A 103,116-nucleotide genomic window follows, 5' to 3' on the forward strand; every position below is an offset into this window, starting at 1 on the left:
TTCGCTCACCGTTGCGAGGTCCCGTATATTACGTTTTCCTCATTCAGAGTCAAGTGATTATTTTCGCTTTTCTCTGTTGGCGTTCATCTCTGAACCCCGCTAACCCGGCGGCCTGTAAGCCGTTGTTCCGTGTCAGTGGAGGCGCATTATAGGGAGTTCTCAGACGTTGACAACCCCTCTTTAAAAAAAAACTTTCAACCGTCTCTTTTTTGCTCAAAACCGTGCTATAGCGCCAGTTTTTCGAGCGTTTCAAAGCCATAACGGCGTAAAACGGGTAAAAGTTGTTCAGTTTCTTTTGTTAACGCCATACAAAACGCGATATTCGCATCCGTAGATTTCGCATCCGGGGCTTCATGCTCCAGCAACCAGGCCGTACGACGGGCAATAGCCGCTCCGGAATCCACCAGGCGTGTCCCCTCCGGCAGCACCTCTAATAACTCTTCATGGAGTAGCGGGAAGTGGGTACAGCCCAACACAACGGTATCCGGGGGTTCAGGCATCCGCAGCCACGGACGAAGAATACGACGCAGCTCGTCGAGTGATACCGCCTTGCCATGCAGCTTCGCTTCCGCCATCTCTACCAGCTCAGCCGAACCGAGCATCGCAATCTGGCATTCGTTGGCGAAACGGTCGATCAGCTCGCGGGTATAAGGACGCTTTACCGTACCTCGCGTGGCCAGCAGGCCCACAATGCCGTTCGCCGTCAGACGCGCGGCAGGCTTTATTGCCGGGACGACGCCCACAACCGGGAACTGGAATTTTTCACGCAGGGCGGGAAGAGAAACGGTGCTCGCCGTATTACACGCGATAACGGCCAGCGCAAGGGGATAACGCTGTTGTACCGCAGTGACGATTTCCACCACGCGCTCGACAATAAAATCTTCGCTCTTTTCCCCATACGGGAAAGCGACGTTATCGAAGGCGTAGATGTAATGGAGATCCGGCAGGAGATGCCGAATCTCATCATAGACCGAAAGCCCACCGACGCCGGAATCAAACACCAGCACGGTAGGGCGCGGATTAGAAGGTGTAGCTGCCAGACAAGGTGTATTCCCGTCCTGCAGTTTGGTAGCCATAAACTGTCTCGTAATCTTTATCGAACAGGTTGGCTATTTTACCACGAACTGTAAGGTGTGAGGTGACAGGATACGAAACTGCGACCTCCCACAGGCTTACACCGCCCATTTTTACTTTCTCAGACGGGTAAGTACCAAAGTCAGTGTCGTAACGCGTACCGAGATAGTGATAAGTCAGGCTCCAGTCGAAATCATAGATCTGCGTGTCGAGCTGATATTTCACCTGCTGCTTAGCACGACGATCCAGAAGTTCGTTGGTTGCGGCATTTCGGGCATCCACGTAGTCATAGCCAACAGTATGCGTCAACGGACCCGTATCAAACGATGCTGTCGCCTCCACGCCTTTAATGCGCGCTTTACCGACGTTGTAATATTGCTGAAGGTTATTATCGAAGTCGATGAGATTATCAACGTCATTACGGTAGCCGGATACGCGCCAGCTCACGCCCGCCGTCAGGCCTTCAAACGCACCTTCCCACTGCTTGCTCTCTTCTGGATCAAGATGGTCATTGCCATAGAAACCGTAGAGTTGACCCAGATTCGGTGCCTTATAGGCCGTACCATAAGAAGCAACGAAACGGTAACCCTCCACGAACTCCCAGGCCGCACTGCTTTGCCAGGTGCCATGACGACCGAACTGAGAGTTATCATCGCTGCGAACCGCCCCTTCCAGGGTGAAGTCACCAAACTGCTGCAGCCCGGTCAGGTAGACGCCGGTGTTACGCAGGTCGTAGCCGTTGGTCACGTAGTTTGTACCCGGCTCGGTGCTCTGCTTCTGCCAGTCAACGCCCGCGCCAATGTTCCCATGGCCAACATCAACGGAGTTGAGCCACTGGACGTTGTACTGTTTGATTTCATCCAGCGTGGCTGTCGAATCGTAGCGGCCTAAATTTGGGTCGTAGTTATAGTCCTTGCTGTGGCTATAGCTGGTGAGCAGCTGCGAATGGAAGATGTCATCGTTGAAGCGCAATCCTGCATCCCAGGTCTGGCTATAGAGCTGGCGGGTATCGACCAGTACGTCAGGGGTAAAGGAGCTGTAGTAGCCGTCGTAGGCCGTACGGTTGCTGTAGCCAAAGCCGCGAACAAAACCGCTCCACTGGTCTGAGAATGCGTGATCCAGTGCGCCGTAGAGCGTTTTATTCATAAAACCGTCGCGATCGGTCTGGGCAAGGCCACCATTGTTGCCGTCCGCAACCACATCAAACCCTTTGGTATAGGTGTAATCACCCGCAAGCGTGACGCGCGTGCTGTCACCCAGTGTTTGCTGAGTACTGCCGCCATAATTCTGATAGCCGTGTGAGCCTACGCCAGCATTCAGCGTGGTACCGTCCTTCGCACGAGTAGTAATAATGTTTACGACACCACCAATCGCGTCTGAGCCGTATACCGCCGAACGCGGTCCACGAACATATTCGATTCGCTGCACCAGGGAGATTGGGAACTGGCTGAGATCGGACGACCCCGTGACGCCCGCCTGGTTAAGGCGGATCCCATCAACAAGGATCAGGACGTGGCTGGAGTTGGTGCCACGGATAAAGAGAGAGGAGAGTTGCCCCATCCCACCACTTTGCGCCGTATCCACGCCGGGCAGGCGACGCATAACGTCCAGCACCGAGGTTGACTGCCAACGGTCAATATCGGCACGCGTCACAACCGAGGTTGCTGCCAGAATAGTTTTTTCAGGTTGTTCAAAACGATTTGCCGTCACCACCAACGAGTCTGCGCTATCCTGCGCCCAGCCCGAAAATGCCGTGACGGACAACGCCGTCAGCAGCGATACTTTTTTAATCATTGTTAAAGCATCCACAATATAAGAAGGATGCCGCAGGCCTCATCGATAGCACGCGATGATGAAACCAAATGCGACGTGATCCCGGCAGGTCTTCGGGCTAGGTGGCTATATAAGGATGAAGACTTCCCATTTTCACAGTGTCTACAACGCTCATCCCGCCAGTCTTTACCGCTGCGCGTCAGCTCCAGATTTACACTGGATTCCCTTTTCACTCTCAGGAGACCGGAAACAGAATGCTACAATTAGACACGTATGGATGTCCAGACAGCTATTGGCCATTAACTCTGGACATCCCCTGAACAATGCCTACAATCGCCGCGTAATTCTTTATCACTCAGGACGCATCATGACCCCAGAACACCTCCCGACAGAACAGTACGACGCGCAGCTGGCAGAGAAAGTCGTCCGCCTGCAAAGTATGATGACGCCTTTCAACGCGCCCGTTCCCGAGGTGTTCCGCTCTCCTGTCAGCCACTACCGCATGCGTGCAGAGTTCCGCATCTGGCACGACGGTGACGACCTGTACCACATCATTTTCGATCAGCAGACGAAATCCCGCATTCGCGTGGACAGCTTCCCGGCAGCGAGCGAGCTTATCAATCAGCTGATGACGCTGATCGTTGAAGGCGTGCGTAACAACCCGGTGCTGCGCCACAAGCTGTTCCAGATTGACTACCTGACCACGCAAAGCAATCAGGCCATTGTCTCACTGCTGTATCACAAAGCCCTGAACGACGAGTGGCGCGAGCAGGCCGAAGCCCTGCGTGATGCGCTGCGTGCGCAGAACATCAACGTTCACCTGATTGGCCGTGCGACAAAAACCAAAATCATGCTGGATCAGGACTACGTCGACGAGCGCCTGCCGGTGGCGGGTAAAGAGATGGTCTATCGTCAGGTGGAGAACAGTTTTACCCAGCCGAATGCCGCGATGAACGTGCAGATGCTGGAGTGGGCGCTGAAGGCGACGGAAGAGTCTAAGGGCGATCTGCTTGAACTCTACTGCGGTAACGGCAACTTCTCGCTGGCACTGGCGCGTAACTTCGAGCGCGTTCTGGCAACCGAAATCGCCAAACCGTCGGTGGCCGCCGCGCAGTACAACATTGCCGCCAACCATATCGACAACGTGCAGATCATTCGTATGGCCGCAGAAGAGTTCACGCAGGCAATGAACGGCGTACGCCAGTTTAACCGTCTGGAAGGAATCGATCTGAAGAGCTACCAGTGTGAGACGATTTTTGTCGACCCGCCGCGTAGTGGCCTGGACAGCGAAACCGAGAAGATGGTGCAGGCGTACCCGCGTATTTTGTACATCTCCTGTAACCCGGAGACTCTGTGCAAAAACCTGGAAACGTTAGGCCAGACGCACAAGGTTGAACGTCTGGCGCTGTTCGATCAGTTCCCGTATACGCACCATATGGAGTGCGGCGTACTGCTCACGGCGAAGTAATGTGGCCTTGTAGGGCAGGTAAGCGAAGCGCCACCTGCCAAAAAAGCCGGATGGCGCTTCGCTTATCCGGCCTACAATGACAAAAACCTTTACTCCGGTAACTGGCTCTTACGGCTACGCATGCGCGAGCCAATCCAGAACACCAGCGCAACAGACAGTACCGCAGGGAAGAAGTTAGAGCCGATATCCGGATACTCCGCGCGCACCACCGTGCTGTACAGCAATACGCCCAGAATAAAGCAGGCGGCGGCCAGCCCCGGTAACCCCACCGGCATGGTGCGGTTCAGGTAGCGTTGATGCAGGCAGTACACCGTCAGCACCAGCGCAATCAGCGGGAAAATCGAAAACGGCACGATGGAGCTAAAAATAGCGGCGAACGTACCATTAATGGATAAGCCAGCGATCAATGCCAGCAACAGCGTCCCTTTATCCTGACCTGACTGTTTCATTACTCACCTTCACTCTTCGGTTTGATGTGCCAGTTTCTCTTGTTCACGGCGATACCAGTAGTACGCGCCTTTGGAGATCATCCTGAGCTGCAATACCAGTCGCTCTTCAAGCTGCTTGCGTTGTTCAATGCTGACATCCAGCGCTTCGGCACCTGCGCTGAAAACAATCGTCACCATCGCCTCGGCCTGTGCTTCGGTAAACGCACGCGGCATATGGTTTTCGAGTTCAAGATAGTCGGCAAGTTCCGCGATGAAGTGCTGAATTTCGCGCGCGACGGCGGCACGAAACGCCGCCGACGTGCCCGAACGCTCGCGCAGAAGCAGACGAAACGCGTTGGGGTTATTGCCGATAAATTCCATAAAGGTCGACACGGAGGTACGGATCACGCTGCCCCCTTTGGCGATACGCTGACGCGCCTGGCGCATCAGCTGGCGCAGCATCAAACCGCTCTCGTCGACCATGGTCAGGCCCAGTTCATCCACATCACGGAAGTGACGATAGAAGGACGTTGGCGCAATCCCGGCCTCGCGTGCAACCTCGCGCAGGCTCAAACTGGCAAAACTTCGCTCAGCACTCAGTTGACTGAATGCGGCTTCCACCAGCGAACGCCGGGTTTTCTCTTTTTGTTGTGCTCTTACGCCCATCACGATAGTTGAATCCTTCCAAAGGCCTGATGGCACTATACCAGAGAATAAAATTAATCTGTTTGCCTGGCTTTGTGAATGATTGTTTACGTGCGGTTTGTGCTCCACTGCCGGAAAAAAGCACAACGATAATTGGGTTACTCTGGCAATGATGTTATGATTCTGTTGCTTTTATGTATAAGAACAGGTAAGCCTTACCATGCCACATTCCTACGATTACGACGCAATAGTTATTGGTTCCGGCCCCGGCGGCGAAGGTGCTGCTATGGGTCTGGTGAAACAGGGAGCCAGAGTAGCGGTCATTGAGCGCTACCATAATGTCGGCGGCGGTTGCACCCACTGGGGCACCATCCCTTCGAAAGCCCTCCGCCACGCCGTTAGCCGCATTATCGAATTTAACCAGAATCCTCTTTACAGCGACCACTCCCGACTTCTTCGTTCCTCTTTTGCCGACATCCTGAATCACGCGGATACCGTCATTAACCAGCAGACGCGCATGCGTCAGGGGTTTTATGAGCGTAACCACTGTGAAATTTTGCAGGGCAACGCGCATTTTGTGGATGAACACACCCTGGCACTCGAATGCCACGACGGATCGGTTGAAACCATCACCGCTGAAAAATTTGTGATTGCCTGCGGTTCACGCCCGTACCATCCGGCCGACGTGGACTTCTCGCACCCGCGCGTCTACGACAGCGACTCGATTCTGAGCCTGCACCATGAACCCCGCCACGTCATTATCTATGGCGCAGGGGTCATTGGTTGCGAATATGCGTCGATCTTCCGCGGAATGGACGTCAAAGTTGACCTGATCAACACTCGCGACCGCCTGCTGGCCTTCCTCGATCAGGAGATGTCGGACTCCCTCTCCTACCACTTCTGGAACAGCGGCGTCGTGATTCGTCACAACGAAGAATACGAGAAGATCGAAGGCTGTGACGACGGGGTGATCATGCACCTGAAGTCCGGCAAGAAGCTGAAAGCGGACTGCCTCCTGTACGCCAACGGCCGTACCGGCAACACCGATTCCCTGCAGCTGGAAAATATCGGGCTTGAAACCGACAGCCGCGGTCAGCTGAAGGTCAACAGCATGTATCAGACCGCCCTGCCGCACGTTTACGCGGTCGGCGACGTGATTGGCTACCCAAGCCTGGCCTCCGCCGCTTACGACCAGGGACGCATTGCGGCTCAGGCGCTGGTGAAGGGCGAAGCGACGGCGCATCTGATTGAAGATATCCCGACGGGTATCTACACCATCCCGGAAATCAGCTCAGTCGGCAAAACCGAGCAGCAGCTGACGTCAATGAAGGTGCCTTACGAGGTGGGTCGTGCGCAGTTTAAACATCTGGCGCGGGCGCAAATCGTGGGGATGAGCGTGGGTACGCTGAAAATTCTGTTCCATCGCGAGACGAAAGAGATCCTTGGGATTCACTGCTTTGGTGAACGCGCCGCGGAAATCATTCATATCGGCCAGGCGATCATGGAGCAGAAAGGTGGTGGTAACACCATTGAGTACTTCGTCAACACCACCTTTAACTACCCGACCATGGCGGAAGCCTATCGGGTAGCCGCGCTGAACGGCTTAAACCGCCTGTTTTAACGCGCTGTCAAAATGGCCATCCATCGCACCGCGGATGGCCTCTGCCAGCTGCTCATAGCGGCTGCGCAGCGGTGAACCCGGGCGATAAACCAGGCCAATCGTACGACGCGGCTCTGGCTTAATGCACGGCAAGTAGACCACGCCATCACGCTTACGCTCGTGCGGCACCGCCAGCGCAGGCAGCAGCGTAATACCGCTTCCCGCCGCGACCATATTTCGCAGGGTTTCCAGGCTGGTTGCGCGGAAGTGGGTATCTTCATCAGCACCCGCTTCGAAACAGAAGCCCATCGCCTGGTCGCGCAGGCAGTGGCCATCTTCCAGCATCAGCAGCTTTTCACCCGCCAGATCGGCCATCGGCACGCGATCGCGGTTCGCCCACGGGTGATCTTCATAGATCGCCAGCATCATCGGCTCATCGAACAACGGCACTTCAATAAAGGCCTCACTCTCTTTTACCAGTGCCAGAATGGCGCAGTCGAGCTTGCCGCTGTCCAACTGCGCCAGCAGCTGATGCGTCTGCGCTTCGTGCAGGTACATTTCGAGTTTCGGGAACGTCTGGTGCAGCATCGGAATGATGTGCGGTAGCAGGTACGGGCCAACGGTTGGGATCAGGCCAATATGCAGCGGGCCGGACATCGCCTCCCCCTGCTGGCTTGCCATTTCCTTGAGCACTTTGACCTCGCGCAGCACGGTGCGCGCCTGATCCACCAGCAGAAGACCTGCCTGTGTGAACAGAACCTTACGACTGGTGCGCTCCAGCAGCATCACGCCCAGCTCGTCTTCAAGCTTGCGGATCTGGCCGCTCAGCGTGGGCTGGCTGACGTGGCAGGAATCTGCCGCGCGGCGAAAGTGACGATGCTCGGCTAACGCTACCAGGTATTCAAGATCACGAATATTCATTATTCATCCTCCGTCGCCACGATAGTTCAAGGCGATAGATAGCATAGCAACGAACGATTATCCCTATCAAGCATTCTGTTGAATAATACACCACATAGACGAGGCGGCACGTGTTTACCCTTGACGTCCCCGCACCGTCAGCGAGTTTCTCTCAAAACTCGAACAACTAAAGCCAACGTGAACTTTTGCGGACCCCGTGGTCCGCTTTTTTTTGCGTAAAAAAGCCCAACTCAGGGTTGGGCTGGGGTTTGTCGGGTAAGACGAAGCCGCCACCCGACGTTTCAGGCATCAAATCAGGCGGTTTTTCGCCTCCGCAATTGCCTGCGCCACCTGCTTAGGCGACACGCCGCCTTTCGCCGCACGCTTGTCGAGGCAGGACTGCAGCGCCAGTATCGGATAGACGTCATCCCCGATAACCGCACTGAATTTCTGTAGATCGGCCAGCGCCAGATCTTCCAGCGGTTTACCCTGACGAATGGCTTCCACTACCGCTTCACCGACAATATGGTGCGCTTCACGGAACGGTACGCCCTTCGCCACCAGATAATCCGCCAGCTCGGTCGCGTTCGCATAGCCCTGCTGCGCCGCTTCCTGACAGCGCGGACGCTTCACCTGAATGCCGTCCAGCACCAGCGCGCCCATATGCAGACAGTCGAGCCAGGTGTCGAGCGCGTCGAACAGCCCTTCTTTGTCTTCCTGCATATCTTTGTTGTACGCCAGCGGCAGCCCTTTCAGGGTCATCATCATGCCGGTCAGCGCGCCCTGCACGCGGCCACATTTCCCGCGGATCAGCTCCAGCGCGTCCGGGTTTTTCTTCTGCGGCATCAGGGATGAGCCTGACGTCACGCGATCGGACAGCTCAACGAAGCCCGCTTCACCGGAGTTAAAGAAGATCAGATCTTCGGCAAAGCGCGACAGGTGCACCATCCCGATAGAGGCATTGGAGAGCAACTCCAGCACGTGGTCACGGTCAGAGACGCTGTCCAGGCTGTTACGGGTGGCGGAGGCAAAGCCCAGCCAGCCTGCCAGCTGTTCACGGTCGATTTCGTAAGCGGTACCCGCCAGCGCGCCGCTGCCCAGCGGGCTGACGTCCAGACGCTTCAGGGTATCCTGCAGACGGCTTTCGTCACGCGCCAGCATCTCAACGTAGGCCAGACACCAGTGCGCAAAGGTCACCGGCTGCGCGCGCTGCAGGTGGGTATAACCCGGCATCACCGCGTCCTGATTGTTCTGTGCGGTCTCCACCAGCGCGGTCTGCAGCTGACGGTTAGCCGCCAGCAGCTCCGCGACGGTATCTTTACACCACAGCTTCAGGTCGGTGGCGACCTGGTCGTTACGGCTACGCCCGGTGTGGAGCTTTTTACCCAACTGACCGACTTTGTCGATCAGTTTGCCTTCCACCCAGCTGTGAATATCTTCGGCATCGCTCTGCAGAATTTGCTGCGGATCCAGACGCACTTCTTCCAGCAGATTGTTCAGCGCCTCTTCCAGCTGCTGCTGTTCGTCTGCGGTCAGTACGCCAACGGTCACCAGCGCTTTGGACCAGGCCACAGAGCCGACAATATCCTGTTCGGCCAGGCGGTAGTCGAAGCGCAAAGAGTCGTTGAACTGTTTGAACCGCTGATCCGCTGCCTGTGTAAAACGCCCACCCCAAAGTGCCATAACGAATTTCCTTAATGATGATATTTTTGCCCGGTGGCGCTGCGCTTACCGGGCCTACACAATTCACGTAGGCCGGATAAGCGAAGCGCCATCCGGCACAGAATCTTAAGCCAGAATACGCGTGCCAATCGGCGTGCCGTTAAACAGCGCCGGCAATTGCTCCGCGTGACGCCAGGAGGCGATATCAACCGGACGGCCCAGCGTGCGCGCCGCATCCAGCGCGGCGTTCACTTTGACGATCATGCCGTCGGTGATGATGCCCTGCGCAATCAGCTGCTCGGCTTTTGCCGCAGTCATTTCCGCAATGCGCTGGCCTTTACCGTCCAGAATGCCGCTCACGTCGGAGAGCAGGATCAGGTCCGCACCCAGCGTTGCCGCCAGTGCAGTTGCCGCCTGGTCAGCGTTAACGTTCATCAGCTCGCCCTCTTCGGTCACGCCGATAGAGCTCACCACCGGCAGGAAACCGCCTTCCAGCAACGTGTTAATCAGCTTAGGCGAACCCGGCTGCGCCAGTCCAACGTGACCGAGCGCTTCGTCGAGCTGGGTCACTTTTACGCTGTCGCCATCGCCCAGATAGAGGCCAACGGAGGCAATGTGGTGTTTCTTCGCCCAGGACAGCAGGGTTTTGTTCGCCGTACCCGCCAGCGCACCGGTGATAATGTCAATCTGATCCGCAGGCGTCACGCGCAGGCCGTTCTTCTTGATCACCGGCAGGTTGAGCCCTTTCATCAGCTCATCCACCACGCAGCCGCCGCCGTGCACAATCACCAGCGGACGTTGGTGTGATTCGCGATAGTTCACCAGCGCGGTAAACAGACGCTCCAGCGCTTCTTCGCTGTCCAGCAGTACACCACCGAGTTTGATAATTAATGGGTTCATCATCACACCTTAAATAAGAGCCTGCGTTTCCGGGAAACCGAAACGAATATTTGCACACTGCATTGCCTGAGCGGCAGCGCCTTTCAGTAAGTTATCTTCTGCGGCCACCACGATGAGATGCTCACCCTGCACGGCAAAGCCGATGTCGCAGAACGGCAGGCCGACCACATTTTTCAGCGCCGGCACGCCTTTGTCGTACAGGCGCACCAGCGGTTTGTCCGCATACGCCTGCGTGAAGACCTCATTCACCTGCTCTTTGGTCACGCCAGGCTTCAGGCGGCAGGTAATGGTTTCGAGGATCCCACGCGGGAAGCTGCCCAGATGCGGCGTGAAAATCACGTCAGCGCCCAGATGGGTGGTGATTTCAGGATGATGGCGATGATTAAACACGCCATACGGCTGAAGGCTCACTTCGCAGAAGCTGTTGGAGATGGCGGCCTTGCGCCCTGCTCCGCTCACGCCGCTGGTGGCGTTGATCACCGGCCACTGGTTCAGATCCAGCAGCCCGGCGTCGATCAGCGGCTTCAGGGAAAGCTGTGCCGCCGTCGGGTAGCAGCCCGGGACAGCAATCAGATCCGCTTCTTTCAGTTTATCTGCGCTCCACTCCGCCAGGCCGTACACCGCTTTTTCAAGCAGATCCGGATGCTGATGGGTGAAACCGTAATATTTTTCGTAGAACGCGCCGTCGTTAACGCGGAACGCGCCGGAGAGGTCGAAGACCACGCATCCGGCTGCCAGAAACTGCGGCGCCAGGTCGTGGCTGACCTCGTGCGCGGTGGCTAAAAACACCACGTCGACGCCGTCGGTAAACTCGCTGATGTCAGACATGGGCTGCAAAGGCAGATCGACCAGGCCCTTAAGCTGCGGATGCAAATCGGAAATTAACTTTCCTGCATCATTGCTTTGCGCTGACACGGTCAAAGCGGTTATGGTCATATGTGGATGGCGATTCACGTAGCTTACAAGCTCTGCGCCCGCATAACCGCTAGCGCCTACAATCAGCGTATTCAACATCGGGTTCCTTTATGCTCAACGTTAATGTATTTTTATTCACATTTATTGCATGAATATTGATACTATCACGACCTAAGGTGTGTCAACAATGAAAATGAACTTACCGCCATTTATCGAGATCTACCGCGCCCTGATTGCCACACCGTCCATCAGCGCAACGGAAGAAGCGCTGGATCAGAGCAATGAGTCTTTAATCAATCTGCTGGCGGGTTGGTTTAGCGATCTTGGGTTTAACGTTGAGGTTCAGCCCGTCCCCGGCACTCGTCACAAATTTAACCTGCTCGCCAGTACCGGAACCGGTGCGGGCGGCCTGCTGCTGGCCGGTCACACCGACACCGTGCCGTTTGACGATGGCCGCTGGACGCGCGATCCGTTCACCCTGACCGAGCACGACAACAAGCTCTACGGTCTGGGCACCGCAGACATGAAAGGCTTCTTCGCCTTTATCCTCGACGCGCTGCGTGACGTGGACGTGACGAAGCTGAAAAAACCGCTCTACATTCTGGCGACCGCCGATGAAGAAACCAGCATGGCGGGCGCGCGCTACTTCTCAGAAAACACGTCGATTCGTCCGGATTGCGCGATCATCGGCGAGCCGACGTCTCTGCAACCGATTCGCGCGCATAAAGGCCATATCTCTACCGCCGTGCGCGTGCTCGGCCAGTCCGGCCACTCCAGCGATCCGGCGCGCGGCGTCAACGCCATTGAGCTGATGCATGACGCCATCGGCCGCATCATGACCCTGCGCGACGATCTGAAAGAGCGTTACCACTATGAGGCGTTCACCGTGCCGTATCCAACGCTCAATCTCGGCAGCCTGCACGGCGGTGATGCCTCGAACCGTATCTGCGCCTGCTGCGAGCTGCACATGGACATCCGACCGCTGCCGGGCATGACCCTGAGCGATCTGGATGGTTTACTGAACGAAGCGCTGGCCCCGGTGAGTGAGCGCTGGCCGGGCCGTCTGACGGTCTCGGAACTGCACCCGCCGATCCCGGGTTATGAATGCCCGCCGGACCATCAGCTGGTCGAAGTGGTGGAAAAGCTGCTCGGTGAAAAGACTGACGTGGTGAACTACTGCACCGAAGCACCGTTTATTCAGACGCTGTGCCCGACGCTGGTTCTTGGCCCTGGCTCCATCAACCAGGCGCACCAGCCGGATGAGTATCTTGAAACCCGCTTTATCAAGCCCACCCGCGAACTGATTACCCAGGTTGTACATCATTTCTGCTGGCATTAATGACCTTTCCCCTCTCGGAAGAGAGGGGAAAATCCCGCGATCTCCGTCACATTTCCATAAGCATCTCTTATCTGACGCAATGCGAATTAAATTTCGTAAATTGCCCACATTTATTCGTTTGCTGAACCGTTTTCGCAGCAATTGACGACGGGGGTTTTACGTGGCTTTATAAAGGGAGATGACAAAATAATGTCCAGAAGATTTTCGCCTGGGCATAAACAAAAATGATGGGGTGACTGGGTTTTTATGAACGAACAATATTCCGCGTTGCGTAGTAATGTCAGTATGCTCGGCAAAGTGCTTGGAGATACCATCAAAGATGCGTTGGGGGAGAACATCCTCGACCGCGTTGAAACCATCCGCAAGCTGTCTAAATCTTCCCGTGCCGGTAACGAGGCCAGTCGTCAGGAGCTGCTCACCACCTTGCAGAACCTCTCGAACGACGAGCTGCTGCCCGTTGCACGCGCATTCAGCCAGTTCCTGAACCTGGCAAATACCGCTGAGCAATACCACAGCATTTCGCCAAACGGCGAAGCGGCCAGCAACCCGGAAGTCATTGCCCGCACCCTTCGTAAACTGAAAGACCAGCCAGACCTCAACGAAGCCACCATCAAAAAAGCGGTGGAGTCACTTTCGCTGGAGCTGGTACTGACCGCTCACCCAACCGAGATCACCCGTCGCACCCTGATCCACAAAATGGTGGAAGTGAACAACTGCCTGAAGCAGCTGGATAACAAAGACATTGCCGACTATGAACGCAACCAGCTGATGCGCCGCCTGCGCCAGCTGATTGCTCAGTCCTGGCACACCGATGAAATTCGTAAGCATCGCCCAAGCCCGGTCGACGAAGCTAAATGGGGCTTTGCGGTGGTGGAAAACAGCCTGTGGGAAGGGGTACCGAACTACCTGCGCGAGCTGAACGAACAGCTGGAAGCGAACCTGGGCTACCGTCTGCCGGTCGACTTTGTGCCGGTCCGCTTTACCTCCTGGATGGGCGGCGACCGCGACGGCAACCCAAACGTCACCGCAGAAATCACCCGTCACGTCCTGCTGCTGAGCCGCTGGAAAGCGACCGATCTGTTCCTGAAAGACATTCAGGTGCTGATCTCCGAGCTGTCGATGGTAGAAGCGACGCCGGAACTGCGCGCGCTGGCCGGTGAAGAAGGCGCCAGCGAGCCGTACCGTTTCCTGATGAAAAAACTGCGTGGTCAGCTGATGGCCACTCAGGCCTGGCTGGAAGCGCGCCTGAAAGGCCAGCGTCTGCCAAAACCAGAAGGCCTGCTCAGCCAGAACGAGCAGCTCTGGGAGCCGCTGTACGCCTGTTATAAATCACTCCAGGCGTGCGGGATGGGCATTATCGCCAACGGCGAACTGCTCGACACCCTGCGTCGCGTGAAGTGTTTCGGCGTGCCGCTGGTGCGTATCGACGTGCGTCAGGAAAGTACCCGTCATACCGAAGCGCTGGGCGAGCTGACCCGCTACCTCGGCATCGGCGACTATGAAAGCTGGTCCGAAGCCGACAAACAGGCGTTCCTGATCCGCGAGCTGAACTCCAAGCGCCCGCTGCTGCCGCGCAACTGGGAGCCAAGCAACGATACCCGCGAAGTGCTCAACACCTGTAAAGCGATCGTGGACGCACCGAAAGGATCGGTGGCCGCCTATGTGATCTCCATGGCGAAAACCCCGTCCGACGTGCTGGGCGTTCATCTTCTGCTGAAAGAAGCGGGCATCGACTACGCCCTGCCGGTCGCCCCGCTGTTTGAGACCCTCGATGACCTGAACAACGCCAACGACGTGATGAGCCAGCTGCTGAACATCGACTGGTATCGCGGCTTTATTCAGGGCAAACAGATGGTGATGATCGGCTATTCCGACTCCGCAAAAGATGCGGGCGTGATGGCGGCATCCTGGGCGCAGTATCAGGCGCAGGATGCACTGATCAAAACCTGCGAAAAAGCCGGTATCGAGCTGACCCTGTTCCACGGACGCGGTGGCTCAATTGGCCGTGGCGGCGCGCCAGCACACGCGGCACTGCTGTCACAGCCACCGGGAAGCCTGAAAGGCGGCCTGCGCGTGACCGAGCAGGGCGAGATGATCCGCTTCAAATACGGCCTGCCGGAAGTGACCATCAGCAGCCTGTCGCTTTATACCAGCGCGATCCTGGAAGCCAACCTGCTGCCACCGCCGGAGCCGAAAGCCTCCTGGTGCCACATCATGGACGAGCTGTCGGCTATCTCCTGCGATCTGTACCGCGGCTACGTGCGTGAAAACAAAGATTTCGTGCCTTACTTCCGTTCAGCCACGCCTGAGCAGGAGCTGGGTAAACTTCCGCTGGGCTCGCGTCCTGCCAAGCGTCGTCCGACCGGCGGCGTTGAATCCCTGCGTGCAATCCCGTGGATCTTTGCCTGGACGCAGAACCGCTTAATGCTGCCCGCCTGGCTGGGTGCCGGTGCCGCACTGCAAAAAGTGGTGGAAGACGGTAAACAGAGCGAGCTGGAAACCATGTGCCGCGACTGGCCGTTCTTCTCTACCCGTCTGGGAATGCTGGAGATGGTCTTCTCGAAAGCCGACCTGTGGCTGGCGGAATACTACGATCAGCGCCTGGTGAAGCCCGAGCTGTGGGCGCTGGGCAAAGAGCTGCGCGAACTGCTGGAAGGCGACATCAAAGTGGTGCTGGACATCGCTAACGACTCACACCTGATGGCGGACCTGCCGTGGATTGCCGAGTCTATCCAGCTGCGTAACATCTACACCGACCCGCTGAACGTCCTGCAGGCAGAGCTGCTGCACCGTTCGCGTCTGGCAGAAGAAGAAGGGAAAGAGCCGGATCCACGCGTTGAACAGGCGCTGATGGTGACGATTGCGGGCGTTGCGGCGGGTATGCGTAACACCGGCTAATGCTTTACGCCCGGCGGCGCTGCGCTTGCACGGGCCTACGATAAGTAGGCCGGGTAAGCGTTAGCGCCACCCGGCAAATTTCGGTAGTCTCCTTATGCATTCCGATATCACCCAGATTTTGACAGACCTGGTGAACCGCACGTTACCGCTGGGTCAGATTCATTTCTCAGCGCTGGCTGAACAGCATCCCCGAACCTCTCCCTGCCTCGGCATTACCCTTGACACACCCTGCGAGGCGATTTTTTCTTTTTTTGGACAAATTACGCATCCTGCGCCTCACGCCCTGAGCATACATTTCGGTAAGCAGCAGCTTACAATCGAGTTACAGCATGACAATGTGCTCTTACAACAACTCCAGGTTGCCCGACGTGGTCCGCGAACGGGGGCTTTTCTTCTGCAAACGCTCACCGAATTACAGATGCAGCCAGAAGAGCAGGACACAGCAAGGCTGGTGGTTTTAAGCCTGCTCAGCCACTGCCGGGATCTGCTTGGAAGCGAAATTCACACCGACAGCCGCAGCCGGGCACTGTTCGAAGCCGTTCGGAGCTATATCGAAGAAAATTATGCCTCTTTGTTAACTCGCGAATCCGTGGCACAGGCGTTCTACATCTCACCAAACTACCTTTCCCATCTATTCCAGAAAGTCGGCAGCGTCGGATTCAATGAATATTTAACAAAAACGCGCCTGGAACATGCGCGTCAGCTGCTGAAAGGCTACGATCTCAAAATTAAAGATATCGCCACACGCTGTGGATTTACGGACAGCAACTACTTTTGCCGTCTCTTTCGCAAGCACACCGAACGTTCCCCTTCCGAATATCGACGCCAGTACCACAGCCAGCTGATCGCCAAAAAGTAGCATTGTGATCGCTCTCTCACTTCGCCAAGGACATTACATTTGTCCAGTATTTGGCAAAATTGACCTGTATTCGCCGCGCCTGGGTGCGCCGTATCCTTTATTCAACCTTTCTGACTTAAGGAAAAATAATGGAACTGTACCTGGATACCGCCAACGTGGCGGAAGTTGAACGCCTGGCGCGCATTTTTCCCATTGCGGGCGTCACCACCAACCCGAGCATCATTGCCGCCAGCCGTGAATCCATCTGGGACGTGCTGCCGCGCCTGCAACAAGCCATCGGGCCGGAAGGCACGCTGTTTGCTCAAACCATGAGCCGCGATGCCGAAGGCATGGTGGCAGAAGCCAAACGTCTGAGTAACGCCATTCCGGGCATTGTGGTGAAAATCCCGGTGACGGCTCAGGGACTTATCGCAATTAAGGCCTTGAAAAAAGAGGGGATAACCACCCTGGGCACCGCCGTTTACAGCGCGGCGCAGGGCCTGCTCGCCGCACTCGCAGGGGCGAAATATGTCGCGCCGTACGTCAACCGCGTCGACGCGCAGGGCGGTGACGGCATTCGCATGGTTCAGGAACTGCAGTCCCTGCTGGAGCTGCACGCGCCGGGCAGTAAAGTACTGGCCGCCAGCTTCAAAACGCCGCGTCAGGCGCTCGACTGCCTGTTGGCAGGATGTGAAGCAATCACGCTTCCCTTAGACGTAGCGCAACATATGCTCGGTACGCCGGCGGTAGAGTCAGCCATAGAGAAGTTCGAGCAGGACTGGAAAAACGCGTTTGGTAACCTCAACCTCTAAGGGAGAACTGTTATGGACCGTATCATTCAATCGCCGGGGAAATATATCCAGGGCGCGGATGTGCTGACCCGTCTCGGCGACTATCTGAAACCCCTGGCAAACCGCTGGCTGGTCGTCGGCGATAAGTTTGTGCTGGGTTTTGCCGAAGAGACCCTGCGCCAGAGTTTTAAAAAAGCCGAACTGCATGCCGAAATTGCGCCGTTTGGCGGCGAATGTTCGCAAAATGAAATCGATCGTCTGAAAAAGCTGGCCGACAGCGCCGACTGCCTGGCAGTACTGGGTATTGGTGGCGGTAAAACGCTGGATACCGCGAAAGCCCTGGCTCACTTTATGGACGTGCCGGTCGCCATTGCGCCGACTATCGCGTCCACCGACGCGCCGTGCAGCGCCCTTTCCGTCATTTACACCGACAGCGGCGAGTTCGATCGCTACCTGATGCTGCCGCACAACCCGAACATGGTCATTGTGGATACGAAAGTGGTTGCAGGTGCGCCTGCACGTCTGCTGGCCGCCGGGATTGGCGACGCGCTGGCGACCTGGTTTGAAGCACGCGCCTGCTCGCGCAGCGGCGCGACCACTATGGCCGGGGGTAAATGCACACAGGCGGCATTAGCGCTCGCCGAGCTGTGCTACAACACGCTGGTTGAAGAGGGTGAAAAAGCGATGCTGGCGGCGGAACAGCATGTGGTGACGCCTGCTCTGGAACGCATTATCGAAGCCAACACCTATCTCAGCGGCGTCGGCTTTGAAAGTGGCGGGCTGGCGGCGGCACACGCTATTCATAACGGCATGACGGCGGTGCCGGACGCGCATCACTTCTATCATGGGGAGAAAGTGGCGTTTGGTACGCTGACGCAGCTGGTGCTGGAAAACGCGCCGGTAGAAGAAATTGAGACCGTCGCGGCGCTTTGCCACAGCGTAGGGCTGCCGATCACCCTGGCACAGCTGAACATCAAAGAGGATATTCCGGCCAAAATGCGTCTGATTGCCGAAGCCTCATGTGCGGAAGGAGAAACGATCCACAACATGCCGGGGGGCGTCACGCCGGATCAGGTTTATGCGGCGCTGCTGGTAGCAGACCAGTATGGACAACGATTCCTGCAGGAGTGGGAGTAATAAAAAAGCCGGGTGGCGCTGCGCTTACCCGGCCTACATGGCACTTTAATTTCCAGGCCGGGTAAGGCGTAGCCGCACCCGGCACACTGGCTACTTCACGTCAAACCGATCCAGATCCATGACCTTCGCCCAGGCGGCAACGAAGTCGCGGACAAACTTCTCATGCGCATCATCGCTGGCGTAAACCTCGGCCAGCGCGCGCAGGACGGCGTTAGAGCCGAAGACCAGATCGGCGCGGGTGGCGGTATATTTCACTTCACCGCTGGTGCGATCGCTTCCGGCAAACAGCTCATTGGACTCATCGGTCGCCTTCCACTGCGTGTTCATATCCAGCAGGTTCACGAAGAAATCAGTGCTCAGCACGCCCTCACGGTTGGTGAACACGCCGTTCTTGCTGCCATCAAAGTTGGCACCCAGTACGCGCAGGCCGCCGATCAGCACCGTCAGTTCTGGCGCAGTCAGCGTCAGCTGTTGGGCTTTATCAATCAGCAGAGACTCCGTGGTGGACACATCCACCTGCGCACGGTAGTTGCGGAAACCATCGGCAATCGGTTCGAGCAGGTTAAACATCTCGATATCCGTCTGATCCTGACGCGCATCAACGCGGCCCGGCGTGAACGGTACGGTGACATACACACCTGCCGCTTTTGCGGCCTGCTCAACGCCTACCGCGCCCGCCAGCACGATAATATCGGCCAGAGAGGCTTTGTTGGTGGTGCGCTGGATAGCTTCCAGGGCTGGCAGCGCGCGAACCGCCGCAGCGTTCACGTCCCAGTCGCGCTGAGGCGCCAGCGCCAGACGCGCGCCGTTGGCACCGCCACGCTTATCGCCACCGCGGAAGGTCGAGGCTGACGCCCAGGCAACAGAAACCAGTTCGCTCACGGAGAGACCAGAGGCAGCGATTTCCGCCTTCAGGCTTTCAATGTCTTCTTTCGTCGGATTGAACACCGCCTGCGGCAGCGGGTCCTGCCAAATCAGATCTTCTTTCGGCACTTCCGGGCCAAGGTAACGCGATTTTGGCCCCATATCGCGGTGGGTCAGCTTGAACCAGGCACGCGCGAAGGCTTCGTTGAAAGCCTGCGGGTCGTTCAGGAAGCGGCGGGAAATCTTCTCGAATTCCGGGTCGAAGCGCAGCGTCAGGTCGGTGACCAGCATGGTAGGCTTGCGTTTTTTCGACGGGTCGAACGGATCGGGCATGATTTCCGGCGCATCCACGGCTTCAAACTGAATCGCCCCTGCCGGACTGCGGGTCTGTACCCATTCGTATTTGAACAGGTTCTCGAAGAAGTAGTTGCTCCACTGGGTCGGGGTTTGTGACCAGATGACCTCCAGCCCGGAAGTAATGGCGTCTGCGCCAACCCCCGTGCCGTGCGTGCTGGCCCAGCCCAGGCCCTGTGCTTCAATCGGTGAGGCTTCGGGGTCGGTACCCACGTGGGTGGCTTCACCCGCGCCGTGAGTCTTGCCGAGGGTGTGGCCGCCTGCAATCAGCGCGACGGTCTCTTCATCGTTCATGCCCATGTTGCCGAAGGTCGCACGAATCGCTGCCGCCGCTGACAGCGGTTCACCGCTGGCGTTCGGCCCTTCCGGGTTCACGTAGATCAGGCCCATTTCGGTGGCTGCCAGAGGACGCTTAGCCAGCGCTTCCGGGTCGCGGTGGGTCAGCCAGGCTTTTTCATCACCCCAGTTCACGTCAAGATCCGGTTCCCAGACGTCTTCACGCCCGGCACCAAAACCAAAGGTACGGAAGCCGGAGTTCTCCAGTGCCACGTTACCCGCGAGGATAAACAGGTCGGCCCAGGAGATTTTTTGTCCGTATTTTTTCTTGATAGGCCACAGCAGACGGCGCGCTTTATCCAGGCTTACGTTATCCGGCCAGGAGTTCAGTGGCGCAAAGCGCTGTTGACCGCGTCCTGCCCCACCGCGCCCGTCCACGGAGCGATAGGTACCCGCACCGTGCCACGCCATACGGATAAACAGGCCCGCATAGCTGCCCCAGTCGGCAGGCCACCACGGTTGAGAGTCGGTTAAAAGTGCTTTGAGGTCGCCTTTAAGGGCAGAGTAATCAAGCTTGCTGAATTCTTTGCGGTAGTCGAAGTCTTCACCCAGCGGGTTCGAACGATTGGAATGTTGGTTAAGAAGATCGATGCGGAGTTGTTTTGGCCACCAGTCGCGGCTGCCTGTACCTGCGCCCGCGCTGTGATCGACGCCGCCCTGATGGAACGGGCATTTGCCGACTGATGCCGCTTTATTGGTCTCGTCTGACGTGCTCATCGCTATGCTCCCTTTTACAGTGTTACCGTTACGATATACACCACTAGCAATAAGTTATAGTTGAATTAATCCACAGATTCGATAGCTGATACCTTTTAACTTTTTACCCTGTTAAAAAGCCCTCTATTTAAGAGGGCTTTTGGTGTTTTACGCGGGGCGAACGCCCAGAGTATGGCAGATGGCATAGCTCATCTCCGCGCGGTTTAGCGTGTAGAAGTGGAAGTCTTTCACCCCTTCACGGCTTAAGATTTTCACCATGTCCATCGCGATATTGGCCCCCACCAGCTTGCGGGTTTCCGGGTCATCATCCAGACCTTCGTACATTTTGGACATCCACAGCGGAATGCGCACGTTGGTCATATCGGCGAATTTCTTCGCCTGTTTGAAGTTAGAGACCGGCAGAATGCCCGGGATAATTTCAACGTCGATGCCCGCGGAGACGCAGCGGTCACGGAAGCGCAGGTAGCTTTCGACATCAAAGAAGAACTGGGTAATGGCGCGGTTGGCACCGGCCTCCACTTTACGCTTGAGGTTAAGCAGATCCGCCTGGGCGCTTTTCGCTTCCGGGTGAACCTCAGGGTAAGCAGCCACGGAGATATCGAAATCTGCCACCTCTTTCAGCAGCCCGACCAGGTCGGCCGCATACATCTCTGGCTTGCCGCTGCCGGGCGGGAGGTCGCCGCGCAGTGCGACAATATGACGGATGCCGTTATTCCAGTAGTCCTGGGCGATGGCACGCAGCTCGTCGCGGGTAGCGTCGATACAGGTGAGGTGCGGCGCCGCTTCCAGACCGGTACGATCTTTGATGCCTTTAATGATGCTGTGCGTACGGTCACGCTCGCCAGAGTTCGCACCGTAGGTCACGGAGACAAACTTTGGTTTCAGGCTGCTGAGACGATCGATAGAGCTCCACAGGGTTTGCTCCATTTCACTGGTGCGCGGCGGGAAAAATTCAAAAGAGACGTTAATCTGACCGTTTACTTCGGCCAGGCTCTGGTTCAGTGCTTCCCGCTGGTTGGCGTGAAAAAAGCTCATACCCTACCCCTATCAATCGCGTGTCATTGTCTGTTGTTTAGTGAACTTCTATACGTTTAGACGTCCAGATGTAAAAATGACGGAAAAGCGGAGGGACGTCAATAGAAATAATCAACAATAACGGTGAGGTTTGCTCAGGGAAGATGAGGGAAATTCATGATGGGGGTGAGTGCATCAGACTGCACTCACCCTAACCCTCTCCCACAAGGAGAGGGAAATTGAGTTTTTACAGCAGCTTAGCCAGACGGTTGATGTCGGACTGGATTGCCCCAGCGGTGACGTCGCGCCCGGCGCCCGGACCGCGGATCACCAGCGGGTTATCGCGGTACCAGCGGCTTTCGATGGCGAAGACGTTATCGCATGGCAGCAGCGCCGCCAGCGGATGTTCAGGACGCACCGCCTCGACACCGACGCGCGCTTTTCCGTTGGCCTCAAAACGTGCCACGTAGCGCAGCACCAGCCCCATCTCGTTCGCCGCTTCCAGACGCTGCACCATCTGCTCGTTAAGCTCTTCACCATTTTCAAAGAAATGATCCACAGAACCCTCTTCACAGCCGGCAGGCACCAGCGACTCGACGCGGACGGAATCCGGCTCGATGTCATAACCGGCTTCGCGCGCCAGGATCACCAGCTTGCGCATCACGTCTTTACCGGAGAGGTCAACGCGCGGATCGGGTTCCGTTAAGCCCTGCTGCCACGCCTGATCCACCAGGTCGGTGAACGGTACGGTGCCGTCGAACTGCAGGAACAGCCAGGAGAGCGTACCGGAGAAGATACCGCTCAGCGCCAGAATGCTGTCACCGCTTTCAATCAGGTCGCGCACGGTGTGGTTTACCGGCAGGCCCGCGCCCACGGTGGCGTTATACAGCCAGTGACGGCCGGTTTTTTCAAACGCGTCGTGGATCTGGCGGTATTTATCGGTGCTGCTTGCCCCTGCCAGTTTGTTCGCACTGATGACGTGGAAACCGTGGCTGGCGAAATCAAGATACTGATCGGCAAGCTGTTCGCTGGCGGTCACGTCCAGCACCACCAGATCGTCGTACGGGTGCGCGCGCATCCACAGGAACAGCGACTCTTCATCCTGCTCGACGGCTTCATCATTAAAGAAGGCAAGCGCGCGGCTGGCATCCAGCCCTTCGTAGTTCAGCAGGCTGCGGCGGCTGTCCACCACACCTGCGAGAATGAATTCGAACCCGGTACGCGCCGAGAGCGTGACCTGTTCGCGGGCGAACAGCTCCAGCCAGCGGGAACCGATGTTGCCTTTACCAAACAGCACCAGGCCGATGCGTTTTTCCGCGCGGAACAGAGAGGTATGCAGACCCTGAATCAGGCTTTCGGTTGGCCCTTTGCGCAGAACGGCAACCAGGCTGATGCCCTCTTCCGACTGCCAGGTGAACTCCACCGGCTGGCCTTTCAGCTGCTGCCAGAAGCGGTGGCAGTGCAGCGGGTTACGGGTGACGCCCGCGCCCACCATCGCCACCAGCGCCAGCCCCTGACGCAGGCGAAGCTCGCCCGGCAGGCCCGCTTCATCCAGAATTTTCAGCGCGCTGTCCGCCACTTCTGCGGTATAGCAGAACTGCAGCAGCTGGCGGTCATTATGCACACCCACGGCCAGCGGACGCACCTGGGCGCGTTTCAGGATCGTGTCGATCTCTTTATGTGCCAGCCTGAAGTCCTGGCCCGCAGGAACCTGGAACTCAATCAGGCAGATGTCGTCGTGGCTCGTAACAATACGCGCCCCGGTACCGGAGGCCAGCACGCGCTCAATGCGCGTGGAGCCTTGATCCGGGGTGTAGCTGCAGCGCAGCTGCAGGTCAATATCGCTACCGGAAACCGGCTGCAGCGTACGGGCGTGCAGCACCGGTGCCGCCAGACGCGCCAGCTCGCTGGCTTCATCCAGGCGCAGCAGCGGCAGCAGGCAGGCATCTTTTACTTTGCGCGGGTCCGCGCTATAAACACCGGCCACGTCGCTCCAGATGGTGACGCGGGACACGCCCGCCAAAGCACCGATTTGCGTCGCCGAGTAGTCGGAGCCGTTACGGCCCAGCAGCACGGTTTCACCCGCGTTGCTGCGGCTGATAAAGCCGGTAACCACAATGCGTTTGCCCGGGTGCTGCACCAGCAGCTGCTGCAGCAGCGGGTAGGACAGGCCTTCATCCACCTGCGGCTGCGCGGCGCGTTCGGCACGCAGGAAATCACGCGCGTCAAGCCAGGCGGCGTCCACGCCCAGGTGTTGCAGAACCGCAGCCATCAGGCGCGCGGACCATACTTCACCGTGGCCCACCACTTCGGCATACACCGCATCGGTAATGCCGCTGTCCAGCAGGGCAGCCAGACGCTCAAGATCGTGCGTGAAGGCGCTGATCAGCCCGTCCGCCACGTCCGCAGGCAGCAGGCCGGCAATCAATTCGCTCTGATAGCGACGTAATGACTGTTGCACCTGATGCGCAGAAAGGCGATCGGTCTGGCTCAGTTTCAGCCAGCTAATCAACTGGTTGGTGGTGCTGCCCGCCGCCGAGACAACCATCATGTCACCCGGCTGTGAATATTCCGTCATGATCCCTGCGACGCGCAGGTAACATTTCACATCAGCAAGACTACTACCACCAAACTTGTGCAGCTGACGACCCTTCGCCCCTGCCTGCGCTATCACACTCATGATTACCCCTTGGCTGCGACCCGGAAGCCATTTTCCAGATCGGCAATTAAATCTTCAGAATCTTCGATACCGGTTGAGATCCGCAGCAGCGTCTCAGAAATCCCGGCGGCGGCACGTGCTTCGGGTGCCATACCTGCGTGCGTCATGGTCGCGGCGTGGGAGATCAAGCTTTCAACCCCACCTAAGGATTCCGCCAGCGTAAACAATGACAGCCCGCTCAGGAAGCGACGCAGCGTTTGCTCGTCACCGTCCAGTTCAAAACTTAACATCGCGCCAAACCCTTTCTGCTGGTGCGCGGCAATCTCGTGCCCCTGGTTTTCCGGCAGCGACGGGTGGTACAGCTTCTTCACCAGCGGCTGGGTTTTCAGGAAGTCGACAATCGCCTGAGCATTACGCTGCGCCACGTCCATGCGCGGCGACAGCGTACGGATGCCGCGCAACAGCAGGTAGCTGTCGAAGGCGCCTGCGGTGACGCCAATATTATTGGCCCACCATGCCAGTTCGGTGACAATGTCAGGATCTTTGGCAATCACCACGCCTGCCACCACGTCAGAATGGCCGTTCAGATATTTAGTGCATGAATGCAATACCAGATCGGCACCCAGTGCGAGTGGGTTCTGAAGGGCCGGACTGAGGAACGTATTATCCACTACACTTATCGCTCCCGCATCCCTTGCGAGCTGACAAATTTTCGCAATATCGACAACGCGCAACAATGGATTGCTTGGACTTTCCACCAGAACCAGCTTCGGTTTCTCTGCCAGCGCCTGTTTCAGCGCCTGTTCGTCGTTTTGATCGACAAACAGCACGCGATAGCAGCCGCGTTTCGCCAGGCTATCAAACAGGCGATAGCTGCCGCCGTAGCAATCGTGCGGCGCAACCAGCAGATCGCCGGGCTTGAGGAACACCGTGGTCACCAGGTGAATGGCGGACATCCCGGTATTGGTTAATACGGCGCCTGCGCCCCCTTCCAGCTCGGCCAGCGCACGCTGGGTCACGTCACGCGTAGGGTTGCCACGACGCGAGTAGTCATGCGCACGGGGTTCATTAAATCCGGTGAAATTGTAGGTACTGGAAAGATGAATGGGCGGGACAACGCAGCCGTACTGCTCGTCATCATTTAATCCGCTACGCACTGCGATAGTGGCCTGTTTACGCGTCATGGTGAGGGCTTCCTGGCGAATGAGGTGAAAAGTCAGGCACCAGAGTAAACATTGAAAGTATGGACGTCAATACATCTGGACATCTAAACTTCTTTGCGTATAGATTGAGCAATGCGCAAATAGCCGTTAAAATTATATGCTTTAGTGCACGCTGCAGCGGCAATATCCGTGCCACGGTATCGTCTCTACGGTAAACTAGGCAAGATTGCGGTTCAAAACGGGTGGTTACTGGTTTTGCACCTTTAGATAAATGACTGAGAGGATTAAAGGTATCTCATGGCTGAATGGAGCGGCGAATATATCAGCCCATACGCTGAGCACGGTAAGAAGAGTGAGCAAGTAAAGAAAATTACGGTTTCCATTCCTCTGAAGGTGTTGAAGATCCTCACCGATGAACGTACGCGTCGTCAGGTGAACAACCTGCGCCACGCAACCAACAGCGAACTGCTGTGCGAAGCGTTTCTGCATGCGTTTACCGGTCAACCGTTGCCGAACGATGACGATCTGCGCAAAGAGCGTAGTGACGAAATCCCGGAAGAGGCGAAGGTGATCATGCGTGAACTGGGTATTGACCCGGAGACGTGGGAATACTGAGAAGCGGATACAAAAAAGGCACCTTGCGGTGCCTTTTTTTCGGGAAACTTATTTAGCGCCCGGGATGCTGAAACGCTTGTTGAAGCGGTCAACACGGCCACCGGTTGCAACATCACGCTGCTTACCAGTGTAGAACGGGTGGCATTTGCCGCACACGTCCAGGTTCAGATCGTGACCCACGGTAGAGCGGATCTGGATAGAGTTACCGCAAGAACAGTTTGCAGTAATCATTTCGTATTTCGGGTGAATATCTTTTTTCATGGGAGAACCTCAGTTAAGGCCGCGTCGCTCTTCCAGCCCTAACGCCAGACACCACGCGATGTTGATTGTAAGTTCTTTGGCGTAAAGTACACCAAAGGCGGCGAATCATACAGAATTTGACCAACGTATGCAAACTGATCCGCACGCCGCTTTTACTAATGTGTATACTAACGCGCCACTTTTCAAGTCAGGAAGATTCGATGCCCGTCGCTCACGTTGCCCTGCCCGTTCCGCTTCCCCGCACCTTTGACTATCTGCTGTCCGACAGCATGAGCGCCAAAGCGGGCTGTCGCGTGACCGTGCCGTTTGGCAAACAGCAGCGCGTGGGGATCGTCGTCTCCGTCAGCGATAAGAGCGAACTGCCGCTTAACGAACTGAAATCGGTCGTTGAGGTGCTGGACAGCGAGCCCGTCTACTCCACCAGCACCTGGCGACTGCTGCTGTGGGCGGCGGATTATTATCATCACCCCATCGGCGACGTCCTGTTCCACGCCCTGCCAATTATGCTGCGTCAGGGCAAGAGCGCCAGCCATGCGCCAATGTGGTACTGGTTTGCCACGGAGGAAGGCCAGGCCGTCGACATCAACAGCCTGAAGCGCTCGCAGAAACAGCAGCAGGCGCTGGCGGCGCTGCGTCAGGGGAAAATCTGGCGGCATCAGGTCGACGAGCTTGAGGTCAGCGAAACGGCGCTACAGGCATTAAGAAAGAAAGGGCTGAGCGACCTGGCAAGCGAGGCGCCTGCCCTTAACGACTGGCGGGAGAGTTTCTCCGTTTCAGGGGATCGCCTGCGTCTGAATACCGAGCAGGCCACCGCGGTAGGCGCAATTCATAGCGCCTCCGATCGTTTCTCTGCCTGGCTGCTGGCTGGGGTCACCGGTTCCGGCAAGACCGAAGTTTACCTGAGCGTGCTGGAAAACGTGCTCGCGCAGGGCAAACAGGCGCTGGTGATGGTGCCGGAAATTGGCCTGACGCCGCAAACCATCGCCCGATTCCGCGAACGCTTTAACGCGCCGGTTGAGGTGCTGCACTCTGGCCTGAATGACAGCGAGCGACTCAGCGCCTGGCTGAAAGCGAAAAACGGCGAAGCGGCGATTGTAATCGGCACCCGCTCGTCGCTGTTCACGCCGTTTAAAAATCTTGGCGTTATCGTGATCGACGAAGAGCACGACAGCTCCTATAAACAGCAGGAAGGCTGGCGCTATCACGCCCGCGATCTGGCCGTCTACCGCGCGCACAGCGAGCAAATTCCTATTGTTCTGGGATCCGCCACGCCTGCGCTCGAAACGCTGCACAACGTGCGCCAGCGTAAATACCACATGCTGCGCCTGACGCGTCGCGCGGGGAATGCCCGTCCGGCCATTCAGCACGTGCTGGATTTGAAAGGCCAGCAGGTCCAGGCGGGGCTAGCGCCCGCGCTGATTACCCGCATGCGCCAGCATTTGCAGGCGGGGAATCAGGTCATTCTGTTCCTCAACCGTCGCGGATTTGCACCCGCCCTGCTGTGCCACGACTGCGGCTGGATTGCCGAATGCCCGCGCTGCGATCACTACTACACCTTCCATCAGGCCCAGCGTCATCTGCGCTGCCACCACTGCGACAGCCAGCGTCCGGTGCCGCGCCAGTGCCCGTCGTGTGGCTCAACGCATATTGTGCCGGTCGGTCTGGGGACGGAACAGCTGGAGCAGGCGCTTGGGCCCTTTTTCCCGGACGTGCCGATTTCGCGTATCGACCGGGACACCACCAGCCGCAAAGGCGCACTCGAACAGCAGCTGGCGGAAGTGCATCGCGGTGGCGCGCGCATCCTGATTGGCACCCAGATGCTGGCCAAAGGCCACCACTTCCCGGACGTGACGCTGGTCGCCCTGCTGGACGTGGACGGCGCGCTGTTCTCGGCAGATTTCCGCTCCGCCGAGCGCTTCGCCCAGCTTTACACCCAGGTTGCCGGACGTGCAGGACGCGCCGGTAAACAGGGCGAAGTGGTGCTGCAAACGCACCACCCGGAGCACCCGCTGCTGCAAACCCTGCTGCACAAAGGCTATGACGCCTTTGCCGAGCAGGCGCTGGCCGAACGCCAGACCATGCAGCTACCGCCGTGGACCAGCCACGTCATCATCCGCGCGGAAGATCATAACAACCAGCAGGCGCCACTTTTCCTGCAGCAGCTGAGAAACCTCCTGCAGGCCAGCCCGCTGGTGGATAGTCAGCTGTGGATTTTGGGCCCGGTGCCTGCCCTCGCGCCAAAACGCGGCGGCCGTTTCCGCTGGCAGATCTTGCTCCAGCACCCCTCGCGCATTCGTCTTCAGCATATTGTTAGCGGCGCGCTGGTGCTGATTAACACCCTGCCCGAAGCGCGAAAAGTGAAGTGGGTACTGGACGTCGATCCCATCGAAGGTTGAAGACGGATCGAAAAATTTAACGCTCCTCACACTTTTTATGAAAATTCTGTAACCGATTCCATTAACTATCTGTAAAAATGGTGATGGCAGAAGTTCGGTGTTCAGGCGAGGAGAAGACGTTGAAGTCCAGGAAAGAGGTTGCCACAGCGACCATGAAAGACGTTGCCGAGAAAGCACAAGTCTCAACGGCAACCGTGTCCCGCGCATTAATGAACCCGGACAAAGTCTCCCAGGCGACCCGTAACAAGGTTGAGCAGGCAGCGCTGGAAGTGGGTTACTTCCCACAGGCGATGGGACGTAACGTGAAGCGCAATGAATCGCGCACTATCCTGGTGATTGTGCCGGACATCTGCGATCCGTTCTTCAGCGAGATTATCCGCGGTATTGAAGTCACGGCGGCGGAGCAGGGGTACCTGGTCCTGATTGGCGACTGCGCCCATCAGAACCAACAGGAAAAAACCTTCATCGACCTCATCATCACCAAGCAGATCGACGGCATGCTGCTGCTTGGCTCTCGCCTGCCGTTTGATGCCAGCATCGAAGAGCAGCGTAATTTACCGCCGATGGTGATGGCCAACGAGTTTGCGCCAGAGCTGGAGCTGCCGACGGTCCATATCGATAACCTTACCGCCGCGTTCAACGCCGTAAACTATCTCCAGGAGCTGGGGCACAAGCGTATAGGCTGCATTGCCGGGCCGGAAGAGATGCCGCTGTGTCACTACCGCCTGCAGGGATACGTTCAGGCGCTGCGCCGTACCGGCGCTACGGTCGATCCGCATTACATTGCGCGCGGAGACTTTACCTTCGCAGCCGGTGGACAGGCGCTGGAAAAGCTTCTGGACCTGCCTGAACCGCCAACCGCCGTATTTTGTCACAGCGACGTGATGGCGCTGGGTGCATTATCGTATGCCAAACGCCGCGGCCTTCGCATACCGAAAGATTTATCCATCATCGGATTCGATAATATTTCGCTTTCGGAATTTTGCGATCCGCCGCTCTCAACGGTCGCTCAGCCGCGCTATCAAATCGGCCGCGAAGCGATGCTGCTTCTGCTGGATCAGCTTCACGGTCAAACAGTTAGCAGCGGCTCACGGTTGCTGGACTGCGAACTGATCGTCCGCGGCACGACCCAGGCATTGACTTAAAGTAAACGTCTTTCGGATACCCTTATCTGGTCAAAGCCCCGCCGCTTAAGTAACATGGCGGACTGACGAACGAATAAATACAGCGAAACGATAGTGGCACAACGAGATTATGTACGTCGCGGCCAGCCGGCACCTTCGCGACGCAAAAAGAGTAGCTCAAGAAAAAAGCAACGTAACCTGCCTGCTGTCTCGCCAGCAATGGTCGCAATTGCTGCGGCTGTAGTCGTCGCCTTTATTGGTGGCCTGTACTTTATCACGCACCATAAAAAAGAAGAGTCTGAGGCGCTTCAGGCCAGTAAAGTCGCCGGAAATGGCCTCCCTCCGAAGCCTGAAGAGCGCTGGCGCTATATCAAAGAGCTGGAAAGCCGTCAGCCTGGGGTACGTGCGCCAACGGAACCTTCTGCGGGTGGTGAAGTACAGAATGCGAATCAGCTGACGGATGAACAGCGTCAACTGCTGGCACAAATGCAGGCCGATATGCGCCAGCAGCCTACGCAGCTGAACGAAGTGCCGTGGAATGAGCAAACGCCGGAACAGCGTCAGCAAACGCTGCAGCGTCGCCAGGCACAACAGCAGATTCAGCAGCAACAGCAGTGGGCGCAAACCCAGCCGGTACAGCAGCCTAAGGCACAGCCGCGGGTAACGGAACAGCCGTATCAGCAGCCGACGCGTACGGTGCAGTCTCAGCCTGTCCAGCAGCAGCCTAAAGCGCAGCAGCAGAAGCAGGCGGCTCAGCCGTATCAGGATCTGCTCCAGACGCCAGCGCACACCACCGCCCAGCAGCCGAAAACGCAGCAGGCCGCGCCGGTCACGAAAGAGACCGAAGCGCCGAAGCAGACGGCGGAGAAAAAAGACGAACGTCGCTGGATGGTACAGTGCGGTTCGTTCAAAGGTGCGGAGCAGGCGGAAACGGTGCGCGCGCAGCTGGCCTTTGAAGGGTTTGATTCGCGTATTACCACCAATAACGGCTGGAATCGCGTGGTGATTGGTCCGGTCAAAGGCAAAGAAAATGCCGATGGCACCCTTTCTCGTTTGAAAATCGCCGGTCACACAAACTGCATTCGACTCGCCTCCGGGGGTTGAAACCCCCAAAATCCCCCCCATCTATCATTTAATTCAGCCCTGGGCACAGGCTCAGGGCTTCTGTTTCCCGATTCTGTAACCAGGGGGTCTGCTCGTGACAACAATAGTAAGTGTACGCCGTAACGGCCATGTGGTAATCGCCGGTGATGGCCAGGCCACGCTGGGTAATACCGTCATGAAAGGCAACGTGAAGAAAGTGCGTCGTCTCTACAACGACAAAGTGATCGCCGGCTTTGCAGGCGGCACGGCGGATGCCTTCACGCTGTTTGAACTGTTTGAACGCAAACTGGAAATGCATCAGGGTCATCTGGTGAAAGCCGCCGTTGAGCTGGCGAAAGACTGGCGTACCGACCGCATGCTGCGCAAGCTCGAAGCGCTGCTGGCGGTCGCCGATGAAACCGCTTCGCTTATCATCACCGGTAACGGTGACGTGATTCAGCCGGAAAATGACCTGATTGCTATCGGCTCTGGCGGCCCTTATGCCCAGGCTGCTGCCCGCGCACTGTTGGAAAATACCGACATGAACGCGCGTGATATCGCGGTGAAGGCGTTGGATATTGCAGGTGATATCTGCATCTATACCAACCACAACCACACCATCGAAGAATTGACCTCCAAAGCGTAAGGATCTCCCATGTCTGAAATGACCCCACGCGAAATTGTCAGCGAACTGAACAAACACATTATCGGCCAGGATAACGCCAAGCGTTCCGTGGCTATCGCCCTGCGTAACCGCTGGCGTCGTATGCAGCTTGACGAAGAGCTGCGCCACGAAGTGACGCCGAAAAACATTCTGATGATCGGCCCGACCGGCGTCGGTAAAACCGAAATCGCCCGTCGTCTTGCAAAGCTGGCTAACGCGCCGTTCATCAAAGTTGAAGCCACCAAGTTCACCGAAGTGGGCTATGTGGGTAAAGAAGTGGACTCCATCATCCGCGATCTGACCGACTCGGCGATCAAAATGGTGCGCGTCCAGGCCATTGAGAAAAACCGCTATCGCGCGGAAGAGATGGCCGAAGAGCGCATTCTCGACGTGCTGATCCCACCGGCAAAAAACAACTGGGGTCAGGCTGAACAGCAGGCGGAACCGTCCGCTGCGCGTCAGGCGTTCCGCAAAAAACTGCGTGAAGGCCAGCTGGATGATAAAGAGATTGAGATCGATCTCGCTGCCGCGCCAATGGGTGTGGAAATCATGGCACCTCCGGGCATGGAAGAGATGACCAGCCAGCTGCAGTCCATGTTCCAGAACCTAGGCGGTCAGAAGCAAAAAACGCGTAAGCTGAAAATCAAAGACGCGATGAAGCTGCTGATTGAAGAAGAAGCGGCGAAGCTGGTGAATCCGGAAGAGCTGAAGCAGGACGCTATCGACGCGGTTGAGCAGCACGGTATCGTGTTTATCGACGAAATCGACAAAATTTGTAAGCGCGGCGGCAACAGCTCCGGCCCGGACGTGTCCCGCGAAGGCGTTCAGCGCGACCTGCTGCCGCTGGTTGAAGGCTGCACCGTTTCCACCAAGCACGGCATGGTGAAAACGGACCACATCCTGTTTATCGCATCAGGTGCCTTCCAGGTTGCCAGCCCGTCGGATCTGATCCCGGAACTGCAGGGCCGTCTGCCTATCCGCGTTGAGCTGCAGGCGCTGACGACCGAAGACTTCGAACGTATCCTGACCGAGCCAAACGCCTCTGCAACCGTTCAGTACAAAGCGCTGATGGCAACCGAAGGCGTGAACCTCGAGTTCACCGAAGACGGTATCAAACGTATTGCCCAGGCCGCATGGCAGGTGAACGAAACCACCGAAAACATCGGTGCGCGTCGTCTGCATACCGTGCTGGAACGCCTGGTGGAAGATATCTCTTACGACGCGAGCGATCTGAACGGTCAAACCGTTACCATTGACGCAGAATATGTGAGTAAACATCTGGATGCGTTAGTGGCAGATGAAGATCTGAGCCGTTTTATCCTATAATCGCGGTTACTGGATTCTCATCACGTTTAATGGGGGCTAATGCCCCCATTTTTATTGGCTAAATACTTATGACTGACATCAGCCGTACTCAGGCGTGGCTCGAAAGTCTGCGCCCTAAAACACTCCCTCTGGCCTTTGCCGCGATTATCGTCGGTACGGCGCTTGCCTGGTGGCAGGGTTATTTCGATCCGCTGGTTGCCGCGCTGGCATTGATTACCGCCGGCCTGCTGCAAATTCTCTCCAACCTCGCCAACGACTATGGCGACGCGGTGAAAGGCAGCGACAAACCTGACCGTATCGGGCCGCTGCGTGGGATGCAAAAAGGGGTGATTACCCAGGCGCAGATGAAACGCGCGCTGATTATCACCGTGGTGCTGATCTGTTTATCGGGTCTGGCGCTGGTGACAGTGGCGTCTAAGACCCCCAGCGATTTTATTGGCTTCCTGGTGCTGGGTTTATTGGCCATTATCGCAGCCATCACCTACACCGTCGGCACGCGTCCTTACGGCTACATTGGGCTCGGGGATATCTCCGTACTGGTGTTCTTCGGCTGGCTGAGCGTGATGGGAAGCTGGTACTTACAGGCGCATACGGTGATCCCTGCCCTGTTCCTGCCTGCGACCGCCTGCGGTCTGCTGGCGACCGCGGTGCTCAACATCAACAACCTGCGCGATATCGACAGCGACCGGGAGAACGGCAAAAACACCCTGGCGGTCCGTCTGGGGCCGGTGAATGCGCGTCGCTACCATGCCTGCCTGCTGATGGGTGCCCTGGTCTGCCTGGCGCTGTTTAACCTGATTTCCCTGCACAGTCTGTGGGGCTGGCTGTTTGTGCTTGCCGCGCCGCTGCTGATTAAGCAGGCCCGTTTTGTGATGCGTGAACGTAGCCCGGCCGCCATGCCGCCAATGCTGGAACGCACGGTAAAAGGCGCGCTGCTGACTAACCTGTTGTTCGTCATCGGGATTGTCTTGAGCCAGACGCTCAGTTAGCTGACAAATATCAATTAACAATTGATGATTTTGCCAACAACGCATTTCGCACGATATACTGAACACATTCGCAGCAACTGAGCGTTAAACCTATGAAATACGATACCTCCGAGCTTTGTGACATCTACCAGGAAGATGTCAACGTCGTTGAACCGCTGTTCTCCAACTTTGGTGGGCGGTCGTCGTTTGGCGGACAGATCGTCACGGTGAAATGTTTCGAGGATAACGGGTTGTTGTACGATCTGCTCGAACAGAACGGCCGTGGCCGCGTACTGGTGGTCGATGGCGGTGGTTCCGTACGCCGCGCATTGATTGATGCTGAGCTGGCCGGTATTGCCGCACAAAACGAGTGGGAAGGCATTGTGGTGTACGGTTCCGTGCGTCAGGTGGACGATCTGGAAGACCTGGATATCGGGATTCAGGCCATCGCGGCCATACCGGTAGGGGCGGCAGGTGACGGCATCGGCGAAAGCGACGTGCGCGTTAACTTCGGCGGCGTGACCTTCTTCTCCGGCGACCATCTCTACGCCGATAATACCGGCATTATCCTTTCCGAAGATCCCCTGGATATCGAGTAATAAAACCGTAAGCGTGGACCATAAAAAAACCGCCAACAGCAATGTGGCGGTTTTTTTGTCCCTCGGGATTCGCGGTCCGTTGGGAAGGCTTGCAACCTTTGACCAGGATTTTTATCTTACCCTGATTCAAATCTCAGGTAATCCCCTCGACCCTTTATAAATTCCTAATTATCTATACAGACCTTAACTACGCTACTGTTGCTGACTATGATGCTGCGTCCCTTTCCGCCATCTCGCACATCGGCATCGGTCCAGGGAAAGGTGTCTTCACAACCGTAAAGCAACCCTTGATCAGGCTTGTGTCCACCGACTTATCACCGGTGGTGAACGGTGGAGCGGTTAGCTGCAGGGACCGCATAATGAAACGCTATTTATGTATCGCGTTCATTGTCGCCAGCGTACTCGTTGTAAAGAGTGATGAACCGAATGTGTTCGTTGCTTTTACTATGATAGCGCAGGACAAGTAGCGTTAAGGCCGCCTCTGGCGGCCTTTTTTATGGTTGGGTGTCAGTCAGCGAGAACCATAAAAAAAGCCGGGTAGCGGCATCGCCTTACCCGGCCTGTTCAGTTCATCCCAGTGGGAATCAGACTTCTTCCATACGTCCCAGCAGCGCCTGCAGGCGATCCTGCCAGCCGTTCTGCTGTTCGCGCAGCTGGTTGTTTTCGCGCTCCAGTTCTTCGCGGCTGTGCTGCGCGTTCTGTACTTCCTGCGCCAGGCTGTTGTTCTTCTCTTTCAGCTCTTCAATTTCCATCTGCAGCAGGGTGATGGTGTCAATCGCCTGCTGTACTTTCGATTCCAGTTTCTCAAACACTTCTAAAGACATGATGCTACCTCTCCTGAATTGCAAGGCGACGCTTTAACATAAACGCGCACGACATATACCGTCGATTGTATGGAGCGCGGCGCTCTGTGTCCAGCGACACACCGCGCAGATCGCGGTTTGCAACACTTTTAGGTCTGGTCCTGGTGCGTTCGCGTCATATACCCCTAAATTGTTAACTGATTCGTTAATGAAATGATTCAGCTCACATTCCTGTACTGATCCTGTACTGCTGCAAAAATGTGCTTTATGGCGCGAAAACGCTCATTTTATTGACGCAGACCACACATTTCGATTTCGATATTTCTCGTTTTTGCTCGTTAACGATAAATTAACACTGTGTCTACAGGGCATCGTGGCTGTCACGGGCGGCCATGCTAACAATAAACATCAATTTCTTCAGGATTCCGATTATGAGTCAGACATCAACCTTAAAAGGCCAGTGCATTGCCGAGTTCCTTGGTACCGGGTTGTTGATATTCTTCGGAGTGGGCTGTGTCGCTGCACTGAAAGTGGCGGGTGCCAGTTTTGGTCAGTGGGAAATCAGTATCATCTGGGGTCTGGGCGTGGCGATGGCCATCTACCTGACTGCAGGGGTGTCTGGTGCACATCTTAACCCGGCGGTGACTATCGCACTGTGGCTGTTCGCGTGCTTCGACGGACGCAAAGTAGTTCCTTTCATTCTTTCTCAGTTTGCCGGCGCGTTTTGCGCAGCGGCGTTAGTTTACGGGCTTTATTACAATCTTTTCATCGACTTCGAACAGACGCATCATATGGTGCGCGGCAGCGTCGAAAGTCTGGATCTGGCAGGCGTCTTCTCAACCTATCCAAACCCGCATATCAATTTTGTGCAGGCGTTCGCAGTTGAAATGGTGATTACCGCTATTCTGATGGGCGTTATCCTGGCGCTGACCGACGACGGAAACGGCATTCCGCGCGGCCCGCTGGCCCCACTGCTGATTGGCCTGCTGATTGCGGTGATTGGTGCCTCCATGGGCCCGCTGACCGGCTTCGCGATGAACCCGGCGCGTGATATCGGACCTAAAGCGTTCGCCTTTATCGCAGGCTGGGGCGACGTCGCCTTCACCGGTGGCAAAGACATTCCTTACTTCCTGGTACCGCTGTTTGCGCCAGTTGTCGGGGCTGCGCTGGGTGCGTTCAGCTACCGCAAATTAATTGGTCGCCATTTACCGTGCGACACCTGTGTGGAAGAGGAGAAGGAAACGACTTCTACCGCACAACAAAAAGCTTCGCTGTAATCTGACTACGGGACACATACCATGACCGAAAAAAAATATATCGTTGCGCTCGACCAGGGCACTACCAGCTCCCGCGCTGTCGTAATGGATCATGACGCGAACATCGTCAGCGTGTCACAGCGCGAATTTGAGCAAATTTATCCTCGTCCAGGCTGGGTCGAACACGACCCAATGGAGATCTGGGCGTCACAAAGCTCCACGCTGGTCGAAGTGCTGGCAAAAGCCGATATCAGTTCCGACGAGATTGCCGCGATTGGTATCACTAACCAGCGTGAAACGACGATTGTCTGGGAACGTGAAACCGGTAAGCCTATTTACAACGCCATCGTCTGGCAGTGCCGCCGTACCTCTGAGATCTGCGAACAGCTGAAGCGCGACGGCATGGAAGAGTACGTGCGCAGCGCCACCGGTCTGGTGGTTGACCCGTATTTCTCCGGCACCAAAGTGAAGTGGATCCTCGACCACGTGGAAGGTTCACGCGAGCGTGCAAAACGCGGCGAGCTGCTGTTCGGCACCGTCGACACCTGGCTTATCTGGAAGATGACCCAGGGACGCGTCCACGTCACCGACTACACCAACGCCTCGCGTACCATGCTGTTCAACATCAACACCCTGGAGTGGGATGACAAGATGCTGGACGCGCTGGATATCCCACGCGCGATGCTGCCTGACGTGCGCAAGTCTTCTGAAGTTTACGGCCAGACCAACATCGGCGGTAAAGGCGGCACCCGTATTCCTATCGCCGGTATTGCCGGTGACCAGCAGGCGGCGCTGTTCGGCCAGCTGTGCGTCAAAGAAGGGATGGCGAAGAACACCTACGGCACCGGCTGCTTTATGCTGATGAACACCGGCGAGAAAGCGGTGAAATCAGAAAACGGCCTGCTGACCACCATCGCCTGTGGACCACGCGGCGAAGTGAACTATGCCCTGGAAGGTGCGGTGTTCATGGCCGGTGCGTCTATCCAATGGCTGCGCGACGAGATGAAGCTGATCAGCGATGCGTTCGACTCCGAGTACTTCGCGACCAAAGTGAAAGACACCAACGGCGTGTACGTGGTGCCTGCATTCACCGGTCTGGGCGCGCCGTACTGGGATCCGTATGCACGCGGCGCAATTTTTGGCCTGACGCGTGGCGTTAACTCTAACCACATTATTCGCGCCACCCTGGAATCCATCGCCTACCAGACGCGCGACGTGCTGGAAGCGATGCAGGCGGACTCCGGCATTCGTCTGCACGCCCTGCGCGTGGACGGCGGTGCGGTAGCGAATAACTTCCTGATGCAGTTCCAGTCCGACATTCTGGGTACCCGCGTTGAGCGTCCTGAAGTGCGTGAAGTCACGGCGCTGGGCGCGGCATACCTTGCCGGTCTGGCGGTAGGCTTCTGGCAGAACCTGGACGAGCTGCAGGAAAAAGCGGTGATCGAACGCGAATTCCGCCCTGGCATCGAAACCACCGAGCGTAACTTCCGCTACAGCGGCTGGAAGAAAGCGGTGAAACGCGCACTGGCGTGGGAAGAGCACGAAGAGTAATCATATATTCCCTCTCCCCTGGGGAGAGGGTCAGGGTGAGGGGCCCGGACCGCACCGGTCCCCTCGCCCCTCCCCACTCTGTGATAAACTTCGTGCAATTCCTTTTGATTGTACGAGTACCTCATGAAACGTGAACTTGCTATCGAGTTTTCCCGCGTCACCGAAGCGGCTGCCCTTGCAGGCTATAAGTGGCTGGGTCGTGGTGACAAAAATACCGCAGACGGCGCAGCCGTCCATGCCATGCGCATTGTGCTTAACCAGGTCAACATCGACGGCACCATCGTGATCGGCGAAGGCGAGATCGACGAAGCGCCGATGCTTTATATCGGTGAAAAAGTCGGTACCGGCAACGGCGATGCCGTGGATATTGCCGTCGACCCGATCGAAGGCACCCGAATGACGGCGATGGGTCAGGCCAACGCCCTGGCGGTGCTGGCCGTGGGCGATAAGGGCTGCTTCCTTAACGCGCCGGATATGTACATGGAAAAGCTGATTGTCGGTCCCGGCGCGAAAGGCGCAATCGACCTCAGCCTGCCGCTGGAAGAGAACCTGCGTAACGTCGCCAGCGCGCTGAACAAACCGCTGAGTGAACTCACCGTCACCATTCTGGCCAAACCGCGCCACGACGCCACCATCGCGCAGATGCAAAAGCTCGGCGTGCGCGTGTTTGCCATTCCGGATGGTGACGTTGCCGCCTCGATCCTGACCTGCATGCCGGACAGCGAAGTAGACGTGCTGTACGGCATCGGCGGCGCGCCGGAAGGCGTAGTCTCTGCAGCAGTGATCCGCGCGCTGGACGGCGATATGCAGGCTCGTCTGCTGCCCCGCCACGAGGTGAAAGGCGACAGCGAAGAGAACCGCCGTATCGGGGAAAACGAGCTGGCACGCTGCGAAGCGATGGGCATCGAGGCCAACAAAGTGCTGGCGCTGCATGATATGGCCCGTAGCGATAACGTGGTCTTCTCGGCGACAGGTATCACCAAAGGCGATCTGCTGGACGGCATCAGCCGCAAGGGCAATATGGCCACCACTGAAACGCTGCTGATCCGCGGAAAATCACGCACCATTCGCCGCATCCAGTCTATCCACTATCTCGACCGCAAAGACCCGGACGTACAGACGCACATTCTGTAAAACCGTTTGATCGATAGAGCTTTCCGGCCCAAATGGGCTGGAAATCTCCCCGTTAAGTACGGAAGATAGAACAGAGAAACAGCACAGGAGAAGATCATGGCGGACTGGGTAACAGGTAAAGTCACAAAGATACAGTTCTGGACCGATGCGCTATTTAGTCTCACCCTGCATGCTCCCGTCCACCCGTTTAAAGCCGGGCAATTTGCGAAGCTGGGGCTGGATGTCGACGGCGAGCGCGTGCAGCGCGCCTACTCTTACGTTAACGCGCCTGATAACCCGGATCTCGAGTTCTATCTGGTCACCGTACCTGACGGTAAACTCAGCCCGCGCCTTGCCGCCCTCAAGCCCGGCGACGAGGTGCAAATCGTGAGTGAAGCAGCAGGCTTCTTTGTGCTCGAAGAGATCCCGGATTGTGACACGCTCTGGATGCTGGCAACCGGTACGGCCATCGGCCCTTATCTCTCTATTTTGCAGTACGGCAAAGACCTGGAGCGTTTTAAAAACATCGTGCTGGTTCACGCTGCGCGCTACGCCGCAGACCTGAGCTACCTGCCGCAGATGCAGGCGCTGGAACAGCAGTACGGCGGAAAGTTAAAGATTCAGACGGTGGTCAGCCGCGAAACCGTAGCAGGAACGCTGACCGGTCGCGTGCCGGCGTTAATTGAGAATGGTGCCCTGGAAGAGGCGGTGGGTTTACCGATGACGGCTGAAACCAGCCACGTCATGCTGTGTGGCAACCCGCAGATGGTACGCGACACGCAGCAGCTTCTGAAGGATACCCGGCAGATGACGAAACATCTTCGCCGCCGACCGGGCCATATGACCGCCGAACACTACTGGTGATCAGCGGTATTTCACCTCAACGGTGTCTTTACCGTATTTGTTTTCGCTCTGGGTGCCAATAAACGCGCCCAGATCGACAACCATCATCACGAAGATGACCGACGGCAGCAGCCTGCCCACCACCCACGGCAGGATGGACGGAAGCATCGCCCAGTTTCCCGCCACCAGCATCCACGCCAGAATAATCAGAAATGCCCACGCGCCGGAGCGGCCGCGATCGTGCAGGCGTTTCACCACGACTGCCGCCGTTGGCCAGAGCAGGCAGACCAGCGCAAATGCCGCCGTTTGCGTGCTCAGCCACGCGTTATAGGCGACGAAAAACAGAAGCAGCATGGCGACAACCCACGTCACCATCCAGATCCAGAAATCACGGCGTCCAATACGCCCTTTGAATGAAAACAGCCACTGCTGTATGGTCATGTAAGGTTCCTTATTATCGTTTAGCCCGCATTTTACCCTGGAGTTGTGACCTTTTGACAAGCCGACCAGATATCGTTTTAATCATGAGCACTTACGGCCAGGGGCAATGTTGATGAAAAGTTCGGCACATTCTCTATTCCTGTGTTTAGCGCTGCTCAGCGCGGGTTTTACCCTGCACGCCGCCGAAACCACAGCCCCGACCACAGCACCGTACCTGCTGGCGGGCGCACCGTCGTTCGATCAGTCCATCAGCCAGTTTCGTGAAGCCTTCAATCAGGCCAATCCCACGCTGCAACTGGATGAGTTTCGTGCCATTGATGGCCCCCGCGACACGCCTACCCTGACCCGTGCGGCAAGCAAGATTAATGAGAATTTGTATGCCTCCACGGCGCTGGAGCGCGGGACGTTAAAAATCAAAAGCATGCAAATCACCTGGCTGCCGATACAAGGGCCAGAGCAGAAAGCCGCGAAGGCGAAAGCGCTGGAGTACATGAGCGCGGTCCTGCAGGCGTTTACCCCTGCGCTGACGAAAAAGCAAAGCCAGCAAAAGCTGCAAAAACTCCTCACCGCCGGTAAAAATAAGCGTTACTACGCCGATACCGAAGGCGCGATCCGCTATGTGGTGGCGGACAACGGCGAAAAAGGACTGACCTTCGCTGTTGAACCGATTAAGCTGGCACTATCTGACACCCTCGGCGGGGCGAATTAATGACAAAAAGCAAAGCCTTTCGAGGGAAAATCTCTATACTGATTCACAGACCATGCTGCCCGACAGGGTGGCCATATTCCTTAATTCGCTTATTGAGCGTGGAGAATTGAAATGCGACATCCTTTAGTGATGGGTAACTGGAAACTGAACGGCAGCCGCCACATGGTAAACGAACTGGTTGCGAACCTGCGTAAAGAGCTGGCTGGCGTGACCGGCTGCGCGGTTGCTATCGCTCCGCCGGATATGTACCTGGATCTGGCTAAACGTGCCGCTGACGGCAGCCACATCATTCTGGGCGCGCAGAACGTTGACGTTAACCTGTCTGGCGCGTTCACCGGTGAAACGTCCGCTGAAATGCTGAAAGATATCGGCGCGAAATACATCATCATCGGCCACTCCGAGCGTCGCACCTATCACAAAGAATCCGACGAGTTCATCGCGAAGAAATTCGCCGTGCTGAAAGAGCAGGGTCTGATCCCGGTTCTGTGCATCGGTGAAACCGAAGCAGAAAACGAAGCGGGCAAAACTGAAGAAGTGTGCGCACGTCAGATCGACGCAGTGCTGAAAACGCAGGGCGCAGCAGCGTTCGAAGGCGCGGTTATCGCTTACGAGCCAGTCTGGGCGATCGGTACCGGCAAATCAGCCACCCCTGCGCAGGCTCAGGCGGTTCACAAATTCATCCGTGACCACATTGCGAAAGCTGACGCCAAAGTGGCTGAGCAAGTGATCATCCAGTACGGTGGTTCCGTTAACGCGTCTAACGCTGCTGAGCTGTTCACCCAGCCAGACATCGACGGCGCGCTGGTTGGCGGTGCATCCCTGAAAGCGGACGCTTTCGCGGTGATCGTTAAAGCAGCAGAAGCGGCTAAACAGGCGTAATTGCCTTTGTGGCGGGTGGCGCTTTGCTAACCCGCCCTACGGTTATGTAGGCCCGGTAAGCGTCAGCGCCACCGGGCTTTTTTACAGCCGTCCCAGCAGGCTAAACCACAGATAATCCAGCGGCAGCAGCACCAGATACGTTGCCACCGCCAGCGCCAGACAGAGCACCATCCCCGCCCTGGCAGGCACTTTTCCTAACCCCATCGCCACCACGATCGGCGACGCCTGATACGGCAGCAGCGGCGTAGAATAGCCCAGCACCTGAATCATGATCACCGACAGCAGCGGGAAGCCGGTCGCATCCGAGAAGCTCTGCGCCAGGGTGGTATACAGCGCCGGAACGCCGTTGGCGGTCATGATGAAGTTGAGTGCGGTGGTAATACCGGTCAGCGCCAGGAAGCTGGTGAACGGTCGGTCTGCATCGAGCGGCATAATACGGAGCAACGCCTCGCCCACCGCCGTTCCGATACCGGTTTGCGTCACGACGATCGCCAGCCCCAGAATACCGGCAACGTAGATGCAGGTACGCATATTCACCCCCGCAGAAAACTCCTCCCCGGTGATAAAACCGATGCGCGGCAGCATAACGATGACCGACGCCGCCAGCCCGGTCCAGGCGGGCCCCACGCCGTGCCAGCTCTCCGTCACCCACATCCCCAGCACCACCGCCAGCAGCCAGGCAAGACGCTTTTCATCCCGGCCCATGGGTTCAGACGGCACCTGTTTCTGAGGGGGTTTGGGATGACCCGGAAAAAGCCAGCAGATCAGGCCAATCAGGATCAGGCCTTTGAGAATGCCCAGCACCGGCGTGTGCAGCAGCAGATACGGGACATAGTTCAGGTGGATGCCGTACGAACCTTCTGCCGCACCGCTCATCACCAGGTTAGGCACGTTAGCGGGCAGAATCGTCGCCGAAAGCTGGAACGTCCCGAACCCTACCGCCAGCGCCAGACCAAACCAGGCACGGGAGCCGTCGGCGATACCGGCGCGTTTCGCCATTGCGGCGACAATCGGCATCAGCAGCGCGATACGTCCCATATTCGACGGCATCACAAACGCCAGCGCATAGCTCAGCAGCACCACGCTCGCTACCATTAATACCCAGGAGTCGGTGAGCTTTGCCGACAGCGCCCGGGCGGCCCGGTCCGCCAGCCCGGTTTTACGTATCGCCACGCCGAGCACGAAGCCGCTGAAGACCAGCCAGAAAGCCGACGAGGCAAAACCACCGAAGATCGTCTCCGGCGGGGCGATCTTCGCGGTCATTGCCGCCGTGAAGAACAGCAGCGCGGTAATGAACTCAGGCAATAGCGACGTCGCCCATAGTACGATGGTGACGCCCACAATCAGTGAAGGCAGCAACAGAGGATACGTTGACCAGAGCGACATACCTGTCTCCTGTAGAATTTTTCAGCAAGTCTACGGCGACAGGCAGGGCGAGTAAACGCTATTTATGGTGGGGTCAATTCAGGATAGCGCATTGATGATCCTGCAGTTCCTCAGCAGACGCGCGGTTAAGCATCAGCAGGTTGCGCTCGGTGGCCAGCAACACAAACGAACCATCTGACTGCTGCGCCATTGCCAGCGCGAAGCGCCCCATATGGTCGCGCGCTTCCGGCAGCTCTTCAGCCAGCATCATGAACGGGCTGCGCTGCACCAGTTCATTCTCCGTCACCCGACGAGCAAGATACTCATGCCCTTCCAGGCCGCCAGGAAGGGGCAGCCACTGGGTGCTGATTTCTCCCTGTGCGGCGTTCAGCTTCTCGCGCACGTCCGGGCGCAGGCAGGAGATATGAATGTGAAAATGGTTCTGCGTGCGCCCTGCCGGCGAGTTAATCGTCAGTGAAATGGCGCTGTCGGGCACCTCGCTTCCACGCTTCAGGGTCATAAAGCTTCGCGACTGCCAGGCCAGCCAGAAAAAGTTCGGCGTATGCGCTTCGGTCAACAGCGGGCTTTCGGTGCCGTTGATGCGATATGTCGGCATCAGCAGGTATTGCAGCGGCCCGTTGCGGTCTTTAAAGACTACATAGCCTGCGTCAGGCTTCACCTGCGCACACGGTGCCGGGTTACGGTGTTGCAGTTGATTCGGCAGGCATTGGTCGAGAACGATATGTCGCAACGCATTCGGATTACCCGCTTTCATCCAGTACCAGCCGCCAGCGGCAAGGGCGATGACAATGAGGATCAATAAGATAATTTTTTTCACAACGCGTTCCCTGTTTTCAATAGAGGCAAAAGAGTAACGCAAAATGATGACCAAATAAAAAACCCGGCGGATTTCTCACGCCGGGTCACCGTGTCGTTTATTTATGTTCAGCGCTGGCTAATCTGGTCAAAGGTGCCGCCGTTAGAGAAGTGCTCTTTCTGCGCTTTCGTCCAGCCACCGAAAACATCATCAATGGTGAAGAGCTTCAGTTTCGGGAATTCGCCGTCATATTTCTTCGCCACAGCCGCATCGCGTGGACGATAGAAGTTCTTCGCTGCAATCTCCTGACCTTCCGGCGAGTAGAGGTACTTCAGGTAGGCTTCCGCCACCGCTTTGGTGTCTTTCTTCTCAACCACTTTATCGACAACAGAGACGGTCGGCTCAGCCAGAATAGATTCGCTTGGGGTCACGATCTCAAACTTATCTTTACCCAGTTCGTTGGTCGCCAGCAGGGCTTCGTTTTCCCACGCAATCAGCACGTCACCAATGCCGCGCTCCACGAAGGTGTTGGTTGCACCGCGCGCGCCGGAGTCCAGCACTTCGACGTTTTTGTACAGCGCTTTCACGAACTCCTGGGCTTTACCCTGGTCACCGTTGTTGTGGTGCAATGCATAGCCCCAGGCGGCCAGATAGTTCCAGCGTGCGCCGCCGGAGCTTTTCGGGTTAGGGGTAATAACTGACACGCCCGGCTTAATCAGGTCATTCCAGTCATGGATCTGTTTCGGGTTGCCTTTACGTACCAGGAAAACGATGGTCGAGGTGTAGGGCGCGGAGTTATCCGGCAGGCGTTTGATCCAGTTTTTGTCGATACGGCCACGCTCGGCGATCGCGTCAACATCGTAGGCCAGCGCCAGGGTCACCACGTCGGCTTCAATACCGTTGATGACGGAGGTCGCCTGCTTGCCAGAACCACCGTGAGACTGGCGAACCACGACATTGTCGCCGGTTTCCTGCTTCCAGTGTGCCGCAAACGCTTTGTTGTATTGTTCATACAGTTCACGCGTCGGGTCGTATGACACGTTCAGTAACTGGATATCCTTAGCCAGAACGCTGGTCGATGCCAGCAATAATGTTAAACCCACGCCCCATTTATTCATCGCCCAGCTCTCTTGTGTAGTGTTTTGATGAATGCAGCGTGCCAGAAAGCGAATCGAGGATTAAAGAATAAAAAAAGATTGGCTATAACGTAGTGGAATAAAAAGGCAAATGGCGCGGACAAAAAAAGCCCGGTGGCGCTTCGCTTACCGGGCCTACGAACCGTGCTTTTGTAGGCCGGGTAAGGCGAAGCCGCCACCCGGCACAAACCAAACGCCGATCAGTACAGTTTTTTCGCGCAGTCCAGCCAGTCACCTTTGAACGGACGCTTCATGTTTTCAATCGCGTCGATGATGTCATGGTGAACCAGTTTCTCGTTCTGAATACCGACGCAGCGGCCGCCGTGGCCCTGCAGCAGCAGTTCAATTGCGTACGCACCCATACGGGACGCCAGAATACGGTCATACGGGCCAGGGGAACCGCCACGCTGGATGTGCCCCAGTACGGTTGCACGGGTTTCACGCTTGGTTTCGGTTTCGATGTACTTCGCCAGCTCGTCTACGTCACAGATGTGCTCGGTGATAGCCACGATCGCATGTTTTTTGCCTTTCGCGATGCCCGCTTTGATTTCAGCTACCAGATCTTCACGGCTGAACTCCACTTCCGGAACCACGACAAACTCACAGCCCCCCGCAATTGCCGCAGCCAGGGTCAGGTCACCGCAGTAACGCCCCATCACTTCAACGATAGAGATACGCTGGTGGGAAGAAGAGGTGTCACGCAGGCGGTCAATCGCTTCCACAACGGTGCCCAGCGCGGTGAAGTAACCGATGGTGTAGTCGGTGCCTTTGATGTCGTTGTCGATAGTGCCCGGCAGACCGATGCACGGGAAGCCCATTTCAGTCAGACGTTTTGCACCCATGTACGAGCCGTCACCGCCGATAACCACCAGGGCGTCCAGTCCACGTTTTTTCATGTTCTCGATAGCCACTTCACGAACGTGTTCGTCACGGAATTCCGGGAAGCGCGCAGACCCAAGGAAGGTACCGCCACGGTTGATCATGTCAGACACGCTGTAACGGTCGAGCTGAACCATACGGTCTTCATACAGACCCAGGTAACCATCATAGATACCAAAAACTTCCAGACCTTCCGTCAGCGCCGCGCGGACAACCCCACGAATTGCCGCGTTCATGCCCGGCGCATCACCGCCGCTTGTCAACACACCGATTTTCTTAATCATGACTACCTCTGAACTTAGGAATGCAAAATTGAAATCTGTTGCCGGAAGAAACTTATCGACCAACGAATACTGCAAATAGTATATCAATCCCTTCCAGCTGAATTGATTCAGGTCAGACCAAATGGCGGTAATTTATACACAAAATGCTGGCCTGGCTCACTTTTTTACAACGAATTACGAAAGCCCAACATGTCCGGGTACAACCGAGCAGGGATCCTGGTGAATGATGACGTCTGAACCAGGAAAACGCTGCAAAATCGCCTGCTCGACCTGCTCAGCAATCACGTGAGCCTGAACCAGTGGCAGGTTGTCTTCCATTTCAATATGAATCTGAATAAAGCGGGTCGGCCCTGACTGCCGCGTTCGAAGATCGTGTGCACCGCTGACGCCGGGCCAGGCGGTCACGATAGAAAAAATTTCATTACGTTCTGAGTCCGGGAGGGCGCGGTCAAGCAGCGATTGCACTGCTTCATACCCCATCCGCAGGGCGCTATATAAAATATAGATACCAATCCCTAACGCAAACAACGCGTCGGCCCGATGCCAGCCATACCAGGCCAGACCGAGCGCAATAAGAATAGCCCCATTCATCATAACATCAGATTGATAATGAAGCATATCCGCCCGTACGGCCTGACTTTGCGTTTTGCGAACGACCCAGCGCTGGAACGTTACCAGAACAAGTGTGCAAATAAGTGCAACGACCGTCACAACGACGCCGACGCCGGGATCGTTCATCGGTGTCGGCGAGACGAGATGCTGAATGCCGGTGAGAAACAGGAACAGCGCAGAACCGGATATGAACATGCTTTGCGCCAGTGCGGCCAGCGACTCCGCTTTGCCGTGCCCAAAGGTGTGCTCTTCATCCGCTGGCTGCAGCGAGTAACGCACGACCAGCAGGTTGGTCAATGAGGCGGCAATGTCCATCAGCGAATCCACCAGCGCCGCCAGAATACTGACCGAGCCGGTATACCACCAGGCAAAGATTTTAATCAGTAACAGGCTGGATGCCATGACGGTCGCCGCGATGGCGGCCCGGCTGACCAGTCTTCCATAGGATTGATTCATAAACGCTCCTGTCATGTCATGCCGCTAGTATAACGGAAGCATGTGGAGTCGAAGGATGAATAAACGGTTAACAAACAGAATGTGGGGCAAAAAAAACCCCCACATCATGTGGGGGAAGACAGGGATGGTGTCTATGGCAAGGAAAACAGGGTTTACTGGTTACTACGGGTACTGCTATTGCTACTGAAAAACGAGGTTTCTGAGCTTCGCTGCATCCGTGCAACCTCACGCAGCTGATCCATACGCTGCTGATGTTTGGTGTTCAAAACCGCTTGCTGCTCCGGCGTTAGCAGGTGGAACATCTGGTTGCGGACCTTCGCCATCTCTACCTGGCGAGCAACCTGTTCCTGTGCCATTTTTTCGGCCTGAGCGCGCACAGCGCTTTCGTCAAAATTTTCTGCGGTGACAAGGCGATGCATTGTCTCCATTTCGCTAACATTAACAGGGGGCTGGTCGTGTCTCGCCCTCTGCATCAGATCTCGCATCTGTTGACGCTGATGTTCGGTTAAACTTATGCCGTCAAACATATGGCTTTGGCTGCTGTTCTGCGTTGCGCCCTCTTGTGAGGAACCGTTATCGCTGATGATAGCTACAGCAGCCTGGCTAAACGCACTGAACGCCAGCGTTGAGGCCATGACGGCAGCGGTAACTTTGCGCATCACTTGCTCCCAAAATCTTTCGTGTCGCGATTCAACGAGAGACAGTCTACGATTCAGGCTGCAAACATGCGTCAGGGGGTGTAAAACAACGTAAAGTCATGGATTAGACAGCCTTGATGTCGTAATTTCTGCCTCGGAGGTATTTAAACAATGAATAAAATCCTGTTAGTTGATGATGACCGAGAGCTCACATCTCTTTTAAAGGAGTTGCTCGACATGGAAGGTTTCAACGTCCTGGTTGCCCATGATGGCGAGCAGGCGCTGAGTCTCCTTGACGACAGCATCGATTTACTTTTGCTCGACGTGATGATGCCGAAGAAAAACGGCATTGATACGCTGAAAGAGCTTCGCCAGACGCACCAGACTCCCGTTATCATGCTGACCGCGCGCGGCAGCGAACTCGACCGCGTACTCGGCCTTGAGCTGGGCGCGGATGACTATTTACCGAAGCCGTTTAACGACCGCGAACTGGTCGCCCGTATTCGCGCGATCCTGCGTCGTTCCCACTGGAGCGAGCAGCAGCAGAATACAGACAACAGTTCACCGACCCTTGAAGTCGACTCCCTGAGCCTGAATCCGGGCCGCCAGGAAGCGAGCTTTGATGGCCAGACGCTCGAACTCACCGGCACCGAGTTCACCCTGCTGTATCTGCTGGCGCAGCACCTCGGCCAGGTGGTATCGCGTGAACATTTAAGTCAGGAAGTGCTGGGCAAACGTCTGACCCCGTTTGACCGCGCCATCGACATGCACATCTCTAACCTGCGCCGTAAGCTGCCGGAGCGTAAAGACGGTCACCCATGGTTTAAAACCCTGCGTGGTCGCGGTTATCTGATGGTTTCCGCTTCATGATAGGAAGCTTAACCGCCCGCATCTTCGCCATCTTCTGGTTGACGCTGGCACTGGTTTTAATGCTCGTACTGATGTTGCCAAAACTCGACTCACGCCAGATGACGGAGCTGCTCGACAGCGAGCAACGTCAGGGCGTGATGATCGAGCAGCACGTGGAAGCCGAGCTGGCAAACGATCCGCCAAACGATTTGATGTGGTGGCGCAGGCTATTTCGCGCTATCGACAAGTGGGCGCCGCCCGGACAACGCCTGCTGCTGGTGACCAGCGAAGGCCGCGTGATTGGCGCCGATCGCAATGAAATGCAGATCATCCGCAACTTCATTGGCCAGGCAGATAATGCCGATCACCCCCAGAAGAAAAAATATGGCCGCGTAGAGATGGTGGGGCCGTTCTCCGTCAGAGATGGCGAGGATAACTATCAGCTCTACCTGATTCGCCCCGCGAGCAGCTCCCAGTCCGATTTTATCAACCTGCTGTTTGACCGCCCTCTCCTGCTGCTGATTGTCACGATGCTGGTCAGCTCGCCGCTGCTGTTATGGCTGGCGTGGAGCCTGGCAAAACCCGCACGTAAGCTGAAAAACGCCGCCGACGAAGTGGCGCAGGGCAACCTGAGGCAGCACCCGGAACTGGAGTCCGGACCGCAGGAGTTCCTGGCCGCCGGGACCAGTTTTAACCAGATGGTGAGCGCGCTCGATCGCATGATGACGGCCCAGCAGCGCCTGCTGTCGGATATCTCGCACGAGCTGCGTACCCCGCTCACGCGCTTACAGCTTGGCACCGCCCTGCTGCGCCGCCGCAGCGGAGAAAGCAAAGAGCTGGAGCGCATCGAAACCGAAGCGCATCGTCTGGACAGCATGATCAACGATCTGCTGGTCATGTCGCGCAATCAGCAGAAAAACGCGCTGGTGAGCGAAACGGTGAAAGCCAATCATCTGTGGCATGAAGTGCTGGATAACGCGGCGTTCGAAGCGGAGCAGATGGGCAAATCCTTCACCGTTAACTTCCCGCCGGGTCCATGGCCGCTGTACGGTAACCCCAACGCGCTGGAAAGCGCGCTGGAAAATATCGTGCGTAACGCCCTGCGCTACTCGCACACGAAGATTGAGGTGGCGTTCTCGGTGGATAAAGACGGGATCACCGTCATTGTCGACGACGACGGTCCTGGCGTCAGCCCGGAAGACCGCGAGCAGATCTTCCGTCCGTTCTACCGCACCGACGAGGCGCGCGACCGGGAATCGGGCGGTACGGGACTGGGGCTGGCGATTGTGGAAACCGCCATGCAGCAGCACCGCGGCTGGGTGAAAGCCGACGACAGCCCGCTGGGTGGTCTGCGGTTAACGCTGTGGCTACCGTTGTATAAGCGTTCGTAGCTGTTAGTGCCGGGTGGCGGCTTCGCCTTACCCGGCCTACTTTTTACGGAGGTCTATTTACCCCACAATCTCCGGGAATTATCCTCGATCTTGCTGCTTAAACGCCGTTTCTGCATCGTTCTTGTCCAGCTGGTCGACAGCCCCGCCGCCGACAGCAGGCGATGATACTGCTCGTCATCAAACGGCATATGCCACGCAATGGCGCAGGCGTCGTAAACAGACACCTCACTCAGGCGTGATACCAGCTCAAGCGGCGCATCCGCTGAAACCTGCCCAGCCAACACCACCCGGTACAGCCAGCCGGTTTTACCCGCGCTTTGCATCTGAGCCGACATGTCATGAATGCCGAAATGGTAGTTGAGCTTGAAGCACGGCGAGCGCGGCTGCGTCACCTGAATCAGGGCATCGCCCCAGCGGTAGATATCACCAATAAACACGTTCTTTTCGGTGAGCCCTTCAGTGGAGAGATTTTCACCAAACGCGGGAGCAACGAAGAGATCCGCCTGCTCGGGGAACTCCGCCTTCCAGTGCTGATAGTGCTCGCGCGGATAGTGGCACAGCGCGCGCTCCGGCCCGCCGTGGATCTTCTTTTCGGCCTGCTCGTCACCCGCAAGCCCGAGGTCGGTTAACGTCAGCTCACCGTCGACCTGAATTTTGGCGATGGCGCTCGGGCGGCTGCCGTCGTACTCCCTTACCTTGCCTGTAAATACATTCACCGGATAATGCATCGCTGCCTCCATTACGCAGATACAAAAAAAGCGAGCCATCAGACTCGCTTCTCACAGGCGTCAATGCAACCTTATTTTTTAGCGGCGAAACGCGCTGCTGCTTCGTCCCAGTTCACCACGTCCCAGAACGCTTTAATGTAGTCCGGGCGACGGTTCTGGAATTTCAGGTAGTAAGCGTGTTCCCACACGTCCAGACCCAGGATTGGGAAGCCGGATGCGCCAGAGATCGCTTCACCCATCAGCGGGGAGTCCTGGTTCGCGGTAGAAACCACGGCCAGTTTGTCACCTTTCAGTACCAGCCACGCCCAGCCAGAGCCGAAGCGGGTTGCAGCGGCTTTCTCGAACTCCGCTTTGAAGTTGTCAACGGAACCGAAGTCGCGCTCGATAGCCGCTTTCAGGTCGCCCTGCAGGGTAGTACCGGTTTTCAGGCCTTTCCAGAACAGGCTGTGGTTAGCGTGACCGCCCGCGTTGTTGCGCAGCACGGTTTTCTTGTCCGCTGGCAGCTGGTCCAGCTTGGTGATCAGCTCTTCAACAGGCAGGTTAGCGAACTCAGGCAGGCTTTCCAGCGCGGCGTTCGCGTTGTTCACGTAGGTCTGGTGGTGTTTAGTATGATGGATTTCCATCGTCTGCTTGTCGAAATGCGGTTCCAGTGCGTCGTAGGCATACGGCAGGGATGGCAGTGTATAACTCATAATCCTCTCCATTATTGTCGGGCGGCACAGCTGTTAATGCCGCGTAAGCAGTTGGTTCATTATAGTTAATTAAATGATATTGAAAATGATTATCAATGCCGTAGTTTTTATAAGGTTATTCATTTTTTGACCAACGCCGGAATAGTGAATGGGTTCAGGGTGTTAATGGACTTCTAGCGCCTTATTGCCCGCCGCTATCTCCTCCCTGCTGCTGAGCGTAAACGCCGACACCACCGTAATCGCCAGCACGAAACAGCCCAGCATCAGGTATGTCTCCTGGAAACCGATCCGGTCATACATATTCCCGGCAAACGCGGAGAGAAAAATCGCCGCCGACTGTTTCGCGAACTGGAAGCCAATCAGATAGATAGTCGCCGAAAGACGCGTATCAAACACCCCGGTGATGTACTTGAAGGCCCCCACCAGCAGGAACGGGACCTCCAGTGCGTGCAGCATCTTCAGGGCAATCACTTCTACGGCGGTGGTGGCAAACGACGAGCCGATAATGCGCGTCGCCATAATCACCCCGGCGATCAGCAGCGTGTTTTTCGCGCCGATGCGGTTAATGATCCACGGCGAACAAAACATGATGATCGCATTGCAGATTTCCCCGGCAGTGGTCGCAAAACCAAAGGCGCGAGTGCCCTCCTGCGGCGTGGTGAAGAACGTTTTGAAGAAGGTAGCAAACTGCTGGTCGAAGACGTCGTAGACGCAGGCCACACCAATCACGTACAGAATAAACATCCACATTCTGCGCTGACGGAACAGGCTAAAGACCGTTTTCGCGGTGATCTGCGGCTGGTTGGCACCCAGCGCATTCATCACCTGCGCCGTCTGGTTGGGTCTTGGCTTTGCGACCACCAGCAATAGCATCAACAGCAGCGCCGCCCCCGACCCCATCCAGAAAACATACGACGGATCGATGCCGAACAGGATCCCGCCCGTGGAGGCGCACAGCCCCCAGCCGAGGCAGCCAAACATGCGCGCCTTGCCGTACTCAAAGAAACTGTTACGGCTCACGCGTTCAATGTAGGCCTCAATGGCTCCTGAGCCCGCCGAAAAGACAAAGCCGATATAAATGCCGCCGCTCAGCGCGCCCAGCCAGATGTTAGCTTTCAGTAACGGCGCAAAGACGTAGAGGAAGAAAGGGGCAAACAGGAACAGCAGCACGGAGATGATCCACAGCAGGTGTTTTTTCAGCCCCAGTTTATCCGAGATCACCCCAAGCACCGGCTGGAAGGCAATGGCCGAGAGTGAGATGCAGGAGAAGACAATGCCGGTATGGGTTTTATTGAGGCCGATGATATCCGACAGCCAGATCGGCAGGAACGGAAAGCAGGTGGCCATGATGAAAAAGTAGAGAAAGAAGAACAGCCCGAAAATCCAGAAATTAGGGTTGTCTTTGTGGGTACAGGTTGTTGTGTTCATTATTTTTATCCTCAACGGAGGGCCAGTTTCCCGGCCCGTCACCTTTACACGCGTTCCACGCCAATCAGGATGGCGCTTTCCGGATCGAGAATCGGCAGCGCAATGCCCGCCTGCATCAGCCACTCACCGCTCGCCGTTTGCGGGGCCTCCATCCATGCCGGCAGCTTGCGCATGGTATGGCCTCCCTCACCGGTGATGCGAATCTCAGGGTGATCGAGCAGCGAAATACGATACTGCGCGCTGGCCTCAAGCCCCGGCATGCGCAGCGGCATCATCAACGTGTAGTCCGGCATGGCGAGCTGGCTGACGATAAACAGTCCCTGCGTTTTATCTTCGCTCACAATACCCTGTGCCAGCGTAGTGGCATCCGGCATATCCACGCGCCAGTGGGTGCCCTGATGAATAACCTCGCGCCACTGCTTATACAGCGCGGCGTAACGGCGATAACCTTCGCGCTCCTGCTCATCGACGGTGAGGGGATCCAGTTCCAGCCCCATATGGCCAAACAGGGCCGTCAGACCGCGGAATTCAATGCTGTGCTGGCGGAAGGTGGCGTGACATTTATGATGACCGATATGCGCCCCCATCACCTCCGGCGGGAAGAAATAGCTCATGCCGCGCTGGATAGCGTTGCGCTCCAGCGCATCGTTGTTGTCCGAGGCCCAGAAGCGGTGGCAGCGCGTCAGCACTTCATAATCAATTCGCCCCCCGCCGGAGGAACAGGATTCAAATTCGACGTGCGGGAAACGCTTGCCCAGCACGTCCAGCAGACGATAAAACTGGCGGGTTTGCGCGTCAGCGGCGGCCTTCCCGTCGTGACCCGGCTGTACCAGCTCACGGTTCATGTCCCACTTCACGTAGTCGACCTCATGTTCACCCAGAAGCCAGCTCATGCGCTCCACCAGGTAATCAAACGCCTGCGGAATGTTCAGGTTAAGCACCAGCTGGTGCCGCCCGGTATGTTGCCTGTAGCCGGGCAACGCCAGCACCCAGTCGGGATGCGCACGATAAAGATCGGAATCCGGGTTAATCATCTCCGGCTCAACCCAGATGCCAAACGCCATGCCGAGCTGTTTCACATGGCTGATGACCGGCGTGAGGCCGTTCGGGTACTTCTTCTCGTCCAGATACCAGTCACCCAGCGCGGCGTAGTCGTCGTTGCGACCTTTGAACCAGCCGTCGTCGATGATAAAGCGCTCCACGCCCAGCGCGGCCGCCTCGTCGGCCATGCGCATGATGTAGTCCGGGTCGTGGTTAAAGTAGATGCCTTCCCAGGTATTGAGGTGAACCGGGCGCGGTTTGTTTTCGGGGAAGCGGATAACGTTGTCGCGAAGGTAGCGGTGAAACTGCTGGCTCATGCCGTTCAGGCCCTGCGCGGAGTAGCTTGCATACAGGCGCGGCGTCCAGAGCGTGTCGCCCTCCTCAATCGCCATTTCGCCCGGCAGGTAGAGGGCTTCAGCCTGCAGATAGCGGCGGCCGTCGGTTTTGGCTTCCGCACGCAGGCGGTGGTTGCTGCTCCAGCCCAGATGCACGCCCCAGACGTCGCCGTGCATTTCGCTGAACGACGGCGTACCGGCAATCAGCGCCGGGAAGTGCTCGTGGGAGGTTTTACCCCGGCGGTTTTCAATCACAAAGCTGTCGTGTTCAAGCGTCACGCGGTGCGGCTGAAATTCCCGGATCCAGCGTCCATGGAAGGCCATCACCTCCCGCGCGCGTTCGGCCACGGGTAGCGTTATGGCAAAACGGTCCACCTGCCACGCCTGCGCTTTCAGGTTGGTTAAGCCGTGACGCACCGCCAGCACGCCGCTGTCATCCAGCGCCAGCTCGCTGGTCAGCCGCAGGCCCGCATGTTCATCTTCTGCCGTAATCGTCAGGGTTTGCCCCTGCTGCTGGACGTCTGTGGTGCTAAAGAGAGGTGAACCGTCCAGGCCCAGACGATGCCCTTCAATACCGGGCGACCCAAACAGGCCGTGCCCCAGCTCGGCCATCAGCGTGACCGGAGAATCCACATCCAGCCTGCCGTTGGCAACTGGCCGGGAAAGGGTTTCAGCATTCTGCGGCGAAAAGTGCTGAAGATGCGGCCCCCAGTAAATCATTTCGGCGAACGGGTGCGTTTTTATCACCACATCCACCGTCGCGCTTTCGAGTCGTAAAATGGAATCTTGCATCAGACATCTCCTGTCATGGGATGCCTTGAGTTTTGATCCGAAACGTTTCGGATACAAACCAAAACGTTTCGGATTTGTGATCGGGTTTAGAAAATAGAGAGATTCAGGCCGTCTGGCAGGGAGAGAATTCGGGCTGCCAGAGCACCTGGAGCTGCTCGATCGCCTCGCCGTTGATCAGCTGGCGAACCATATCGGCAATCTGTTTCCCGACGCCCTGACGGGTGGACTGGATCACTGCCGCCACGTCAGCATCGACGATGCTGTCCTGCGGAAGCCCGTCATAAACCACCAGCGCAACGGCGTTCTCGCCGGTCAGGCGGCCCAGCTCCGCCAGCGCCATCGCCGCGCCGTCGCCGTGGGTGTTGCAGTCGGTAATGATGGCCGTGGGCGGCTGCGATAGCGAGAGAAGCTCTTTCGTGGTGGCATACCCCACCCGGCGTGAAGGGGGCATGGCGCGCAGCCATTCGCTGGAAAGCCCGGCTTCCCGCAACGCGTCCAGATAGCCCTGACGGCGCTGGGTGATGAATGCCTGATTGTTGCTTTCGCCCAGCAGGGCAATGCGCTGATGGCCTTTTCCGATCAGCCAGCGGGTCGCATTGTACGTACCGGCATAGTTGTCGAAGTCGAACCACGCGTACGGCTGCGGTAGCTGGCTGCGCCCGAGCGCCAGGAAAGGAAAACCGGCGGCCTGCAGTTGCTCAAGACGGGGATCGCGATCCAGCGTGTGGGCCACGATCAGCGCATCCACGCGGCGGCTTTGCACCATGCGCATATAGCTGTGTTTATCGGCCAGATCGTCATCGGCAATCAGCAACAAATCGATTTCATGTCTCGCCAGTTCGTGGCTAATTTCGCCGACCATGTCCATAAATACGCTGTTATTGAGCGGAACAGGATGGACCGGGAACACCAGCCCAACGGCGTCGATTTTGCCCATCTTCAGGCGGCGGGCGAAGGTGTTCGGTCGGTAACCACGGCGCTGGGCCTCTGCTTCCACGCGTGCGCGCGTCTCGTCAGAAACGTCGTCATATCCGTTAAGGGCGCGGCTGACGGTAGTAACAGAGAGCCCCAGTTCTTTGGCGATGGCTTTGAGCGACATGATTTTCCCTATCTTCGTTAGTTTTGTTCCGCCACCAGCAGCGCGTAAGTGTCTGGCTCCAGGGCCTTGAAGATGTGCGGCTGGTCGGCGGGATAACAAATGTAATCCCCTGCGCAGAGCTCTTCCGCCGCGTCGAGCAGGCCGACCAGCGCCCGCCCCTGCGTCACAATAATATGTTCCACCGAGCCCGGCGGATGCGGCTGAGAAAGACGGTCTGCACCCGGTTGGGTCATCAGAAGATAGACATCGCGGCGCGCGCCGGGAGGGCATGCCGCCAGCAAAATGGCTTCATAGTTAGCCTCTCCGGCGACCACTTTTGTCCCTTCTCCACGGCGTATCACCTGCGTGGTCGGTAGCTGCGGCTCAAGCAAGCGGGCGAAAGGAATATCCAGCGCCACGCAGAGCGACCACAGCGTTTCCAGGCTAGGGTTACCGTTGCCGGACTCCAGCTGGGAAAGCGTAGATTTTGCGATCCCGGCACGGCGGGCAATTTCCGCCAGTGAAAGCCCGGTTCGCAGGCGTTCTCGCACCAGACTTTTGGCGATCAGGCTGATCGGCTGCGTCATATAACGGCCTCGCGTTCTATAAAACGAACAAATCGTTCGTCTTGAAAATCAGTTTCGTTGCGTTCATTATAATGGATACACGTTCGATATGGCTAAAATTGTATGAAGCATCATCTCTCTTGTCTGAAAGGCGACACCATAAAAGCAATCATTCTGGTCTGCCTGGCGGTGGGCGTGGTCGGGATGTCCTACGGCTCGCTGGCGATGGCCTACGGTTTCCCGGTCTGGGTGCCGTTTGTGCTCTCCATTACCGTGCTGGCGGGCGCGTCTGAGTTCATGTTTATCGGCATCGTGGCGAGCGGCGGCAATCCGCTGGCGGCCGCGGCGGCAGGTTTACTGGTCAACGCCCGGCACGTGCCGTTTGGCGTGACGGTGCGTGAGCTGGTGGGCAAGCGCGGTCTGAGCCTGCTGGGCTGCCACATCATGAACGATGAAAGCGTGGTGTTTGGCCTGTCGCAAAAAACCGCCGAGCAGCGTAAAGCCGCCTACTGGCTGTGCGGCTTAGGCGTCGCCATCGTCTGGCCGCTTGGCGCACTGCTGGGGGCTATGGTCGGCAAACTGTTGCCCGACCCGGAGACCATCGGGCTGGATGCGGTATTTCCGGCCATTCTGCTGGCATTAGTGGTTCCCGCTTTTAAAAACCGTACCACGCTGATCCGCGCCTGCAGCGGCGCCGTGTTATCGCTGGCCGCCGTACCGTTTGCCCCGGTGGGATTACCGGTACTGCTCTCTTTACTCGGTCTTGCCGCGAGGAAAAAATAATGGAGAACATGACGGTCTTTATTCTCGGCATCGCCATTCTTTCTGCCGGAACCTATTTAATGCGCCTTGGCGGCGCCAAACTCGGCAACCGGCTGGCGTTGTCGGAGCGTTCTCAGGCGCTGCTGTCAGATGCGGCAACGGTATTGCTGTTCTCCGTGGCGCTGGCGACCACCTTTTATGAGGGAGAACACTTCGCGGGCATGGCGCGCGTGCTGGGCGTGGCGTTTGCGGTGTTTTTGGCCTGGCGGAAAATGCCGTTGATTGTGGTCATCGTGGCCGCGGCGGTGGTGACGGCATTGCTGCGCGTAGCGGGCATAAACTAAAAAAGCGCCCCGGGGGCGCTCTTTCGACGGTGTGACTCGCTTATTTGTTCAGTTCAGCAGTCATGTGTACGCGGTTACCGGTGAATGCCTGGGTAATTTTGTATGATGACGCACCCGCTTCCTGAGCCTGAGCCGCGATTTTCGCTTCTGCACCATCAATGGTAGAGGCGGTTGCGGTTACGGTCTGCGCAGCGAAAGAACCAAAAGAAGTAGCCAGAGCGATTACAGCGACAAAAGTTTTGATGCTTTTCATAATATAAACCCTTTCATTAAGTTGTTTAGGTAAGGCACCGTGCCTTGATGAGATAAATACTAGACCTCATCGCGAACAACTAAAAGCGGAAGGATTTGCTATTATCATTCAAAATTACTGATTAACTATTAATCGCTGTGGATGGGTATAAATGGTTGCCCTTCCCGGCTTGCAGAAACCCACCAGCGTCAGGTTGCAGCGCTCGGCCACCTCCACCGCCAGCGTCGTTGCCGCCGACACGGCAAACAGGATCTCCACCCCGCACATCGCCGATTTTTGCACCATCTCATAGCTGGCGCGGCTGGAAACGAGCGCGGCGCCCTGCTGCCAAACCTCACTTTCACGCGCACGACGACCGAGCAGCTTATCCAGCGCCACGTGGCGGCCCACGTCTTCATGCCCACCGGCAATCTCTCCCGACGGCAATATCCACGCCGCCGCGTGCGTGCAGCCGCTGAGCTGGCCGATAGGCTGTACATCGTTGAGGTGCTCAAGCGCAGGGTCGAGGTGCGCCAGATTAAAGGTCTGAGTAAACGGCAGTGGTGAAACAGGTTTGCCAATATCGTTGAGCTGCTCAACGCCGCACACGCCGCAGCCGGTACGCCCGGCCAGCGCGCGACGACGCTCTTTCAGCCCCATAAAGCGGCGGCTGGAGAGCTCGATTTGCACTTCCAGGCCGTTGCAGGCCTGCACCACGTCCATGCCATAGATATCTTGCGGATGCTCAATGATGCCTTCCGAGAGGGAAAAACCGATGGCGAACAGCTCAAGATCTTTCGGAGACGCCATCATCACCACATGCGATATGCCGTTGTAAACGAGCGCAACGGGCACTTCTTCGGCCAGAAAATCGGGTATGGCATCGGTTATGTGGGGCGGTCGGTGTACCGACAGTTCCACAATGCCGGCAGGCAGGGGTAACGAGTGGGGATCACGGTTTTGTTTAGACACAGCGGTATTCCTGAACAACCACGGAAGCGAGCGTGCTATTGCAGCATAAACCACAGGCTGTACGCATAGTATGGATCAACTTTTCGACAACCATTCTCCTACTCATTTAGCAGGGGTGCAACCTGCCACCGGCTACACCGCTTTAACATGCAGAGCTGTTAACGTGATCAATATCACACTTTATAATCAACATGGTGATAATACGTTCACTTTGTATTAACGCCATTAGAACAGCTGTACCGACAATGTGGTATTCTGATGATATCCCTCGTGGAATTGAGGGATTAACGCAAATTTTTTCCTTTGCGGTCATTCTTCAACCGCGAAGTCAAAACTACATATGTAAGCAATGTCGAAACAAGGAGTGACCCATGCAGGTCAGCAGAAGGCAGTTCTTTAAGATCTGCGCTGGCGGTATGGCAGGCACCACGGCAGCGGCACTGGGCTTTGCGCCCGGCGTAGCGCTGGCGGAAACGCGGCAGTATAAACTGCTGCGCACCCGTGAAACCCGTAATACCTGTACGTACTGCTCTGTCGGTTGCGGGCTGTTGATGTATAGCCTCGGCGACGGTGCTAAAAACGCCAAAGCGTCTATTTTCCATATCGAAGGCGACCCGGATCACCCGGTTAACCGCGGCGCATTGTGCCCGAAAGGGGCCGGTCTGGTGGACTTTATCCACTCCGAAAGCCGCCTGAAATTCCCTGAATACCGCGCGCCGGGTTCCGACAAATGGCAGCAAATCAGCTGGGAAGAGGCGTTTGACCGCATCGCTAAACTGATTAAAGAAGACCGCGATGCCAACTTTGTTGAGAAAAACGCCGACGGCGTCACGGTCAACCGCTGGCTCTCCACCGGGATGCTGTGTGCCTCTGCTTCCAGCAACGAAACCGGTTATTTAACCCAGAAATTTACGCGCGCACTCGGTATGCTCGCGGTCGACAACCAGGCGCGTGTCTGACACGGACCAACGGTAGCAAGTCTTGCTCCAACATTTGGTCGCGGTGCGATGACCAACCACTGGGTCGACATCAAGAACGCCAACCTCATTGTGGTGATGGGCGGTAACGCCGCTGAAGCGCACCCTGTCGGGTTCCGCTGGGCGATGGAAGCCAAAATCCACAACGGTGCGAAACTGATTGTGATCGATCCCCGCTTCACGCGTACTGCGTCAGTGGCGGATTTCTACACCCCTATTCGTTCAGGTACTGACATCACTTTCCTGTCAGGCGTACTGCTGTACCTGATGACCAACGAAAAATACAACCGCGAATACACCGAAGCCTATACCAACGCCAGCCTGATCGTGCGTGAGGATTACCACTTCGAAGATGGTCTGTTTAGCGGTTACGACGCCGAAAAACGCAAGTACGACAAAACCAGCTGGAACTACGAGCTGGATGAGAAAGGTTTTGCGAAGCGTGACACCACGTTGCAACACCCGCGCTGCGTGTGGAACCTGCTGAAAGAGCACGTCTCCCGCTACACGCCGGAGGTTGTCGAAAACATCTGCGGTACGCCGAAGGCGGACTTCCTGAAGGTGTGCGAGCTGATCGCCGAAACCAGCGCGAAAGACAAAACCGCGTCGTTCCTGTACGCCCTCGGCTGGACGCAACACTCCATCGGCGCGCAGAACATCCGCACCATGGCGATGGTGCAGCTGCTGCTCGGCAACATGGGGATGGCAGGCGGCGGCGTGAACGCCCTGCGCGGTCACTCCAACATTCAGGGTCTGACCGACCTCGGCCTGCTGTCTCAGAGCCTGCCGGGCTATATGAACCTGCCAAGCGAGAAACAGACCGACCTGCAAACCTACCTGACGGCCAGCACGCCTAAACCGCTGCTTGAAGGCCAGGTGAACTACTGGGGCAACTATCCGAAGTTCTTCGTCTCGATGATGAAAGCGTTCTTCGGTGACAAAGCGACGGCGGAAAACAGCTGGGGCTTTGACTGGCTGCCGAAGTGGGACAAAGGTTATGACGTTCTGCAGTATTTCGAGATGATGCACCAGGGCAAAGTGAACGGCTATCTGTGCCAGGGCTTTAACCCGGTTGCCTCGTTCCCGAACAAGAACAAGGTTGTTGAGTCGCTGTCGAAACTGAAGTTCCTGGTGACGATTGACCCGCTCAATACCGAAACCTCGACCTTCTGGCAGAACCACGGTGAATCGAACGACGTCGATCCGTCGAAGATTCAGACCGAAGTGTTCCGTCTGCCATCGACCTGCTTTGCGGAAGAGAACGGCTCTATCGTCAACTCCGGGCGCTGGCTGCAGTGGCACTGGAAAGGCGCGGACGCCCCGGGCATCGCCATGAACGACGGCGAGATCCTGGCCGGTATCTTCTTACGCCTGCGTAAGATGTATGCGGCTGAAGGCGGCGCGAACCCTGAGCCTGTGCTGAACATGACCTGGAACTACTCGACGCCGGAAAACCCAGCGCCGGAAGAAGTGGCGATGGAGAGCAACGGTAAGGCGCTGGCGGACGTTATCGACCCGGCCACCGGCACCGTGCTGGCGAAGAAAGGCGATCAGCTCAGTACCTTCGCGCACCTGCGTGACGACGGCACCACCTCCAGCGGCTGCTGGATCTTTGCCGGTAGCTGGACGCCGAAAGGCAACCAGATGGCCAACCGCGATAACGCCGACCCGTCGGGTCTGGGCAATACGCTGGGCTGGGCATGGGCATGGCCGCTCAACCGCCGCATCCTCTATAACCGCGCGTCCGCTGACCCGCAGGGCAACCCGTGGGATCCGAAGCGTCAGCTGCTGAAGTGGGACGGTGCGAAATGGGGCGGCGTGGATATTCCGGACTACAGCACTGCCGCACCAGGCAGCGACGTCGGGCCGTTTATCATGCAGCCTGAAGGAATGGGGCGTCTGTTCGCTATCGATAAGATGGCGGAAGGTCCGTTCCCGGAACACTATGAGCCGTTTGAGACGCCGCTGGGCACCAACCCGCTGCACCCGAACGTGGTTTCTAACCCGGCAGCCCGTATCTTCAAGAGCGATTTTGAAGCGCTGGGTAAAAAGGACAAGTTCCCGTACGTGGGCACCACTTACCGTCTGACCGAGCACTTCCACTACTGGACCAAGCACGCGCTGCTTAACGCCATCGCGCAGCCGGAACAGTTTGTGGAGATCGGCGAGAAGCTGGCGAACAAGCTCGGCATTGCCCATGGCGATACCGTGAAGGTCTCCTCTAACCGCGGCTACATCAAGGCCAAGGCGGTGGTGACCAAGCGTATTCGCACGCTGAACGTTCACGGTCAGCAGGTGGATACCATCGGCATCCCAATTCACTGGGGCTATGAGGGCGTGGCGAAGAAAGGGTTCATTGCGAACACCCTGACGCCATTCGTCGGTGATGCGAACACGCAGACGCCGGAGTTTAAGGCCTTCCTCGTGAACGTGGAAAAGGTGTAACGGAGACGACTTATGGCTTATCAATCTCAAGACATTATCCGTCGTTCCGCGACTAACGGTTTCACGCCCGCGCCTCAGGCGCGGGACCACCAGCAGGAAGTGGCGAAGCTTATCGACGTGACCACCTGTATCGGCTGTAAAGCCTGTCAGGTGGCCTGCTCTGAGTGGAACGATCTGCGTGACGAAGTGGGTCACAACGTCGGGGTGTACGACAACCCGGCGGACCTGACCGCCAAGTCCTGGACGGTAATGCGTTTCTCGGAAGTGGAGCAGAACGACAAGCTGGAATGGCTTATCCGCAAAGACGGCTGTATGCACTGTGCGGATCCGGGCTGCCTGAAGGCGTGTCCGTCAGAAGGGGCTATCATTCAGTATGCCAACGGCATCGTCGACTTCCAGTCCGAGCAGTGCATTGGCTGCGGCTACTGCATCGCGGGCTGTCCGTTCGACGTACCGCGCCTGAACCCGGAAGACAACCGCGTCTACAAATGTACGCTGTGCGTAGACCGCGTAACCGTCGGCCAGGAGCCAGCGTGCGTGAAGACCTGCCCAACCGGCGCCATCCACTTTGGTTCTAAAGAGGATATGAAAACGCTGGCGGCAGAGCGCGTGGGCGAGCTGAAAACCCGTGGTTACGACAACGCGGGCCTGTACGATCCGGCCGGGGTAGGCGGTACGCACGTAATGTACGTGCTGCACCACGCCGACAAGCCGAACCTGTATCACGGCCTGCCGGAGAACCCGGAAATCAGCGCTACCGTGAAATTCTGGAAAGGCATCTGGAAACCGCTGGCAGCGGTGGGCTTTGCTGCCACCTTCGCAGCGAGCATCTTCCACTACGTCGGCGTCGGTCCGAACCGCGCGGAAGAGGAAGACGACAACCTGCATGAAGAGAAAGACGAGGTGCGCAAATGAGAAAACGTGACACCATCGTGCGCTACACCGCGCCGGAACGCATCAACCACTGGGTCACCGCCTTCTGCTTCATGCTGGCGGCGATAAGCGGGCTGGGGTTCTTCTTCCCGTCCTTCAACTGGCTGATGCAGATCATGGGGACACCACAGCTGGCGCGCATCCTGCACCCGTTTGTGGGCGTCATCATGTTCGCGTCGTTCATCATCATGTTTTTCCGCTACTGGCACCATAACCTAATCAATCGGGATGATATCTTTTGGGCGAAGAATATTCGTAAGATCGTCGTCAACGAGGAGGTGGGTGACACCGGGCGTTATAACTTCGGCCAGAAATGCGTATTCTGGGCGGCGATTATCTTCCTGGTCCTGTTGCTGGTGAGCGGCGTGATCATCTGGCGTCCGTACTTTGCGCCTGCTTTCTCAATCCCGGTGATCCGATTCGCGCTGATGCTGCATTCATTTGCCGCAGTGGCGTTAATTGTGGTTATCATGGTGCATATCTACGCCGCCCTCTGGGTGAAAGGCACCATTACCGCGATGGTGGAGGGATGGGTTACCAGCACGTGGGCGAAGAAACATCACCCGCGCTGGTACCGTGAAGTCCGCCAGAAACAGGAAAAGTCATCTGAATGAGTATTCGCATAATCCCGCAAGATGAGCTGGGGTCGAGCGAGAAACGCACGGCGGATTATATTCCGCCGTTGTTATTCCCCAGACTCAAGAACCTCTACAACCGCCGCGCAGAGCGTCTGCGCGAGCTGGCAGAGAACAACCCGCTGGGCGATTTTCTGCGTTTTGCCGCGCTGGTCGCCCACGCGCAGGAAGTGGTGCTGTACGACCACCCGCTGCAAATGGACCTGACCGCGCGGATCAAAGAAGCCAACGCGCAGGGTAAGCCGCCGCTGGACATTCACGTCCTGCCGCGCGACAAGCACTGGCAAAAGCTGCTGCATTCGCTGATTGCCGAGCTGAAGCCGGAAATGAGCGGCACCGCGCTGGCGGTCATTGAGAATCTGGAAAAAGCGTCCGAACAAGAGCTTGAAGAGATGGCGAGCGCGCTGTTCGCGTCCGACTTCTCGCTGGTCAGCAGCGATAAGGCGCCGTTTATCTGGGCAGCCCTGTCGCTCTACTGGGCACAAATGGCCAGCCTGATCCCGGGCAAAGCTCGCGCCGAATACGGCGAGGCGCGCCAGTTCTGCCCGGTCTGCGGCTCTATGCCGGTATCGAGCATGGTGCAAATCGGTACCACTCAGGGGCTGCGCTACCTGCACTGCAACCTGTGTGAAACCGAGTGGCACGTGGTGCGCATTAAGTGCAGCAACTGCGAGCAGACCCGCGATCTGAACTACTGGTCGCTGGAGAATGAAGACGCGGCGGTGAAAGCCGAAAGCTGCGGCGACTGCGGCACCTACCTGAAGATTCTCTATCAGGAAAAGGACCCGAAAGTCGAAGCGGTGGCCGACGATCTCGCCTCGCTGATTCTGGACGCGAAGATGGAGCAGGAGGGCTTTGCCCGCAGCTCGATCAACCCGTTCCTGTTCCCGGGTGAAGGGGAGTAATTCCCTGTGACAGTGCCGGGCGGCGCGTGCTTGCCCGGCCTGTAATTCGACAGCAATACCCGCCGCCTTTCATGCCAGATACTCTCCATTCTCGTTGAGAGACGCGTTATCGCCTTTGCGAGCCGCTTTCCAGGTTGTTGCCCTCAACACTATTCTTGTTTTCTTTTGAATCAAACCAGGCTATAAAACTGTTTATCCATACAGTAAAAGGGATTATTCATGGCGCTGGAAAAGGGTATTGCACAGCTGGTTCAGGGATTTATCGCTGCAGGGCGGCCCTCGTCACGTCGCCAAAGCATTGAGGTGCGACGAGCAGGCTATATTGCCAGCACAGGGCTTGCCGGGGAGACCGAAACGCGCGTTCAGGTGGAGACGCTTGTTCTTGAGGGTCTTACCATTCGGGTATTTTCACCTCTCAATGCGCCTGAACTATTGCCTGCTGCCATCTACTACCACGGCGGATGCTTTATCAGCGGCGGCTTTGATACCCATGACAACCAGCTCCGTCAGTTAGCCTGCTACGGCAATTGCCGGGTGGTTGCGATTCAATACAGGTTGGCGCCGGAGCATACCTTCCCCGCCGCACATGACGATGCGGAAAGAGGTGCAGATCTGGTCTGGCAATATGCGGACAAACTGGGCGTGGATAAAAACCGGATTACACTTTGTGGAGACAGCGCGGGGGGACATCTTGCGCTGGTAACGGCGCTGCGGCTTAAGGCTAAAGGTCTCTGGCAGCCTGTACAGCTTATTCTTATCTACCCCATGCTCGACGCCACGGCCAGTTTTGAAAGCTATACCCTCAACGGCATGGATTACGTAATTACTCGCGATACCCTGCTGAGCGGCTATGAAATATATCTGGCTGGAGCCGACCGTAAGCATCCTGAGGTTAGCCCGCTGTGGCGAGAAGACTTCAGCGGCCTGCCAGCTGTCCATATCGTTACCGCTGAGTACGATCCGTTATGCGATGAAGGAGAGGCGCTGTTTCAACGCCTCACGGAGCAAGAAGTGACGTGTACCGCTCAGCGATGGCTGGGAGTAATACATGGCTTCTTCCAGCTTGGTGGAATTAGCCAATCAGCGCGAGATGTTATGCGGGATATCGCCGGACGGATTCAGCACGCCCGGGGAGCGTAAACAGGAGATTACTCCTCCTCGTTCCCGCCCTCTTCATACGCGCCAAAAGGCTTCGCCGGAAGAACAATGTAGGTGCCTTCAAACACCGCGCCCGGCGTTTTATCGCCAAACAGTTCGACCTGCATTTGTACGCGCGCCTTGCGACCGCGTGCCAGACGGTCAAGATCGCCACCCAGTGATCCCAGATCGGCCACGGCGGTCGGCTTGCCGCTTATCGGCGCGCTATAGCGAATGTGGGCATCGGCCAGAATGATGGTGCCGCCCAGATGGCGCTCGCGCAGCATTAGCCAGATAAGCCCCCAGCCGGTGAGCGTGGCCAGTGAGAAAAGACTTCCGGCAAACAGGGTGTGGTGCGGATTCTGGTTGCCGGTTTCCGGCATGGTGGTAATAAATTTTTGTCCGGTGTACTGCTGAATGCGTACGCCCATTTTTTCGCTGAGCGGAATGTGCTGATACCAGGCCTGCTGCAGCTGTCCGCACCAGTCGGCGCGATGCAGAATATCGTCCAGCGTGGCGATGGGTTTGATCATCAAAAAATGACGAATCGGGGTGGTTTGCGGGGTTGTGATTTCACCCTGATTCACAAAACCGAGTTTAGCGAAGAATTCCACGGCATCTTCGCGGGCGCTACAGGTGACGCGCTTAACGCCTTCCTGGCGGGCGACGGATTCCAGGGTCATCGCCATTAGCGTCCCCAGACCTTTGTCCTGCACGGAGGGATGAACCGCCATAAAGCGAATAGACGCTTCGTTATCGGCGTTGATATACAAACGCCCGACGGCCACAAGGTTGCCCTCTTCGTCCATCACCATCTGATGGTGGGCCATCGCGTCCCAGGCGTCGCGCTCAGAGCCTTTTGGCTGATGTAATGGCTTGCGTAGCATTTCCCAGCGGAACTGGTAATAAGCGTCTAACTCTTCTTCCGTTTGCGGTACTCGAAGGTGATACATAGCTGTACTCTCTCTTGTTACCCGCGGCCATGCCGTAAGTATGCTCATACCTGGAGCCAGAATGTGACGGGGCCATCGTTCACCAGCGATACCTGCATATCTGCAGCGAATCGTCCGGTTTGCGTATTCATTTCCTGCTGGCGACAACGCTCAACAAAGTACTCGTAAAGTGCTTCTGCACGATCCGGCGCGGCGCCTTTCGAGAAACTCGGGCGCATGCCGCGCTCGGTATCCGCTGCCAGCGTAAACTGGGAAACCACCAGCACGCTGCCGCCCGCCTGCTGGACGTTCAGGTTCATCTTGCCTTCCGCATCGCTGAAAATACGGTAGCCCAGCACGCGCTCACACAAGCGGTTGGCTTTTTGTTCGTCATCATCCTTTTCGACACCTAACAACACCAAAAGTCCTGGGCCAATTTCACCCGTCACCTCTCCCTCCACGGTGACGCTGGCACGGGTTACGCGCTGTATCAATGCAATCATGGTTGGTCTGCTTCTTGTTGTTTTTCAGCTTCTGCTGCTTTTTTAAGTTCGCGGTATACACCGAGAGTGACAGTTATTTCAGCACCAAGCAAGACGATACACCAGGTCCAGTAGACCCAGACAAACAAAATGGGGATCACCGCCAGCACGCCGTAAATCAGCTGATAGGACGGAAACATGGTGATGTAAAGGGCAAACCCTTTCTTACCGAGCTCAAAGAGCAACGCCGCCACCAGCGCCCCCACGACCGCATCGCGGTTAGGCACGCGCGTGGTCGGCACCACGCTATAGAGCAGCCAGAACGAGAGCCACGACAGGATCAACGGAAAGATGCGAAGCACATTATCAATCACGCCGTTTAAATCGCTCGCCCAGCGCAGGGAGAGCAGATACGAACTGATCGCGAGGCTCGCCCCGGCCAGCAGCGGCCCCAGCGTGAGGATCATCCAGTACACGGCAAAGGAATAGACCTTTGGCCGCGCTTTTTTACTCCGCCAGATCGTGTTCAGCGCGTTATCGATGGCGTACATCAACAGCAGCGCGGTGATAATAAGACCACATGCCCCCACTGCCGTCATCTTGCTGGAGTTAGCAACAAACTGCTCAATGTAGTTCTGGATGACATCCCCGGTTGCCGGAATGAAATTCGCGAAGACAAAATGACGAAGCTGCACGCTGACGTCCGCAAACATCGGAAAGGCGGAGAACAGGGCAAAGATGACCGCCACCAGCGGCACCAATGAGAGCAGCGACACGTAGGCGAGGTTACCCGCCAGCGTGGTCATATTGTCCTCATCAATCCGATGCCAGAGCAGTTTCAGCCAGGCCCGCAGCGGGCGAGTATGGTGCGTGGCTTTTTGATGAACGGTTTTTAGCATAGCTGCTTCGCAAAGTAGTCTGGTATCGTCTCTTTTCCGGTCACCAGAATTGACGTAATACCCAACTGGTTAGCTCCCTCTATATTATCGGCGTTGTCGTCGAAAAAGACCGCATCGGCCGCGGTGAATCCCTCTGCCTGCAGAACAGCCTGATAAATTCGCGCTTCAGGCTTACGCATCCCCATCTCCTGCGAGAGGTAGATCTTATCCGCCGCCGCCTTAACTTCAGGGTATTCTTCAGGCCAGAACGTGGTGTGCAGACGGTTGGTATTTGACAGCACAACGACCCGATGCCCCTGCTCGCGCAGTTTGTGCATGATGTCGATCACCTCAGGGCGAACCGCCACAAATACCGCCTGCCAGCCGTGGGAAAACTGTTCATAGCTTAACGAAAGCCCCATCTCCTGGCAGAAACGTTCAGCGAATGCTTCATCGCTGATTTCACCGCGCTCATGCTGGTGGAAGGTCTCGCCCATCGCGAAATTCTGCTTTAAGGTCGCCAGCGGCACGCGGCTAAAATCGCTCCATGCACCCAACACGCGATTAAAATCGATATCGACGATGACGTTTCCTAAATCAAAGATATAAAGCATGTTTATCTCCTGCTCGCCGTGGAGAGGTAACTGTAGCGGGAATAAAGAGATTTGACTATGGATGCGGTCTAAGGTGTGCGATCGATTTTTACGGCGCGTTTTTACGACAGTAAAGCGAAGGGACATTTGACGCGGCAAAAATCCAGGCCCCCCGATACTCATCGATCATCAGGCTCAGCTCCCTACCCGGCGTGCGGTAAAAACCCGGTAGCGTTGCGTTGATATCAGCCTCATCCGCATTATCGGCAAAGGTTTTAACAATACGATTGTTATTTAACACGCGCGCGTTCTCATGGTCACTGTAGTGAAAATAGATTGTACGATTAACTTCAGTAACCGTCTGACCAAATAATTTACCGTTAATAACCGTAGACCCCTCCCGATGCTGCATCCGCCAGGAAACCGTACCCACAAATCGGTTTTTACCAATCGTCCATTCCACATCTCCCGTACAGCGTATCGGCGTACTCGATAAATGCGAATAAGCTAACCAGCCACTGGTGATAGCGGCCGCCAGAAATGCCGCCAGCAAAATGATACCGTTCCGGAGAGTCATCATTTTTCGTGCGCCCAAAAATAATGGGTAGTACATAACGCCGTCGCGTCCCTTCGCGCATCGTTATTACAGACAAACGCCGCGATTCGCTCCGTTTTACTATAGCCGACGAGAAAAACGTATCGTTTTTCGGCACACAGACCGGGATTATTGTTTAGCAGGCGCACGTAATGATCCTGAATATGTTCGTTAGGTGCATAAAAAAGTTGGCAGGCCTGGGGCATGCTGCCCGTTGAAAGGGGAATGTAGTGACTAAACGGCATGTTCTGGTGCTTTTTATATAATATTCCCCCGTTGATAAGCGCGATCAACAAAAGCGTTGCGGTCGTTATTATCAGCCAGGCTGGCCTCTGCCTTGCGGCGCCATTGGCAACGACCGCGTCTTTATTGGCTATGACTGGCTCAGCGGTTGGGACAAATAATTCAACCTCGGTAGCCTCGGAAAGCATAAGCCCGCGACGCGAAATCGTTTTTACCGTATCGCGCGGTAAGCCCACCTCAGCGAGGGCATTGCGTAATGTCAAAATAGCCTGGTAAAAGGTATTCGGCGTAGTGACGTCATTGCGCTCCCCCCATCCCACCACCATTAACTGGTTTTGCGAAATTATTTCTCCGGGATGGGTGATGAGATAAAGAAAACAGAGGTTGGCAGGAAGCTGCAATTGTATCGAGCGCCCGGTAATATGATTTACCAGGTTTTTGTTTTCTGGATCATACTCGACCAATTTGTTAATAAGATACAATTTTCCCTTCCTCAGCAATAACAACCCTTAACTATATACACCAGAAAGATATACGTATATTTAACAACAGTATAGGTCAGAAGGATCAGGACGCGATACCACCCCAACTAAGATTAAGAATAACACATTGTTTTTCAATCAGTTAAAAGACAGTTTTCTTAGGTTTCTCTCATCTAAAACGACATAATGAGATTTCATTACACTTCGCCCGGCCCACTCATTATATTGAGCCCCAAGTCGCGAAAAGACTGTCGTTACAGCCGATTTAAGAAACTAATCTTTAGCTATTAGTGCTATTTCGTAAATCGTCCTCCGGGATTTTTTTTGTCGAATAATCTTAAGGGGCTGAAGAATAGTCCTGGAATACGATGGCCAAAGTATGTCCTTTCGCTATGGCTACGGCCTGAAAAAATAGACATCACCAGGAATTTATATTCTTCATCACTATTTATCATAAACAAGAGAGGGGCACGGGATATGTTTCAAGATTGACACATTTGGATGGCAGTGAAATATTGACAGTGAAAATAAGACAGGAGTGGACTGGATGATGACATCGTCGCATAAGGTTGTCCGCTGTATGAGCTGTGAATTGTCCTGTCAGTTATTTCCAGATAACGCAGTACGTTCACAATATTGTGGAAATGCCTCATTCGCAGTTTGGCCAGGTGGTAACCATTTCCTGCAGATTGCAGTAGAAAATAAAATATTGCAAGGAAACAAGAATCACTTATTACGCGGCTTTATATTTGTAGACTTTTCGTTTTGCAACCTGCGCGTACTTGCCGATCCGCAATGGATTGAACGGCTGGTGAGAACTAACATGAACATCGTGATTATCACAGACCGCAAGCTGGAAGCAATGGCCAATTATTTTTTCATGCAGCGCAGTGAAATAAAGGGAATTATTTATTCGAATGACAACGACATTATATTAAAGGAAAAAATCAGCCATCTTTTCTCCGGGAGACGGTTAAATAGCAGACGCGGCAGCATGTTGAACGCTGTTGAATTTACGTTACTGAACAGATTTTTGTCAGGTGCGTGCCTCCAGGAGATTATAAAATCAGACGGCATTGATGTTAAAAAAATTTATGTTCATAAAATACGACTTGAGAGGAAGTTAGGCACCAGTATTCATAAAATTCTCGTTTCTATTTTGTAATTTCAACCTGTTTACCTACCCACATTTAATGGTGTGGAGGATGTTCTACGCCTGAAAGAAAGGGGGCAGTCATGCCATATTTAATAAAACACTCACCAGTCGCCGCTGCGATTTCGCTGGCGTTAACGTCAGCGCTATTTACCGCACATGCAGCGGTAATAGATTTTGCTAATTTACCTGCCTCCGGAGCGGTAACGGATTTGCCTGCAGAAATACAGGCGCTGATACCCGCAACCGCAAACGCGAACTTTAGCAAAAATACCGGCGATCCTAACTATGTCTACCAGTACAGCCCGGGGAATATCCCGATTTACGGAGATGGGATCACCCTCGAAGGGCCTGGGGCGGAAGCCTTTGAGCATTCCGTTACCGTTATTCAGAACTCCACGTCCGGCAGCCCGGGCGTGATATTTGGTGACGATCTGACTATTCGCACCCAGTCAAAAGTGGCTGCCAATAATGGTAAAGACGTCGACGGTATTCGTACCCACGGGATGAACACGCCGGCCAACCCGGTATTTATCATTACCGGCGACCGCACCCACATCTACGTTAACGGCCAAAGCGGTGACGGTATTAATGCCGGGTACAGCTCCTTCAGTCAGGGTTCTCTCGGCTCCGCCAATATTTATGTGGGTGACGATCTCTATATCGAAACCACGGGCAGCACCGGGCGCGGGATTAGCGCTTATGCACTGAATGATGCCTCAAAGGCAAAAAATAACGTTATCGTCGGCGATCGTGCGCATATTGTGACGCGCGGGACTTACGCTGAGGGGATTCGTACCAACCAGAGCGGCTCATACGTCCGGCTGGGCGATGAGGCGACCATCGAAACGTACGGCACATCGGCCTATGGCCTGTACGCGGGTTCTGTGTCAAAAATTGAGCTAGGCAAAAGCGCGACGATTACCACCGACGCGGCCAGTGCCTCCGGGGTTTATTCCACCGGCTCGTCAACCATCACCCTTGATGAAGGCGCCACCATCACGACCAACGGTGCCAGTGCGCATGGCGTCTACGCGTACACCGGTGCGGTGAATCTGGGAGATAACGTCACCATTGCGGTAAACAGCAGCGAGAAAACCAGCAGCTCCGCGCAGGCGCCGCACGGGATGTATGCCTGGTCGCGCGGCGTGATAGCGCTCGCGGGTGGTGCAACCATTACCACCGCAGGCCAGCGCGACAGCGGTAGCTATGCCCTGAACGCCAGTAACGGCGGGGTGATTGATGCGTCCGCAGGAGGCAAGTTCATCCTCAACGGCGATATCCTTTCCGCAGGCGGCGTCGCGGCCACCAGCTCGCTTCCGGCACAAAACAGTACCATTACGCTGACTATGGATGACAACTCCCTGTGGAACGGAGCGTCCTTCATTGAGAGCAACGCCGCGGGTACCGGTACTCTCGCACTGACGATGAATGATGCCGTCTGGAATCTGCGCGACAGCTCCACGCTGACCAGCCTGACGCTGAATGCGGGCGGCACGATTAATTTCCAGCATGCAGAGGACGCGGCGTGGCAAACGCTGACCATCAAGGATGATTTTATCGGCAACGGCGGCAAGCTGGTCTTCAATACCGTGCTGTTTGACGACACTTCGGAAACGGACAAACTGATCGTTGAAGGCAACACCTCCGGTCATACCGGGGTGGAAGTGAATAACATTGGCGGTGCCGGCGCGCAAACCGTAGAAGGGATTGAAATTGTCAGCGTTGGCGGCAACTCTGAGGGGACGTTTGAGAAGGCCAGCCGTATCGTGGCGGGGGGCTATGACTATAACGTTGTGCAAAAAGGTAAAAACTGGTTTTTGACCAGCCTGGTCGAGCCCGTTGATCCTGTAGACCCACCGGTCGACCCCGTAGATCCACCTGTTGACCCAGTGGACCCGGTAGATCCGCCCGTTGACCCGGTGATCCCGCCGCAAGAGCCGGTTCCCCCAGCTGCACCACCGAAAAGCGAGCACCAGTATCGCCCGGAATTTGGCAGCTATCTGGCAAACAGCTATGCGGCCAATACGCTGTTTATGACCCGTCTGCACGATCGTCTGGGTGAAACGCAGTACACCGACATGCTTACGGGCGAGCAGAAAGTGACGAGCCTGTGGATGCGTAACGTCGGCGGTCATACGCGTTTTAACGACGGCAGCGGCCAGCTAAAAACGACCGCCAATCGCTACGTGCTGCAGCTGGGTGGCGATGTCGCCCAGTGGAGCACCGATGGCCTGGACCGTTGGCATCTTGGCCTGATGGCAGGCTACGGCAACAGCCAGAGCCGGAGCGCTTCCAGCCTGACCGGCTACCGCTCACGCGGTGAAGTGAATGGCTATAGCGTCGGTCTGTATGGTACCTGGTACGCAAACGAGGCGGATAAAAGTGGCACCTACGTTGATAGCTGGGTGCTGTATAACTGGTTCGACAATAAGGTAATGGGACAGGATCAGGCCACTGAGAGTTATCGTTCCAGCGGCGTGACCGCCTCTGTCGAAGCGGGCTATAGCGTTAAGGTGGGCGAAAGCGACCGCAACAGCTACTGGATCCAGCCGAAAGCGCAGGCCGTTTGGATGGACGTGCAGGCTGACGATCATCGCGAGCGCAACGGCACGCGGGTGAAAGACGAGACTCAGGGCAACCTGATGACACGTCTCGGCGTGAAGGCCTACATCAGCGGACATAACGCGATTGACGACGGTAAATCACGGACCTTCCAGCCGTTTATCGAAGCGAACTGGATCCACAACACCCAGCCCACGCGTATCCGCATGGATGACGTCAGCAATGACATGCGTGGTACGCGCAATATCGGTGAACTCAAGACCGGCGTAGAGGGGCAGATTACGCCGCAGCTTAGCGTATGGGGCAACGTGGCTCAGCAGATAGGCGATAAAGGCTACAGCGATACGCAGGGGATGTTAGGGGTGAAATACAGCTTTAAATAACAATATTTAAGCCGCTGTTTGCTCAGCGGCTTTTTTTGCTTCAGGCGATATCATCGCCGGTGCTGGCCAGGATGATTTCAACCTTACTGGATTTCAGGTGAGTTTGCAGAGCCGAGCCAGGCATCTCATCGGTGAAGAGTGCCGTGGCCTGCGCCACGTTGCCAATCTCTACCGCCGCGGATGCGGTAAATTTCGTATGATCGGCTGCGAGCAGAATGTGGCGAGCGTGGGCGATCATGGTTTTCACCACGCTGGCTTCATTGACGTCAAACTCCATCATCGCGCCGTCGTGCTCAATTGCCCCCACGCTGGTCACGAGATAATCCGCCCGAAAACCAGACACAAACGCCGTTGCCGCAGGCCCGATAATCCCGCCATTGTGCGGGCGCAGCGTGCCGCCAGGCACCATCACTTCAAAGCGCGGATTCTTATACAGAATATGCGCCACCCGCAGGCTGTTGGTGATAATGCGCAGGTGGTTATGGTTGAGCAGCGCCCGGGCAACGTGCTCCACGGTCGTGCCGATGGTGATGAAAATAGTCGAGCCATCGGGAATATAGTCCGCAATGGCTTCGGCAATCGCCCGCTTCTCTTCGGTAAGCGAGACTTCACGCTGCTCGAACGCCGTGTTCACCACGCTGGATGCCCTGCCCGCCCCGCCATGATGACGCGTGATCAGCCCCTGCTCGCTGAGCTTACGGATATCCCGGCGCACGGTTTGCGTGGAGACATCCAGCAGCTGCGCCAGTTCATCAATGTTCATATAGCCGCGATCGGCAATCAGCGTCAGCAGCTGATCGTGACGCGGGTTGCCGGTCAGTTCGGTAAGGCTCATGGGCTGTCCTCTGAAAACCATCACGCCCCGCATTTTATACAAAAAGTGACAAAAAAGAGCGGGTTTGATCACAGTCGGGTATACCCGCGCGTCCACCGGGCTTCGTGCATTTCAGCGCTGCGACGGCGCTGGCAAAACGCACGGCGTCTGCGGCGGGCCATTGCTGCCCCAGGCTGACCGCCAGCGCACCGTGGAACACGTCGCCCGCCCCCGTGGTATCCACCACGTTCACCTCAAAGCCGGGCTGATGGCACAATGCGCCGTTTTCCAGCCAGAAGCACCCGTCTCGCCCCTGCGTAACATACACATGTCCATTTGTGAGCGTTTGTGCTTTTCTCAGGGCATTTTCTGTTTCGTCCCGCTGCGTAAGGCGCCGCAGCCCCGGCGCGGAGAAGGCCGCGTGATCGCTTAAGGCGATCAGCTCCGCGATGTCCTGCGGGGTGACATCCGCATCCAGCAACGTCGGAACGCCCTGCTGACGGGCCAGGGTAAATGCCTGTTTTGCCCCGTCATGCCAGCGCACATCGGCTAAGACAATATCCCACTGAGAGAAGTCGATTTCATGCAGCCAGTCTGCCGCCGCAGGGAGATCGGGGCTGGGGTAGTTGGCAATCACGCGCTCTCCGCCTGCGTCCACCAGCACCGCCGATTGTGACGATCGGGCACCCTTAAACACGCGCGTGTAGCGGGTCTTCACCCCCAGGGATTCCAGCTCCGCGAGCAGCCGTCTGCCGGTATCGTCATCACCCACCCGGCCAATAAAATCCACTTCCGCGCCCAGTTTCGCCGCCGCCACTGCCGCCGTTGCCGCCGGGCCGCCGCCCACCTCCGTATAGTCCTTTGCGACATATTTCCCACCTTCTTTTGGTAAATCATCGAGATACCAGATGCGATCCAGCACGGTAATGCCGACACAAACGATGCGAGTCATGGTGATTCCTTCTGCGATTTCTGATGCCTTCATTTTAATTTCACCAAATGTTTAAAAAGTGACCCGTGTCAATTTTTTGACTATAAATTACAAATACGATCAAAAACAGACAACATAAACGCGCAAAAATTGACACGATGTGACAGGAGAAAGGCATGTCAGCAATCGCATTTATCGGCTTAGGACAGATGGGCGCGCCAATGGCGAAGAATCTGTTGAAACAAGGTCACCAGCTTAACGTCTTTGACGTGAACCCGCAGGCGGTTCAGGCCCTGGCAGAGAGCGGCGCTCGGGCGGCGGCAACGCCCGCGCAGGCAGCAACGGACGCGGAATTCGTCATCACCATGCTGCCAAACGGCGACCTGGTACGCAGCGTCCTGTTCGGCGAGCACGGCGTGTGCGAAGGGTTATCCCGCGACGCGCTGGTCATTGATATGTCCACCATTCACCCGCTGCAAACAGACGCGCTGATCCGCGACATGGCTGAGCAAGGCTTCAGCCTGATGGACGTGCCTGTCGGGCGCACCTCTGACCATGCCATCGCCGGCACGCTGCTCCTGCTGGCAGGCGGCACGGCGCAGCAGGTTGAGCGCGCCACCCCGGTCTTAATGGCGATGGGCAATGAGCTGATTAACGCCGGCGGGCCTGGCATGGGCATCCGCGTGAAGCTTATCAATAACTACATGAGCATCGCCCTGAACGCCCTTTCCGCCGAGGCCGCCGTGCTATGCGAAGCGCTTGGCCTCTCCTTTGACGTGGCGCTCAAGGTCATGAGCGGTACGCCTGCGGGTAAAGGCCACTTCACGACATCCTGGCCGAACAAGGTGCTGAAAGGGGATCTTTCTCCCGCCTTCATGATCGACCTTGCGCATAAAGATCTGGGGATCGCCCTCGACGTGGCCAACCAGCTCCACGTTCCGATGCCGCTGGGCGCGGCCTCCCGCGAAGTTTACAACCAGGCTCGCGCCGCCGGGCGCGGGCGCGAGGACTGGACGGCCATTCTTGAACAGGTTCGCGCATCTGCCGGGCTGAAAAAAACACACTGATACGAAAGGACTGAGGAATGACGATGTACACCCTGAAAGATATCACCCGACCTTCCGGCGGTTTTGCGATGCTGGCCGTGGATCAGCGCGAAGCGATGCGCCTGATGTTTGCTGCCGCAGGCGCGCCGGTGCCGGTAACCGACCAGCACCTGACCGATTTTAAGGTCAACGCGGCAAAAATTCTGTCGCCGTACGCCTCCGCCATTCTCGTCGACCAGCAGTTCTGCTATCGCCAGATTGTCGAGCAGCAGGCCGTGGCCAACAGCTGCGCGATGATTGTGGCCGCCGACGAGTTTATTCCGGGGAACGGTATTCCGGTCGACAGCGTGGCGATCGACAAGAACGTCGACGCGCAGGCGGTTAAACGCGATGGCGGCAAAGCACTGAAGCTGCTGGTGCTGTGGCGCAGCGATGAAGATCCGCAGCAGCGCCTGGAGATGGTGAAAGCGTTCAATACGCTGTGCCACGATAACGGGCTGCTGAGCATTATCGAGCCGGTGGTGCGTCCGCCACGTCGCGGTGCCGCGTTTAACCGCGAACAGGCGATTATCGACGCGGCCAAAGAGCTGGGCGACAGCGGTGCCGACCTCTACAAAGTGGAGATGCCGCTGTTTGGCAAGGGCACGCAGCAAGAGCTGCTGGCGGCCTCGCAAAAGCTTAACGAGAACATCGCCATGCCGTGGGTGATCCTCTCCTCCGGCGTGGACGATAAGCTCTTCCCGCGCGCCGTAAGCGTCGCCATGCAGGCGGGGGCATCGGGCTTTTTAGCCGGTCGCGCCGTCTGGTCCTCTGTGATTGGCCTGCCGGACACCGAGCTGATGCTGCGTGATATCTCCGTCCCCAAACTTCAGCGTCTGGGTGAGATCGTCGACGAAATGATGGCTCGCCGTTAAGAAAGGACCCGAACATGAAATGGTTTAACACCCTGAGCCATAACCGCTGGCTCGAGCAAGAGACCGACCGCATTCTCGATTTCGGTAAAAACGCCGCCGTACCGACCGGCTTTGGCTGGCTGGGCAATAACGGCCAGGTGCGCAGCGATATGGGCACCCACCTGTGGATCACCGCGCGAATGCTGCACGTTTACGCGGTGGCGGCGAACATGGGCCGTCCCGGCGCGTATGCGCTGGTTGAGCACGGCATTAATGCCCTCAACGGCCCGCTGCGCGACAAGCAGCACGGCGGCTGGTACGCCTGCGTAAACGATGAAGGCGTGATTGATGCGTCCAAGCAGGGCTATCAGCATTTCTTCGTCCTGCTGGGCGCGGCGAGCGCCGTGACCACGGGTCACCCGCAGGCACGTAAGCTGATGGACGATGCCATCGAGGTGATTGAGCGTTACTTCTGGAGCGAGCAGGAGCAGATGTGCCTGGAGTCCTGGGATGAGGCCTTCAGCAAAACGGAAGATTACCGCGGCGGTAACGCCAACATGCACGCCGTGGAAGCCTTCCTCATCGTCTATGACGTGACCCACGACCGTAAATGGCTCGACCGCGCCCTGCGCATCGCCTCGGTGATTATTCACGACGTGGCGCGCAAAGGGGAGTACCGCGTTAACGAGCATTTCGACACCGACTGGAACCCGATCCGCGACTACAACATCGATAACCCCGCCCACCGCTTCCGCGCCTACGGCGGCACGCCGGGGCACTGGATTGAGTGGGGCCGCCTGATGCTGCACCTGCGCGCCGCGCTGGAAGCGCGCTTTGAAACCCCGCCGGAGTGGCTGCTGGAAGATGCAAAAGGCCTGTTCCACGCCACCATCCGCGACGCCTGGGCACCCGACGGCGCCGACGGGTTTGTCTACTCCGTGGGCTGGGACGGCAAGCCAATCGTCCGCGAACGCGTGCGCTGGCCGATCGTCGAGGCGATGGGCACGGCCTATGCCCTCTATACCGTCACCGGCGAGGCGCAGTACGAAGCCTGGTATCAGAAGTGGTGGGATTACTGCATCAAGTACCTGATGGATTACGAAAACGGTTCGTGGTGGCAGGAGCTGGACACCAATAACGAAGTGACGACCAAAGTCTGGGACGGCAAGCAGGATATTTACCACCTGCTGCACTGCCTGGTGATCCCCCGCCTGCCGCTGGCCCCGGGCTTAGCCCCTGCCGTCGCCGCCGGATTACTGGATAGCCAGGCCAAATAATTAAGACGGAGTGTTTATGCGTACCCTACACAATATTGACCTGAAAAATAACGAAAGTGGCTTCACCCTGCGCTGGCAGGACCGTCTGATTTTATCCCACACAGCGGATGCCCCTTGCCTGTGGATTGGCGCAGGCGAGGCGGATATCGAGATGTTTCGCGGCAACTTCAGCATCAAAGACAAGCTCAACGAAAAGATTGCCCTGACGGACGCGACCGTCACGCAGCAAAGCGCGGGCTGGGCGATCCGCTTTACCCGCGGCGATGCGGTAAGCGCGACGCTGCTGGTGGGCGTGGATGCGGAAGGCCGTCTGGAGCTGAAGCTGAAAAATGACGCCGCCAGCCATAACCGCATCTGGCTGCGGCTGGCGGCGCAGCCAGACGATCATATTTACGGCTGCGGCGAGCAGTTCTCGTATTTCGATTTGCGCGGCAAGCCGTTCCCGCTGTGGACCAGCGAGCAGGGCGTGGGCCGCAATAAGCAAACCTACGTCACCTGGCAGGCCGACTGCAAAGAGAACGCGGGCGGCGACTACTACTGGACCTTCTTCCCGCAGCCTACCTTCGTGAGCACCCAGAAGTACTACTGCCACGTGGATAACAGCTGCTATATGAACTTTGACTTCAGCGCGCCGGACTTCCACGAGCTGGCGTTCTGGGAAGATAACGCCACGCTGCGCTTCGAATGTGCGGAAACGTACGTCGATCTGCTGGAAAAACTGACCGGCCTGCTGGGGCGTCAGCCTGAACTGCCGGACTGGGTGTACGACGGCGTGACGCTGGGCATTCAGGGCGGCACCGAGGTGTGCCAGCAGAAGCTCGACGCCATGCGCGAGGGCGGCGTGAAGGTGAACGGCATCTGGGCGCAGGACTGGTCCGGCATCCGCATGACCTCCTTCGGCAAACGCGTAATGTGGAACTGGAAGTGGAACAGCGCGCTCTATCCGCAGCTTGATGCGCGGATTGCGAAGTGGAAAGAGGAAGGCGTGCAGTTCCTCTCCTATATCAACCCGTACGTCGCCAGCGATAAAGATCTCTGCGAAGAGGCCGCGAAACGCGGCTATCTGACCAAAAACGCCAACGGCGAGGACTACCACGTCGAGTTCGGCGAGTTCTACGCGGGCGTTATCGACCTGACCAACCCGGCAGCCTACGACTGGTACAAAGAGGTCATTAAAAAGAACCTGATCGAACTGGGCTGCGGCGGCTGGATGGCCGATTTCGGGGAGTACCTGCCGACCGACACCTTCCTGCACAACGGCGTGAGCGCGGAGATCATGCATAACGCCTGGCCTGCCCTGTGGGCCAAATGTAACTACGAGGCGCTCCAGGAAACCGGCAAGCTCGGGGAGATCCTGTTCTTCATGCGCGCGGGCTACACCGGCAGCCAGAAGCACTCGGTGATGATGTGGGCGGGGGATCAGAACGTCGACTGGAGCCTGGACGACGGCCTGGCGTCCGTCGTGCCTGCGGCCCTTTCGCTGGCGATGACCGGGCATGGCCTGCACCACAGCGACATCGGCGGCTATACCACCCTGTTCGAGATGAAGCGCAGCAAGGAGCTGCTGCTGCGCTGGTGCGACTTCAGCGCCTTTACGCCGATGATGCGTACCCATGAGGGCAACCGCCCTGGCGGCAACTGGCAGTTCGACGGCGATGCGGAAACCATCGCGCACTTTGCGCGCATGACCACCGTCTTCACCACCCTGAAGCCGTACATCAAAGCCGCGGTCGCGCAGAACGCGAAAAGCGGCCTGCCGGTGATGCGCCCGCTCTTCCTGCACTATGAAGACGACGCGCGCGCCTACACGCTGAAATACCAGTACCTGTTTGGCCGCGACCTGCTGGTAGCGCCGGTTCATGAAGAGGGGCGCCGCGACTGGTCGCTCTATCTGCCGCAGGACAGCTGGGTGAATGCGTGGACCGGGGAAATCTGCCGGGGCGGTGACGTCACCGTTGATGCCCCGCTCGGCAAGCCGCCGGTCTTCTACCGCCAGCACAGCGAATGGGCAGATCTGTTTAGCACCTTACGTCATATCTGATAAGGCTCGCCCGCGGGGCAACCTGCGGGCAGACGGAGAACAATAATGAGTCAACATACTTCCGATCCGGCAACCCTGCGCCTGCCGTTTAAAGAAAAACTCGCCTACGGGATGGGCGATCTCGGCTCAAACATCCTGCTGGATATCGGCACGCTTTATCTGCTGAAGTTTTACACCGACGTGCTGGGCCTGCCGGGCACCTACGGCGGAATTATCTTCCTGATTGCGAAGTTCTTTACCGCCTTCACCGATATGGGCACCGGGATCATGCTCGACTCCCGGCGCAAGATTGGCCCGAAAGGGAAATTCCGCCCGTTCGTACTCTATGCGGCGTTCCCGGTGACCTTACTGGCGATTGCCAACTTCGTCGGCACGCCGTTTGAAATCACCGGTAAAACGGTGATGGCGACGGTGCTGTTCATGCTGTACGGCCTGTTCTTCAGCATGATGAACTGCTCCTACGGCGCGATGGTGCCCGCCATTACCAAAAACCCGGACGAGCGCGCCTCGCTGGCCGCCTGGCGTCAGGGCGGCGCTACGCTGGGCCTGCTGCTCTGTACCGTGGGTTTTGTTCCGGTGATGAACCTGATTGAAGGCAATGACCAGCTTGGCTATATCTTTGCCGCCACCCTCTTCTCGCTGTTCGGACTGTTTTTTATGTGGTGGTGCTACAAGGGGGTGACCGAGCGTTACGTCGAGACGCAGCCTGCAAATCCGACGCAAAAGCCGGGGCTGCTGCAGTCGTTTCGCGCCATCGCCGGGAACCGTCCGCTGTTTATCCTGTGCATCGCCAACCTGTGCACGCTGGGCGCCTTTAACGTCAAACTCGCCATTCAGGTCTACTACACGCAGTACGTGCTGAACGACCCGATCCTGCTGTCGTACATGGGCTTCTTCAGCATGGGCTGTATTTTTATCGGCGTCTTTATGATGCCCGGCGCGGTGCGGCGCTTCGGCAAGAAAAAGGTCTACATCAGCGGGCTGATGATTTGGGTGGCGGGCGATCTGCTCAACTACTTCTTCGGCGGCGGCTCGGTGAGCTTTGTGGCGTTCTCCTGCCTGGCCTTTTTCGGCTCCGCGTTCGTGAACAGCCTGAACTGGGCGCTGGTGTCCGATACCGTGGAGTACGGCGAGTGGCGCACCGGCGTGCGCTCCGAAGGAACGGTGTATACCGGTTTTACCTTCTTCAGGAAGGTCTCCCAGGCGCTGGCGGGCTTCTTCCCGGGGATCATGCTCACGCAGATCGGCTATGTGCCCAACGTGGTGCAATCCAGTGGCACGGTTGAAGGGCTGCGGCAGCTGATATTTATCTACCCGAGCCTGCTGGCAGTTATCACCATCGTGGCGATGGGCTGCTTCTACAACCTCAACGAGAAGATGTATGTGCGCATCGTCGAAGAGATCGAACTGCGCAAACGTACGGCATAATGACGTGATAGAGCGCCCTGCGGGGCGCTTTGAGGATCGACCATGACACATAATACTGATCCGTTAACCCTGAAATTGAGCCTGCGAGAGAAGTGCGCCTACGGGATGGGCGATTTTGGCTCGAACCTGATGCTGTGTATTGGCACGCTGTATCTGCTGAAGTTTTACACCGATGAACTGGGCATGCCGGCGTTCTACGGCGGCATTATTTTCCTCGTCGCGAAGTTTTTCACCGCCTTTACCGACATGCTGACCGGGGTGCTGCTCGACTCCCGGCGTAACATCGGCGCGCGGGGGAAGTTCCGGCCGTTTATTCTTTATGCCTCCGTCCCGGTTGCGCTGGTCGCGACGGCGCAGTTTATGGCCAACGACTTTAGCCTGACGGTGAAAACGGCCCTCGCCACCGTGCTCTTCATGATGTTTGGCCTCTGCTATAGCCTGATGAACTGCGCCTACGGTGCGATGGTCCCGGCCATCACCAAAAACCCGAACGAGCGCGCGCAGCTTGCGGCGTGGCGTCAGGGCGGCGCAACGGTAGGACTGTTGCTCTGCACCGTCGGCTTTATGCCCATTCAGGCGCTGTTCGTCCACCAGCCCTCACTCGGCTATCTGGTGGCCGCGCTGGTGTTCGTTACCGGCGGCCTGTTCTGCATGTGGTGGTGCTACAGCGGGGTGAAAGAACGCTACGTCGAGCTTACGCCCGATCACCATAAGCCCGGCATTCTGAAATCATTCTGCGCGATTTTCCGCAATCCGCCGCTGCTGGTGCTGTGCATCGCCAACCTGTGTACCCTCGCCGCCTTCAACATCAAGCTGGCGATTCAGGTCTATTACACCCAGTACGTGCTGAACGATCTGCATCTGCTGTCGTGGATGGGCTTTTTCAGCATGGGCTGCATTCTGATTGGCGTGTTTCTGGTCCCCGGCGCGGTGAAGCGCTTTGGCAAGAAGCCGGTCTATCTGGGCGGGCTGGCGCTGTGGGCGGTGGGCGACGTGCTGAATTTCTTCTGGGGAACCAGCTCCCTGCTGTTCGTGCTGTTTTCCTGCATGGCCTTCTTCGGCACGGCATTTGTGAACAGTCTGAACTGGGCGCTGGTGCCGGATACCGTCGATTACGGCGAGTGGAAAACCGGCATTCGCGCCGAAGGGTCGGTGTATACCGGCTATACCTTCTCGCGCAAAATCTCCGCCGCGCTCGCCGGTTTCCTGCCCGGCATTATGCTGACCCAGATTGGCTACGTTCCCCATGCCGTGCAGAGCGCGGGCACGCTGCTTGGGTTGCGTCAGCTGATTTTCCTCTGGCCGTGCGGCCTGGCGATTGTTGCTGCCGTGACCATGGGGCTGTTTTATAAACTCAACGAAGCGCGCTTCGCCTTTATTATCGAGGAGATTGGAAAACGGAAGAAACAAACCGCGAATACCCCTGAGATAACCACCAACAATAAAGCGTCAGCAGTCACTTTATAACAATAAATCCGGCCACTATGTCCTTCCTGTTTATCAGGAGGGAGGCCTTTCTGTACCTGATACATGGACAAATTATGAAAAGAATCATCACTGTACTGATCGTGTCGTCTGTGTCCTGCCCGGTATTTGCCGGGGCCTACGTCGAAACGCGCGAAGCCTACAATACGGCCTCAGAGATGCACGAGGTGATCCTGCGTGCGGGCTATAACTTCGATATGGGCGCGGGGCTGATGTTCACCAACGCCTATAACGTGGGGAAATGGGACGAACTGAAACACAGCTATAACGAAATCGAGGGGTGGTATCCGCTCTTCAAACCGACCGACAAACTGACCTTCCAGCCCGGCAGCTTAATTAATGACAGCAGCGCAGGATCAGGTGGCGCGGTTTATTTAGATACCAATTACAAATTTACGGACTGGTTTAATCTGACGTTCCGCTATCGCTATAACCATAACAACTACGATACGCCGGACTATAACGGGCAGATGGATAAGAACGACACGCATGAATTCGCCAACTACTGGAATTTCAAAGTGACGGATGCGTTTTTCTACACCTTTGAGCCGCACTTTTTCCAGCGGGTGAATGATTATCACAGCAAAAATGGCAAAGATCATCACTGGGAAATTACTAACAAGTTCAGCTATAAAATCGACAGAAACTGGCTGCCGTATCTTGAGCTACAGTGGCTGGACCGATGGAATGATTACAACCGGGAGCAGTACCGGATCCGTTTAGGGTTACGGTATTCGTTCTAATAAAAAAGCCGCTGATCGCTCAGCGGCTTTTTCGTTGCCGGGTGGCGCATGCGCTTACCCGGCCTACGGCATAACCGAATTACTCTTCTTTCGCACCGCGCATTGCACGTTTACGATCGTTCTCAGTCAGGTGACGTTTACGTATACGGATAGACAGCGGAGTCACTTCTACCAGTTCGTCGTCATCGATGAATTCCAGAGCCTGCTCCAGAGTCATCTTGATCGGTGGAACCAGAACCGTTGCTTCGTCAGTACCGGACGCACGCATGTTGGTCAGTTTCTTACCGGTCAGGCAGTTTACGGTCAGGTCGTTAGAACGGCTGTGAATACCGATGATCTGGCCTTCGTAAACTTCAGCACCGTGACCCAGGAACAGCTTACCGCGATCCTGCAGACCGAACAGCGCAAACGCAACCGCTTTACCCTGACCGTTGGAGATCAGCACGCCGTTGTTACGCTGGCCCACTTCGCCCGGACGCACGTCGTCGTAGTGGCTGAAGGTGGAGTACAGCAGACCGGTACCAGAGGTCATGGTCATGAACTCAGAACGGAAGCCGATCAGGCCACGGCTTGGGATCACGTAGTCGAGACGTACGCGGCCTTTGCCATCTGGATTCATGTTTTTCAGGTCGCCTTTACGCTCGCCCAGCGCCTGCATCACAGAACCCTGGTGCTGCTCTTCAACGTCCAGCGTCACGTTTTCGAACGGCTCTTGTTTACGGCCGTCGATTTCGCGGAAGATAACTTTCGGACGGGAAACCGCCATCTCGAAACCTTCACGACGCATGTTTTCGATCAGAACAGACAGGTGCAGCTCACCACGACCGGATACGCGGAAGGCATCAGCGTCTTCGGTTTCTTCAACGCGCAGCGCAACGTTGTGCACCAGCTCTTTGTTCAGGCGGTCAAGGATCTGACGAGAGGTAACGAACTTACCTTCTTTACCACAGAACGGAGAGGTGTTGACGTTGAAGAACATGGTAACGGTTGGTTCATCAACAGACAGGGCTGGCAGCGCTTCCACGTTCTGCGGGTCGCAGATGGTGTCAGAGATGTTCAGCTCGCCCAGACCGGTGATCGCGATGATGTCGCCCGCTTCAGCCAGATCGCTGTCGATACGCTCCAGACCCAGGTGAGTCAGCACTTTGCCAACTTTACCGTTGCGGGTTTTGCCTTCGCTATCGATGATAGTAACCTGCTGGTTTGGCTTCACTTTACCGCGTTTGATACGGCCGATACCGATGACGCCAACGTAGTTGTTGTAGTCCAGCTGGGAGATCTGCATCTGCAGTGGACCATCCAGATCAACATCCGGTGCCGGTACGTGATCGACAATCGCCTGATACAGCGGGGTCATGTCTTCCGCCATATCTTCGTGGTCCAGACCCGCGATACCATTCAGCGCCGAAGCGTAAATGATAGGGAAGTCCAGCTGTTCGTCGGTCGCGTCGAGGTTAACGAACAGGTCGAATACCTGATCAACAACCCAGTCAGGACGTGCGCCAGGACGGTCAACCTTGTTGATAACAACAATTGGTTTCAGGCCATGGGCAAATGCTTTTTTGGTCACGAAGCGCGTTTGCGGCATTGGGCCGTCAAATGCGTCAACCACCAGCAGCACGGAATCCACCATGGACATCACGCGCTCAACTTCACCACCGAAGTCGGCGTGCCCTGGGGTATCAACGATGTTGATACGGTAGTCATTCCATTTAATAGCGGTGTTTTTCGCGAGGATAGTAATCCCACGCTCTTTCTCCAAATCGTTGGAGTCCATCACACGCTCTTGAGTTTCGGCACGTGCATCAAACGTACCGGATTGCTGCAGCAGCTTATCAACCAGGGTAGTTTTACCATGGTCAACGTGCGCGATGATGGCGATATTACGCAAATTTTCGATCACAACTTTGCCTCAGGCATTAGAAATAGCGCGTTATTGTACACGGATTAATCGCACTACAAAACAGGATCACAAACATCCTCCGCAAACAAGTATCGCAGAGATGCTTTGTGATCGCTTTCACGGAGCGAAAAAGGGCACTTTAACGAAAATTGCACCAATATGGTGCTCGGTGTTCACACTGAAGCACTATACTGGTGCAACATTACCATTGTGGTGCAGCCCTTTTGCACTATGGTGCGCATGATAACGCCTTTTTGGGGTGTTTTAAAAGTTGGCACAGATTTCGCTTTATAAAAATTACATGGCAACAGCCAGTACAAACAGAAACTGAAGACCTCGTTACCACGACGACAATGACCAATCTGGAGAGTTAAGTATGTCCGCTGAACACGTTTTGACGATGCTGAACGAACATGAAGTGAAGTTTGTTGATCTCCGCTTCACCGACACCAAAGGTAAAGAACAGCACGTCACAATCCCTGCTCATCAGGTGAACGCCGAATTCTTTGAAGAAGGCAAAATGTTTGACGGCTCCTCCATTGGTGGCTGGAAAGGCATTAACGAATCCGACATGGTTCTGATGCCAGATGCAACCACTGCGGTCATTGATCCGTTCTTCGAAGAACCTACCCTGATCATCCGTTGCGACATCCTCGAGCCAGGCACGCTGCAGGGCTACGACCGCGACCCACGTTCTATCGCGAAACGCGCTGAAGAGTACCTGCGTTCTACCGGCATCGCGGACACCGTTCTGTTCGGGCCAGAGCCAGAGTTCTTCCTGTTCGATGACATCCGTTTTGGTGCCTCTATCTCTGGCTCCCACGTGGCTATCGACGACATCGAAGGCGCATGGAACTCCTCCACCAAATACGAAGGTGGTAACAAAGGTCACCGTCCAGGCGTGAAAGGCGGTTACTTCCCGGTTCCTCCGGTCGACTCTGCACAGGACATTCGTTCCACCATGTGTCTGGTGATGGAAGAGATGGGCCTGGTTGTTGAAGCTCACCACCACGAAGTGGCGACTGCGGGTCAGAACGAAGTGGCTACCCGCTTCAACACCATGACCAAAAAAGCGGACGAAATTCAGATCTACAAATACGTTGTGCACAACGTTGCGCACCGTTTCGGTAAAACCGCGACCTTCATGCCAAAACCAATGTTTGGCGACAACGGTTCCGGTATGCACTGCCACATGTCTCTGTCCAAGAACGGTACCAACCTGTTCTCTGGTGACAAATATGCCGGTCTGTCCGAGCAGGCGCTGTACTACATCGGCGGCGTAATCAAACACGCTAAAGCGATCAACGCCCTGGCGAACCCAACCACCAACTCCTACAAGCGTCTGGTCCCGGGCTACGAAGCGCCAGTGATGCTGGCCTACTCTGCGCGTAACCGTTCTGCTTCTATCCGTATCCCGGTGGTGGCGTCTCCTAAAGCGCGTCGTATCGAAGTTCGCTTCCCGGATCCAGCGGCTAACCCATACCTGTGCTTCGCAGCACTGCTGATGGCCGGTCTGGACGGTATCAAGAACAAGATCCACCCAGGCGAAGCGATGGACAAAAACCTGTACGACCTGCCGCCAGAAGAAGCGAAAGAGATCCCACAGGTTGCTGGCTCTCTGGAAGAAGCCCTGCAGGCGCTGGACGCAGACCGTGAGTTCCTGACCGCAGGTGGCGTATTCACTGACGACGCTATTGATGCCTACATCGCCCTGCGTACTGAAGAGAACGACCGCGTGCGCATGACTCCGCATCCGGTTGAGTTCGAACTGTACTACAGCGTTTAATTAAGTTGTTTTACCCGGCGTGACAAGCGCCGGGAGTAGTTGCCGTGGAAACTTTTAGCCCATCTCCGGATGGGCTTTTTTCTCCACCAACAACCTGATCTCACGCGCTTTTGACGCCGAAAACGCTATACTGCACTAAATTAGTGCAAACGACTCCAGGAGACTGCTGAATGGCAACTGGCACGCTGCCCGATGCTGGGCAGATCCTCAATTCTTTGATTAACAGCATTTTGCTGGTGGATGACGAGCTGGCCGTTCATTACGCCAACCCGGCGGCACAGCAGCTGCTCGCCCAAAGCGCACGCAAACTGTTCGGCACCCCGCTTCCGGAACTTCTGAGCTATTTTTCGCTGAATATTGGCCTGATGCAGGAAAGTTTACAGGCGGGCCAGGGTTTCACCGATAACGAAGTGACGCTGGTGATCGACGGGCGCTCGCACATTCTGTCGCTGACCGCGCAACGTCTTCCCGAAGGCTTGATCCTGCTGGAAATGGCGCCGATGGATAATCAGCGTCGCCTGAGCCAGGAGCAGCTTCAGCATGCGCAGCAAATTGCCGCCCGAGACCTGGTGCGCGGCCTGGCGCATGAAATCAAAAACCCGTTGGGTGGGTTACGCGGCGCGGCGCAGCTTCTGACCAAGGCGCTGCCCGACCCTGCGCTGGCGGAGTATACCAACGTCATCATCGAGCAGGCGGACCGCCTGCGGAATCTGGTTGACCGTCTTCTCGGGCCACAGCAGCCGGGAATGCACGTCACAGAAAGCATCCATAAAGTGGCCGAGCGGGTGGTGAAGCTCGTCTCGATGGAACTGCCGGAGAACGTCACGCTGGTGCGTGATTACGACCCAAGCCTGCCGGAACTGGCCCATGACCCGGATCAGATTGAGCAGGTCCTGTTGAACATTGTGCGCAATGCCCTGCAGGCGCTTGGACCGGAAGGGGGCGAGATTATTTTGCGCACCCGCACCGCCTTCCAGCTCACGTTACACGGCGTGCGCTATCGGCTTGCGGCCCGTATCGACGTCGAGGATAACGGCCCCGGTATTCCATCGCATCTTCAGGACACTCTGTTCTACCCGATGGTCAGCGGCCGTGAAGGCGGAACCGGCCTGGGCTTATCCATTGCCCGCAGTTTGATCGACCAACACTCTGGAAAAATTGAATTTACCAGTTGGCCGGGACATACCGAGTTTTCGGTTTTCCTGCCGATTAAAAAATAAAGGTGACGTTTATGCAACGAGGGATAGTCTGGGTAGTCGATGACGATAGCTCCATCCGTTGGGTGCTTGAACGCGCGCTCACAGGGGCAGGATTAAGCTGCACGACGTTTGAGAGCGGCAGCGAAGTGCTCGACGCACTCACCACTAAAACGCCCGATGTTCTGCTGTCGGATATCCGTATGCCGGGCATGGACGGGCTGGCGCTGTTAAAGCAGATCAAACAACGCCACCCTATGCTTCCGGTCATCATAATGACGGCTCATTCCGATCTGGATGCCGCGGTGAGCGCTTACCAGCAAGGGGCATTCGATTATCTGCCCAAACCGTTTGATATCGACGAAGCGGTGGCGCTGGTTGAGCGCGCGATTAGCCATTATCAGGAGCAGCAACAGCCGCGCCACGCGCCCGATTTTGGGCCAACCACCGACATCATCGGCGAAGCGCCGGCGATGCAGGACGTGTTTCGCATTATTGGCCGTCTGTCCCGCTCCTCCATCAGCGTCTTGATTAACGGCGAATCGGGCACCGGTAAAGAGCTTGTGGCCCATGCGCTGCATCGCCACAGCCCGCGGGCAAAAGCGCCGTTTATCGCCCTGAATATGGCGGCGATCCCAAAGGACTTGATTGAATCCGAGCTGTTCGGCCACGAAAAAGGGGCGTTTACCGGCGCAAATACCATTCGCCAGGGGCGCTTCGAACAGGCTGACGGCGGCACGCTGTTCCTGGATGAGATCGGCGATATGCCGCTGGACGTTCAGACCCGTCTGCTGCGCGTGCTGGCCGACGGGCAGTTTTATCGCGTGGGCGGTTATGCGCCGGTGAAGGTGGACGTGCGCATCATCGCCGCAACCCACCAGAACCTGGAGCAGCGCGTGCAGGAAGGCAAATTCCGGGAGGATTTATTCCATCGTCTGAACGTCATTCGCGTTCATCTGCCGCCGCTGCGTGAACGCCGGGAAGATATTCCCCGCCTGGCGCGTCATTTCCTGCAGGTGGCCGCCCGCGAGCTGGGCGTAGAAGCCAAGCAGCTTCACCCGGAAACCGATGCTGCCCTCACCCGCCTCGCGTGGCCGGGCAACGTGCGTCAGCTGGAAAATACCTGCCGCTGGTTAACCGTGATGGCTGCCGGTCAGGAAGTGCTGATTCAGGATTTACCGGCCGAGCTGTTTGAGGCGACCGCGCCGGAAAGCAGTAGCGGACACGCGCTGCCGGACAGCTGGGCGACGCTGCTGGCACAGTGGGCCGACCGCGCGCTGCGTTCCGGTCATCAAAACCTGCTGTCTGAGGCTCAGCCTGAGATGGAGCGTACGCTGTTGACCACCGCGCTTCGTCATACCCAGGGTCATAAGCAGGAAGCCGCTCGCCTGTTAGGATGGGGACGCAATACCCTGACGCGCAAGCTGAAAGAGTTGGGAATGGAGTAATATCCGCGCTTGTGTAAAGGTTATTAATTGAGCGCAAATTGCCGTTATTTTGCGCTTTACTGTTCCGATGAGTTTTGTATGATCGTGCCCGGAAATTGGGGGTGAACATCATGCTGGAAACATTCGTGAATATGCTCTCTAGCGGAGCCGCTGAAAGCCACACGCCACAAACCGCCGTTGCGGCGGTGCTGTGTGCGGCGCTGGTTGGGCTGTTTAGCTAGCGAGTTGGCGATGAAAAGCCGGGTGGCGCTTCGCTTACCCGGCCTACATTTCGCACTTTTGTAGGCCGGGTAAGGCGAAGCCGCCACCCGGCATTACCGTTTAAATCACCCGCGAGAACTGCTGCATACGCGCTTTCTGACGCAGGTATGCGTCAAAGCACATGCAGATATTGCGGATCAACAGACGCCCTTTCGGCGTGACCTCAATCGCGCTCTCCGACATATCCACCAGCCCGTCTTTCGCCAGCGGCGCCAGCAGCTTCAGGTCTTCCGCGAAATAATCGCTGAAGTTCAGCGCCCACTGCGCTTCCACGTCCCTGAAATCGAGACGGAAGTTGCAGATAAGCGCCTTAATCACATCGCGACGGATGCAGTCGTCACGGGTTAATGCGATGCCGCGCCACAGCGCGTTGCCGGTTTCATCTACCTGCTGGTAGTAGAGCTTCAGCTCTTTCTGGTTCTGCGCGTAGCAGTCACCAATCATGCTGATGGCAGAGACGCCCATGCCGAGCAGATCGGTATCGCCCTGGGTGGTGTAACCCTGGAAGTTGCGGTGCAGGACCCCTTCGCGCTGGGCAACGGCCAGCTCGTCATCAGGACGGGCAAAGTGATCCATGCCGATAAACTGATAGCCGGTTTCGGTCAGCGAGGTGATGGTTTCCTGCAGGATATCCAGCTTCTGCTGGGCAGAAGGCAGATCGGCATCTTTGATTTTGCGCTGGGCGGCAAAGAGCGTCGGCAGATGCGCGTAGTTAAAGACGCTCAGGCGGTCCGGACTGAGTGCAGCCACGCGCTTCAGCGTAAAGGCGAAGCTTTCCGGCGTCTGCTTTGGCAGGCCGTAAATCAGGTCAATATTGGTCGACGTAAAACCGATGTCACGCGCATGGTTGAGTAAGGCAAAGATAAAGTCTTCGTCCTGCTCGCGGTTCACCAGACGCTGAACCTCTTTATTGAAGTCCTGCACGCCCATGCTCAGGCGGTTGAAGCCTTCTGCGCGTAAGTGATCCAGCACATCCAGCTCAATTTCGCGCGGATCGACTTCGATCGAGATTTCAGCGTCGTCGTTAAAACTGAAATTGCCGCGCAGCAGGGTCATCAGGCGGCTGATTTGCGCTTTATTCAGATAGGTTGGCGTACCGCCGCCCCAGTGCAACTGGCTGACGTGACGGCCTTTAAACAACGGCGCGCGATGCACAATTTCCTGTTCAAGCGCGTCAAGGTACTGGTCGGCTTTATGCTGCTGGCGGGTCACGATTTTATTGCAGCCGCAGAAGTAGCAAAGCTTGTGGCAGAACGGAATATGGACGTAGAGCGACAGCGGACGCTCAGGATAGCGCGCAACAGCCTGCTGAAAATCCCCCTCGCCGAAGGCATCGGAGAACTCCAGCGCGGTGGGGTATGACGTATAACGCGGCCCGGAATAGTTATATTTCTGGATTAGGGCCAAATCCCAGTCGATAGTTGGTGCTGACATGCTCACTCCTTCCGTTGGTGTCGCGTTCGTATACGGCGGCCCGCTCTGACCCCATTGCGGGCCATCATTCGGGTGCGCAGCCACTTCTGTCGCCGCGACAACCGCCGTAGTTTAACGAATAACCACACCAGATAACATATAACCGGAAGGGTTATAAGCAGGACTATCGAGCCTGCCGGGTGCAAATGTTAGTTTCCACCCTTCAGAAGACGCATCATATCTTCCTGCTTTTCGTCTTCTTCTTCGTCGTCTTCGTCATCGTAAGACAGACCCAGCTTCTGCATCAGCTCGTCGATGCGATCCAGTTTGGCATCCACCCATGACTGCTCTTCAGCGGTCAGGGTTTCACCCTCTTCAAGACGTTCCAGCAGCGCGTCCAGGCGCTCATCGTTCTCCAGCAAATCCAGCTCAGCCTGCGGTGAAAGCATAGGTTTCTCGCTCTTTGGTTTGTGCTGCTTAGTGACCGGGGTGTCTGTCACACCCAGTGGAATGGGAGTTTTACTGCCGATACGAGGATCTTTCTGCTGCTTGCTTTTTGCAGAAGCGCCCGCTGCACCACCACCGTTGGCACGGCTACCCGCAGCATGACCGCGATGTTTTTTGTCGCGTTTGCGGTCGCGCGCTTCCTGGTTCAGTTCTTCGCGCGTTTTGCGGCGTGCTTTTGCAGGGCGTTTCGCGCCCGCAGCGGAGGTTGGTTTTTTCATGATGTTTTATCTTTAAGTCGTTTTCTTCAGTATAGAATTGCGGCGAAATCTAGCAGAAAGCAAGCAAAGAAAAAAGGCGACAGAGCAATCTGTCGCCTTTTTTCCTGACTCACAACCCTTAACGGGTCAGACATTCCATGTTTGCCAACAACAAACCCTGTTTATCCCTTGGCTAATACCGTCCGTGATACGGTTCCATTTCCTGTTAAAACGCCTCCGGGCGCTGGTCGTCCTGACAATCCTGCGTCTTCGCCTCCTGGCGCTCCTGACCCTTATCCTTAAGTCATCATCCTGTTGGCTTCCTCGCCTTGCCGCATACTTTACCGTGTTCGCTTAAACTAACAAGCAACGAAACGGTACAAAAACGGATTTTCAGATAATTACCTGGAAATAAGATGATGATTTAAAACAGTTTGCCTTTTTCTTGCTCCTGCGATTTCTCTGAAATCTCCCATAGTACGTATAGCCAATCTCTCACAGCGGCCAGGGCTTAAGCCTACAGGCTGAGTGCAATGAAAAAAGTCTTTTGCCCGCATTCAGGTATAATCCCCCTCAGATTACGATTTTTGGAGACGACCACGTGACTACCTGGAACTACCAACAGACGCATTTTGTCACCAGTGCGCCCGATATTCGCCACCTCCCCTCTGATACCGGTATTGAAGTGGCCTTTGCTGGCCGCTCTAATGCGGGTAAATCCAGCGCCCTGAATACGCTGACCAATCAGAAGAACCTGGCGCGTACCTCAAAAACACCTGGCCGTACCCAGCTGATCAACCTGTTTGAAGTCGCAGAGGGCAAACGCCTGGTCGACTTACCGGGGTACGGTTATGCGCAGGTACCCGAAGAGATGAAAATCAAATGGCAGCGTGCGCTGGGTGAATACCTCGAAAAACGCATGTGCCTGAAAGGTCTGGTGGTATTGATGGATATTCGCCACCCGCTGAAAGATCTCGATCAGCAGATGATCGACTGGGCGGTGGCAAGCGATATCGCCGTGCTGGTGCTGCTGACGAAAGCCGATAAGCTGGCAAGCGGCGCGCGTAAAGCGCAGGTGAATATGGTTCGCGAAGCGGTGCTGGCGTTCAACGGCGATGTGCAGGTTGAGCCGTTCTCCTCGCTGAAAAAGCAGGGCGTGGACAAGCTGCGTCAGAAGCTCGACACCTGGTTTAGCGAGCTGGAACCCGCGACGGAAGCGGAAGAAGAGTAATACCGAGCGCGGCAATGGCCGCGCTTTTTTTGCCTGAACATTTCTTTGCCGCAATAAAAAACGCCCCAGTCATTACTGACTGGGGCGGCTAAAATATTCAGCCAAATCCGATTACGTGAAGTAAAAGGTCTGAAAGATAGAACATCTTACCTCTGTACCCTACGCCGATAACTCTACCCCTTTTTGTGTTGCAGAAAAAGCACTTTTTGTAGTTTTTTTTCATTCTTTACATAGGGAATTCTAATGATCGTCACAAAACGCGCGTTGCCATGTTGCAAACTTACATAAAAAGCGCGTTATGCGAAGAACCCTTAGTGAGCCTGATCCCAGTTTTCACCACTTCCCACTTCCACCAGCAACGGCACGTCCAGCGTCATGCTGCTTTCCATCAGTTCGTGGATCTTCTTCGACACGGCGTCGAGGTCGTCCTTGTGCACTTCAAATACCAGTTCATCGTGTACCTGCATGATCATTTTCACACGCGGTTTCTCTTTCTCGAGCCAGGCATCCACGGCGATCATTGCACGCTTAATAATGTCCGCCGCGGTCCCCTGCATCGGGGCGTTGATCGCGGCACGCTCTGCGCCCGCGCGGCGCGCCGCGTTGCTGGATTTGATGTCCGGTAAGTAGAGACGGCGGCCGTCCAGGGTTTCAACGTAACCTTTCTCTTTCGCCTGCGCGCGGGTACGTTCCATATATTCCAGCACGCCCGGGTAGCGCTCGAAGTAGAGATCCATATACTTCTGCGACTCTTTACGCGGAATATTGAGCTGGCGTGAAAGGCCGAACGCGCTCATGCCGTAGATCAGACCGAAGTTGATCGCTTTAGCGCTGCGGCGCTGTTCGTTGGTCACGCTGTCCAGCGGCAAGCCGAAGACTTCCGCCGCGGTTGCCCGGTGGATATCCTTCCCTTCGGCAAACGCGGTCAGCAGGCCTTTGTCGCGGGACAGATGCGCCATAATGCGCAGCTCAATTTGCGAGTAGTCAGCAGAGACAATCAGATAATCCTCTGGTGCGATGAAAGCCTGGCGAATACGGCGGCCCTCTTCGTTACGTACCGGGATGTTCTGCAGGTTGGGATCGGTTGACGAGAGACGACCGGTCGCCGCGACAGCCTGATGATATGAGGTGTGCACGCGGCCCGTTTTCGGGTTGATCATCAGCGGAAGCTTATCAGTGTAGGTAGACTTCAGCTTCGCGAGACCACGGTACTGCAGAATCACTTTTGGCAGCGGGTAGTCCAGCGCCAGCTCTTCCAGCACCTCTTCAGAGGTTGAAGGCGCACCGCCAGGGGTTTTCTTCAGCGGCTTGATGCCCTGCTTTTCAAACAAAATGGTTTGCAGCTGCTTCGGTGAAGAGAGGTTAAACGGCTCGCCTGCAAGCTCATGCGCTTTCTGCTCCAGCTCGGTCAGGCGCTGCGCCAGCTCCCCGGAGTGGTTATGCAGCACAGTTGGATCGATTTTCACGCCGTTGCGTTCAATGCGGGACAGCACGGGTACCAGCGGCATCTCAATATGCTGGAACACATTCAGCGGACCTTCGTGCTTTTGCAGTTTTGGCCACATCTTCAGGTGGAGCTGCAGCGTAACGTCAGCGTCTTCCGCCGCGTAGCGTCCTGCCTCTTCAAGAGCAATCTGGTTAAAGGTGAGCTGATTTTTCCCTTTGCCGGCAATCTCTTCGAAGGTGATGGTTTTGTGCTTGAGCCAGCGGTCAGATAAGGAATCCATATCATGGCGGCCCGCGACGCTGTCCAGAATGTAAGATTCAAGCATGGTGTCGAAGGCGATCCCGCGCAGTTCAATGCCGTAGTTTTGCAGAATGCCGCGGTCGTACTTGAGGTTTTGCCCAACCTTGAGCGCCTTTTCATCTTCCAGGATCGGCTTCAGCAGTTCAAGCACGCGTTCACGGGAGATCTGTTCCGGCGCATCCAGGTAATCGTGCGCCACGGGAACATAGGCCGCATGACCTGGCGCTGTCGCAAATGACAGGCCTACCATATTGGCAGAGATGTTATCGAGACTGTCCGTTTCGGTGTCAAAGGCAAAGACCGGCGCCTTTTTCAGTTTCTCGATCCAGGCAATGAGCTGTGACTCTTCAAGAAGAGTTTCATAATTGTCGAAGGAAAGCGCCACGGCTTCTTCTTCCGCCTGCTCTTCTGCATCAACGACAATCGTCTCCTTCGGCTTTGTGGAAGGTTTTGCCCCTTTTGCCTGCAGCCATTTACCGGCTTCCACGTCAGTGGTCCAGCGCTTAAATTCGTATTTCTTAAACAGGCTTAGAAGCTCGTCCGCAGAAGGCTGCTGCACTTCCAGCTGTTCACAGCCCAGTTCGAGCTCGACATCGGTTTTGATTGTGGCCAGCTTATAGGAGAGATAAGCCACCTCTTTGTTCTCTTCCAGCTTCCCAGCCATGGTTTTGGCACCACGGAAGGAGAGACCGGCGATTTTGTCTGATTCCGCGTAGAGCGTATCCAGCCCGCCCAGCCCCTGAAGCAGCGCCTGCGCGGTTTTCTCACCGACGCCAGGGACACCAGGAATGTTATCCGAGGAGTCGCCCATCAACGCGAGGAAATCGATAATCAGCTCTGGCGGCACGCCATACTTTGCGACCACCTCTTCCGGCCCAAGAATGGTGTTGGTCATAGTGTTAATCAGGGTAATCCCTGGCGTCACCAGCTGCGCCATATCTTTATCACCGGTGCTAATCAGTACCGGACGACCCATCTTTTCGGCTTCACGCGCCAGCGTACCGATGACGTCATCCGCTTCAACCCCAGAAACGGCCAGCAGCGGCAGACCCATCGCTTTCACCATCGCATGCAGCGGCTCTATCTGCGCACGCAGATCGTCAGGCATTGGCGGACGGTGGGATTTGTAATGTTCAAACAACTCGTCGCGGAACGTTTTGCCTTTCGCATCAAACACGACGGCCGCATGGGTTGGCTGATACTGAAGGATCAGGCTGCGCAGCATATTCAGCACGCCATACATTGCGCCGGTAGGTTCCCCTGCGCTGTTGGTCAGAGGAGGAAACGCATGGTACGCCCGATACAGGTAAGAAGAGCCATCGACGAGAATAAGAGGGTTTTCTGGGATCTGAACCATAATGTCCGTGCCTTTAATCAATTTATGCGTAAAGGATGCCACAGAAGGATGAAAACATCAGTTATTCAGGCCCGATACAGGAAAAGATTTTGCGATCGTGAGGATCGCTCGTAAAAATCAAACTGTGGATAAGTTTGTGAGTATTTTCACTTCACATGAATAACAGACGTAAAAAATACATATAAGGCAATATTTAGATCTTAATTATCAGATTGTTATGTTATGAGATCGCCTCTATATGGCCAACTGATGACAATTTAGTCTATGTGGATATAAGCCTTGATTTACGCGGAACGACAGCGAAATCTTCTGCGCCGGGGTAAAAGCCGCCAAATCACCCTGTGAAAGCGCCATTCATTTGTCTGTTTTCTGGTAAAATCAGCGCCCAGCGTCGACTATCCGGTCGCTCACTTACAGCTAACCACCTGAAAAAGCTCATCATGTCGAGATTGCTCGCTGCAATAACATTACTGCTAAGCATCATTTTAACTATCCTGGTGACGATCGCCTGTTCCGTACCGATCATTCTCGCCGGGATCATTAAACTGCTGCTGCCTGTACCCATGGTGTGGCGAGCCGTGTCCGCATTTTGTAATTTCATGATGTTTTGCTGGTGCGAAGGACTGGCGATCCTGTTGCGCCTTAACCCGCACCTGATGTGGGATGTCAAAGGGCTGGAGAACCTTAACAAAAAGAACTGGTACCTGCTGATCTGCAATCACCACAGCTGGGCGGACATCGTGGTGTTATGCGTGCTTTTTCGCAAACACATCCCGATGAACAAATATTTCCTGAAACAGCAGCTCGCCTGGGTGCCTTTTATCGGGCTGGCCTGCTGGGCGCTCGATATGCCGTTTATGAAACGCTATTCGCGCAGCTATTTGATTCGTCATCCGGAACGTCGCGGTAAGGATGTGGAGACCACGCGCCGCTCCTGTGAAAAGTTTCGTGCGCATCCAACGACCATCGTGAACTTTGTTGAAGGCTCCCGGTTTACGGAAGAGAAGCGCCAGCAAACGCGCTCTCCGTATCAGCATCTGTTGCCGCCAAAGGCAGCGGGGATTGCGATGGCGCTTAACGTGCTGGGAGCACAGTTCGATAAACTTCTTAACGTCACGCTCTGCTATCCGGAAAACGATAAGACGCCGTTCTTCGATATGCTCAGCGGCAAACTGACGCGTATTGTCGTGCACGTCGACCTGGTTCCGATTGACGCTGAACTGCACGGTGATTACGTAAACGATAAGAACTTCAAACGTCGTTTCCAGCAGTGGCTTAATACGCTCTGGAAAGAGAAAGACGAACAGATAGACAAGATAAAATCTTCATACAAAAACGCCGGTCAGTGACCGGCGTTTTTACATTAACGAAATTACTTCTTCTCAACCAGGTATTTCACGGTATCTGCATACTGCTGTACGAAAATATCCATGCTGCTGGTGTCCATGCCCTGCATGTTCAGCTGATATTTGCCGTTAACAAACATCGCCGGAACGCCCTGAAGCTGGAGGTCAGCAGCCGCTTTTTCCTGCTGGGCAACCAGTGATTTCACCACGAAGCTGTTCCATGCGGCATCGTACTCTTCACCTTTCACGCCGGCATCAACGAACACTTTACGGATATCCGCAGTGGTCTGAACGGTCTGGGTTTTCTGTACGGCTTCAAACATTGGCGAAGTGATCTTATCTTCTACGCCCAGTGCCATCGCCACCGCCCATGCCTGAGTCAGGTCTTTACCCAATGGGCCCAGGAACTCGACGTGGTACTTGGTCATTTTGGTGCCTTCCGGCAGCTTTTTCTTCACGTTGTCAGAGACATGCAGCACCTGCTCGAACTGGTAACAGTGTGGGCAATAGAACGAGAAGAACTCCAGTACCTGTGGCTCGCCAGCGACCGGCTTCTCCAGCGTGATGTACTGTTTGCCGTCGGTAAACTGTGCAGCAGAAGCGCTAAATGCCAGAATCATACCTGCCAGCGCCAGCCAAATTTTTTTCATGATTAACTCTCTCCTGGGTGTGTCCATTAATACATCGGCGTTAATTGCAGAGGGGGCTCCTGAAGAACCTTAACCTGCTCAGTAAATGTAGATATCTGGCTACGCCAGTAATCCTCTCCGGTAAGCCACGGGAAATTACGAGGAAATGCCGGATCGTCCCAACGCCTGATTAACCATGCGAGATAATAAACAAAACGCATCGCACGTAAAGGCTCAATCAGGGCAATTTCGTCTGAATTAAACGGGCTAAATTCTTCATAAGCTTCAATAATGGTTTCAAGCTGCATGCGTTGCTCGGCTTTGTCGCCATTCAGCAGCATCCACAGGTCCTGAACCGCTGGCCCCATACGCGCATCATCGAGATCGACAAACAGCGGTCCATCACGCCAGAGAATATTCCCGGCGTGACAATCGCCATGCAGACGCAGGACGGAAATATCATCGCGCCAGCAGGTTTTCACTGCAGCAATAAGCTTATCGGTGGCGTTGAGGAAATCATCCTTTAGCGCTGCGGGGATCATTGCAGACGTTTCGAATATTGTGCGCGGTTCAAGAAGGTATTCCTGAATCCCCATAGTCGGGCGGGCAATAAAGGCTTTTTTGCGTCCCGTCTGGTGTATACGCCCAAGATAGCGGGCAACCCACTCCATCTGATCGATATTATCCGCTTCAAACTGACGGCCACCCAGACTTGGGAATACTGCGTAGTAATACCCTTCGTGCGTAAGGAGCGTTTGGTTATTGAATTTTAGCGGTGCGGCAACGGGGACATCGTCATCCAGCAGATCGTGAGCGAACTGATGCTCTTCCTGAATTTGTTCAGCGGACCAGCGTTCAGGACGATAGAATTTTACGACATAGCGCTGACGATCCTCGTCCTGAAATTGATAGACGCGGTTTTCGTAGCTGTTTAACGGTGTTAGCCCGGAATCCACCCGAATACCCTGTTCAAACAGGGCATCCATAATGGTGTCCGGGTGTAATGTCTGGAAAGTAAAAGCCTGGTCGTTCATCCGATCATCCGGAAATTATACGAATGATTCAGGATATCATCTTGTGGCGATTTCGGTGCCGCCGCTTACAAGCTTTTACTCTTTAATTACGCCTCGGGCGCGCAGCAATGCAGTCTTAAAATCTTCCTCATAATCTTTCTGAATACCAGGAATAACAGCATCTTTGGCAGAGTCGCGCATTTTAAGGTGGTAGATCAGGATGTCGTCAGAAAGGTCTGCCAGATCGCCGTCAAAACCTGACTCTTTTGCCAGTTTCTGTAAAAATTGCATCAGATTGAGCTCTGGCTCTTTCTGCCAGGCGGGCTGGAGGAGTTCAATAACTTCATTCAGACGTTTACATTTCATGGTGGTGCTCCTTTCATTTAGAGTGACACGTTAGCAGGGTCAATCCCACAATAAAAGAGGCGATATTCGTGAATGTTAGCCAGGAAATCATCGGGGTCGTTCTGGCAGGCGGCAGAGCAACGCGAATGGGCGGTAAAGATAAGGGGCTTCAGCTTCTTAATGGAAAACCCTTGTGGCAGCATGTCGCCGATACGCTCGCAGGTCAGGTGACGACTATAGCCATCAGCGCTAACCGGCATATCGACACTTACCGGCGCAGCGGCTACGGCGTTTATCAGGATAGCCTTGAGAATTACCCGGGCCCGCTTGCCGGTATGCTTTCGGTCATGCAACAGTCGCAGGGTGAGTGGTTTATCTTCTGCCCCTGCGATACCCCGTTTATTCCGTCCTGTCTTGTCGAGCGTCTGTTCCTGCTTCGTGGTACGGCGCCTGTGGTTTGGGTGCATGACGGCGAACGTGACCATCCTGCTGTCGCGTTGATGCATCGATCGCTTGCACCTGCTCTGCTGGCCTACCTGGCTGCGGGAGAGCGCAGGGTGATGGTCTTTATGCGTGAGTCTGGCGGCCATTCCGTTGATTTTAGCGATGTGAAATCAGCGTTTGTGAACGTAAATACGAGTGAAGATTTGCAGATGATGCAGGAGAAAAGATGATACCTGTTGTAGCCATTTCCGCCTGGAGTGGGACCGGGAAAACCACGCTGTTGAAAAAGCTCATTCCCGCGCTTTGTGCCAGAGGGCTTCGCCCTGGTTTGATTAAGCATAGTCATCACAACATGGACATTGATACGCCCGGAAAAGACAGCTATGAGCTGCGTAAGGCCGGAGCAGCACAAACGATGGTAGCAAGTCCTCAGCGCTGGGCGTTAATGACAGAAACGCCGGATGAGGCGCCGCTGAATCTCGCTTATCTGGTTAGCCGGATGGATCACTCCACGCTGGATCTGGTGCTGGTTGAGGGGTTTAAGCATGAGGCTGTGCCTAAGATCCTACTTTTCAGAAGCGATGCCGGGCATGATTTGAGCGAGTTAATGCTGGATGAGCATGTGATTGCGGTGGCCAGCGATGTGGCAGTGGAACTTGAAGTTCCTGTGCTGGATTTAAATGATGTGGACGGGATTGCGCAGTTTATTGTGGCGTGGAGTGCGGTCTGACTTGCCAGGTGGCGGCTTTGCCTTAACCGGCCTACCGTTTTTTGGCGCAGAAACGCAAAAAGGC

The 103,116-nt window shown here is 56.2% G+C and carries 92 protein-coding genes and 1 riboswitch; of the genes, 47 read left to right on the forward strand and 45 right to left on the reverse strand.

The annotated features are described in order from the left end of the window. Positions 1-224 precede the first annotated feature (224 nt). Both murI and btuB read right to left on the reverse strand, forming a co-directional pair. Entirely contained in the window at positions 225-1,076 is an 852-nt protein-coding gene (gene murI, locus B498_RS08985; RefSeq protein ID WP_008501780.1) for a glutamate racemase, read from the reverse strand. Then, positions 1,021-2,868 (reverse strand): TonB-dependent vitamin B12 receptor BtuB, encoded by a 1,848-nt coding sequence (gene btuB, locus B498_RS08980; protein WP_008501781.1) that lies wholly within the window; start codon positions 2,866-2,868, stop codon positions 1,021-1,023. The genes murI and btuB overlap by 56 nt, the downstream gene beginning before the upstream one ends. A gap of 65 nt (positions 2,869-2,933) precedes the next feature. Continuing rightward, positions 2,934-3,110, reverse strand: a riboswitch (cobalamin riboswitch). 104 nt (positions 3,111-3,214) lie between these two features. Here btuB and trmA point away from each other — a divergent pair. After that, complete coding sequence (gene trmA, locus B498_RS08975) at positions 3,215-4,315, forward strand: tRNA (uridine(54)-C5)-methyltransferase TrmA (protein WP_008501782.1); 1,101 nt, start codon at positions 3,215-3,217, stop codon at positions 4,313-4,315. Between the two features lie 89 nt (positions 4,316-4,404). Here trmA and B498_RS08970 read toward each other — a convergent pair whose 3' ends face one another. Both B498_RS08970 and fabR read right to left on the reverse strand, forming a co-directional pair. Next, a complete protein-coding gene (locus B498_RS08970) occupies positions 4,405-4,764 on the reverse strand; it encodes a YijD family membrane protein (RefSeq protein ID WP_008501783.1) in 360 nt (119 codons plus the stop codon). Between the two features lie 9 nt (positions 4,765-4,773). Next, positions 4,774-5,412, reverse strand: coding sequence for an HTH-type transcriptional repressor FabR (fabR, locus tag B498_RS08965; protein WP_008501784.1), 639 nt, complete (start codon positions 5,410-5,412; stop codon positions 4,774-4,776). Between the two features lie 196 nt (positions 5,413-5,608). Between fabR and sthA the strand changes: the two genes are divergently transcribed. Then, positions 5,609-7,009, forward strand: coding sequence for a Si-specific NAD(P)(+) transhydrogenase (gene sthA, locus B498_RS08960; protein WP_008501785.1), 1,401 nt, complete (start codon positions 5,609-5,611; stop codon positions 7,007-7,009). Here sthA and oxyR read toward each other — a convergent pair. From oxyR to argC, 4 genes are all read right to left on the reverse strand, one after another. After that, positions 6,992-7,909 (reverse strand): DNA-binding transcriptional regulator OxyR, encoded by a 918-nt coding sequence (oxyR, locus tag B498_RS08955; RefSeq protein WP_008501786.1) that lies wholly within the window; start codon positions 7,907-7,909, stop codon positions 6,992-6,994. The two genes, sthA and oxyR, sit on opposite strands and share 18 nt — an antisense overlap. 288 nt (positions 7,910-8,197) lie before the next feature. Beyond that, entirely contained in the window at positions 8,198-9,571 is a 1,374-nt protein-coding gene (gene argH, locus B498_RS08950) for an argininosuccinate lyase (RefSeq protein WP_008501787.1), read from the reverse strand. A 105-nt stretch (positions 9,572-9,676) separates the two neighbouring features. Next, on the reverse strand, positions 9,677-10,453 hold the full coding sequence (argB, locus tag B498_RS08945; protein ID WP_086538377.1) for an acetylglutamate kinase: 777 nt from the start codon (positions 10,451-10,453) through the stop codon (positions 9,677-9,679). 6 nt (positions 10,454-10,459) lie between these two features. Further along, positions 10,460-11,464: an N-acetyl-gamma-glutamyl-phosphate reductase gene (gene argC, locus B498_RS08940; protein WP_008501789.1), complete on the reverse strand. Its 1,005-nt coding sequence runs from the start codon at positions 11,462-11,464 to the stop codon at positions 10,460-10,462. Between the two features lie 88 nt (positions 11,465-11,552). On the opposite strand from argC, the gene argE reads away from it, so the two are divergent. From argE to gldA, 5 genes are all read left to right on the forward strand, one after another. Further along, positions 11,553-12,704 (forward strand): acetylornithine deacetylase, encoded by a 1,152-nt coding sequence (argE, locus tag B498_RS08935; protein WP_008501790.1) that lies wholly within the window; start codon positions 11,553-11,555, stop codon positions 12,702-12,704. Positions 12,705-12,950: 246 nt separating this feature from the next. Continuing rightward, positions 12,951-15,602 carry a phosphoenolpyruvate carboxylase gene (gene ppc, locus B498_RS08930; RefSeq protein WP_008501791.1) on the forward strand — a complete coding sequence of 884 codons (2,652 nt, stop codon included), beginning with the start codon at positions 12,951-12,953 and terminating at the stop codon, positions 15,600-15,602. A gap of 94 nt (positions 15,603-15,696) precedes the next feature. Next, on the forward strand, positions 15,697-16,461 hold the full coding sequence (locus B498_RS08925; RefSeq protein ID WP_008501792.1) for a helix-turn-helix transcriptional regulator: 765 nt from the start codon (positions 15,697-15,699) through the stop codon (positions 16,459-16,461). A gap of 128 nt (positions 16,462-16,589) precedes the next feature. Next, positions 16,590-17,252 (forward strand): fructose-6-phosphate aldolase, encoded by a 663-nt coding sequence (gene fsa / locus B498_RS08920; RefSeq protein WP_008501793.1) that lies wholly within the window; start codon positions 16,590-16,592, stop codon positions 17,250-17,252. A gap of 12 nt (positions 17,253-17,264) precedes the next feature. After that, positions 17,265-18,368, forward strand: coding sequence for a bifunctional L-1,2-propanediol dehydrogenase/glycerol dehydrogenase (gene gldA, locus B498_RS08915; protein ID WP_008501794.1), 1,104 nt, complete (start codon positions 17,265-17,267; stop codon positions 18,366-18,368). Positions 18,369-18,458: 90 nt separating this feature from the next. On the opposite strand, the gene katG is transcribed toward gldA, so the two are convergent. The 4 genes from katG to metB form a co-directional block, all read right to left on the reverse strand. Beyond that, positions 18,459-20,639, reverse strand: coding sequence for a catalase/peroxidase HPI (katG, locus tag B498_RS08910; protein ID WP_008501795.1), 2,181 nt, complete (start codon positions 20,637-20,639; stop codon positions 18,459-18,461). Positions 20,640-20,786: 147 nt separating this feature from the next. Beyond that, positions 20,787-21,674: a methylenetetrahydrofolate reductase gene (gene metF / locus B498_RS08905; protein ID WP_008501796.1), complete on the reverse strand. Its 888-nt coding sequence runs from the start codon at positions 21,672-21,674 to the stop codon at positions 20,787-20,789. A gap of 226 nt (positions 21,675-21,900) precedes the next feature. Then, positions 21,901-24,333, reverse strand: coding sequence for a bifunctional aspartate kinase/homoserine dehydrogenase II (locus B498_RS08900; RefSeq protein WP_008501797.1), 2,433 nt, complete (start codon positions 24,331-24,333; stop codon positions 21,901-21,903). 2 nt (positions 24,334-24,335) lie between these two features. Continuing rightward, on the reverse strand, positions 24,336-25,496 hold the full coding sequence (gene metB, locus B498_RS08895; protein WP_008501798.1) for a cystathionine gamma-synthase: 1,161 nt from the start codon (positions 25,494-25,496) through the stop codon (positions 24,336-24,338). Positions 25,497-25,772: 276 nt separating this feature from the next. Between metB and metJ the strand changes: the two genes are divergently transcribed. After that, positions 25,773-26,090, forward strand: a complete 318-nt coding sequence (metJ, locus tag B498_RS08890) for a met regulon transcriptional regulator MetJ (protein ID WP_003862042.1) — start codon at positions 25,773-25,775, stop codon at positions 26,088-26,090. A gap of 48 nt (positions 26,091-26,138) precedes the next feature. On the opposite strand, the gene rpmE is transcribed toward metJ, so the two are convergent. Next, positions 26,139-26,351, reverse strand: coding sequence for a 50S ribosomal protein L31 (rpmE, locus tag B498_RS08885; protein ID WP_003862040.1), 213 nt, complete (start codon positions 26,349-26,351; stop codon positions 26,139-26,141). 200 nt (positions 26,352-26,551) lie between these two features. Between rpmE and priA the strand changes: the two genes are divergently transcribed. The 7 genes from priA to rraA all read left to right on the forward strand — a co-directional run bounded on the left by priA (position 26,552) and on the right by rraA (position 34,511). Next, the gene (gene priA, locus B498_RS08880) at positions 26,552-28,747 is read left to right on the forward strand and encodes a primosomal protein N' (RefSeq protein WP_008501799.1); all 2,196 of its coding nucleotides are present in this window, start codon (positions 26,552-26,554) and stop codon (positions 28,745-28,747) included. Between the two features lie 119 nt (positions 28,748-28,866). Next, positions 28,867-29,892: a DNA-binding transcriptional regulator CytR gene (gene cytR, locus B498_RS08875; RefSeq protein WP_008501800.1), complete on the forward strand. Its 1,026-nt coding sequence runs from the start codon at positions 28,867-28,869 to the stop codon at positions 29,890-29,892. 93 nt (positions 29,893-29,985) lie between these two features. After that, positions 29,986-30,975 carry a cell division protein FtsN gene (gene ftsN, locus B498_RS08870; RefSeq protein ID WP_032622950.1) on the forward strand — a complete coding sequence of 330 codons (990 nt, stop codon included), beginning with the start codon at positions 29,986-29,988 and terminating at the stop codon, positions 30,973-30,975. Positions 30,976-31,069: 94 nt separating this feature from the next. Further along, a complete protein-coding gene (gene hslV, locus B498_RS08865) occupies positions 31,070-31,600 on the forward strand; it encodes an ATP-dependent protease subunit HslV (protein WP_008501802.1) in 531 nt (176 codons plus the stop codon). A 9-nt stretch (positions 31,601-31,609) separates the two neighbouring features. Beyond that, a complete protein-coding gene (gene hslU / locus B498_RS08860; RefSeq protein WP_008501803.1) occupies positions 31,610-32,944 on the forward strand; it encodes an HslU--HslV peptidase ATPase subunit in 1,335 nt (444 codons plus the stop codon). 68 nt (positions 32,945-33,012) lie between these two features. Then, complete coding sequence (gene menA, locus B498_RS08855; RefSeq protein ID WP_008501804.1) at positions 33,013-33,933, forward strand: 1,4-dihydroxy-2-naphthoate polyprenyltransferase; 921 nt, start codon at positions 33,013-33,015, stop codon at positions 33,931-33,933. Between the two features lie 92 nt (positions 33,934-34,025). Further along, a complete protein-coding gene (gene rraA, locus B498_RS08850) occupies positions 34,026-34,511 on the forward strand; it encodes a ribonuclease E activity regulator RraA (RefSeq protein ID WP_008501805.1) in 486 nt (161 codons plus the stop codon). A gap of 584 nt (positions 34,512-35,095) precedes the next feature. Here rraA and zapB read toward each other — a convergent pair. Continuing rightward, entirely contained in the window at positions 35,096-35,335 is a 240-nt protein-coding gene (gene zapB / locus B498_RS08845; RefSeq protein ID WP_008501806.1) for a septal ring assembly protein ZapB, read from the reverse strand. Between the two features lie 410 nt (positions 35,336-35,745). On the opposite strand from zapB, the gene B498_RS08840 reads away from it, so the two are divergent. From B498_RS08840 to fpr, 4 genes are all read left to right on the forward strand, one after another. Continuing rightward, complete coding sequence (locus B498_RS08840; RefSeq protein ID WP_008501807.1) at positions 35,746-36,591, forward strand: MIP/aquaporin family protein; 846 nt, start codon at positions 35,746-35,748, stop codon at positions 36,589-36,591. Between the two features lie 21 nt (positions 36,592-36,612). After that, entirely contained in the window at positions 36,613-38,121 is a 1,509-nt protein-coding gene (gene glpK / locus B498_RS08835) for a glycerol kinase GlpK (protein ID WP_008501808.1), read from the forward strand. A 123-nt stretch (positions 38,122-38,244) separates the two neighbouring features. Continuing rightward, entirely contained in the window at positions 38,245-39,255 is a 1,011-nt protein-coding gene (glpX, locus tag B498_RS08830; RefSeq protein WP_008501809.1) for a class II fructose-bisphosphatase, read from the forward strand. Between the two features lie 96 nt (positions 39,256-39,351). Beyond that, complete coding sequence (fpr, locus tag B498_RS08825; protein ID WP_008501810.1) at positions 39,352-40,098, forward strand: ferredoxin--NADP(+) reductase; 747 nt, start codon at positions 39,352-39,354, stop codon at positions 40,096-40,098. Here the strand turns inward: fpr and B498_RS08820 are convergent, their stop codons facing one another. Continuing rightward, positions 40,099-40,518 carry a DUF805 domain-containing protein gene (locus tag B498_RS08820; protein WP_008501811.1) on the reverse strand — a complete coding sequence of 140 codons (420 nt, stop codon included), beginning with the start codon at positions 40,516-40,518 and terminating at the stop codon, positions 40,099-40,101. A gap of 112 nt (positions 40,519-40,630) precedes the next feature. Here B498_RS08820 and B498_RS08815 point away from each other — a divergent pair, with 112 nt between their 5' ends. Together B498_RS08815 and tpiA are read left to right on the forward strand one after the other, a co-directional pair. Further along, positions 40,631-41,227, forward strand: a complete 597-nt coding sequence (locus B498_RS08815; protein WP_008501812.1) for a DUF1454 family protein — start codon at positions 40,631-40,633, stop codon at positions 41,225-41,227. Positions 41,228-41,338: 111 nt separating this feature from the next. Next, positions 41,339-42,106, forward strand: coding sequence for a triose-phosphate isomerase (gene tpiA, locus B498_RS08810; RefSeq protein WP_003862019.1), 768 nt, complete (start codon positions 41,339-41,341; stop codon positions 42,104-42,106). Between the two features lie 81 nt (positions 42,107-42,187). Here tpiA and B498_RS08805 read toward each other — a convergent pair whose 3' ends face one another. The 6 genes from B498_RS08805 to cpxP form a co-directional block, all read right to left on the reverse strand. After that, complete coding sequence (locus tag B498_RS08805; protein WP_008501813.1) at positions 42,188-43,492, reverse strand: SLC13 family permease; 1,305 nt, start codon at positions 43,490-43,492, stop codon at positions 42,188-42,190. A 73-nt stretch (positions 43,493-43,565) separates the two neighbouring features. After that, a complete protein-coding gene (locus B498_RS08800; RefSeq protein ID WP_008501814.1) occupies positions 43,566-44,309 on the reverse strand; it encodes a CDP-diacylglycerol diphosphatase in 744 nt (247 codons plus the stop codon). Between the two features lie 107 nt (positions 44,310-44,416). After that, a complete protein-coding gene (locus B498_RS08795; RefSeq protein WP_008501815.1) occupies positions 44,417-45,406 on the reverse strand; it encodes a sulfate ABC transporter substrate-binding protein in 990 nt (329 codons plus the stop codon). Positions 45,407-45,624: 218 nt separating this feature from the next. Next, positions 45,625-46,587 carry a 6-phosphofructokinase gene (gene pfkA / locus B498_RS08790; protein WP_008501816.1) on the reverse strand — a complete coding sequence of 321 codons (963 nt, stop codon included), beginning with the start codon at positions 46,585-46,587 and terminating at the stop codon, positions 45,625-45,627. Positions 46,588-46,761: 174 nt separating this feature from the next. Beyond that, positions 46,762-47,655, reverse strand: a complete 894-nt coding sequence (gene fieF / locus B498_RS08785; RefSeq protein WP_008501817.1) for a CDF family cation-efflux transporter FieF — start codon at positions 47,653-47,655, stop codon at positions 46,762-46,764. Positions 47,656-47,807: 152 nt separating this feature from the next. Beyond that, the gene (gene cpxP, locus B498_RS08780) at positions 47,808-48,314 is read right to left on the reverse strand and encodes a cell-envelope stress modulator CpxP (RefSeq protein ID WP_008501818.1); all 507 of its coding nucleotides are present in this window, start codon (positions 48,312-48,314) and stop codon (positions 47,808-47,810) included. A 150-nt stretch (positions 48,315-48,464) separates the two neighbouring features. Here cpxP and cpxR point away from each other — a divergent pair, with 150 nt between their 5' ends. Continuing rightward, the gene (cpxR, locus tag B498_RS08775) at positions 48,465-49,163 is read left to right on the forward strand and encodes an envelope stress response regulator transcription factor CpxR (RefSeq protein ID WP_006179159.1); all 699 of its coding nucleotides are present in this window, start codon (positions 48,465-48,467) and stop codon (positions 49,161-49,163) included. Next, a complete protein-coding gene (gene cpxA, locus B498_RS08770) occupies positions 49,160-50,533 on the forward strand; it encodes an envelope stress sensor histidine kinase CpxA (protein WP_003862003.1) in 1,374 nt (457 codons plus the stop codon). Before cpxR ends, cpxA begins: the two co-directional genes overlap by 4 nt. Positions 50,534-50,586: 53 nt before the next feature. On the opposite strand, the gene yiiM is transcribed toward cpxA, so the two are convergent. From yiiM to B498_RS08740, 6 genes are all read right to left on the reverse strand, one after another. Continuing rightward, positions 50,587-51,261 carry a 6-hydroxyaminopurine reductase gene (gene yiiM, locus B498_RS08765; protein WP_008501820.1) on the reverse strand — a complete coding sequence of 225 codons (675 nt, stop codon included), beginning with the start codon at positions 51,259-51,261 and terminating at the stop codon, positions 50,587-50,589. A 71-nt stretch (positions 51,262-51,332) separates the two neighbouring features. After that, positions 51,333-51,953 (reverse strand): superoxide dismutase [Mn], encoded by a 621-nt coding sequence (gene sodA, locus B498_RS08760; protein ID WP_003861999.1) that lies wholly within the window; start codon positions 51,951-51,953, stop codon positions 51,333-51,335. A 162-nt stretch (positions 51,954-52,115) separates the two neighbouring features. Then, positions 52,116-53,381 (reverse strand): MFS transporter, encoded by a 1,266-nt coding sequence (locus B498_RS08755; RefSeq protein WP_008501821.1) that lies wholly within the window; start codon positions 53,379-53,381, stop codon positions 52,116-52,118. A gap of 44 nt (positions 53,382-53,425) precedes the next feature. Beyond that, positions 53,426-55,549 (reverse strand): alpha-galactosidase, encoded by a 2,124-nt coding sequence (locus B498_RS08750; protein WP_008501822.1) that lies wholly within the window; start codon positions 55,547-55,549, stop codon positions 53,426-53,428. Between the two features lie 103 nt (positions 55,550-55,652). After that, positions 55,653-56,648, reverse strand: coding sequence for a LacI family DNA-binding transcriptional regulator (locus B498_RS08745; protein WP_008501823.1), 996 nt, complete (start codon positions 56,646-56,648; stop codon positions 55,653-55,655). Between the two features lie 17 nt (positions 56,649-56,665). Next, on the reverse strand, positions 56,666-57,214 hold the full coding sequence (locus B498_RS08740; protein WP_008501824.1) for a helix-turn-helix domain-containing protein: 549 nt from the start codon (positions 57,212-57,214) through the stop codon (positions 56,666-56,668). Between the two features lie 102 nt (positions 57,215-57,316). On the opposite strand from B498_RS08740, the gene B498_RS08735 reads away from it, so the two are divergent. Beyond that, positions 57,317-57,976 carry an AzlC family ABC transporter permease gene (locus tag B498_RS08735; RefSeq protein ID WP_008501825.1) on the forward strand — a complete coding sequence of 220 codons (660 nt, stop codon included), beginning with the start codon at positions 57,317-57,319 and terminating at the stop codon, positions 57,974-57,976. Beyond that, a complete protein-coding gene (locus B498_RS08730) occupies positions 57,976-58,299 on the forward strand; it encodes an AzlD domain-containing protein (RefSeq protein WP_008501826.1) in 324 nt (107 codons plus the stop codon). Before B498_RS08735 ends, B498_RS08730 begins: the two co-directional genes overlap by 1 nt. 40 nt (positions 58,300-58,339) lie before the next feature. Here the strand turns inward: B498_RS08730 and B498_RS08725 are convergent, their stop codons facing one another. Beyond that, on the reverse strand, positions 58,340-58,552 hold the full coding sequence (locus B498_RS08725; protein ID WP_008501827.1) for a DUF1471 domain-containing protein: 213 nt from the start codon (positions 58,550-58,552) through the stop codon (positions 58,340-58,342). A gap of 114 nt (positions 58,553-58,666) precedes the next feature. Further along, a complete protein-coding gene (gene fdhD, locus B498_RS08720) occupies positions 58,667-59,503 on the reverse strand; it encodes a formate dehydrogenase accessory sulfurtransferase FdhD (protein ID WP_008501828.1) in 837 nt (278 codons plus the stop codon). 371 nt (positions 59,504-59,874) lie between these two features. Between fdhD and fdnG the strand changes: the two genes are divergently transcribed. The 5 genes from fdnG (at position 59,875) to B498_RS08690 (ending at position 66,538) form a co-directional block, all read left to right on the forward strand. Next, positions 59,875-62,925, forward strand: a complete 3,051-nt coding sequence (gene fdnG / locus B498_RS08710) for a formate dehydrogenase-N subunit alpha (protein WP_088728449.1) — start codon at positions 59,875-59,877, stop codon at positions 62,923-62,925. Positions 62,926-62,937: 12 nt separating this feature from the next. Further along, the gene (gene fdxH, locus B498_RS08705; RefSeq protein ID WP_008501831.1) at positions 62,938-63,840 is read left to right on the forward strand and encodes a formate dehydrogenase subunit beta; all 903 of its coding nucleotides are present in this window, start codon (positions 62,938-62,940) and stop codon (positions 63,838-63,840) included. Beyond that, positions 63,837-64,472 (forward strand): formate dehydrogenase cytochrome b556 subunit, encoded by a 636-nt coding sequence (gene fdoI / locus B498_RS08700; RefSeq protein ID WP_008501832.1) that lies wholly within the window; start codon positions 63,837-63,839, stop codon positions 64,470-64,472. The genes fdxH and fdoI overlap by 4 nt, the downstream gene beginning before the upstream one ends. After that, entirely contained in the window at positions 64,469-65,398 is a 930-nt protein-coding gene (gene fdhE, locus B498_RS08695; protein ID WP_008501833.1) for a formate dehydrogenase accessory protein FdhE, read from the forward strand. Before fdoI ends, fdhE begins: the two co-directional genes overlap by 4 nt. 219 nt (positions 65,399-65,617) lie before the next feature. Further along, positions 65,618-66,538 (forward strand): alpha/beta hydrolase, encoded by a 921-nt coding sequence (locus B498_RS08690; RefSeq protein WP_008501834.1) that lies wholly within the window; start codon positions 65,618-65,620, stop codon positions 66,536-66,538. An 8-nt stretch (positions 66,539-66,546) separates the two neighbouring features. Here the strand turns inward: B498_RS08690 and fabY are convergent, their stop codons facing one another. The 6 genes from fabY to B498_RS08660 all read right to left on the reverse strand — a co-directional run bounded on the left by fabY (position 66,547) and on the right by B498_RS08660 (position 70,740). Then, positions 66,547-67,488: a fatty acid biosynthesis protein FabY gene (fabY, locus tag B498_RS08685; RefSeq protein ID WP_008501835.1), complete on the reverse strand. Its 942-nt coding sequence runs from the start codon at positions 67,486-67,488 to the stop codon at positions 66,547-66,549. A gap of 44 nt (positions 67,489-67,532) precedes the next feature. Next, positions 67,533-67,970: a D-aminoacyl-tRNA deacylase gene (gene dtd / locus B498_RS08680; RefSeq protein WP_008501836.1), complete on the reverse strand. Its 438-nt coding sequence runs from the start codon at positions 67,968-67,970 to the stop codon at positions 67,533-67,535. After that, on the reverse strand, positions 67,967-68,848 hold the full coding sequence (locus B498_RS08675) for a virulence factor BrkB family protein (protein WP_032622951.1): 882 nt from the start codon (positions 68,846-68,848) through the stop codon (positions 67,967-67,969). The genes dtd and B498_RS08675 overlap by 4 nt, the downstream gene beginning before the upstream one ends. Next, positions 68,842-69,441: a glucose-1-phosphatase gene (gene yihX, locus B498_RS08670; protein WP_008501839.1), complete on the reverse strand. Its 600-nt coding sequence runs from the start codon at positions 69,439-69,441 to the stop codon at positions 68,842-68,844. Before yihX ends, B498_RS08675 begins: the two co-directional genes overlap by 7 nt. Positions 69,442-69,529: 88 nt before the next feature. Continuing rightward, positions 69,530-70,033: a hypothetical protein gene (locus B498_RS08665; RefSeq protein ID WP_227009864.1), complete on the reverse strand. Its 504-nt coding sequence runs from the start codon at positions 70,031-70,033 to the stop codon at positions 69,530-69,532. Continuing rightward, positions 69,997-70,740: a winged helix-turn-helix domain-containing protein gene (locus tag B498_RS08660; protein WP_008501841.1), complete on the reverse strand. Its 744-nt coding sequence runs from the start codon at positions 70,738-70,740 to the stop codon at positions 69,997-69,999. Before B498_RS08660 ends, B498_RS08665 begins: the two co-directional genes overlap by 37 nt. A gap of 547 nt (positions 70,741-71,287) precedes the next feature. Between B498_RS08660 and B498_RS08655 the strand changes: the two genes are divergently transcribed. Next, entirely contained in the window at positions 71,288-71,905 is a 618-nt protein-coding gene (locus B498_RS08655; RefSeq protein WP_008501842.1) for a hypothetical protein, read from the forward strand. A gap of 71 nt (positions 71,906-71,976) precedes the next feature. Continuing rightward, positions 71,977-74,841, forward strand: coding sequence for an autotransporter outer membrane beta-barrel domain-containing protein (locus tag B498_RS08650; protein ID WP_008501843.1), 2,865 nt, complete (start codon positions 71,977-71,979; stop codon positions 74,839-74,841). Between the two features lie 40 nt (positions 74,842-74,881). Here B498_RS08650 and B498_RS08645 read toward each other — a convergent pair whose 3' ends face one another. Both B498_RS08645 and B498_RS08640 read right to left on the reverse strand, forming a co-directional pair. Continuing rightward, positions 74,882-75,676 carry a DeoR/GlpR family DNA-binding transcription regulator gene (locus B498_RS08645; protein WP_008501844.1) on the reverse strand — a complete coding sequence of 265 codons (795 nt, stop codon included), beginning with the start codon at positions 75,674-75,676 and terminating at the stop codon, positions 74,882-74,884. 34 nt (positions 75,677-75,710) lie between these two features. After that, entirely contained in the window at positions 75,711-76,607 is an 897-nt protein-coding gene (locus B498_RS08640; protein ID WP_008501846.1) for a sugar kinase, read from the reverse strand. A 155-nt stretch (positions 76,608-76,762) separates the two neighbouring features. On the opposite strand from B498_RS08640, the gene yihU reads away from it, so the two are divergent. The 7 genes from yihU (at position 76,763) to ompL (ending at position 85,499) form a co-directional block, all read left to right on the forward strand. Next, on the forward strand, positions 76,763-77,653 hold the full coding sequence (yihU, locus tag B498_RS08635) for a sulfolactaldehyde 3-reductase (protein ID WP_008501847.1): 891 nt from the start codon (positions 76,763-76,765) through the stop codon (positions 77,651-77,653). Positions 77,654-77,670: 17 nt separating this feature from the next. Further along, positions 77,671-78,546 (forward strand): sulfofructosephosphate aldolase, encoded by an 876-nt coding sequence (yihT, locus tag B498_RS08630; protein ID WP_008501848.1) that lies wholly within the window; start codon positions 77,671-77,673, stop codon positions 78,544-78,546. Between the two features lie 14 nt (positions 78,547-78,560). Then, the gene (gene yihS / locus B498_RS08625) at positions 78,561-79,802 is read left to right on the forward strand and encodes a sulfoquinovose isomerase (RefSeq protein ID WP_008501849.1); all 1,242 of its coding nucleotides are present in this window, start codon (positions 78,561-78,563) and stop codon (positions 79,800-79,802) included. Between the two features lie 16 nt (positions 79,803-79,818). Continuing rightward, a complete protein-coding gene (locus B498_RS08620; protein WP_008501850.1) occupies positions 79,819-81,843 on the forward strand; it encodes an alpha-glucosidase in 2,025 nt (674 codons plus the stop codon). A 45-nt stretch (positions 81,844-81,888) separates the two neighbouring features. Further along, the gene (locus B498_RS08615) at positions 81,889-83,271 is read left to right on the forward strand and encodes an MFS transporter (protein ID WP_008501851.1); all 1,383 of its coding nucleotides are present in this window, start codon (positions 81,889-81,891) and stop codon (positions 83,269-83,271) included. 42 nt (positions 83,272-83,313) lie between these two features. After that, entirely contained in the window at positions 83,314-84,738 is a 1,425-nt protein-coding gene (locus B498_RS08610; protein ID WP_008501852.1) for an MFS transporter, read from the forward strand. 74 nt (positions 84,739-84,812) lie between these two features. Continuing rightward, positions 84,813-85,499 (forward strand): porin OmpL, encoded by a 687-nt coding sequence (gene ompL / locus B498_RS08605; RefSeq protein ID WP_021242779.1) that lies wholly within the window; start codon positions 84,813-84,815, stop codon positions 85,497-85,499. A gap of 79 nt (positions 85,500-85,578) precedes the next feature. Here ompL and typA read toward each other — a convergent pair whose 3' ends face one another. After that, positions 85,579-87,402, reverse strand: coding sequence for a ribosome-dependent GTPase TypA (gene typA, locus B498_RS08600; RefSeq protein ID WP_008501854.1), 1,824 nt, complete (start codon positions 87,400-87,402; stop codon positions 85,579-85,581). 376 nt (positions 87,403-87,778) lie between these two features. On the opposite strand from typA, the gene glnA reads away from it, so the two are divergent. The 4 genes from glnA (at position 87,779) to B498_RS22935 (ending at position 92,053) form a co-directional block, all read left to right on the forward strand. Then, positions 87,779-89,188: a glutamate--ammonia ligase gene (gene glnA, locus B498_RS08595; RefSeq protein WP_008501856.1), complete on the forward strand. Its 1,410-nt coding sequence runs from the start codon at positions 87,779-87,781 to the stop codon at positions 89,186-89,188. Between the two features lie 170 nt (positions 89,189-89,358). Then, complete coding sequence (gene glnL / locus B498_RS08590; RefSeq protein ID WP_008501857.1) at positions 89,359-90,408, forward strand: nitrogen regulation protein NR(II); 1,050 nt, start codon at positions 89,359-89,361, stop codon at positions 90,406-90,408. An 11-nt stretch (positions 90,409-90,419) separates the two neighbouring features. Beyond that, a complete protein-coding gene (gene glnG, locus B498_RS08585; protein ID WP_008501858.1) occupies positions 90,420-91,832 on the forward strand; it encodes a nitrogen regulation protein NR(I) in 1,413 nt (470 codons plus the stop codon). Between the two features lie 110 nt (positions 91,833-91,942). After that, complete coding sequence (locus tag B498_RS22935; RefSeq protein ID WP_032622955.1) at positions 91,943-92,053, forward strand: YshB family small membrane protein; 111 nt, start codon at positions 91,943-91,945, stop codon at positions 92,051-92,053. Between the two features lie 100 nt (positions 92,054-92,153). Here B498_RS22935 and hemN read toward each other — a convergent pair whose 3' ends face one another. Next, positions 92,154-93,527, reverse strand: a complete 1,374-nt coding sequence (hemN, locus tag B498_RS08580; protein ID WP_008501859.1) for an oxygen-independent coproporphyrinogen III oxidase — start codon at positions 93,525-93,527, stop codon at positions 92,154-92,156. A gap of 188 nt (positions 93,528-93,715) precedes the next feature. After that, complete coding sequence (yihI, locus tag B498_RS08575) at positions 93,716-94,231, reverse strand: Der GTPase-activating protein YihI (RefSeq protein ID WP_008501860.1); 516 nt, start codon at positions 94,229-94,231, stop codon at positions 93,716-93,718. A 580-nt stretch (positions 94,232-94,811) separates the two neighbouring features. Here yihI and yihA point away from each other — a divergent pair. After that, positions 94,812-95,441, forward strand: coding sequence for a ribosome biogenesis GTP-binding protein YihA/YsxC (gene yihA, locus B498_RS08570; protein WP_008501861.1), 630 nt, complete (start codon positions 94,812-94,814; stop codon positions 95,439-95,441). Between the two features lie 311 nt (positions 95,442-95,752). On the opposite strand, the gene polA is transcribed toward yihA, so the two are convergent. Together polA and B498_RS23385 are read right to left on the reverse strand one after the other, a co-directional pair. Beyond that, positions 95,753-98,545, reverse strand: a complete 2,793-nt coding sequence (gene polA, locus B498_RS08565) for a DNA polymerase I (RefSeq protein ID WP_008501862.1) — start codon at positions 98,543-98,545, stop codon at positions 95,753-95,755. A 334-nt stretch (positions 98,546-98,879) separates the two neighbouring features. Continuing rightward, entirely contained in the window at positions 98,880-99,146 is a 267-nt protein-coding gene (locus B498_RS23385; protein ID WP_025912320.1) for a hypothetical protein, read from the reverse strand. On the opposite strand from B498_RS23385, the gene B498_RS08560 reads away from it, so the two are divergent. Continuing rightward, a complete protein-coding gene (locus B498_RS08560) occupies positions 99,043-99,894 on the forward strand; it encodes an acyltransferase (RefSeq protein ID WP_232946122.1) in 852 nt (283 codons plus the stop codon). The two genes, B498_RS23385 and B498_RS08560, sit on opposite strands and share 104 nt — an antisense overlap. Before the next feature lie 23 nt (positions 99,895-99,917). On the opposite strand, the gene dsbA is transcribed toward B498_RS08560, so the two are convergent. From dsbA to B498_RS08545, 3 genes are all read right to left on the reverse strand, one after another. After that, positions 99,918-100,541 carry a thiol:disulfide interchange protein DsbA gene (gene dsbA / locus B498_RS08555; RefSeq protein ID WP_008501864.1) on the reverse strand — a complete coding sequence of 208 codons (624 nt, stop codon included), beginning with the start codon at positions 100,539-100,541 and terminating at the stop codon, positions 99,918-99,920. A 26-nt stretch (positions 100,542-100,567) separates the two neighbouring features. Then, positions 100,568-101,554, reverse strand: a complete 987-nt coding sequence (locus tag B498_RS08550) for a serine/threonine protein kinase (protein WP_008501865.1) — start codon at positions 101,552-101,554, stop codon at positions 100,568-100,570. A 75-nt stretch (positions 101,555-101,629) separates the two neighbouring features. After that, positions 101,630-101,899, reverse strand: a complete 270-nt coding sequence (locus B498_RS08545; protein ID WP_008501866.1) for a YihD family protein — start codon at positions 101,897-101,899, stop codon at positions 101,630-101,632. A 68-nt stretch (positions 101,900-101,967) separates the two neighbouring features. On the opposite strand from B498_RS08545, the gene mobA reads away from it, so the two are divergent. Further along, positions 101,968-102,552 (forward strand): molybdenum cofactor guanylyltransferase MobA, encoded by a 585-nt coding sequence (mobA, locus tag B498_RS08540; RefSeq protein WP_008501867.1) that lies wholly within the window; start codon positions 101,968-101,970, stop codon positions 102,550-102,552. Continuing rightward, positions 102,549-103,052, forward strand: coding sequence for a molybdopterin-guanine dinucleotide biosynthesis protein MobB (gene mobB, locus B498_RS08535; protein WP_008501868.1), 504 nt, complete (start codon positions 102,549-102,551; stop codon positions 103,050-103,052). The genes mobA and mobB overlap by 4 nt, the downstream gene beginning before the upstream one ends. Positions 103,053-103,116 lie beyond the last annotated feature (64 nt).

Origin of the sequence: Enterobacter sp. SST3, assembly GCF_000286655.1 — a bacterium.
In the GTDB taxonomy this organism is placed as follows: Bacteria; Pseudomonadota; Gammaproteobacteria; order Enterobacterales; family Enterobacteriaceae; genus Enterobacter; species Enterobacter roggenkampii.

What these genes read in the sequence shown, in the direction of transcription:
- pfkA (WP_008501816.1), bottom strand. Translation starts at nt 46,587, where the DNA reads ATGATTAAGAAAATCGGTGTGTTGACAAGCGGCGGTGATGCGCCGGGC.
- katG (WP_008501795.1), bottom strand. Translation starts at nt 20,639, where the DNA reads ATGAGCACGTCAGACGAGACCAATAAAGCGGCATCAGTCGGCAAATGC.
- oxyR (WP_008501786.1), bottom strand. Translation starts at nt 7,909, where the DNA reads ATGAATATTCGTGATCTTGAATACCTGGTAGCGTTAGCCGAGCATCGT.
- sodA (WP_003861999.1), bottom strand. Translation starts at nt 51,953, where the DNA reads ATGAGTTATACACTGCCATCCCTGCCGTATGCCTACGACGCACTGGAA.
- argC (WP_008501789.1), bottom strand. Translation starts at nt 11,464, where the DNA reads ATGTTGAATACGCTGATTGTAGGCGCTAGCGGTTATGCGGGCGCAGAG.
- trmA (WP_008501782.1), top strand. Translation starts at nt 3,215, where the DNA reads ATGACCCCAGAACACCTCCCGACAGAACAGTACGACGCGCAGCTGGCA.
- B498_RS22935 (WP_032622955.1), top strand. Translation starts at nt 91,943, where the DNA reads ATGCTGGAAACATTCGTGAATATGCTCTCTAGCGGAGCCGCTGAAAGC.
- metJ (WP_003862042.1), top strand. Translation starts at nt 25,773, where the DNA reads ATGGCTGAATGGAGCGGCGAATATATCAGCCCATACGCTGAGCACGGT.
- cpxP (WP_008501818.1), bottom strand. Translation starts at nt 48,314, where the DNA reads ATGCGCAAAGTTACCGCTGCCGTCATGGCCTCAACGCTGGCGTTCAGT.
- fdoI (WP_008501832.1), top strand. Translation starts at nt 63,837, where the DNA reads ATGAGAAAACGTGACACCATCGTGCGCTACACCGCGCCGGAACGCATC.
- B498_RS08620 (WP_008501850.1), top strand. Translation starts at nt 79,819, where the DNA reads ATGCGTACCCTACACAATATTGACCTGAAAAATAACGAAAGTGGCTTC.
- B498_RS08550 (WP_008501865.1), bottom strand. Translation starts at nt 101,554, where the DNA reads ATGAACGACCAGGCTTTTACTTTCCAGACATTACACCCGGACACCATT.
- B498_RS08840 (WP_008501807.1), top strand. Translation starts at nt 35,746, where the DNA reads ATGAGTCAGACATCAACCTTAAAAGGCCAGTGCATTGCCGAGTTCCTT.
- hemN (WP_008501859.1), bottom strand. Translation starts at nt 93,527, where the DNA reads ATGTCAGCACCAACTATCGACTGGGATTTGGCCCTAATCCAGAAATAT.
- B498_RS08690 (WP_008501834.1), top strand. Translation starts at nt 65,618, where the DNA reads ATGGCGCTGGAAAAGGGTATTGCACAGCTGGTTCAGGGATTTATCGCT.
- B498_RS08545 (WP_008501866.1), bottom strand. Translation starts at nt 101,899, where the DNA reads ATGAAATGTAAACGTCTGAATGAAGTTATTGAACTCCTCCAGCCCGCC.
- tpiA (WP_003862019.1), top strand. Translation starts at nt 41,339, where the DNA reads ATGCGACATCCTTTAGTGATGGGTAACTGGAAACTGAACGGCAGCCGC.
- murI (WP_008501780.1), bottom strand. Translation starts at nt 1,076, where the DNA reads ATGGCTACCAAACTGCAGGACGGGAATACACCTTGTCTGGCAGCTACA.
- B498_RS08665 (WP_227009864.1), bottom strand. Translation starts at nt 70,033, where the DNA reads ATGTACTACCCATTATTTTTGGGCGCACGAAAAATGATGACTCTCCGG.
- hslU (WP_008501803.1), top strand. Translation starts at nt 31,610, where the DNA reads ATGTCTGAAATGACCCCACGCGAAATTGTCAGCGAACTGAACAAACAC.
- B498_RS08815 (WP_008501812.1), top strand. Translation starts at nt 40,631, where the DNA reads ATGAAAAGTTCGGCACATTCTCTATTCCTGTGTTTAGCGCTGCTCAGC.
- argE (WP_008501790.1), top strand. Translation starts at nt 11,553, where the DNA reads ATGAAAATGAACTTACCGCCATTTATCGAGATCTACCGCGCCCTGATT.
- yihI (WP_008501860.1), bottom strand. Translation starts at nt 94,231, where the DNA reads ATGAAAAAACCAACCTCCGCTGCGGGCGCGAAACGCCCTGCAAAAGCA.
- yihU (WP_008501847.1), top strand. Translation starts at nt 76,763, where the DNA reads ATGTCAGCAATCGCATTTATCGGCTTAGGACAGATGGGCGCGCCAATG.
- yihT (WP_008501848.1), top strand. Translation starts at nt 77,671, where the DNA reads ATGACGATGTACACCCTGAAAGATATCACCCGACCTTCCGGCGGTTTT.
- fsa (WP_008501793.1), top strand. Translation starts at nt 16,590, where the DNA reads ATGGAACTGTACCTGGATACCGCCAACGTGGCGGAAGTTGAACGCCTG.
- polA (WP_008501862.1), bottom strand. Translation starts at nt 98,545, where the DNA reads ATGGTTCAGATCCCAGAAAACCCTCTTATTCTCGTCGATGGCTCTTCT.
- B498_RS08740 (WP_008501824.1), bottom strand. Translation starts at nt 57,214, where the DNA reads ATGACGCAGCCGATCAGCCTGATCGCCAAAAGTCTGGTGCGAGAACGC.
- ppc (WP_008501791.1), top strand. Translation starts at nt 12,951, where the DNA reads ATGAACGAACAATATTCCGCGTTGCGTAGTAATGTCAGTATGCTCGGC.
- rraA (WP_008501805.1), top strand. Translation starts at nt 34,026, where the DNA reads ATGAAATACGATACCTCCGAGCTTTGTGACATCTACCAGGAAGATGTC.
- B498_RS08615 (WP_008501851.1), top strand. Translation starts at nt 81,889, where the DNA reads ATGAGTCAACATACTTCCGATCCGGCAACCCTGCGCCTGCCGTTTAAA.
- btuB (WP_008501781.1), bottom strand. Translation starts at nt 2,868, where the DNA reads ATGATTAAAAAAGTATCGCTGCTGACGGCGTTGTCCGTCACGGCATTT.
- B498_RS08795 (WP_008501815.1), bottom strand. Translation starts at nt 45,406, where the DNA reads ATGAATAAATGGGGCGTGGGTTTAACATTATTGCTGGCATCGACCAGC.
- B498_RS08655 (WP_008501842.1), top strand. Translation starts at nt 71,288, where the DNA reads ATGATGACATCGTCGCATAAGGTTGTCCGCTGTATGAGCTGTGAATTG.
- metB (WP_008501798.1), bottom strand. Translation starts at nt 25,496, where the DNA reads ATGACGCGTAAACAGGCCACTATCGCAGTGCGTAGCGGATTAAATGAT.
- cpxR (WP_006179159.1), top strand. Translation starts at nt 48,465, where the DNA reads ATGAATAAAATCCTGTTAGTTGATGATGACCGAGAGCTCACATCTCTT.
- B498_RS08650 (WP_008501843.1), top strand. Translation starts at nt 71,977, where the DNA reads ATGCCATATTTAATAAAACACTCACCAGTCGCCGCTGCGATTTCGCTG.
- yihX (WP_008501839.1), bottom strand. Translation starts at nt 69,441, where the DNA reads ATGCTTTATATCTTTGATTTAGGAAACGTCATCGTCGATATCGATTTT.
- argB (WP_086538377.1), bottom strand. Translation starts at nt 10,453, where the DNA reads ATGATGAACCCATTAATTATCAAACTCGGTGGTGTACTGCTGGACAGC.
- yihS (WP_008501849.1), top strand. Translation starts at nt 78,561, where the DNA reads ATGAAATGGTTTAACACCCTGAGCCATAACCGCTGGCTCGAGCAAGAG.
- argH (WP_008501787.1), bottom strand. Translation starts at nt 9,571, where the DNA reads ATGGCACTTTGGGGTGGGCGTTTTACACAGGCAGCGGATCAGCGGTTC.
- sthA (WP_008501785.1), top strand. Translation starts at nt 5,609, where the DNA reads ATGCCACATTCCTACGATTACGACGCAATAGTTATTGGTTCCGGCCCC.
- fdxH (WP_008501831.1), top strand. Translation starts at nt 62,938, where the DNA reads ATGGCTTATCAATCTCAAGACATTATCCGTCGTTCCGCGACTAACGGT.
- B498_RS08925 (WP_008501792.1), top strand. Translation starts at nt 15,697, where the DNA reads ATGCATTCCGATATCACCCAGATTTTGACAGACCTGGTGAACCGCACG.
- glnG (WP_008501858.1), top strand. Translation starts at nt 90,420, where the DNA reads ATGCAACGAGGGATAGTCTGGGTAGTCGATGACGATAGCTCCATCCGT.
- ompL (WP_021242779.1), top strand. Translation starts at nt 84,813, where the DNA reads ATGAAAAGAATCATCACTGTACTGATCGTGTCGTCTGTGTCCTGCCCG.
- glpX (WP_008501809.1), top strand. Translation starts at nt 38,245, where the DNA reads ATGAAACGTGAACTTGCTATCGAGTTTTCCCGCGTCACCGAAGCGGCT.
- glnA (WP_008501856.1), top strand. Translation starts at nt 87,779, where the DNA reads ATGTCCGCTGAACACGTTTTGACGATGCTGAACGAACATGAAGTGAAG.
- B498_RS08640 (WP_008501846.1), bottom strand. Translation starts at nt 76,607, where the DNA reads ATGACTCGCATCGTTTGTGTCGGCATTACCGTGCTGGATCGCATCTGG.
- B498_RS08645 (WP_008501844.1), bottom strand. Translation starts at nt 75,676, where the DNA reads ATGAGCCTTACCGAACTGACCGGCAACCCGCGTCACGATCAGCTGCTG.
- yiiM (WP_008501820.1), bottom strand. Translation starts at nt 51,261, where the DNA reads ATGCATTATCCGGTGAATGTATTTACAGGCAAGGTAAGGGAGTACGAC.
- B498_RS08730 (WP_008501826.1), top strand. Translation starts at nt 57,976, where the DNA reads ATGGAGAACATGACGGTCTTTATTCTCGGCATCGCCATTCTTTCTGCC.
- fieF (WP_008501817.1), bottom strand. Translation starts at nt 47,655, where the DNA reads ATGAATCAATCCTATGGAAGACTGGTCAGCCGGGCCGCCATCGCGGCG.
- B498_RS08750 (WP_008501822.1), bottom strand. Translation starts at nt 55,549, where the DNA reads ATGCAAGATTCCATTTTACGACTCGAAAGCGCGACGGTGGATGTGGTG.
- cpxA (WP_003862003.1), top strand. Translation starts at nt 49,160, where the DNA reads ATGATAGGAAGCTTAACCGCCCGCATCTTCGCCATCTTCTGGTTGACG.
- B498_RS08900 (WP_008501797.1), bottom strand. Translation starts at nt 24,333, where the DNA reads ATGAGTGTGATAGCGCAGGCAGGGGCGAAGGGTCGTCAGCTGCACAAG.
- rpmE (WP_003862040.1), bottom strand. Translation starts at nt 26,351, where the DNA reads ATGAAAAAAGATATTCACCCGAAATACGAAATGATTACTGCAAACTGT.
- B498_RS08755 (WP_008501821.1), bottom strand. Translation starts at nt 53,381, where the DNA reads ATGAACACAACAACCTGTACCCACAAAGACAACCCTAATTTCTGGATT.
- B498_RS08610 (WP_008501852.1), top strand. Translation starts at nt 83,314, where the DNA reads ATGACACATAATACTGATCCGTTAACCCTGAAATTGAGCCTGCGAGAG.
- gldA (WP_008501794.1), top strand. Translation starts at nt 17,265, where the DNA reads ATGGACCGTATCATTCAATCGCCGGGGAAATATATCCAGGGCGCGGAT.
- B498_RS08675 (WP_032622951.1), bottom strand. Translation starts at nt 68,848, where the DNA reads ATGCTAAAAACCGTTCATCAAAAAGCCACGCACCATACTCGCCCGCTG.
- glnL (WP_008501857.1), top strand. Translation starts at nt 89,359, where the DNA reads ATGGCAACTGGCACGCTGCCCGATGCTGGGCAGATCCTCAATTCTTTG.
- menA (WP_008501804.1), top strand. Translation starts at nt 33,013, where the DNA reads ATGACTGACATCAGCCGTACTCAGGCGTGGCTCGAAAGTCTGCGCCCT.
- zapB (WP_008501806.1), bottom strand. Translation starts at nt 35,335, where the DNA reads ATGTCTTTAGAAGTGTTTGAGAAACTGGAATCGAAAGTACAGCAGGCG.
- B498_RS23385 (WP_025912320.1), bottom strand. Translation starts at nt 99,146, where the DNA reads ATGAAATTACAAAATGCGGACACGGCTCGCCACACCATGGGTACAGGC.
- B498_RS08970 (WP_008501783.1), bottom strand. Translation starts at nt 4,764, where the DNA reads ATGAAACAGTCAGGTCAGGATAAAGGGACGCTGTTGCTGGCATTGATC.
- dtd (WP_008501836.1), bottom strand. Translation starts at nt 67,970, where the DNA reads ATGATTGCATTGATACAGCGCGTAACCCGTGCCAGCGTCACCGTGGAG.
- B498_RS08735 (WP_008501825.1), top strand. Translation starts at nt 57,317, where the DNA reads ATGAAGCATCATCTCTCTTGTCTGAAAGGCGACACCATAAAAGCAATC.
- dsbA (WP_008501864.1), bottom strand. Translation starts at nt 100,541, where the DNA reads ATGAAAAAAATTTGGCTGGCGCTGGCAGGTATGATTCTGGCATTTAGC.
- priA (WP_008501799.1), top strand. Translation starts at nt 26,552, where the DNA reads ATGCCCGTCGCTCACGTTGCCCTGCCCGTTCCGCTTCCCCGCACCTTT.
- glpK (WP_008501808.1), top strand. Translation starts at nt 36,613, where the DNA reads ATGACCGAAAAAAAATATATCGTTGCGCTCGACCAGGGCACTACCAGC.
- B498_RS08805 (WP_008501813.1), bottom strand. Translation starts at nt 43,492, where the DNA reads ATGTCGCTCTGGTCAACGTATCCTCTGTTGCTGCCTTCACTGATTGTG.
- B498_RS08820 (WP_008501811.1), bottom strand. Translation starts at nt 40,518, where the DNA reads ATGACCATACAGCAGTGGCTGTTTTCATTCAAAGGGCGTATTGGACGC.
- fpr (WP_008501810.1), top strand. Translation starts at nt 39,352, where the DNA reads ATGGCGGACTGGGTAACAGGTAAAGTCACAAAGATACAGTTCTGGACC.
- mobB (WP_008501868.1), top strand. Translation starts at nt 102,549, where the DNA reads ATGATACCTGTTGTAGCCATTTCCGCCTGGAGTGGGACCGGGAAAACC.
- B498_RS08745 (WP_008501823.1), bottom strand. Translation starts at nt 56,648, where the DNA reads ATGTCGCTCAAAGCCATCGCCAAAGAACTGGGGCTCTCTGTTACTACC.
- fabY (WP_008501835.1), bottom strand. Translation starts at nt 67,488, where the DNA reads ATGTATCACCTTCGAGTACCGCAAACGGAAGAAGAGTTAGACGCTTAT.
- fdhE (WP_008501833.1), top strand. Translation starts at nt 64,469, where the DNA reads ATGAGTATTCGCATAATCCCGCAAGATGAGCTGGGGTCGAGCGAGAAA.
- metF (WP_008501796.1), bottom strand. Translation starts at nt 21,674, where the DNA reads ATGAGCTTTTTTCACGCCAACCAGCGGGAAGCACTGAACCAGAGCCTG.
- B498_RS08725 (WP_008501827.1), bottom strand. Translation starts at nt 58,552, where the DNA reads ATGAAAAGCATCAAAACTTTTGTCGCTGTAATCGCTCTGGCTACTTCT.